Annotated in this window: 76 protein-coding genes and 1 pseudogene; 45 read left to right on the forward strand and 32 right to left on the reverse strand. The window is 42.0% G+C overall.

Features of this window, described 5'->3' with window-relative positions; translation table 11 throughout:
- The first annotated feature begins 283 nt into the window (after window positions 1–283).
- The 4 genes from PI95_RS11645 to PI95_RS11660 all read left to right on the forward strand — a co-directional run bounded on the left by PI95_RS11645 (window position 284) and on the right by PI95_RS11660 (window position 3,510).
- Window positions 284–931: a histidine phosphatase family protein gene (locus PI95_RS11645; protein WP_039743166.1), complete on the forward strand. Its 648-nt coding sequence runs from the start codon at window positions 284–286 to the stop codon at window positions 929–931.
- 167 nt (window positions 932–1,098) lie between these two features.
- Window positions 1,099–2,124 (forward strand): glucokinase, encoded by a 1,026-nt coding sequence (locus PI95_RS11650; protein WP_039743164.1) that lies wholly within the window; start codon window positions 1,099–1,101, stop codon window positions 2,122–2,124.
- Between the two features lie 45 nt (window positions 2,125–2,169).
- Window positions 2,170–2,769: a hypothetical protein gene (locus tag PI95_RS11655; protein ID WP_039743162.1), complete on the forward strand. Its 600-nt coding sequence runs from the start codon at window positions 2,170–2,172 to the stop codon at window positions 2,767–2,769.
- A gap of 99 nt (window positions 2,770–2,868) precedes the next feature.
- A complete protein-coding gene (locus PI95_RS11660) occupies window positions 2,869–3,510 on the forward strand; it encodes a Uma2 family endonuclease (RefSeq protein WP_039743161.1) in 642 nt (213 codons plus the stop codon).
- Window positions 3,511–3,585: 75 nt separating this feature from the next.
- Here PI95_RS11660 and PI95_RS11665 read toward each other — a convergent pair whose 3' ends face one another.
- Together PI95_RS11665 and PI95_RS11670 are read right to left on the reverse strand one after the other, a co-directional pair.
- Complete coding sequence (locus PI95_RS11665) at window positions 3,586–4,443, reverse strand: nucleotidyltransferase domain-containing protein (RefSeq protein WP_039743158.1); 858 nt, start codon at window positions 4,441–4,443, stop codon at window positions 3,586–3,588.
- A gap of 47 nt (window positions 4,444–4,490) precedes the next feature.
- The gene (locus tag PI95_RS11670) at window positions 4,491–5,765 is read right to left on the reverse strand and encodes an ABC transporter substrate-binding protein (RefSeq protein WP_373695701.1); all 1,275 of its coding nucleotides are present in this window, start codon (window positions 5,763–5,765) and stop codon (window positions 4,491–4,493) included.
- A gap of 164 nt (window positions 5,766–5,929) precedes the next feature.
- On the opposite strand from PI95_RS11670, the gene PI95_RS11675 reads away from it, so the two are divergent.
- A complete protein-coding gene (locus PI95_RS11675) occupies window positions 5,930–6,685 on the forward strand; it encodes a YebC/PmpR family DNA-binding transcriptional regulator (protein ID WP_039743157.1) in 756 nt (251 codons plus the stop codon).
- 106 nt (window positions 6,686–6,791) lie between these two features.
- The gene (locus PI95_RS11680; protein ID WP_039744048.1) at window positions 6,792–8,042 is read left to right on the forward strand and encodes an FAD-dependent hydroxylase; all 1,251 of its coding nucleotides are present in this window, start codon (window positions 6,792–6,794) and stop codon (window positions 8,040–8,042) included.
- A gap of 161 nt (window positions 8,043–8,203) precedes the next feature.
- Here the strand turns inward: PI95_RS11680 and PI95_RS11685 are convergent, their stop codons facing one another.
- A complete protein-coding gene (locus PI95_RS11685) occupies window positions 8,204–8,974 on the reverse strand; it encodes a slipin family protein (RefSeq protein ID WP_039743155.1) in 771 nt (256 codons plus the stop codon).
- Between the two features lie 321 nt (window positions 8,975–9,295).
- Here PI95_RS11685 and PI95_RS11690 point away from each other — a divergent pair, with 321 nt between their 5' ends.
- The 3 genes from PI95_RS11690 to PI95_RS11700 all read left to right on the forward strand — a co-directional run bounded on the left by PI95_RS11690 (window position 9,296) and on the right by PI95_RS11700 (window position 15,899).
- Window positions 9,296–11,512, forward strand: coding sequence for a lytic transglycosylase domain-containing protein (locus PI95_RS11690; protein ID WP_039743152.1), 2,217 nt, complete (start codon window positions 9,296–9,298; stop codon window positions 11,510–11,512).
- A gap of 244 nt (window positions 11,513–11,756) precedes the next feature.
- On the forward strand, window positions 11,757–13,865 hold the full coding sequence (locus tag PI95_RS11695) for a dynamin family protein (RefSeq protein ID WP_052324878.1): 2,109 nt from the start codon (window positions 11,757–11,759) through the stop codon (window positions 13,863–13,865).
- A 51-nt stretch (window positions 13,866–13,916) separates the two neighbouring features.
- Complete coding sequence (locus PI95_RS11700; RefSeq protein WP_039743142.1) at window positions 13,917–15,899, forward strand: dynamin family protein; 1,983 nt, start codon at window positions 13,917–13,919, stop codon at window positions 15,897–15,899.
- 150 nt (window positions 15,900–16,049) lie between these two features.
- Here PI95_RS11700 and PI95_RS11705 read toward each other — a convergent pair whose 3' ends face one another.
- The 3 genes from PI95_RS11705 to PI95_RS11715 form a co-directional block, all read right to left on the reverse strand.
- Entirely contained in the window at window positions 16,050–21,125 is a 5,076-nt protein-coding gene (locus PI95_RS11705; protein ID WP_039743139.1) for a WD40 domain-containing protein, read from the reverse strand.
- A complete protein-coding gene (locus PI95_RS11710; protein ID WP_039743135.1) occupies window positions 21,092–22,432 on the reverse strand; it encodes a P-loop NTPase fold protein in 1,341 nt (446 codons plus the stop codon). Before PI95_RS11710 ends, PI95_RS11705 begins: the two co-directional genes overlap by 34 nt.
- Before the next feature lie 515 nt (window positions 22,433–22,947).
- Window positions 22,948–23,181 carry a hypothetical protein gene (locus PI95_RS11715; RefSeq protein ID WP_163518816.1) on the reverse strand — a complete coding sequence of 78 codons (234 nt, stop codon included), beginning with the start codon at window positions 23,179–23,181 and terminating at the stop codon, window positions 22,948–22,950.
- A 312-nt stretch (window positions 23,182–23,493) separates the two neighbouring features.
- Between PI95_RS11715 and tatC the strand changes: the two genes are divergently transcribed.
- On the forward strand, window positions 23,494–24,288 hold the full coding sequence (gene tatC / locus PI95_RS11720) for a twin-arginine translocase subunit TatC (protein WP_039743129.1): 795 nt from the start codon (window positions 23,494–23,496) through the stop codon (window positions 24,286–24,288).
- A 19-nt stretch (window positions 24,289–24,307) separates the two neighbouring features.
- Window positions 24,308–24,454 (forward strand): hypothetical protein, encoded by a 147-nt coding sequence (locus PI95_RS11725; RefSeq protein WP_163518817.1) that lies wholly within the window; start codon window positions 24,308–24,310, stop codon window positions 24,452–24,454.
- Between the two features lie 8 nt (window positions 24,455–24,462).
- Here PI95_RS11725 and PI95_RS11730 read toward each other — a convergent pair whose 3' ends face one another.
- A complete protein-coding gene (locus PI95_RS11730; protein WP_039743125.1) occupies window positions 24,463–24,774 on the reverse strand; it encodes a DUF3067 family protein in 312 nt (103 codons plus the stop codon).
- 232 nt (window positions 24,775–25,006) lie between these two features.
- Between PI95_RS11730 and petC the strand changes: the two genes are divergently transcribed.
- Window positions 25,007–25,546, forward strand: coding sequence for a cytochrome b6-f complex iron-sulfur subunit (gene petC / locus PI95_RS11735; protein WP_039744043.1), 540 nt, complete (start codon window positions 25,007–25,009; stop codon window positions 25,544–25,546).
- Between the two features lie 110 nt (window positions 25,547–25,656).
- The gene (gene petA / locus PI95_RS11740) at window positions 25,657–26,658 is read left to right on the forward strand and encodes a cytochrome f (protein ID WP_039744041.1); all 1,002 of its coding nucleotides are present in this window, start codon (window positions 25,657–25,659) and stop codon (window positions 26,656–26,658) included.
- Between the two features lie 222 nt (window positions 26,659–26,880).
- Here the strand turns inward: petA and PI95_RS11745 are convergent, their stop codons facing one another.
- Together PI95_RS11745 and PI95_RS11750 are read right to left on the reverse strand one after the other, a co-directional pair.
- The gene (locus PI95_RS11745) at window positions 26,881–28,053 is read right to left on the reverse strand and encodes a DNA cytosine methyltransferase (protein ID WP_039744040.1); all 1,173 of its coding nucleotides are present in this window, start codon (window positions 28,051–28,053) and stop codon (window positions 26,881–26,883) included.
- 97 nt (window positions 28,054–28,150) lie between these two features.
- A complete protein-coding gene (locus PI95_RS11750) occupies window positions 28,151–30,643 on the reverse strand; it encodes a selenide, water dikinase SelD (protein WP_039743123.1) in 2,493 nt (830 codons plus the stop codon).
- Window positions 30,644–30,956: 313 nt separating this feature from the next.
- On the opposite strand from PI95_RS11750, the pseudogene PI95_RS37470 reads away from it, so the two are divergent.
- The 3 genes and pseudogenes from PI95_RS37470 to PI95_RS11760 form a co-directional block, all read left to right on the forward strand.
- Window positions 30,957–31,070 (forward strand): annotated as a pseudogene (locus PI95_RS37470) (pentapeptide repeat-containing protein); the annotation flags it as partial.
- Complete coding sequence (locus tag PI95_RS11755) at window positions 31,067–31,261, forward strand: pentapeptide repeat-containing protein (RefSeq protein ID WP_039743120.1); 195 nt, start codon at window positions 31,067–31,069, stop codon at window positions 31,259–31,261. The pseudogene PI95_RS37470 and the gene PI95_RS11755, both read left to right, overlap by 4 nt.
- Before the next feature lie 299 nt (window positions 31,262–31,560).
- Entirely contained in the window at window positions 31,561–33,030 is a 1,470-nt protein-coding gene (locus tag PI95_RS11760) for a pentapeptide repeat-containing protein (protein ID WP_163518818.1), read from the forward strand.
- 95 nt (window positions 33,031–33,125) lie between these two features.
- Here PI95_RS11760 and PI95_RS11765 read toward each other — a convergent pair whose 3' ends face one another.
- On the reverse strand, window positions 33,126–33,407 hold the full coding sequence (locus tag PI95_RS11765; protein WP_236117034.1) for a hypothetical protein: 282 nt from the start codon (window positions 33,405–33,407) through the stop codon (window positions 33,126–33,128).
- Between the two features lie 533 nt (window positions 33,408–33,940).
- On the opposite strand from PI95_RS11765, the gene PI95_RS11770 reads away from it, so the two are divergent.
- Window positions 33,941–34,543, forward strand: coding sequence for a glutathione binding-like protein (locus PI95_RS11770; RefSeq protein WP_039743114.1), 603 nt, complete (start codon window positions 33,941–33,943; stop codon window positions 34,541–34,543).
- A gap of 203 nt (window positions 34,544–34,746) precedes the next feature.
- Here PI95_RS11770 and PI95_RS11775 read toward each other — a convergent pair whose 3' ends face one another.
- Complete coding sequence (locus PI95_RS11775; RefSeq protein ID WP_039743111.1) at window positions 34,747–35,550, reverse strand: hypothetical protein; 804 nt, start codon at window positions 35,548–35,550, stop codon at window positions 34,747–34,749.
- Between the two features lie 208 nt (window positions 35,551–35,758).
- On the opposite strand from PI95_RS11775, the gene PI95_RS11780 reads away from it, so the two are divergent.
- Window positions 35,759–36,859, forward strand: a complete 1,101-nt coding sequence (locus PI95_RS11780) for a TRAP transporter substrate-binding protein (protein ID WP_039744033.1) — start codon at window positions 35,759–35,761, stop codon at window positions 36,857–36,859.
- Window positions 36,860–37,071: 212 nt separating this feature from the next.
- Window positions 37,072–37,254 carry a hypothetical protein gene (locus PI95_RS11785; protein ID WP_163518819.1) on the forward strand — a complete coding sequence of 61 codons (183 nt, stop codon included), beginning with the start codon at window positions 37,072–37,074 and terminating at the stop codon, window positions 37,252–37,254.
- On the opposite strand, the gene PI95_RS11790 is transcribed toward PI95_RS11785, so the two are convergent.
- Together PI95_RS11790 and PI95_RS11795 are read right to left on the reverse strand one after the other, a co-directional pair.
- Complete coding sequence (locus tag PI95_RS11790) at window positions 37,226–38,563, reverse strand: TRAP transporter large permease (RefSeq protein ID WP_039743108.1); 1,338 nt, start codon at window positions 38,561–38,563, stop codon at window positions 37,226–37,228. The genes PI95_RS11785 and PI95_RS11790 overlap by 29 nt on opposite strands.
- Complete coding sequence (locus tag PI95_RS11795) at window positions 38,547–39,101, reverse strand: TRAP transporter small permease subunit (protein ID WP_039743105.1); 555 nt, start codon at window positions 39,099–39,101, stop codon at window positions 38,547–38,549. The genes PI95_RS11790 and PI95_RS11795 overlap by 17 nt, the downstream gene beginning before the upstream one ends.
- A 214-nt stretch (window positions 39,102–39,315) precedes the next feature.
- Here PI95_RS11795 and PI95_RS37475 point away from each other — a divergent pair, with 214 nt between their 5' ends.
- Window positions 39,316–39,465 carry a hypothetical protein gene (locus tag PI95_RS37475; RefSeq protein WP_373695702.1) on the forward strand — a complete coding sequence of 50 codons (150 nt, stop codon included), beginning with the start codon at window positions 39,316–39,318 and terminating at the stop codon, window positions 39,463–39,465.
- Between the two features lie 171 nt (window positions 39,466–39,636).
- On the opposite strand, the gene PI95_RS11800 is transcribed toward PI95_RS37475, so the two are convergent.
- Entirely contained in the window at window positions 39,637–40,728 is a 1,092-nt protein-coding gene (locus tag PI95_RS11800) for a PLL family lectin (RefSeq protein WP_052324877.1), read from the reverse strand.
- A gap of 249 nt (window positions 40,729–40,977) precedes the next feature.
- Between PI95_RS11800 and PI95_RS11805 the strand changes: the two genes are divergently transcribed.
- Both PI95_RS11805 and PI95_RS11810 read left to right on the forward strand, forming a co-directional pair.
- Window positions 40,978–43,755, forward strand: coding sequence for a hybrid sensor histidine kinase/response regulator (locus tag PI95_RS11805; protein ID WP_201280410.1), 2,778 nt, complete (start codon window positions 40,978–40,980; stop codon window positions 43,753–43,755).
- A gap of 9 nt (window positions 43,756–43,764) precedes the next feature.
- A complete protein-coding gene (locus PI95_RS11810) occupies window positions 43,765–45,051 on the forward strand; it encodes a sensor histidine kinase (RefSeq protein WP_039743096.1) in 1,287 nt (428 codons plus the stop codon).
- A 17-nt stretch (window positions 45,052–45,068) separates the two neighbouring features.
- Here PI95_RS11810 and PI95_RS11815 read toward each other — a convergent pair whose 3' ends face one another.
- A complete protein-coding gene (locus tag PI95_RS11815; RefSeq protein ID WP_163518814.1) occupies window positions 45,069–45,233 on the reverse strand; it encodes a hypothetical protein in 165 nt (54 codons plus the stop codon).
- A gap of 69 nt (window positions 45,234–45,302) precedes the next feature.
- On the opposite strand from PI95_RS11815, the gene menB reads away from it, so the two are divergent.
- On the forward strand, window positions 45,303–46,136 hold the full coding sequence (menB, locus tag PI95_RS11820) for a 1,4-dihydroxy-2-naphthoyl-CoA synthase (protein WP_039743090.1): 834 nt from the start codon (window positions 45,303–45,305) through the stop codon (window positions 46,134–46,136).
- Between the two features lie 128 nt (window positions 46,137–46,264).
- Here menB and PI95_RS11825 read toward each other — a convergent pair whose 3' ends face one another.
- Both PI95_RS11825 and PI95_RS11830 read right to left on the reverse strand, forming a co-directional pair.
- Entirely contained in the window at window positions 46,265–46,576 is a 312-nt protein-coding gene (locus PI95_RS11825; RefSeq protein ID WP_039743088.1) for a hypothetical protein, read from the reverse strand.
- A gap of 481 nt (window positions 46,577–47,057) precedes the next feature.
- Entirely contained in the window at window positions 47,058–47,612 is a 555-nt protein-coding gene (locus PI95_RS11830) for a DciA family protein (RefSeq protein ID WP_039743085.1), read from the reverse strand.
- A gap of 130 nt (window positions 47,613–47,742) precedes the next feature.
- Here PI95_RS11830 and PI95_RS11835 point away from each other — a divergent pair, with 130 nt between their 5' ends.
- From PI95_RS11835 to PI95_RS11865, 7 genes are all read left to right on the forward strand, one after another.
- A complete protein-coding gene (locus PI95_RS11835; RefSeq protein WP_039743082.1) occupies window positions 47,743–48,978 on the forward strand; it encodes a hypothetical protein in 1,236 nt (411 codons plus the stop codon).
- A gap of 103 nt (window positions 48,979–49,081) precedes the next feature.
- On the forward strand, window positions 49,082–49,798 hold the full coding sequence (locus tag PI95_RS11840) for a PspA/IM30 family protein (protein ID WP_052324876.1): 717 nt from the start codon (window positions 49,082–49,084) through the stop codon (window positions 49,796–49,798).
- A 180-nt stretch (window positions 49,799–49,978) separates the two neighbouring features.
- Window positions 49,979–50,761: a PspA/IM30 family protein gene (locus tag PI95_RS11845; RefSeq protein ID WP_039743078.1), complete on the forward strand. Its 783-nt coding sequence runs from the start codon at window positions 49,979–49,981 to the stop codon at window positions 50,759–50,761.
- 239 nt (window positions 50,762–51,000) lie between these two features.
- On the forward strand, window positions 51,001–51,336 hold the full coding sequence (locus PI95_RS11850) for a thioredoxin family protein (protein ID WP_039744025.1): 336 nt from the start codon (window positions 51,001–51,003) through the stop codon (window positions 51,334–51,336).
- Between the two features lie 115 nt (window positions 51,337–51,451).
- Window positions 51,452–52,798 carry an LL-diaminopimelate aminotransferase gene (locus tag PI95_RS11855; RefSeq protein ID WP_039743075.1) on the forward strand — a complete coding sequence of 449 codons (1,347 nt, stop codon included), beginning with the start codon at window positions 51,452–51,454 and terminating at the stop codon, window positions 52,796–52,798.
- Window positions 52,799–53,071: 273 nt separating this feature from the next.
- Window positions 53,072–53,641 (forward strand): PEP-CTERM sorting domain-containing protein, encoded by a 570-nt coding sequence (locus tag PI95_RS11860; RefSeq protein WP_163518820.1) that lies wholly within the window; start codon window positions 53,072–53,074, stop codon window positions 53,639–53,641.
- Between the two features lie 248 nt (window positions 53,642–53,889).
- The gene (locus PI95_RS11865; RefSeq protein WP_039743068.1) at window positions 53,890–54,309 is read left to right on the forward strand and encodes a response regulator; all 420 of its coding nucleotides are present in this window, start codon (window positions 53,890–53,892) and stop codon (window positions 54,307–54,309) included.
- A gap of 21 nt (window positions 54,310–54,330) precedes the next feature.
- Here the strand turns inward: PI95_RS11865 and PI95_RS11870 are convergent, their stop codons facing one another.
- Window positions 54,331–54,510 (reverse strand): hypothetical protein, encoded by a 180-nt coding sequence (locus PI95_RS11870; RefSeq protein ID WP_039743065.1) that lies wholly within the window; start codon window positions 54,508–54,510, stop codon window positions 54,331–54,333.
- 454 nt (window positions 54,511–54,964) lie between these two features.
- On the opposite strand from PI95_RS11870, the gene uvrC reads away from it, so the two are divergent.
- The 4 genes from uvrC (at window position 54,965) to PI95_RS11890 (ending at window position 59,419) form a co-directional block, all read left to right on the forward strand.
- Entirely contained in the window at window positions 54,965–56,842 is a 1,878-nt protein-coding gene (gene uvrC / locus PI95_RS11875; protein ID WP_039743061.1) for an excinuclease ABC subunit UvrC, read from the forward strand.
- 576 nt (window positions 56,843–57,418) lie between these two features.
- Window positions 57,419–58,330, forward strand: coding sequence for an LVIVD repeat-containing protein (locus tag PI95_RS11880; protein WP_201280411.1), 912 nt, complete (start codon window positions 57,419–57,421; stop codon window positions 58,328–58,330).
- Entirely contained in the window at window positions 58,327–58,509 is a 183-nt protein-coding gene (locus tag PI95_RS11885) for a hypothetical protein (RefSeq protein WP_039743058.1), read from the forward strand. The genes PI95_RS11880 and PI95_RS11885 overlap by 4 nt, the downstream gene beginning before the upstream one ends.
- Window positions 58,510–59,239: 730 nt before the next feature.
- Window positions 59,240–59,419 carry a replication restart DNA helicase PriA gene (locus PI95_RS11890; RefSeq protein WP_163518822.1) on the forward strand — a complete coding sequence of 60 codons (180 nt, stop codon included), beginning with the start codon at window positions 59,240–59,242 and terminating at the stop codon, window positions 59,417–59,419.
- Between the two features lie 103 nt (window positions 59,420–59,522).
- On the opposite strand, the gene rlmN is transcribed toward PI95_RS11890, so the two are convergent.
- From rlmN to lgt, 6 genes are all read right to left on the reverse strand, one after another.
- Window positions 59,523–60,653 carry a dual-specificity RNA methyltransferase RlmN gene (gene rlmN, locus PI95_RS11895; protein WP_039743051.1) on the reverse strand — a complete coding sequence of 377 codons (1,131 nt, stop codon included), beginning with the start codon at window positions 60,651–60,653 and terminating at the stop codon, window positions 59,523–59,525.
- 5 nt (window positions 60,654–60,658) lie between these two features.
- Entirely contained in the window at window positions 60,659–60,847 is a 189-nt protein-coding gene (locus PI95_RS11900) for a hypothetical protein (RefSeq protein ID WP_163518823.1), read from the reverse strand.
- Complete coding sequence (locus PI95_RS11905) at window positions 60,844–63,636, reverse strand: ATP-binding protein (protein ID WP_236117035.1); 2,793 nt, start codon at window positions 63,634–63,636, stop codon at window positions 60,844–60,846. The genes PI95_RS11900 and PI95_RS11905 overlap by 4 nt, the downstream gene beginning before the upstream one ends.
- Before the next feature lie 445 nt (window positions 63,637–64,081).
- Window positions 64,082–64,435 (reverse strand): phenylpyruvate tautomerase MIF-related protein, encoded by a 354-nt coding sequence (locus PI95_RS11910; RefSeq protein ID WP_039743048.1) that lies wholly within the window; start codon window positions 64,433–64,435, stop codon window positions 64,082–64,084.
- A gap of 169 nt (window positions 64,436–64,604) precedes the next feature.
- Window positions 64,605–65,441: a precorrin-4 C(11)-methyltransferase gene (gene cobM, locus PI95_RS11915; protein WP_039743044.1), complete on the reverse strand. Its 837-nt coding sequence runs from the start codon at window positions 65,439–65,441 to the stop codon at window positions 64,605–64,607.
- A gap of 281 nt (window positions 65,442–65,722) precedes the next feature.
- Window positions 65,723–66,604, reverse strand: a complete 882-nt coding sequence (gene lgt / locus PI95_RS11920; RefSeq protein WP_039743041.1) for a prolipoprotein diacylglyceryl transferase — start codon at window positions 66,602–66,604, stop codon at window positions 65,723–65,725.
- Between the two features lie 426 nt (window positions 66,605–67,030).
- On the opposite strand from lgt, the gene coaD reads away from it, so the two are divergent.
- The 3 genes from coaD (at window position 67,031) to PI95_RS35880 (ending at window position 68,570) form a co-directional block, all read left to right on the forward strand.
- Window positions 67,031–67,606 (forward strand): pantetheine-phosphate adenylyltransferase, encoded by a 576-nt coding sequence (coaD, locus tag PI95_RS11925; protein WP_039743028.1) that lies wholly within the window; start codon window positions 67,031–67,033, stop codon window positions 67,604–67,606.
- Window positions 67,492–68,184, forward strand: a complete 693-nt coding sequence (locus tag PI95_RS11930; protein WP_236117036.1) for an ATP synthase subunit B family protein — start codon at window positions 67,492–67,494, stop codon at window positions 68,182–68,184. The genes coaD and PI95_RS11930 overlap by 115 nt, the downstream gene beginning before the upstream one ends.
- A gap of 245 nt (window positions 68,185–68,429) precedes the next feature.
- A complete protein-coding gene (locus tag PI95_RS35880) occupies window positions 68,430–68,570 on the forward strand; it encodes a Ycf66 family protein (RefSeq protein ID WP_236117040.1) in 141 nt (46 codons plus the stop codon).
- Between the two features lie 79 nt (window positions 68,571–68,649).
- Here the strand turns inward: PI95_RS35880 and PI95_RS11940 are convergent, their stop codons facing one another.
- From PI95_RS11940 to cysS, 3 genes are all read right to left on the reverse strand, one after another.
- Window positions 68,650–69,996, reverse strand: coding sequence for a TldD/PmbA family protein (locus tag PI95_RS11940; protein ID WP_039743019.1), 1,347 nt, complete (start codon window positions 69,994–69,996; stop codon window positions 68,650–68,652).
- 225 nt (window positions 69,997–70,221) lie between these two features.
- On the reverse strand, window positions 70,222–71,661 hold the full coding sequence (locus PI95_RS11945) for a TldD/PmbA family protein (protein ID WP_039744018.1): 1,440 nt from the start codon (window positions 71,659–71,661) through the stop codon (window positions 70,222–70,224).
- 142 nt (window positions 71,662–71,803) lie between these two features.
- On the reverse strand, window positions 71,804–73,264 hold the full coding sequence (gene cysS / locus PI95_RS11955; RefSeq protein ID WP_039743016.1) for a cysteine--tRNA ligase: 1,461 nt from the start codon (window positions 73,262–73,264) through the stop codon (window positions 71,804–71,806).
- A 306-nt stretch (window positions 73,265–73,570) separates the two neighbouring features.
- Here cysS and PI95_RS11960 point away from each other — a divergent pair, with 306 nt between their 5' ends.
- From PI95_RS11960 to psb28, 4 genes are all read left to right on the forward strand, one after another.
- On the forward strand, window positions 73,571–74,419 hold the full coding sequence (locus PI95_RS11960; protein ID WP_039744015.1) for a DUF4198 domain-containing protein: 849 nt from the start codon (window positions 73,571–73,573) through the stop codon (window positions 74,417–74,419).
- Between the two features lie 243 nt (window positions 74,420–74,662).
- Window positions 74,663–75,793 (forward strand): CobW family GTP-binding protein, encoded by a 1,131-nt coding sequence (locus PI95_RS11965; RefSeq protein ID WP_039743013.1) that lies wholly within the window; start codon window positions 74,663–74,665, stop codon window positions 75,791–75,793.
- Window positions 75,794–75,884: 91 nt separating this feature from the next.
- Entirely contained in the window at window positions 75,885–76,382 is a 498-nt protein-coding gene (gene dtd / locus PI95_RS11970) for a D-aminoacyl-tRNA deacylase (RefSeq protein WP_039743010.1), read from the forward strand.
- 103 nt (window positions 76,383–76,485) lie between these two features.
- Complete coding sequence (gene psb28 / locus PI95_RS11975; RefSeq protein ID WP_039743007.1) at window positions 76,486–76,821, forward strand: photosystem II reaction center protein Psb28; 336 nt, start codon at window positions 76,486–76,488, stop codon at window positions 76,819–76,821.
- Window positions 76,822–76,913: 92 nt separating this feature from the next.
- Here psb28 and PI95_RS11980 read toward each other — a convergent pair whose 3' ends face one another.
- Window positions 76,914–77,123 (reverse strand): hypothetical protein, encoded by a 210-nt coding sequence (locus tag PI95_RS11980; protein WP_163518824.1) that lies wholly within the window; start codon window positions 77,121–77,123, stop codon window positions 76,914–76,916.
- 99 nt (window positions 77,124–77,222) lie between these two features.
- On the opposite strand from PI95_RS11980, the gene PI95_RS11985 reads away from it, so the two are divergent.
- Window positions 77,223–77,723: a MogA/MoaB family molybdenum cofactor biosynthesis protein gene (locus PI95_RS11985; protein WP_039743004.1), complete on the forward strand. Its 501-nt coding sequence runs from the start codon at window positions 77,223–77,225 to the stop codon at window positions 77,721–77,723.
- A 147-nt stretch (window positions 77,724–77,870) separates the two neighbouring features.
- Here PI95_RS11985 and mraY read toward each other — a convergent pair whose 3' ends face one another.
- Complete coding sequence (gene mraY / locus PI95_RS11990) at window positions 77,871–78,968, reverse strand: phospho-N-acetylmuramoyl-pentapeptide-transferase (protein ID WP_039743001.1); 1,098 nt, start codon at window positions 78,966–78,968, stop codon at window positions 77,871–77,873.
- 76 nt (window positions 78,969–79,044) lie between these two features.
- Window positions 79,045–79,284 (reverse strand): DUF3134 domain-containing protein, encoded by a 240-nt coding sequence (locus tag PI95_RS11995; RefSeq protein WP_039742998.1) that lies wholly within the window; start codon window positions 79,282–79,284, stop codon window positions 79,045–79,047.
- Between the two features lie 230 nt (window positions 79,285–79,514).
- On the opposite strand from PI95_RS11995, the gene PI95_RS12000 reads away from it, so the two are divergent.
- From PI95_RS12000 to PI95_RS12010, 3 genes are all read left to right on the forward strand, one after another.
- On the forward strand, window positions 79,515–80,099 hold the full coding sequence (locus tag PI95_RS12000; RefSeq protein WP_039742995.1) for a PAP/fibrillin family protein: 585 nt from the start codon (window positions 79,515–79,517) through the stop codon (window positions 80,097–80,099).
- A 170-nt stretch (window positions 80,100–80,269) separates the two neighbouring features.
- Window positions 80,270–80,548: a hypothetical protein gene (locus PI95_RS12005; protein ID WP_163518825.1), complete on the forward strand. Its 279-nt coding sequence runs from the start codon at window positions 80,270–80,272 to the stop codon at window positions 80,546–80,548.
- Window positions 80,541–81,680 (forward strand): extracellular solute-binding protein, encoded by a 1,140-nt coding sequence (locus tag PI95_RS12010; protein ID WP_039742992.1) that lies wholly within the window; start codon window positions 80,541–80,543, stop codon window positions 81,678–81,680. Before PI95_RS12005 ends, PI95_RS12010 begins: the two co-directional genes overlap by 8 nt.
- Window positions 81,681–81,695: 15 nt before the next feature.
- On the opposite strand, the gene PI95_RS12015 is transcribed toward PI95_RS12010, so the two are convergent.
- Both PI95_RS12015 and PI95_RS35885 read right to left on the reverse strand, forming a co-directional pair.
- On the reverse strand, window positions 81,696–82,232 hold the full coding sequence (locus tag PI95_RS12015) for a hypothetical protein (protein WP_201280413.1): 537 nt from the start codon (window positions 82,230–82,232) through the stop codon (window positions 81,696–81,698).
- A gap of 312 nt (window positions 82,233–82,544) precedes the next feature.
- Window positions 82,545–82,732 (reverse strand): hypothetical protein (locus PI95_RS35885; protein ID WP_236117037.1); only part of this gene is annotated, 188 nt, incomplete at its 5' end.

Here is an 82,732-nt window from a genome sequence, read left to right on the forward strand (position 1 = left end):
AGCCTTGGTGCTGCCGGACATCAACAGATGATAAAACCTAGACACAAAAAGGCTTTTCACCCAGTCCCCAGTCCCCAGTCCCCAGTCCCCAGCTATACAGTGTATTTGTAGGGACAATTCATGAATTGTCCCTACAAAGCGGCATAATGTATTGTACAAAACTCTTGACCGCTATAATTCGCGTTACACATCCGCCTGACCACGAAAATATATTAAATTAAAAGTCCGTACATACGTACCTTATTTATATAGTCGCGAATTATTTTCAGCTCGATATTGCCGCATGACTCAAATTGTCTGGATTGCAAGACATGCCAACCGTCTTGACTTTGTAAACCCTGATTGGTTTCTCACCGCTGAACGACGTTACGATCCACCGTTGTCTGATGACGGTATGGTGCAGGCACAGCAGCTAGCTAAACGACTGAAGCACGAAAAAATTAAACATATTTTCGCTTCTCCCTTTTTGCGAACCGTCCAAACGGCAAACGCAGTTGCAGAAGTTCTCGATTTGCCGATTAAATTAGAAACGGGTTTGAGTGAGTGGCTGAATCCAGCTTGGATGACAGAAGAACCAGTAAAACTACCTACTCGACTGCTAGCAGAATTATTCCCCAGAATTGATATTAGCTACACTCCGCGCATTGCTGCCAACTATCCGGAAACTCGCGAACAAGTGCGATCGCGTTCAGGACAAACTGCCAGATGCTTGTCTTGTGAATTCCTTCCAGAGCATATCTTACTTGTGGCACATGGCGCATCTGTATTGGGTGCGGCAATGGGTTTAGTCGGTGAGATTGCCCAAACAGAGGTGAAAGCTTCGCTGTGTTCATTGGTAAAAGTGGTGCGTGAAGAACCAAAATGGTTATTAGAGCTAAAAGGAGATACCTCTCATTTAAGTGAGATAGAAGAAGTAATCAGGTTTAATTAAATTGGGGAATGGGGAATGGGGAATGGGGAATGGGGAATGGGGAATGGGGAATGGGGATTTGAAGAAAAGAATTATTACCAATTACCAATTACCAATTACCAATTCCTAATGCCCAATTAGCAATTAGCAATTAGCAATTAGCAATTACCAATCAATCTAAAATCGCTATGACATTATTATTAGCAGGGGACATCGGCGGGACAAAAACGATTTTGCGACTGGTGGAAGCATCGGATTCAAAGCAATTGCATACTATTTCTGAGGAACGTTATCGCAGTGCTGATTTTCCTGATTTGGTGCCGATGGTAAAGCAGTTTTTGGCAAAAGCTAACACATCGACACCAGAAAAGGCTTGTTTTGCGATCGCAGGTCCTGTGGTCAAGAATACTGCCAAGTTGACCAATTTAGCTTGGTTCTTGGATATCCAACGTTTAGAACAAGAACTAGATATCGCTCATATTTCTCTCATCAATGACTTTGCGGCGGTTGGCTATGGCATTCTGGGTTTAAATAAACAAGACTTGCACACTTTGCAAGTTGGCAAATTTCAACCGACGGCACCGATTGCGATTATTGGTGCCGGTACTGGTTTGGGACAAGGTTTTTTAATGAAGCAGCAAGACAAATATCAAGTCTTTCCTTCAGAAGGTGGACATGCTGATTTTGCCCCTCGTACTGAGTTAGAGTTTCAGCTTTTAAAACACTTGCTGATTAAACACGATATCCAGCGCGTTTCGGTGGAAAGAGTCGTTTCTGGTCAAGGTATTGTAGCAATTTATCAATTTTTGCGCGATCGCAAAATACACCGCGAATCACCAGAAATCGCCGAAGTTATCAGAACTTGGGAACAAGAAGCAGGACAGCAAGAGAAAAGTGTCGATCCTGGGGCAGCGATTGGTAATGCAGCACTTCAAGCAAGCGATCGCTTGTCGGAACAAACTATGCAAATATTTGTCGAAGCTTACGGCGCAGAAGCTGGTAATCTTGCCCTGAAACTCTTACCCTATGGCGGTTTATACGTTGCTGGCGGTATTGCTACCAAAATTCTCCCCTTACTCCAAGATGGTAGGTTTTTGTTGACTTTCACCCAAAAAGGCAGAATGCGAAGCCTCCTCGAAGATATACCGGTGCATATTGTTCTTAATCAACATGTGGGACTAATCGGTGCTGCTTTGCACGCAGTTGGGTTATAACAGCTAGCAGCATAAGTAGTATTAGCATCTGCAAAAGCAAAAACTATGACAATTAAAGTTTTCTTGCCATTAATCGCTGCCGCAACTTTTGTCAGCAGTACATATACGGTAGTTGAAGCGCGTCAACCTAAAGTTGCGGTTTCGCAAGCCCAAACAAGCGAATCTCAGGCATCGCAATGGAAATTATTCACCGCACCAGACGGACGATTTACCGTTTTAATGCCAGGAATGCCCAAAAGAGTTACCCAAACTCAAAAAACATTCATGGGAGAAATTAATTTAGAAGTCTTTCTCGGACAACCCCCAAAGCAGGAAGTAGCTTATGTAGTTGCTTTTAATGACTTTCCTCACAGTTATGGTCAAATGACCAATCCTCAAGAAATCCTCAATAATGCACAGGAAATGGCTTTAAAAACTACGCAAAGTAATTTAATTGCAGCGCGAGATATTCGTAGTTCTAACGGTCATCCAGGCAAAGAAATTGAGTATGTAAATTCTGGTGGCAAAATCACGAGAAATAGAATGTATTTCGCTGAGGGACGCTTGTATCAAGTAATGGTGATTACAACTAAAAGACAGCAAAAGTATTTAGCAAAAAGCATTACGGGGTATTTAAATTCCTTTAATGTTGTATTGCAAAAGTGAGAAAAATTGCAACCGTCGTAGAGACGTTCCGTCGGAACGTCTCTACAATATGCGATCGCTTGTAAATTAAAATTATAAATTAATCAGCAGAGGTAACTTATGAGCGAACTACAAACAAAATTACCGACTGATATTTGGGTTACAGCCACTTGGGATGAATATATTCAAGCAATTGAAAATCCGGCTTACGAAAAAGCCAAAGGCTACTACCACAATGGACAAATGAGGATTGAGATGGCACCACTCGGTAATGACCACGCTAGCGACCACACTGTTATCATATTTGCTGTTAATTTGTTTGCCAGCATTAAAGGCATTGCTTTAAATGGCAAAGATAACTGCACCTACCGAAAAACAGGCTTAAAGGAGGCTCAACCTGATGTATCTTACTACATTGGTGAAAACGCTGATGTCATTCCTTACGGAACTTCAATTATTAGCTTAGATATATATCCTGCGCCAACTTTAGTAATAGAAGTTGCTAATACTTCCCTTGCTGACGATAAAGGTGAAAAACGACTGTTGTATGAGGATTTAGGAGTAGCAGAATATTGGATTCTCGATGTGCAAAATGTCCAAATTATTGCTTTTGCTATCGAAAATAATGGTAGTAGACGAATTACGCAATCTCTGGTATTACCTGGATTAGAAATTTCCCTATTAAATGATGCTTTGCGGCGTACTCGTCAGATGAATCAATCTCAAGTTGGTACTTGGTTATTAACTGAATTTCAAAAATAATGCTGATTTTTGGTTTATCCATACAAGATATAAGTTATCATAATTCAGCGACAATACACTTGTTTTGTGAAAAAATTACATCGCTAATCGCCGATTTCCATACCATTGGCTCAAATCATCCTCAATTGTCTCAAGAATCGCGATCGCCTCAGTTATTGATTTTGCATCGGCAGCTAAAAGTGCAAACGCTCGCTCAACCCGTTGTTGATAGTTAGAAGGGCAAATAGCAAACGTATTCGCAACTGCCACAGCACCCTTTTCATTCAACAGGTAATCTTCATTGAGTGCGAATAATACCTGATTAATACACGCTACACTGCGGAAACAACAACCTGCTGCGTAAACAACATCATCGCGTGCGATCGCCTTTTTTGCAACAAACAGCGAGAAACTTATTTCCCAGGCAAAAGTATTAATAGTTGCTTGTTTCAGTTGAACTGGATAAAGCTCTGTTTTTGCCTTCAAAGCTTCTAAAACACCATCAGGATCGTAAAGTGGCTGACAAATAGCAACTTCCCCCATATAAATCGAAGATACAAAGCCGTGAGGATGTCCTGGTTGATAATCAATAGTAATTTGTCCGGCATGGCAATCATCAATCACACGATTGACCTTCGCCAAATCGCGATAGAGAAAATCTACAGCTACACCTTCTACCTTTAGCCAAGCGCCACCGTTAATCCACTTTCCCCATTCTCCAATCGCAGTAACCAAATTTAGGCGATGGTTATCATCAAGCTCAGAGGCGAGGCGATTTAAAGCAATTATATCAGGTGGGTTTTCCGGATTGTAATAAATCCCCAAATCCACATCTGACTTGTTAGTATGGTTGCCCCGTGCCCGTGAACCTCCTAATGTAATAGCTATAATTCCCTTAATTGATTGCAAACTACAAACAATACGATCGATGAAATGGGGCAATTCCTTATTCATAAAGTGATTTTATATTTGTTTACATACATTGAATTTTTCTCGCCGACTTACTTAAAAATCACATCCAAGCGTTGCTGTGATGCTTTCAACGCTTCTTGGGGTGAACTTTTACCCAACATCACAGATTCTAACGCTCGACCTAAATTTTCGGAAACTCGATTGTAACCAGAAAAAATCGGACGCGATCGCCCATATTTCGCTTGATCCAAAAATACCTTCACTGCTTTTTGTTCTTTGACAAATTCCTGATATTTTGCACTTTGACGCGACTTCAAATTCACCGGCAAATAACCAGTTCCGATCGCCCACTCTGTCTGAAACTCTTCACTCAAAACATACTCAATAAACTTAAACGCCGCTTTTTCATGCTCTGGCGTAGTCTTAAAAACAAACAGATTTTCACCGCCAATGCCCGTAGCAGGGCGTTCCCCAACCGGGATAGGAAAAACGCCAAAATCGACATTAGCCGCCTGAAATTGCCCTAAAGTCCAGCATCCAGTGAATTGCATCGCCACTTTACCAGCAAGTAAAGCGTCTGTTTCATAACCGCGTTCCGGACTACTTAATATCGCCGAACCGTCATTAATTAAATCACGCCAAAATTGCAAACCTGCGATCGCCCCAAAATTCTCCGTCAAATCAATCGCCGCCGCATTCTGTGAATCACCACCCACCAATTCCCCCCCACCACTCCACATAAACGGCAACCAAATAAACACCGTAAAATCACCTTTTCCTAAAGGTAAAAAGATACCATGTTGGTCTATCCTTCCATCACCGTTTTTATCAACAGTTAATTTCTTCGCAACTTGCCGTAACTCCTCCCAAGTCCGAGGTAACTCCGTAATACCCGCTTCCTTAAACAAACTCGGACGATAAAAAACGCCAATATTATTAGTAGCAAACGGCACAGACCAAATCTTGCTTTGGAGTTCCATTGTGGCAAACAAAGCCGGGTCAATTTCCTTCTTCACCGCTGAAGTTTCCAGCATCTCATCCAAAGGTAAAAGCGCATCCAGTTCAACTAATTGACCGGCAATTGTCGGACTATACCACAACAAATCGGGTGCGGCATTTCCCACCACAGCAGCCAAAATCTTCGGCATTTGTTGATCTGGTTGTCCCACATAAAGCGAATCGACTTGAATATCAGAATGACTTTGATTAAACTTATCTACCAGATGCAGCAACACATCTCGATTTGCGGGTGGATTCACTCCTTGCCATAGCGTCACATGAACGACTTTCTCCTGAGTCAGGTTTCCAGAAGTTGCTTGACATCCGGTTAAACTGAGAACCGCTACGAGTAAAATTAGCAAAATAGGGATTAGGGACTGGGGACTAGGGACTAGTGCTTCTCTTAATCTTCTTTGCGCCTCTGCGCCCACCGAAGCTTTGATCGGAGGAAACCTCCGCTCAAACTTCTCTCTGCGTGAGACAAAATAATATTTATGCATTCTTGTGAGCGTATTAACAAGTTTAAATTATGGCAGGACATAGTAAATGGGCAAATATTAAACGCCAGAAAGCGGTAGTGGACGCAAAAAGGGGTAAAACGTTCACTCAGGTGTCACGAGCGATTATAATTGCAGCCAGAAGCGGTGTACCAGATCCAGCTTTAAATTTTCAACTTCGCACAGCGATTGAAAAAGCGAAAGCAGCGGGTATACCTAATGAAAACATAGAACGAGCGATCGCCAAAGGTGCAGGTACTTTTGGCGGAGATAACACCAGTTTAGAAGAAATTCGTTACGAAGGTTACGGTCCTTCTGGTGTCGCAATCCTAATTGAAGCCCTCACAGATAATCGTAACCGCACCGCCGCAGACTTACGCGCAGCTTTTAGTAAAAATGGCGGGAATTTGGGTGAAACAGGTTGCGTTAGCTGGATGTTTCAACAAAAAGGCGTGTGTGTGGTGCAAAATGTAGTTGATGAAGAACAGCTTTTAGAAGCATCTCTCGAAGCTGATGCCGAGTCTTATGAGACCTCCGATGAGATAGCGGAGGTGTTTACCGAAATTGCAAATTTAGAAAACCTCAGCCAAACGTTGAAAGCAAAAGGCTTTTCAGTAACGGATTTAGAATTGCGCTGGATTCCTAGTAATAGTGTAGAAGTTACCGAGCCAGATCAAGCGCGATCGCTTCTCAAATTAATTGATACTCTAGAAGGCTTGGATGATGTCCAAAATGTCACCGCTAACTTTGACATGAATGAACAACTCATGGCTGCCAGTATGACTTAGTTTACATATAAGTAGTCAAGCAAACACGACTTGATTGCGCTAGCTGTTATTGTCAAAATGAAGAAAGATGAATAATCTTATCGTTTATTTAATTTTTCAATCATCTATGGCACTGACTCAAATTACCCCAACCCAAACACCGACGCAAAAGCGGGGATATGAATATGATTTAGCGATTGTTGGCGGCGGTATAATAGGCTTAACCCTAGCCGCTGCGTTGAAAGATTCCGGTTTGAGTGTACTGCTAATTGAAGCGAGAGTGGAATCAGCAGCAGTAGCAAAAGGACAAGCTTACGCGGTTCACATGCTTTCAGCGCTAATTTACCAAGGAATTGGTATTTGGGAGAAAATATTGCCGCAAATCGCTACTTATCGCCGTGTTCGCCTTTCTGATGCCGATTACCCCAATGTGGTAGAATTTTCCACAACCGATATCGGAACTTCAGATTTGGGTTATGTGGCAGACCATCAAGCACTATTGCAGCCATTGCAAGAGTTTGTCAAAGAATGCCCGAATGTGACTTACCTTTGTCCGGCGGAAGTGGTAAACAGTCAATACCAGCAAGATATAGTCGCGATAGATATCAAAATTGCTGGAGAATTGCGGACAATACGTAGTAAATTATTAGTTGCGGCTGATGGAGCGCGATCGCCTATTCGCGAAGCCGCAAAAATCAAAACTCATGGCTGGAAATATTGGCAGTCATGTATTGTCGCATTTGTCAAGCCCGAAAAATCTCATAATGACACCGCTTATGAAAGATTTTGGTCTAGCGGTCCGTTTGCGATTTTACCTTTACCGGGGAACCGCTGTAGAATTGTCTGGACAGCACCCCACGAAGAAGCCAAAGCTTTGTGTGCCTTAGATGACGAGCAATTTTTAAAAGAATTAAGTCGGCGTTATGGCAATCAGATGGGTAAATTAGAATTATTAGGCTCGCGCTTTGTTTTTCAAGTGCAACTCATGCAAAGTTCGCGCTATGTTCTCCCCAGATTAGCATTAATTGGTGATGCGGCGCATAATTGCCATCCCGTCGGTGGACAAGGTTTAAATCTCGGCATTCGCGATGCAGCAGCTTTAGCGCAGATATTACAAGAAGCGAAAGCAACAAATAAAGATATCGGCGACATTCGCATCCTCAAACGCTATCAAAACTGGCGTCAGCGAGAAAACCTGACAATTTTAGGTTTCACCGATTTGTTAGATCGAGTGTTTTCTAACAACTTCTTACCCATAGTTTTAGTTCGTCGCTTCGGTTTATTGACTTTGCAGAAAGTACCTCTACTAAAAATATTCGCTCTCAAGTTGATGATTGGAATGAAAGGACGTACTCCAGAATTAGCGCGACGCATTTAGGGATTAGGGAGTGGGGAGTAGGGAGTGGGGAGTAGGGAGTAGGGAGTAGAGAGTAGGCAGTAGGGAGTAGGGAATTTTCTTAGCAATCACCATTTCCCACTCACCACTCACCACTCACCACTCACCACTCCCCACTCCCTACTCCCCACTCCCCCTCTCCCCTAGTCCCTAGTCCCTCTTTCTATAGAATCTGACAAATTTCTCGCCAAATTCATAAAATCTGAAGGCATCATTACCAAAGTGGTTGTGTTATTTTCTGCACCTATTTCTGTTAGCATTTGCAATCTTCGTAATTCTAAAGCTGCGGGATTTTGCATAATCGCTTTGGAAGCTTCAGATAACTTAATTGAGGCTTCTTGTTCTGCGGCAGCTTTAATTATGCGAGCGCGTTTTTCGCGAATTGCTTCGGCTTCTTTTGCCATTGCGCGTTGCATTGCTGGGGGAATTTCCACATCTTTCATTTCTACCCGTTCAATGACGATTCCCCACGGTTCAGTTATTTCATCAACGATTTCTTGTACTTTGGTGTTAATTTTGTCGCGATTTTGTAAAACATCATCTAAGATATTTTGACCCACAACGTTACGTAAAGTAGTAAGAGCAGTTTGATAAACAGCAAACTCGTAATTTTCTACTTTATTAATCGCTTTGGATGGGTCAAGAATTCGGTAATAAAGAACCGCATTTACTTTAATTGTGACGCTATCTGCCGTCACCGTTTCTTGAGGTTCAATATTCACGGTTTTAGTGCGAATATCGATTTGGGCTTTTTGGTCAATGACTGGTAAAATCCAATATAATCCGGGTCCGCGAACTCCGTTTATTCTTCCCAGGCGAAAAATAACACCGCGTTGATATTCTCGGTCTAGCTTGAATCCGGCTGCGGCAAGAAATATTAAAAAAGCAAAAAATGTACCTGTAAGTGGTCCCATTTTGTCACCTAACTAATATCTAAATAGCTCTATTCTATACCTTTGATAGATGTACTGACAGCAGTTGTGTGAGTAGTGGGCGAAAATGCCGATCGCACTTCGTAACCAAAACCTTAAGGCTAAATTAAATCTCCCCTAAATAACTAGAGAAATTAACCAAAATATCCATCCTGTATCGCTGATAGCTGAATAAATCTGATTAAGATAACATACAAGTTACCTAGACAAATCAAAAGTCTAAAAAAATTAAGAATTGGTGATTCTGTCCGCTAGTAGTGCTAAAGTTTCAAGAAATTCATCTGAAATTTTCAGCGGGTATCAATGCTGAAGAAGTTACAGAAAAGACAACTTTCTTTAATTGCGGGTGCAGGACTGTGTGCCTTTTTAGCTGGCGCTATGGTTAGTGCTCCGGAGATCGGAAAATCTGTGGGACAATGGATAAAACTGTCCAAAAGTCCACCTGGGAAGATATCTGAAGCAAGCAAAGCCAAATCAGTGGTGCTACCGCTGGTGTCACAATTGCCACAACAACGAGCCACAAAACTAGAGGCGATCGCCAAAGACTCAAATTCGCCGGATAGAAATCGCGCTCGTTATCTTTTGGCAAGTGATTTAATTGAAAGCAAAGAGGCGAAAAAAGCGCTATCGTTACTCGAAGGACTGGAAAATGATTATCCACAACTAGCACCCTATGTTTTGCTCAAACAAGCACAGGCACAGGATTTATTAGGTAAAGACGGTAATGCCTCAGATATTAGGCGAAAAGTGCTGAAGCAGTATCCCAAACAAGCTGCTACAGTCAAAGCTTTGTATCTGATTGCCCAACCGGACACTCAAGAAGCAGCGATCGCTCAATTTCCTTCTCATCCGCTAACCTGGGACATTATTCGCAAGCGGTTAGATGAAAATCCCAATCAGCCCAAATTACAATTAATTCTGGCAAAATATACTTTTGACCAACCAGGAATAATTAGCGTGTTGGATCAGTTAGTTAGTAACTCTAAAGATCCCACACAAGTAGAAGCGGAAAGTTCCCTCAAACCAGAAGAGTGGGAAATAATCGGTACAGCTTACTGGGAAAACAACGAATTTGCCAAAGCAGCGGCAGCTTATGCTAAAGCAGCTAAAACACCGCGCAACCTCTACCGTACTGCACGGGGATTGCAAGTACGCGGACAAAAAGAGCAAGCGCAAGCTATTTACCAGCAACTGATACAGCAATTTCCCGAAGCGACAGAAACCGGTACTGCTTTGATGCGTCAAGCAGAAATGGTACAATCATCTAAAGATGCCTTACCATATCTTGACCAAGTAATTGCTAAATTTCCAGATAAAGCTGGTGCTGCACTCATAGAAAAAGCGAAAATTCTCGACAACAGCGATAAAAAAGCAGCAGAGGCAGCGCGGCAATTACTGATAACTAAGTATGCCAATTCCGAAGAAGCGGCAGAATATCGTTGGAAAATGGCTCTAGATAAAGCCAAAGCAAAAGATTATAAAGCCGCATGGCAATGGGCAGAACCAATTACTACCAGCAACCCAGATAGCATTTTGGCACCAAGAGCAGGCTTTTGGGTAGGTAAATGGGCTACTTTACTAGGCAAACAGCAAGAAGCCAAAGCTGCGTATGAGTATGCGATCGCTCAGTATCCTTACTCTTATTATGCATGGCGATCGGCAGCAATTTTGGGGCTAAATGTCGGCAACTTTAACAATGTCCGATCCTTAAACCCGGAAGTAGCTTCACCCCAGCGTCCAGTACCTCCCGCAGGTTCGGAAACCTTCAAAGAATTATATCTGTTAGGTCAAGACCGTGACGCCTGGTTGCAATGGCAAACAGAATTTGTGAATAAAATGCAACCAACGGTAGCAGAACAATTTACTGAAGGTTTGATGCGGCTGGCACAAGGAGAAAATAAAATAGGAATTGACAAAATTTCTAAATTAGAAGACCGAGAAACACCAGAAGAAAAAGCTCAGTATCATACTCTCAAACAACAGATTACCTACTGGCAAGCTCGTTATCCCTTTCCTTATCTCAACGAAGTTGAGAAGTGGTCGCAACAGCAAAAAATGAATCCTTTGCTGGTGACTGCTGTGATGCGTCAAGAGTCTCAGTTTCAGCCAAAAGTTAAATCTACTGCTGGTGCTACTGGGTTGATGCAAGTTTTACCGAGTACAGCCAAATGGATTGCACCACAAATCAAGATGGATAGTCAAAAAATTGATTTGGAAAATCCCAGTGACAACATTATGTATGGTACTTGGTATTTGGATCACACCCATGAGCAATATCAAGATAACTCACTGTTAGCGATCGCTTCTTACAATGCAGGTCCTGGTAACGTCAGCAAATGGCTGCAAACTTTACCAAAAGACGATCCAGATGAATTTGTCGAAGCAATTCCCTTTGACGAAACCAAAAATTACGTGCGTCAAGTCTTTGGCAACTACTGGAATTATTTGAGACTTTACAACCCCGAAGTTTCTGCCACAGTTAGAAAATACTCAACCGCACATCCGGAATTGCCGAAGTAGGGGATGGGGGGGAGTGGGGGGATAAAAAGGACAAGGAGGAAATTTTTCTTTCTTGTCCGAAATTATGTTTGATGCTTGTGAATGATTAAGTATTGCTTAATCAGACGATGGATGTACTGCATATATCCAATATATCCACAACTGAGTTACAAGAATTAACTCAAGTAATTTTGCCTTATTAAAAGCTATCGGGATGTAGTCAAAGGACTTTAGCAATAAGTACATATCTCAAACTAAAATTTGTATGATTGATAATCCTTTTTCAAATTATTTTGATGATTGGTTTTATTTGGAAGCTGAATTATCTCAAAATGAGACTGAAATAGATAGTAATTGGACAGAACTAAATAGCGATGAGCTAGAAACTAGTGCTGAATCAGTTCAAAATTATACTGAGCCATCAGGGTCTTATAAAGATTTTAAGTCTCCAGGTTCTTCATTGCAAGAAGCTGATAATGATGATGTTGACGACGCAATAAATACTGCGGTTGCAGAGACAATTCAGATTGTAGTAGAAGCTGTCAGCGATCGTTTATTGAAGGTAGAAAATATGGATGATAGTATCTCTAAATCTGTAGCAGATACAAATACTATCGAAACGCAAATACCATCGCCTCTGCCTTTAGAACATTCTCATGACTTGACTGAGTGGATTCGCCTCTGGCTTGATGAGTGTTTGGTATTATCAAATTCCTCTGGTTGTGAAGACATTACTACTGAGTTAAAAGTACTAAACTCACGGTGGGAATTGCCAGGTTTTCGTCTAGCGTTTGTGGGTGAGTTCAGTCGTGGCAAAAGTTCTTTACTCAACCGCTTATTAGATGCAGATATTTTACCTGTTGGCGATCTTCCAACTACAGCGACCTTGACCTCAATTGTTGCAGGGTCAGAAGACCGTATGGAAGTTCAATCTTCCAAAAATGGATGGGAGACTCGTCCAATGGAAGCACTATCTTGGAGAGACTTAACAGCTATTGATCGAGATGGTAGCGAACAAGAGGTGATTGGTCAAGTACGTTTAACATTAGCCCATCCCTGGTTACAAGCACTTGACGTTGAATTAATTGACACACCTGGAGTAGGAGACTTAAGCGGTCGTCGTGCTGCTCTTGCACTCGACCTGTTGAGCCAGTGTGATGCATCTGTCTTAGTTGTCAGTGCTACATTACCTTTCAGTATGACAGAAGCAACCTTTTTAGAACAGGAAGTGATGGGTCGCCATATTCCCAGGATTTTGGTTGCTGTTTCCAAACTTGACACTATTCCTGAAGAGGAAAGGTCAGAGGTATTTAATAGTATTCGTAAGCGCATAGCAAAAATTTCCTCAACAATTCCTGTTTTGCCGCTCTATCCTGTCAGTGATAGTAATTCAGAAACTGAAGTATTTGCAGCAGTAAAAGCTGAGATTGAGTCAATGGTAGCAAAAGGCGATCGCCGAATATGGCGTAGCCGTAAAATTGCAGGTCAAATAACAGATTATCTTTCACATCTAATCCAAGTTGGAGAATTAGCAATCTCTACTGCTGCGATGGATGCAACAGAGAAAGAGAGCGCTTTAATGAAGGTAAATGAGGAAATACAAAACGCCCAAATTGACTGGGAACGAATTCGCCTGAATTTGGATCAAAAACGCATACAGCGTACCAAGGTGCTACAGCAAAAAGTTCTCCAAGCCAAAGCAGAGTTATTAGAAAATCTTTCTCTAGAACTCAAAAGAACGCAAGACCCTAAAACTTGGTGGGAAGAAGATTTACCATTTCGGTTACGGCGTGAGCTTTTCAGATTGAGCCGACAATTAGAAAGCGATGTTTTAAAAGCTTTGGCTCTAGATTTTGAGTGGCTACAAAATGAAGTATTGAAACAGTTCTCGACTCGTATAAATTCAGAAGATATTGACACTTTAGAGACAGTGAAAATCGATTTAGATTTACAAGAGGTGTCGCTGACTGAAATCGAAAAATATCAATTTCTCACACGACTTGGAGGCAGTGCTGCCACAATATGTGGCTGCGTTTTTGGTGGAGCAATTGGAGTAGCTGTAAGTACAACAGTATGGGTCGTCGGTGAGCGAGTTATTAAGGAAAAATTGCAGGAGCAGCGAAAGTTACTTAATCAAGAGCTAGAACATAGTCTTGACCGTTCTATTGATGAGTATTTTAAACGTTTAGCAAATCGTTTCCAACAACTATATAACCAATTGAGTGAAGATATCCAAGAGGAAAAAATTGCTTGGCAAGCTGCCTATAAAATTGCCTTCAATGGTAATAAAGAGCAACCTGAAAACCAGTGGACGCCAATAATTTCTCAAGCTTATACCTTGAAAAAAGAAATTTCACGGGTGCTATTGCCCTAAATTACATTTCTTTCAAGTTCATCAACCAAATAAATCTGCAAGGAAATTGTCATGGTAGCTCAAACTGTCACATACCAAAAGTATGAAGCGTTTAAAGAGAAACAAAATGTGCTGGCGGATTTGATTAAGCGCCACTTAAAGCTAATTAGTTCGCTAAACATGACTCAATCAGAAAACTCACTCCAACAACTAGAAACTCTAGTTCAGTCAAATAGCTTTAAGGTATTGGTTTTGGGAGAGTTTAAGCGTGGTAAGAGTACTTTTATCAACGCTCTGTTGGGTGAAAAAGTTTTACCTGCGTATGCTAGACCTTGTACTGCGATCATTAATGAAGTGAAATGGGGAGATAGTCGTCGGGCTTTATTACATCCGGCAAAATCGGCAGATATTCCTGTGCCTCAGCCTCAAGAAGTTCCTGTTAACGAAATTGAAGAGTATGTCGTAATTAAAGATGATGTCAGTGAAATTAATAGCAACCCCTACGAAAAAGTTGAATTATTTTGGCCTCTCGAACTTTGCCGCAATAAAGTAGAAATTATTGATTCTCCTGGACTGAATGAGCATGATACTCGCCAGAAAGTAACAATGGACTATTTGTCTACTGTTGATGCAATACTGTTTATACTTTCCTGTGAGGCACTGGCTTCTAAGTCAGAAATGGATGTCATTGACAACACCTTAAGACCCGCTGGACATGAAGATATTTTCTTTATTTGCAATCGCTTCAATATGATTGAAGACGAAGAAAAAGATAGCATTAAGCAACATGGAATCAAGAAACTAGCTCCTAAAACAAAACGTGGTGCAGAACGAGTGTTTTTTATCGATGCCCGTGGTGCTTTAGGAGCAAGACTCAAAGGTGACATTGGGCAAGTTGAAAGTTCAGGTTTAGCTTTGGTTGAAAGAGAACTAGAAAAATTCTTAGCCAACGAAAAAGGTAACATCAAAATTCTTAGATCTGCGGCAGAACTCCAGAGAGCAATTTATGAAGCGCGAGAAGTTATTCCTCAGCGGGAAGCAATGCTAAGAACTGATTTTAAAACCCTGGAAGCTCGATATGAAGCTGTTCAGGAGCCACTACACCGCCTGCAAATTCAGCGAGAGCAGATAGTGCAACGTATTTCTAATTTTTTGGAAGATATAAAACAGACTATTAGTGCTGAAGGCTCTAGTTTTTATCGCCGTCTGGCTGACAAAATTGTGAGCGAGTGGGTGAAAACGTTGGAAATCAAAACACCAATGGTCTTAACTAAGTCTCAGATTGAAAAATTAATCAAGGAGGTGACTGACCAACTTTCCCACAAGATGGAGAATGAATTATTAGTCTGGCAAAATGAAATATTACAACCCTTAGTTAGTAGTCGTCTAGAACGCCTTACTCAGGAGATAGATGAACGTGCCAACGAATTTGTGAATCAATTAGATAGCCTGAAGATTCAAGTTGCGGGTAGCGTAGTTTCCATAGATGACCTCAACATCAAAAAAGTTAGTGTAATCGAAAGAGTACTTGCCGCTAGTGGAGGATTTTTGTTAGGAGCAAATATTGGATTAGCTGGGGTTGGTGCTGTTTTTGGTTATCAAGAGATGGCAAAGGCTATTATTCCTCAATTAATCCTTACTGTGGCAACAATTACTATAGCTGCTACAAATCCTTTGATGTGGTTTGCAGCTATGGCTAGTGGTGGAGTCATTCAGGGATTTTTGACTGCAAAGTTTACAAGTAACAAGATTAAAGAGGAAGCTGCTAAACGATTTGCAGCTTCAATTCGTGATTCAGCACCACAACGAGGTGATAAGATAGCCGAGGCTGTAGTAACAAAGCTAGCTGAAATTCAAAACTCAATAAACCAGGGTCTTGGTCAAGAGATTCAAAATTTTCGAGAACAGGTCGATTCAATCCTGGAAGAAAAGCAACAAGGACAAGCTAACGTTGATGCAACAATTAGTGAGTTACAAGTACTTAGCAGAGAATTAGATGCTATTGACCAGGAATTAGATGCTCTCGTAGCGCGGGTTGCTATTATAAATTCTTAACAGGAAACTTTTAAATAAAGTTAGTCAGGACTTAGGCAACTGTCACAAGCGATCGCGTCCCCCAAAGGTGAAGGGGGAATTTCTAAATTCCTTATTCCTTGGCAAAATTTCAATTGTATTAAGTTGTCGCTTACCCACTTTTGGACTTTCTCACTTACCACGACACAAAGCGCGATCGCTTTTTGTTACTTTCGGGTTAGTCTTGAGATAGTCATGTAGCAAATCGCAACTTCGTGACAGTAAATTCTCTAATTTGATATCTGCCAAATTCCGGAGAATCAACCTACCTTTGGTACTACCGATCGCTAGCTGTCGTCCATCTGGACTGAAAATTGCACTGCTGAACTTTTCATTATGTGCTTTCAAAGCGATCAGCAAAGTGCCATTTCGATTCCAAAGTTTGATATTATCATCGGTAGACCCTGCTAAAGTCTTACCGTCGCGGCTAAAACTGACGCTTTTAAACTGATCGCCACTCCCCTCAAACTTTTTAAATAAAGTACCATCTCGACGCCATAGCCTCACGGTGTTGTCGTCAGAAGCTGATGCGAGTAATTGACCATCAGGACTGAAGCTGACCCAATTCACGTTATCCTCATGTCCTGATAAAGTTTTGAGCAAGACACCATCACGGTTCCAGAGTTTCACCGTATTGTCATTAGAAGCGGATGCGAGCAACTTCCCATCGCGACTGAAGCTAACCCAATTTACTTCATCTTCATGGTCGCGTAAGGTTTTTAGCAGTTTACCATCACGATTCCAAAGCTTGACTGTTTTATCCTTACTAGCCGAAGCAAGAATCTGACCATCATCCGACCAAGCGACACCAAAAACCCCATCAGTATGTCCGGTCAAGGTGTTGAGTAGTTTACCGTCGAGACTCCAAATTTTCACCGTTTTATCAAAACTAGCTGATGCGATCGCGCTACCATCCGGACTAAAACTCACACCCCAAACTCCACCTTTATGCCCAATCATTGTGCGAATCGGTGTACCATCGCGATGCCAGAGTTTTACGGTCTTGTCTGGATTTGCGCCTGCGATCGTGTTACCATTAGGACTGAAAGTAATGTTAGCGATCGAATCATTCTCAGTTTTCGGGTTTCCTTGGCGCAAATCGTCCCAGTGCCAAAGTCTGATAGTTTTGTCTCGACTAGCAGAAGCAATAGTGCGATCGTCGCGGCTAAATGTAACGCTATTAACCCAATCATTATGTCCTCTCAAGGTTCCTAACTGCATACCCTGAGAAGTCCAGAGTCTGATCGTCTCGTCGCTACTAGCAGAGGCAATAAATTTACCATCATGGGTAAATGTAACGCTAATCACTCCACGAGTATGTCCCGACAAAGTTTTTCGCAGCATCCCCTCTCGACTCCAGAGATTGATAGTTCTGTCTAAACTACCAGAAGCGAGAATTTTACCATCAGGCGACCAAGCGAGGCTTTTAACTGCATCCTTATGTCCAGGCAAGCTTTTTATTAGCTTACCGTCTATAGTCCATAATCTGATAGTTTTGTCAGCACTCGCAGATGCTATTATTTGACCATCGGGCGACCAAGCTACATCTAAAACAGGTTTTTCATGTCCGGTAAAAGTTTTTAACAGCTTACCGTCTCGACTCCAAAGTTTGATAGTTTTGTCTTTACTTGCAGAAGCAATAAACTTACCATCAGGGCTGAATATAGCACTATTAACTACATCTTGATGTCCCGATAAAGTGATCGGCTGTTTTGCGTCTAGACTCCACAGTTTCACTGTTTTATCTTGACTAGCAGAAGCAATTATTTGACCGTCTGGACTAAAACTAACACTATTGACTACATCCTCATGTCCTGTTAAGTTTTTCCAGAAACTGCCATCAGGATGCCAAAGAATAATCTTACTATCGGCGCTAGCAGAAGCAATAATTTGACCATCACGGCTGAATGTAACGCTATTTACTCCTGATAAATGCTTTTCTAAGCGATTATACTCTCTCACCTCATAAACTGCTTGGTAGAGTGCTGTTTTCGCTTGTTCTCTGGTATCAGAATCTACCCAAACTGCCTTTTGGAGTTTTCTCCCTGCTTTTAAACCTTCTTTTATTGCATCGATACCTTTTTCGGACGCAAACAGCGCTTCACTGTATGCACTGATGGTTTTAATTTCGCTATTTGCTGCACTCAAAATCGAAACTGTTAAACCTACAATCGCTGTGATCGAAACAGCAAGAGCAAATTTGAGAGTAACATTTACTCGTACTTCACTTTGCTTTTGTTTTTCTTTACTTTCTGCTAATTGAGTTTTTAATTGTTTTTCCTTTAATTCAGCTTGGAGTTGCTCAATTTCTACCCGACTCATTTCTTCACGCTTGCGTAACTCTTTCAACTCGCTGAGTAAATCTAATCCTTGTTGTAAGTGACTACCAACCAATTTTGCTTGCTGCTTTTTTTGTCGTAGTTCGCTATTAAGTCGTTCAATTTCAACTTGACTTTGTTCTACTTTATTGCGTAATTGATTTAATTGAATTTGCAAGCTTGATTCTTGTTGTTGCAGGTGACGAATCAAATCTACTAAATAATCATGAATTAGTTGATAGCGTTCGGGAACATCAGGAAATAAAACTACTAACCCGGAACGCACTAATATTTCTAATATCAAATCTAATTTTTCTACATCTTCTAATTCTTCCAACTCTATCGCTAATTGTGCGCGACTTTTAAAAGGTCTTTGATTATTCTCATCTGTTAATAAGTATAAAACAAGCAGCGCTGCACGTTCATTTTCAACGCCGCAATCTTGGATAAGTTCCTTGATATATCGTTCAATTAAGCGATTTGGTCTATATGGCTGATATGTTTCTAAGCTGGTGATTCTTTCATCTTGAAGTTGCGCTCCTGCTACTTGTAACTCAATCGGACGAACTTCTCCTAATTCGGCTGATAAATCTTCTATCAATGCATCAATCAAAGCAGGTTCTAAATAAATGTGCGATCGCTCTGTTAAACGCTGCATCACAATTTTTGCATCTGCGGTCGAAAAATTATTTAATTGATAGCGAATATTTTTATCGAGAATGTTCTTACTAATTGCTTCTAATCCCGATAAATGCTTAAACTCTAATAAACGATGTAAATAATCTTCTCGCAAAGAAAGAATAACTTTCACAAAAGGTATATTTAAAGTTTGACTAATAAAAATATCAAACTCTTGCTTTTTCTTTCTATCTGTGTATCCAAAGAAAAATTCTTCAAACTGGTCAAAAATTAAAACTGTAATTAAATGGTTGTCAGCATTTTCTTTTAATTGTTGCTGAATTCCGGCAATTGTGATTGGTGTTTCTGCAAAAGGTAAAACTTCTGGATCGATGACGACTTCTTTTTTAATTCGCGATTGTGCTTCTGATAAAGATTTTCCTAATTCTCGCACCCAATCATCGTATAATTGTAAAACCACAGGTACGGCAATTTGATCGCCGATCGCTCGATTTTGCAATGCAGGTACTAAACCGGCAGTCACGGTAGAACTCTTACCCACACCAGACGGACCGTGAATCACTATCAGCTTTTGGTCAGCACGGCTAATTCTGCCAATCAAGTTATTTATATCACCTTCGCGACCAGAAGCGGCAATTTCTAACGCGACACTGCTACCTCCAGCAGGTGATAGCAAAGCTGGATTTGTCGCTTGTCTTTGCGGTTGTAAACGTCCTGCACCGATAAAAGCGCGAAAACCATACTGCTGTTCGACAGAACGACGTTTTTGACGAATAGTAAAAGCTTCTAAATAACGACCTTCTTCAAAATAAAGCGATCGCAAAGACCGTAACATGCGAATATAACGATGAGCATCATAACGATGGTCGCTAAATTCTAACGCTTCGTCAAGATTCTCACTCGCCATTTTTAACTGTTCTAAAGCGATTTTTTCTTCACCCAAATTTCGCTGTGCTTTCGCTAAAAGCAAGCGATAAGTTTGCGCTAAAAGTAAGGCAAATATGCCTTGATTAGAGTCGCTATTATCTTTCGATTCGTATAATTTCCACAAACTAACTCGTGCATATTGACTCGCTTGTGCCCAGCGTAATTCTTGCACGGCAACTTGTGCTAAAAAACCATAATCACAAGCTAATTGTATTTGCGTTCCATAAGTTTGATGCAATTCCAAAGACTTTTGAGCAACCATTTGCAATTCTTGCCATTCTTGCAAATGTTGCAAAACTTCCGCCAAATCTCCAATAAATTGCGCTGCTACATCCGGACGTCCACTTACTTGCAAAACATTCAAGCATTCTTGAAAGTACAATTTAGCTGAATGCCAATAACGGCGATTTTCTGAATAATTTCGTTCAGCTAAACGACAACAACACAACCCAATATAAAATAATAACACCCCTTGTCGCAGTAAAGGTGAAGCGTGGTTGTTAACTATATCTAACTGCGAACCGAATGAATCGGGAATTCTAAATTTATCGCTTTCTCTATTTTGTACCGATAATTCCCGCCAACATCTTAAGCTTTCTTGGAAATGGTCTAAAGCGGACTTTATGCGATCGCTTACATAATCATCTAAACCAAAAACAAATTTTAAACTAGCATTTAATTCTGGTTCTAAAGAGATACCATGATTTTGTAACTCTTTAATCGCATAGTGAAGTTCATAGCTATGTTCCCAAACTTGTTCTACGGTACAATGTCGATCTGCTTCAGATTCTTGACGTTGTGTAGCACGAGTATTTAAAACTGTAGCGAATAGAGAATCAGTTTCTTGTTGCAGAAATTGTAGCAACTCAGTTGAGGTCATTTCAAACCTAATTGGTGTCGCTGCCCAACTTGCAAAATCTGGTGCTAAACGTAATAATTTTTGCTGTACTTCATCATTCACCCAAAACACCATTGGAAATGAATGTCTTTTGCGAAACTCATCGCGGATATGATTGATCGCACGCAGCAAATCATCGAGTCCTTCTACTGACTCTAAACCCAAAATCATCAATGCTGAAGGCTGTTTTGTCAGTTGTGCATGAAGAGTTGTGTAGAGACTTCTCGCATTAGAAGGCAAAACTAGCTTTTGAATGTCATATGTTTCTTCAAGTCGTTGTAAAATTTGCTGTTGCAAAACTTTATAATTGCAGCAAACTACAACCACGGAAAATTGATTGTAAGAGAGAGCGATCGCTCTCCCCAAACTTCTAAATGAACGCTCGTTATCTGTTATGATGCTTGTTTGCGCGTTTCCTTCAACCATGATTGAAATTTTTGCGTTTCTGCTAAAACTGGGTTGACCGCAAACCAAACTCCCTGATGATCGCGGTATTCAAAGACAAACAAACTTCTTAACAAAGTGTGATATTCGATATCACCTCGAACTCGCTGCTGTTGCACCACTTGAAATATTAATTCCCACTCGTGCGGATCGATGGGGTTAGCACGGTAGTCACGCTGTCTTTGAATCACAAGTTCCACACAACCGCGATCGAAAGGTGGATCTTGTTCTCGCAAACAGTCGTACAACAATCCTAACAAGTCGCGTACATGACCACCGCTGATCAGACACAACCGATCTAAAGTTTCGGCACTGTCAAACACCTCTGTTATTAAGTTTAACCTTTCTTCTGGGTAAATATCAGGGAAAGCTCTCGCTAACACCATTTGACGCATCAAAGTTAGTCCGGGAGTGTAAACCTCCCCAGAACGCGATCGCACGGGTATTATAGGTAATACTTTAGGGGCAACACCACCACCTAAACGTTGCTGTAGTTCAGCGTTATCGTTAGAAAAAGTTAAAGCTAAAGGAATAGTGTAAACTACATGACAGCTGAGTTTACGTAACTGTTCACCCCGCTGGATAAATAAATATTCTGGCAGCGATCGCCCAGATGGTAAAGGTCTAATTGCCACTCTGTCCAAATTATCGACAATTACGACTAATCCTTTTTTACCTCTAGCTTTCAATTCGGTGTTCGCACGGTCTAACAGTTCTTTATTAATTGACTGTAAAATATTTCCCGTGCGAGGTTCGAGATAATCGCGTAAACGCCGGCGTAATTGCGGACTTTCTTTGGTTTTTGCGGTAATTTTCCCAATCCCAACAGACAATTCAGCTTCATAGTCTAAGTCAATCGGTGTTTGCATGAAGTCTATAACTTCCGTAAACAACTTAGTAAAATAGCTAGGTTTGATGCGGATTTTTTGCGTTTCTAGGCTTTGACTCACCTGACCGGCGATCGCTAGTAAAATATCAGTTACATCTACATCAGCCATTTCTAGGACATGAGTAGACTCAAAATAAACCACATGAAATTTTTGCTCTTCTAACTCAGCTTGGAGTCGCAATAACTCGGTTGACTTTCCACAGCCAAGATGACCTGTAAATAGCTGACAGGTAGGGACATCCGGTGATATCCGCGTAATGGTACGCTGTAAAGCTTCGATGATTTTACCACCCCGCACTGAGGCAAAATCAATATAGTATCGGCGATCGGCAGGATTTCCCATCATTAGAGGTCTGCTCGGATTGCACGCTTGATAAAATCTTTCTAAATCTAAGAGCATAACTACTAATCCATTTCACTTAGGGAAAGACGGGGATTGCGAAAACGTCTGGATAACTAACTATATTTATATCTGCTGAGTAGTAATTCTTGCCTAGTCTGCGAATATCCCTATCAAAATACAAACTATATTGACATTCTTCCGGATGATTTTCCCGATAAATTTGTCAAATTGCAACACTTTTTTGGGATACTTTTTAAGTAATAATACTGGAGATATTTTCCGCTAAAATAATTTTATCAGAGAAAAAGCTTCTCCTAGAAATTGTAAAAATATCCACTAGAGAAAAAGGTTATATTGATTACAATTTACAAGTATTCCTTTCATCTTGAGATACCCGACTTCTTTAAGAAGTCGGGTATCTTGTAGTTGTAGGGTGCGTTATGCTTTTAGAAGAGCGCACCAACGACTGTGCAAGGTGCGTTGCGCTGCTTTGACAACACACCCTACAGTAATTTGACTAACTAACAACTAACAATTAACCACCAACCACCAACCACTAACACCCATACTTATCAATATTTACAGTCTCCTGCCCGAAGACAATCTTCTGTTTGGTCATCTCTAGCTGATAGTTGAAACGGCACTAAATGTATTAACTCTTTTATGTTGCTAGTAATTAAATCAGTTTTCAGTAAAAACTTATTCGGTAATATCGGCACGTCACGATTAGCAGCCAAGCTAGAACTTACATTACCTAAAAAAACAGGTAATGATACCATCAAACCAATAAAAATTACCCTACTCATACAAACCTCAGTTAAGAATTTCCGATTGCATTACCGTAAATAGCACCTTGATAAACCGGAGTTTAAAAACTGAGCATTATTATGTTTATTTTTAATAAATTTAAACTAAATGCTTTTTTTGGAGACTTGATATATAATTATCAGTTCCACCCTTTTAGGGGTAGGCAACGCCTAAAATATAACTTCCTAGTCACATATTCATATTAAGCTTTAACCTAGCCGGACGAAAAGAGCGATCGCCCTAAAAAAAATATCGTAGTAACCGCCACCCCAGATAAAATAGTTAACAAATGATGCCTACTGTTCTAACTCATGACTCCTTCACAAGACGTAGACACTTCAACTGACCCAGATATCGACCTCGAAGGATACGGCAACCCAGAATCAGATCCTCTCGATGAATTGCCTGGTGAGGTCGAAATGTCGATTTTCGACCACCTAGAGGAGTTGCGACAGCGGATTTTTTATGCTTTGATTGCTGTAGCAGTAAGTGTTTTCGGCTGCTTTCTTGTTGTCAAGCCGATTGTCCAAGTGTTGGAAGTACCAGCAAAAGGAGTAAAATTTCTCCAACTCGCTCCCGGAGAATATTTCTTTGTCTCCCTGAAAGTTGCCGGTTACAGTGGTTTGGTGCTAGCTAGTCCTTTTGTACTTTACCAAATTATCCAGTTCGTACTTCCAGGATTGACCAGACGCGAACGACGCTTGCTTATACCCGTGATGTTGGGTTCGAGTGTCTTATTTGTCGGCGGGTTAGTGTTTGCTTATATACTGCTGATTCCTGCCGCTTTGAACTTCTTCATCAGCTACGGTGCAGATGTAGTCGAGCAATTATGGTCGATTGACAAATATTTTGAATTTGTGCTGTTGTTATTATTTAGCACCGGGTTAGCATTTCAAATTCCCGTCATTCAACTGTTGCTAGGTGCTTTAGGAATTCTTTCTTCTCAAAAAATGCTTTCTGGTTGGCGTTATGTAATTATCGGATCGGTGGTTTTGGGAGCTATTCTCACACCTTCTACAGATCCCTTTACCCAAAGTCTTTTAGCCGGTGCTGTCTTGGGACTTTATTTCGGTGGTATCGGTCTGGTTAAGCTTGTTGGGAAATGATTGTAATGGGTAATGGGGCATGGGGCATGGGGCATGGGGCATGGGGGGACAAGGGGGACAAGGAGGAATTACCAATTACCAATTACCAATTCCCAATTACCAATTACCAATGCCCATTGCCCAATGCCCATTGCCCAATTCCCAACAAATTATGTTTGTCATTTGAATGATAAACTAATCAATCAACCATTCGGAAGCACGTTCACCTAAATCTAAAGGAATGCTAACTGCTTTACCAAGTCGCGGACGTTCGCGAGTTTGAGTAATAAATGTTTGCACTTGAATTGTACCACCAAAGGCATCAAGGTAAGTAGCGATAGTATTGAGATGCTCTTGGTAGTCTGCTTCACTTAAAGGAAAAGATACTTGCTCAAGATATTTCCACATTATTTGTACAAATATCTTACCCTGAGTCCGTCGCAACTGGACATCGTATGAGCGTCCCCACTTATCAAGCAACAGTTGATGTAATTCCTGTCCGGTCATAGCTTTTTTCAATTAGATTTTACATTTAGTTATGATGTTAAGTTCCGTAACTCCAGTATGATAAGACTATAAAGAAATGTAATGTCCACCAAAAGATGCTAAAAATATCTTTGAAGAGAAAAGTATGGCATCGTCGGCGGTACAATTCATTTCGATGTAGACAAGAGCCATTAACATTATGGGAACTCTTGTCAATATTCTTAACAAAATAGAGAATCATAGCGCGGGGATTATGGCTCAATTTTCAGAATCAGCAGACGTGCCCGATATGGGGCGCCGTCAATTCATGAATCTGCTCACTTTCGGGACTGTTACCGGAGTAGCTCTGGGAGCATTGTATCCCGTAGTCAAGTTTTTTATTCCCACTTCTGCTAGCGGATCTGGTGGTGGGACAACAGCAAAAGACGAGTTAGGTAACAACGTCAGCGTAGCTAAATTTTTAGAAAGCCATAATGTCGGCGATCGCACTTTAGTTCAAGGACTCAAAGGAGATCCGACCTATATTGTGGTAGAAAGCAAAGAGGCGATCGCTGATTACGGCATTAACGCCATCTGCACTCACTTAGGTTGTGTTGTTCCCTGGAACGTTGCTGAGAACAAATTTAAGTGTCCTTGTCACGGTTCGCAGTACGATCCTACTGGTAAGGTTGTCCGAGGTCCAGCACCGAAGTCTTTGCCTTTAGCTCATACCAAAGTAGATGACGACAAAATCGTCTTGACTCCCTGGACTGAAACCGACTTCCGCACAGGTGAAGAAGCTTGGTGGGCTTAATTATTTCGTCAATTGTCCTTAGTCATTTGTCAAATGACAATTACTAATGACTATTGACTATTGACTATTGACTAATGACCTTCATTTCTAGAATTGTTGTCCTTATTGAGATGAGAAATGCCTTTACACCGGCGAGGTTGACTCGCAGCGCTAGAGCGATGGTAAAAACATTGCTGATAGCGATCGCTACTGTGACATTGTTCTTCACCAGCGATTTAGTCCTTCCCCAATCAGCTGCTGCTTACCCATTTTGGGCACAGGAAACCTATCCCGAAACCCCCCGCGAACCAACAGGACGCATTGTTTGCGCTAACTGTCACCTAGCGGCAAAACTGACGGAAGTAGAAATTCCCCAATCGATATTACCCGATACCGTATTTAAAGCGGTAGTAAAAATTCCTTACGACACCAGCGTAGAGCAAGTAGGGGCTGATGGTTCCAAAACTGGCTTAAATGTTGGTGCTGTACTGATGTTACCCGATGGCTTCAAGATTGCTCCTGAGGATCGCGTCCCTGAGGACATGAAAGAAGAAATTGAAGATTTATTCTACCAACCCTACTCAGAAGACAAAGAAAACATTGTCATCATCGGACCGCTACCCGGTGAACAGTATCAAGAAATCGTTTTCCCAGTTCTTTCTCCCAACCCCGCAACCGACAAAAATATCCACTTTGGTAAATATCAAGTTCACGCAGGTGGAAACCGTGGACGCGGACAAGTTTACCCCACTGGTGAAAAGAGCAACAACACCGTTTACAACGCTTCCGCTACCGGCACAATTACCAAAATTGCCAAAGAGGAAGATGAAGATGGTAACGTCAAATACGCGATAAACATCCAATCCGAGACAGGTAAAACAGTTACAGAGAAGGTTCCCTTAGGACCCGAACTGCTTGTTTCTGAAGGACAAGCGGTGACTTCTGGTGACGCTTTGACCAGTAACCCCAACGTCGGTGGATTTGGTCAAGATGATGCCGAAATTGTTCTGCAAGATGCTGGCAGAATTAAAGGCTTAATCGCATTCATCGCTTTGGTGATGTTAGCTCAAGTTTTGTTAGTGCTGAAGAAAAAGCAGGTTGAGAAAGTCCAAGCTGCTGAGATGAATTTCTAAATTCTCTACTAATTTATCACTTAATTAGGACAGGTCAAATGCCTGTCTTTTTTTTGTTATATTTTTTACAAGCAGATAAACATAAATAAAAGCTCTTAAATGTAGTAAGGGCTTCAGCCCTTAAAACCGAAGCTTTGAGCGGTAAACCGCTCACTACAAAAGTTAATAATGGGGAGTTTCCTGAAAATATAGATGAGTTGAAAGCAGAATGTGAGGGAGAAGTTAAGAATGAGTAAACAATGATAATTGTTCAACCATTTCTTTACCCTGTGGTTTCTTTCCCTGAATCAAATTGTAAATATAATCACTGATCGCTTTTGCAAGTAAAACTGGTACTGCATTACCAATTTGTTTATATTTAGAACTTACTGAACCAGAGAAAACCCAATCGTCAGGAAAAGTTTGAATAACAGCAGATTCGCGTATAGTCAGGGGACGCAATTCTTGTGGATGACACATATCTGTAGCTTTTTGATGTGGACTTGTCGTTATAGTAGGAGAGGGTTTATCCCAAGACAAACGTCTGTAAAAACCAACTTTACCTCCTCCTGAATTATATGCTCCTCCCATAGCTTCACGCTTTAATTCTTCAGGTAAGTATCTCCAATTTTGCCCTGATTTTAAAAGTCTAAGATATTTCAGACGATTTTCAGAATAAGGAATAAACTGTGGTTGCAAATCAACTAACTCGAATATGGCATCTCTAAGAGTACGCCATTTAGGTAAATTGATACCATCTTCGCTATGAGTAGCTACAGGAAATGTGAAAGCTTCATTATCTCTAGAACCAATAAATATGACGCGCTGTCTATTTTGTGGAACACCATAATCTGCGGCTTCTAAAAGGTTGTAAACTACGTTGTATCCAAGCGCTTTCATTTGGTCCAACACAACCGAAAGAGCAGCACCACGCATTTCATCTAATTCGTCGTAGAGTCCTTGACGCTGGTTTATCGGTCTATGTCGGATAGGAGCAGATAGCAACCCTCTCACGTTTTCCATCACAAAAAAACGTGGCTGAATTTCTCTAACTATGCGGATAAAGTCCATAAACAAACTGCCGCGAGGGTCCATCACTGAACCACGTAATCCTGCTGTACTAAAAGGTTGACACGGTGGACCACCAATTACTAAATCTACTTCCCCTTTGTTTAAAGTCCTGCCAATATCTAAAATATGCCCTCCCTCGCACAGTAACTCTTGAGCGTCTATTTTTGTGATATCCCTTGGGACAGCAATTTCTTTAAGATGTGGTCGATTAAGAGCTATTGTTTTTGTGGCATCAGAATCATTTTCTACCACACTTACAGTATGAAATCCGGCACGTTCCATACCAAGGTCTAAACCAAAAGCTCCTGTAAAAAGTGAAATACAAATTAGTTTTACTTCGATCAATTTTGTCACTCCATATTAGTATGAAATCCATAATTTTTCGTAGAGACGTTCCGTTGGAACGTCTCTAACAACGATAATTTTCGCTTTTATCGTAATATCACTTTATTAAGGTAATTGGTTTTTTACCTTCAACTTTGCAGTTGACGCGACCAATTATGCAGCTATTTTTATATCCCAAATCTTTCAATGCAATTAAACATTCTTCAGCTTGCGTTTCTGGAATCGAAGCTAAAAGACCGCCGGCAGTTTGCGGGTCAAATAATATGGGATAATTAGAATGGCTTTCTGTCTGTGCCAAATTGGAAATGTAATCTGATGCTTGCAAATTTTCTGGATGCAGTGAGCTAAAAATTCCTTGTTTTAATGTCTCTTTTGCACCTTCTAAAATCGGGATAGCTTCAAGTTGTAATTCAACTGCAACACCAGAAGCTTGCACCATTTCCAGCAAGTGTCCCAGCAAGCCAAAGCCTGTCACATCAGTGCAAGCTGTCGTGTGATGTGACAATAAATATGCAGCAGCAACTTGTGACAACAGCATCGACTCGACAGCAGCATCAATCCAACGATTTTTAACTTGATAGCGCATCTGAGCGGCAAATAATGTCCCGGTTCCTAGGGCTTTTGTCAAAATTAGCACTTCATTTGGTTGCATTCCGCTTTTGCGTAAGAGTTTATCTGGATAAACTAATCCGTTGTAAGTTAAGCCAAATGCTAATTCTGCACCTTGGGTTGTGTGTCCACCGATGAGGGGTGCTTGTGCTTGATTTAGCACTTTCACAGCACCAGATAATAATTGGTAAAGGATTTCGGCGATTTTAGATGGTGCAGCATGAGGAATAGTAGCGATCGCTAATGCACTTTGAGGAACAGCACCCATTGCCAAAATATCATTTAAGCAATGATTAGCGCTAATTTGCCCAAATATATACGGATCGTTAATCAAACTTGGAAAATAATCAATCGTCTGCACCATCAACTGATTATTTTCTATCTTTATCACCGCTGCGTCATCTGGTGCATCCAATCCAATAATGATATCTTTTCTATCTTTGCCAATGAGTTGTTCTTGCTTGATGCGATCTAAAACTGCTTTTAAAACTGTACTACCAACTTTAGATCCACAGCCGGCGCAGTGGAGTGGGGAGTGGGGAGTGGGGAGTGGGGAGGTGGGGGGAGATGGGGGAGATGAGGGAGATGAGGGAGATGAGGGAGATGGGGGAGTTGGGGGAGAAAATAAATTTTGCAAATTCCTCTTAATTCCTACTCCCCATTCCCTACTCCCCACTCCCCACTCCCTACTCCCCACTCCCCAGTCCCTACTCCCCACTCCCCATTCCCTACTCCCCACTCCCCAGTCCCTACTCCCCACTCCCCACTCCCTACTCCCCACTCCCTCACTGAAGCGTTGCATAAATCGGCGATCAATCAAGTCTTTGAGATGCCACAATAATTTATGCGGTGGCAAAGTGAAAAATCCTCGTGTGGCGATCGCACGTTTATCCCCAGTACCAATTAAACTTAAATATTGTTTCTGTGGTTTGTAAGGTAGTGGTGATTTTCCTAATAAAATTCGCTGCAAGTTCTCAAATAAAGGTTTACCTTGCCTAACTGCAAATACACCAGCTTTCGGACGCGGATGATTTATCATTGTGGCAATATCACCAGCAGCAAATACGTGTGGATGTGTTAGCGATCGCAATGTATCATCAACTAAAATAAAGCCTTGGTCATCAGTTGCTAATTGTGTTGTTTTTAACCATTGCGGTGCTGATGCTTGAGTTACCCAAAACAAGCGATCGCACTCAACTTTCAACCCAGATTCACATATAATATTTAATTCACCTGTTTCTGCTGGCTCATCAGATATCAAACTAAAGTTATTCGCTGCGACTTTACACACATTTTCCCTCAAATGCAGTCGCATCCCGCGCTTAATCAAAAGTTGCCTAACTAGACGCCGCACCGATGGATGATAATGAGGCATCAGTTCCGCGTCACGCTGAAATAAATGAATTTCCAGCTGAGGAAAATTCTTTTCCCGCTTTTTAATACCCAGTAAATTCGCTTGCATTGACAAAGCTAATTCGACACCGCCGGCACCACCACCTACTACTCCAATCCTGATTAATTCTTTTGGATTTTCAGCGACATCCTCAATTAACTGATACCAATGTTTCAGTAGTTGCGCTACAGGTTTAGCCGGAATTGCATATTCTGCACCTGATACTGATAGCGTAGCGGGAGTACTGCCAATATCAATTGACAGCACATCGAAAGCTACAGATGGACGGTTAGCACAAAAAACTTTATTATTTTTTAAGTCAAGACCAACTACTTTGTCGATGTATAATTGTGCTTGAGCAAATTGAGCTAAACGTCGCAAATCGATGTGACATTCATCACGGTTGTAAAATCCGGCAATGTGTCCGGGTAGCATTCCAGAGTAGGGTGTATCTGAAGCTTCGGTAATCAAGGTTAACCGTACTCCTGGTAACGGTTTCATGCCAAACATCAAAAGTGCGATCGCATGGCTATGACCGCCACCAATCAACACTAAGTCTTTTACAATTGGTTGTGTATTTTGTTGCATCTGGTAAATTCTTTTAGGTAATTAAAAATTACATATAAATTTTCTCAAAATCTCTTTTCCTAGCTTTTAGCTTCTATTTTGGAGACTATAATTATTATTTATTTATATAAATTAAAAAAATATTAACTTTTGCGGAAAAAATAGTATATATAAATAAATTATTAAAAACTGCCTCCCATGAGTCCCCTCCTCGGTAAGAACAGCTTCTAAAGGAATTCCTCCTTTAGAAGCTTGTCAATCAAAACAGAATCGCACAAAATCAACATAAGTTGCTCAAATTATATGGGGGGGTAAAGTTTAATAGCGCGGTTCCTTAGCAAGGGCGAATATCAAAAATGCTAACTTAAGTGGTATAATTCGGAGTGCAGCTAACCTGAGTCAAACAAATCTCAGTGGTGCTAACGAGTGCAGGGGCAATTCTCAATGAGTGCCAACCTCAGCAGGGCAAATTTGCATCAAGCCAATTTACATTACACAAATCTCAGTGGTGCGAAACTGGATCGGGCAAACTTCACGCGGATGCTAACCTGTATTAAACAGACATCCTGTGAAGTTAAATATCTAGATTTTCAGCACATGAAATCGGGTGATATGAATTGGGAAAAAGGTAATTGGTAATTGATTTTCCCCATTAGCCATTCCCCCAACTCTAGAGCCAGAGCCGGCGCGAGGGAAACCCTCCCTTTCTCGCTGGACTCACCATTCCCCATTACCTATTCCCAAATCATCACAGTGAGTTCTCTACGTAGGTAAGGCATCTACCCTCATAGTATTGAAGCACATATTGCATTTAATGCAATCTACCAATCGTAAGAATAAGAATAATTGAGCCTTGGGGCACATATTGCAATTTGGAGATAAATGCTATATTCTTTTTGCCAATAATCAAATTATAAGATGTGAGGAATACTTTTGCTATGTCTGCTAATAAGACAGACACGCTTTTGAATAGGTTGATAGCCATATCGGTTATATTTACTGTCTCATTGACTCTAATTTTATTGGCATTTTCTCATCATGAGAAAGTGTCAACGCAGCAAAAAATAGAGAACAGAAATCAAACATTAACAACTTCTGCAATAGTTTTTTTAGGGCTAGCAGGAATGATTAATGTTTATTATGCAGCAAAGCGTACAGAAGCTTTAGAAAAAAGTGCGATCGCAGCCCAAAGAAACATCGAGCTCGGCATTCAAAATACCAAACTCAATGAAGATAGGTTGATTGCTGAACGCTTTATGGCAGCGATCGAACAGCTTGGACATGACAAAGTAGAAACGCGGACAGGTGCAATTTACGCTTTAGAACGAGTTGCTCAAGATTTTCCCAAAGAACACTGGACAATCATGGAAATTCTCTCAGCTTTTGTGCGCGAGAATGCTCCGATTCTGGTCGAACAACGACAACAAACCGAAGAAGATTCTGAACCTCGTTTTGGCAGACACATCCGCGTCACGCATCGCGAACATCCCGACGACCTCAACTGGCTGGAAGAATCACCGCGCATTCGTACAGATATTCAAGTGGCTTTAACAGTCATCGGTAGACGCGATTCACAAAAAGACCCGGTAAATCAGAAAATTGATTTACGCAATACTCACATCAGACGTGCAGACCTGCGTGGAGTATATTTTGCTGGGGCAGATTTGAGCGGATCTGACCTTTGTGGTGCAGATTTGCGATCGGCTGATTTGTGTGGTGCAGACCTGGATAAAGCTCAACTGTGTGGTTCAATTTTGTATGAAGCCAACTTGCAATCATGCAGCTTGATGGGAGCCAACCTTTCCGGAGCGAATCTGAATAAAGTTAAGCTGTGTGGAGCAAATTTACGTGCTGCTAACCTCTCTGGTGCAAGTTTGCGTGCGGCAGATCTCACCGACGCCAACCTTTATAAAGCCAACTTGCAACAAGCAACTTTAAAACTTGCCAACCTCTGTGGTGCAAAGCTGTTTTTAGCCAACTTGCAACAAGCAAAGTTCGGTAAAGCTAACTTACAAAATACCGGTTTGATTGGAGCCAACTTGCAACAAGCAAACTTGAATGGAGCCAATCTTAGTAACGCAAATTTGAATGCAGCCAAACTGCAACAAACAGACGTATTGTTTGCTAATTTGTCTAAAGCAAGTTTGATAGAAGTTGATTTGTACAGAGCAAATTTGATGGGAGCCAACTTGCAAAGAGCAATCCTTCATGAAGCTAACCTTTGTGAGGCAAACTTGATGGGAGCCAACCTTTATGGGGCGAATCTTTGCGATGTCAAATTAGAAGGAGCAATTTTGACAGGTGCGAAAAATTTAGACCCACAGCAGATTAGAGTAGCATTAGGCGATCGCACAACTCGTCTGCCTGATAATGTTGAAGCACCAATGCATTGGCGGCAAACTGTCTAAATAACAATCCGAGCAATTGATTATTTCGGTGCATCTTATTTTTAGACAAAATCTATTCCTCTCTCCACAAGCAAATTAAATCTTTAAGAATATTATCAAAACATCGGATTGTGTTCATAATCCCAACATTTGTTATCACGCCAAATTCTATGGGTGCGCTGACATTGAGATTTATCAGTCAGCCAAGGAATCGATGTTGGGTGGCTGATGTCGGCTGTAGTGGCTACGTAGTTAAGTGAGAGTATTAAAGAAGCTGTACAAAAGCCAGAAGTCGGTAATACAGCGACTAAGGCAGCGAATAACGTAATTTTTGCTCTTGTCGAAAGTTGAAATTTGCCTTGTTTAATACTCAGGCGATCGCGCATATATTTTTCCAATTTTTCGGTGAATATAAGTAGAAATTAAGCGTAAAATGCCAACTTTATAGAAAGCATATATAAGCAAAGTTTTGCTTTCTGCCTTCTATTTAGCAGTTGATATAAATAACGAAATGCTAAAGCAATGCAAATATTTGCATCAAAAAGTGTGTTAACAAAACTTTATTTTTTGGCTAATTTTATCGGCGTATATATCCTGTGGCTGTGTGTAATCTATCTATGAGGTGATTTTTGCACGGTCTTATTTAAAAGTACAGATGTTGACCGTGATTTTTACTAATAAAAAATACTTAAGTGTTGTTTTTAAAGATTACATATATTTTTTCTAGTAGCAAAAAAAAATATTTTTGGGTATAGATAAGATAATTTTTTTGTAGAGATAATTTAAATTTAAAAGACACAATTTGTTTCTTATACCTGCTTTGCGTATTTCTGAAAAGTATAAAAAGTTTAAAATTTGAAACTTAAATTTTGAGCTACACTAGCCTCGAAGATGGCAATAGGACTTACGCAACAGGCACTCTTATAACCTTATGATTGACCTTTACACCTTCACCACACCCAACGGACGCAAGGCTTCGGTTATGTTGGAGGAAGTTGAACTTCCCTACAACGTCCACAAAATCGACATTACTAAAAACGAGCAGTTTACACCAGAGTATATAGCAATCAATCCCAATAGCAAGATTCCCGCGATTATCGACCAAGATACTGAGATGAAAGTGTTTGAATCGGGCGCAATTTTGATTTATTTGGCAGAAAAAACCGGTAAATTCCTACCTGTCGATCAAAAAGGTCGCTTTCAAGTACTTGAGTGGCTGATGTGGCAAATGGGAGGTGTAGGACCAATGTCTGGGCAACTCAACCATTTTAAACGGTATGCACCAGAAAAGATTCCTTACGCGATCGCACGCTATGAAAAAGAAACTCTACGACTTTACAGCGTGTTAGATAAACAATTAGTAGACAAAGAATTTATCTGCGGTGACTATTCTATTGCAGACATAGCCACCTATCCTTGGATATCCATTTATGAAAGTCAAGGTTTAACGCTAGATAATCACCCAAATCTCAAACGTTGGGTAGAAACAGTACAGCAACGTCCAGCAGTACAGCAGGGGATGAAAGTGCCGTAATTGGTAATTGGTAATTGGTAATTGGTAATTGGTAAGAAAGGAGGGGGAAGGGGGAAAGGGAAAAACTCTTCTTGCTTTACCCTTTACCCTTTACCCTTTTCCCCTCTTAAAAAAGCCCATTCCCCATTCCCCCTTCGGGTTCGCCAGTCGCCTGCGGAGGGAAACCCTCCCGCAGCGCTGGACTCACCATTCCCCATTACCTATTACCCATTCCCCCCCATCACAACTCCCCAGAAATAATCTTCAAAAGGTCTTTCATCAAGATCGATGTGAAATTTTTTCGCCCAAGAGTAAATATCTAAGCTGACACGTCCGCTTTCTTGGTCAAACCAAGAACCACCTTTAAAAGAGATATTTCCTAATATCGTAATCCAGTGATTTGGGTAAGGTAAAAAAGGCTTTTTGCCGCCAAGCAAACCTGAGGCAGTAATCAAACCAAACGCTACACCACCAGAATCGATGACAGCTGATGCTTCATTCAAAGCTTCGTATTCTCCAAATAAATATGTATGGATATACTTGACTTTACGATAACCTAATACTTCTCGCGTCCAGCCTTTCATCTCCCAAGATTTTGTCATCCCAGACAAATTTCGGATGATATCTGGTGATTCTACTTCAATGTTGAAAATCGAGTTTTCTGCTTCTCGTAGTGTTGCTAAAACCATCCAATCGGCTTGACTTAACCGCAGTCTCCCTCGACTTTTAACAAGTGTTTGAGATGCTTTAATGCGTGTAGTTTGTCCTTGAAAACCGCCAGTTTCAAATATACTACGGCAAATTTGCACATAACGCAATGGTTGTTTGCGAATAAGTTCAAACAAAATGGATGCCGGTCCACAAAATGGTTGTCCACCTTGGTTGACGAGAAAAGGATCTAAAACACGCGATCGCATGTCCGCAAGTACTTGGTTTTTATCTAAAGTTGCCCAAACACCAGGTACATTGGATTTTTCAAAGTCTGCGATCGCGCTAGTAACTGCTGGATCTAACTGCTGTCCATTCATATATTTACGCTGATTACTGAAAGTACCCGATTGTTAATTACCTTGACTACAGTACCGATGACCACTAATTCGCAAAGAATCTTAACAATTTGAAGTATTTATACTGATTGTGTTTTCTTGCATAGTGAAAAATTCCATATTTTCCGGGTAAATGCACTTTAAAATACTAAAACTGAAAGAAAATCCTCTATTTAAATTAGACAAAATTATGAAACGCCGAGAAATTATTACTACAGCTGCGATCGCTACAGCAACTACTACACTAGTTTCCTGTACCCGGACTGGCACAGCCCCAGGTGTAAAAACCGGACAGCCAAATGTCCGGTGGCGAATGGCTACTAGCTGGCCCAAGTCTCTAGGTATTTTCGCTGGTGCAGAAACTGTCGCCAAGCGAGTCAAGGAAATGACCTCAGGACGTTTCAACATCACAGCCTTTGCCGCCGGTGAATTAGTGCCAGGATTGCAAGTACTCGATGCCGTGCAAGCCGGAACTGTAGAATGCGGTCACACAGCCGGCTATTATTATATAGGCAAAAGTCCGGCATTAGCTTTCGCTACCTCCGTTCCCTTCGGCTTGAATGCCCAACAGCAGAATGCTTGGTATTATCACGGTGGTGGATTAGAAGCCACACAGAAAATTTATGCCAACTTCAACGTAATTAACTTTCCTGCTGGCAATACTGGGGTGCAGATGGGTGGCTGGTTTAAAAGGGAAATTAAGTCAATTTCTGACCTCAATGGCTTAAAAATGCGAATTCCCGGATTAGGGGGGCAAGTAATGTCTCGTTTGGGGGTAAACGTGCAAGTTTTACCAGGAGGCGAGATTTATTTAGCATTAGATCGAGGTGCGATCGATGCTGCGGAGTGGGTTGGTCCCTACGATGACGAAAAACTCGGTTTACCAAAAGCAGCAAAATTTTACTATTATCCCGGCTGGTGGGAACCAGGACCTACCTTAGATATATTAGTTAACCGTAACGCCTGGAACCGCTTACCCAAAGAGTATCAAGAAATCTTCAAAGTAGCGACTTTTGAAGCTAACTTGAATATGCTTACTCAATATGATGCCTTAAATGGCGCAGCACTTTCAAGATTAGTTGCTGGTGGTACAAAGTTAACTCCTTACAGCCAAGATATTCTCCAAGCAGCACAGAAAGCTAGCTTTGCACTATACGACGAAAACGCCAGCAAAGACGCGACTTTTAAACAAGTTTACGAACAATGGAAAGACTTTCGCCAGAAGATTTACAACTGGAACCGAGTTAATGAATTGAGTTATGCCAATTTTGTCACATCTAGTAACAGTTGATAAAGTAGGTGGTAGAGACGCGATGTTCCTCGCGTCTGTACAATGTTGGTGATGGTTAGCCAGTAGTTACGCCAAAGGCTAACGCACCCCTCGAAAGTTTTGGTGCGTTACGCCCGCGATAACACACCCTACTGGCGTCATTGGGCATTGGGGCAGTGGTTAGCCAGTAGGGTGCGTTACGCCAAAGGCTAACGCACCCCTCGAAAGTTTTGGTGCGTTACGCCCGCGATAACACACCCTACTGGCGTGACTATCAACCAACAACTATCAACCAACAACCAACAACCAACAACCAACAACCAACAACCAACAACCATCAACCAACAACTATCAACCAACAACTATCAACCATCAACCAACAATCCCTCATCCCCCCAAAGACGGTAAAAAACTGACTATTCCGGGGAAGACAATAATTAAAACTACGACCAACAACTGAAGCAAGATAAACGGTATGACACCGCGATAAATATCAGTTGTGGTGACTTCTTTTGGTGCGACGCCGCGTAAATAGAATAAGGCAAAGCCAAAGGGAGGGGTGAGAAAAGAGGTTTGCAAATTTGCTCCCAAAACGACACCATACCAAACTAAATCTATGCCTAATTGCTGGGCAACTGGGACAAATAAAGGAATAACAATAAAGGCAATCTCGAAAAAGTCGATGAAGAAGCCCAGTAAGAATACCACTGTCATGCTGACGATTAAAAAGCCGACTTTGCCACCGGGGAGGTTGGAGAGGACATCAAACATAAATTGATCGCCATTCAGTCCCCGGAAAACTAAACTAAAAGCGGTGGAACCGAAGAGGATAAAAATCACCATGCTGGTGATTCGCAAAGTGGCATCACAAACCTGACGTAATGATTCTAAAGTGAGTTGACGGTTAGCGGCAGCAAGAGCGATCGCACCCGCACAACCCACGGCACCCGCTTCTGTTGGTGTTGCAATGCCAAAAAATATACTACCCAACACCAACAAAATCAACACCAAAGGCGGCAGCATCACCTGAAAGACTCGCTTTCCCAAAGCTTTCCCACCGATTTCTCTTACTTCGGCTGGTAAAGCAGGTGCTACATCTGGTTTCAAAAATGACACAATCAGCACATGCGCGGCAAACGCACCTGCCATCATCAAACCAGGAATCACCGAACCGATGAACAAATCACCCACCGATACACCTAACTGATCCCCCAGTACCACCAACACCACACTCGGCGGAATGATTTGTCCCAAAGTTCCCGACGCAGCAATTACACCAGTCGCTAATTGTTTGTTGTAGCCATAGCGCAGCATAATCGGCAAGGAAATTAAACCCATCGCCACCACCGTTGCCGCTACTACCCCAGTAGTTGCTGCTAACAGCGCTCCCACCAGCACCACAGCTAACGCAAGTCCACCGCGCAAACGTCCCAACAAAATCCCCATCGTTTCTAACAGTCTCTCAGCTATCCCGGATTTCTCCAGCATTGCCCCCATAAAGATGAAGTAAGGGATAGCTAGCAAGGTATAATTTGCCATGATGCCAAAAATTCGCTGTGGCATCGCAGTCATAAATATTGGGTCAAATATGCCTAGTCCAATTCCTAGCAGCCCAAATAAAATCGCCACACCACCTAGCGAAAAAGCTACCGGATACCCCAGCGACAGCAGCAGCAAAGCACCTGCAAACATGAGCGGACCAAGCCATTCATAAGCCAGCGTCATGATGTTCCTCCTGAGGATTTAGTCTGCCTTTAATAATCGCAAAATTTTTGATAGCCTCAGAAATTCCCTGAAAAATCAACAATACACAGGCGACAATAATCATCGCTTTAATCGGGTAACGCGGCAATCCACCCGGATCGGGCGACGTTTCCAGAATTTGCCACGAAGCAGCGATCGTATCCCAAGAAAAAATAATTACCATGATGCAGAAGGGAATCAGAAAAAATATTGTTCCCAGCAAATCTGCAACTGCTTTACGCTTAGGCTGCCAATTATTGTAAAAAATATCAACGCGGACGTGTTCGTTATGTTTGAGCGTGTAAGCCGCTCCTAACAAGAAAACTAAATCAAATATATACCATTGCGCCTCGATGTAAGCATTAGAGGTAAGATTGCTGCCGATAATTCGCCCCAAATATCGCCCAACAACATTCCACACGCCAAGTATGACCATAACTAGCACCAGCCAACTAGTAAGTCTACCAATGCGATCGTTACAAGCATCAATAATTCTAGAAATCCTTAACAGTTTTTCCAATGTTCTCTACCCTCTTGAACTGTCGTAAATGTAGTTTACAACCGAAGTGGGCAAGCTTATAAAAAGTAGGACTTACGCAAAAACTCTCCCAAACTCTCCTAAACTCTGCGTTCTCTGCGCCTCTGCGGTTCGTTTCTTCATCATTCTGCGTAAGTCCTAAGTACAGCATGAGCGTAAAAGCGTAGCGTTTTTAAATGCAGGGGGACGCATTAACATTGTATCGGGAAACAATCGCATTGTATCGGGAAACAATCGCATTGTATCGGAAAACAATCGCATTGTATCGGGAAGCAATCGCATTGTATCGGGAAACAATCGCATTGTATCGGGAAACAATCGCATTGCAGGGTATTGCGAAATTTAATTTGCTACGAATTAATGAAATGCTGTACTAAAAAAGATAAAATATGAAGTCTGTAGGGTGCCCTGCGGCGCAAAAATTTGTGAATTGACTAAAAACCTGACTGAAGAGTGCGCCTAACGCACCCTACTTGACTAACAGTGCTAACGCCAAATTGTATTTATTGACGTTGACTTACGTCTCTTCTTCTCTCACAAAAATATTCCTCAAAACCCATTTACTCCAGTCTTTACCATTAAGTTTGGTTTGCCAAGCTTGATATAATTTTTGACCGGAACCGACTCCAAATATCGTCAATCTACCATCTTGATTTTGACTTACTTTCAGATTCTTACTAATTTCATCGGTAAAATCTTGCCATTTGCCCCATTTACCATTAGGTTCTGTTTGGGCAACTCGATATGCTTTTTTATCAGTACTAATTGCAAAAGCTTCTAATCTTCCATCTGGATTTTGAGTTACTGCTAAAGTTTTCGCAACTCCACGAGAAAGATTGTCCCATTTACTCCAATTGTTACTATTGATTGTGGTTTGCCAAATATGATATGCTTTGTCATCAGTACCAACTACAAAAACTTCTAATCTGCCATCTTTGTTTGGAGCTACTGTTACACTTTTAGCAGTTCCATCAGCAAGACTATCCCATTTACTCCAATTGTTACTATTAAGTGTAGTTTGCCAAGCATGATAGACTTTGTTATCAGTACCAATTGCAAAAACTTCTAGTCTGCCATCTTGATTGGGAACTAATGTTAGGTTATCTGCAATGCCACGAGAAAGATCGTCCCATTTACTCCATTCTTCACTGTTGGGTTTAGTTTGGTGAGTGTAATATACTTTATCATCAGTACCGATCGCCACAACTTCTAATCTACCATCTTTATTTGCAGCTACTGCCAAACTTTTCGCAATCCCACCAGAAAGGCTTTTTAATAAACTCCAATCTTTGCCATTAACTGTGGTTTGCCGAGCATGGTAAACTTTTTTATCGTTACCAATTGTAAAAACTTCTAGTCTGCCATCTTGATTGAAAGCTACTGTCAAACTTTTAGCAGTTTGATTTGAAAGACTTTGCCAATCACTTGAATCTTCCCCATTCGGTGTAATTTGCCAAGCATGATGAATATTGTCATCAGTGTCAATTACAAAAGCTTCTAATCTACCATCTTGATTTCGTGCAACTGCCAAACTACTTGTAACACGATTTAAGTTTAGCAAATTTGTACTAGCTACATTGGCTGCGCTAGATTCTTGTAGATTTGTCATTTAAACCTCCAAAATTTCTCTTAAATGGAAGATGAATATATCAACGTTTGCAAGCTTTATTTTCTGCCTTTAATTTAATAGGCTTAATCGCAATCAAGTTATGCAGTTTATGGTTGCGTCCACCTTTGCATCTATCTAAAGTAGTATGATTGCATCAAACGCGCTGCAAACAAGATTCCCGACAATGAGTATCGCTCTGAAATATATGGGCATACTAAGCAGAACAATCTGCATTCCAAATCAGAGCTTATGACTGCCTCTGGACCACTCCACCAAGCAACAGCACATCAACCAACTCAGCCATCGTCGTCCCGTGAAAAAGAGAAAGCCAATCGCAAACTTTCGCTGCGATCGCTCCTCATCGTTCCCTTTGTGCTGCAAATTTTTGCCGCCGTGGGATTAACCGGCTATCTGTCGTTTCGGAATGGGCAGCAGGCAATTAATGATTTGGCAACTCGCTTACGCAGCGAAGTGAGCTTACGCATCGATCAGCATCTCGAAACTCAACTCGATACTGCTCGTAACCTTGCCCAAACAAACGGAGATGCCATTGATCTAAAGTTACTTGACCCGCAATACCCAGCAGCATTAGGTCAATTTTTCTGGAAACAATTAAAACTACATAACATCGGCTACATTGGCTTTGCCTACACCACAGGAGATTTTGCGGGTGCTGGGCGTTTCTTTGAAGATGGTCGGGTCACGGTGGATGAAGTTTCTCAGCAGCGCAACGGCAACTTAAACTGGTATATTTATAACACCAACAGTCAGGGAGAACGCACCACACTTGCGATCGACAACGGACGCTACATCGCCAAAGAAGAAAGTTGGTACACAGAACCCGCCCGCGCAGGACAGCCGTTATGGACGGTGTATCAATGGCAATCTCCCCCCTATACTCTGTCCATTTCTGCCAACCGTCCGGTTTATGACCAAAACAAAAAATTAATCGGAGTGGTTGGCGTTGACCAACGGTTGAGTCAGATCAGCGACTTTCTGAGAGAGTTGAAGGTGAGTCCCTCCGGGAAAACCTTCATTTTGGAACGCACCGGACTCATCATTGCTAGTTCTGCTGCCCAAGAGCCTTACAAGCTTGTTGATGGCAAGGCAACGCGGCTCCATGCATCTAATAGCCAGGATGCTCTGATTCGCGCAACGACCCAACACCTGACTAAGCAGTTTAGTAATCTCAACCAAATTCAACAAAGTCAAACCCTTGAGTTTATGCTTGACGGTCAACGTCAGTTCGTTCAAGTTGCACCCTGGAAAGATAAGTGGGGACTAGATTGGCTCGTAGTTGTTGCCGTGCCTGAATCTGACTTTATGGCACAAATCAATGCCAACACCCGCACTACTATTGTGCTGTGTCTGGGTGCGCTGGGTGTGGCAACGATCCTCGGCGTTTTCACCTCTGGCTGGATTACCAAACCGATTTTGCAACTCCAAAAAGCCAGTCAGTTAATTAGTTCGGGACACCTCGATCAAACAGTTGAGGTGCAAGGCATTAATGAATTAGAATCGCTGGCAGATTCCTTTAATCAGATGGCGGGTCAACTCAAAACCTCCTTTATCGAACTGGAAACCCGTGTTGAGGAACGCACCGCAGAATTGAAAGAAGCAAAACTAATAGCCGATAGCGCCAACCAAGCAAAAAGCGAATTTCTCGCCAACATGAGCCATGAACTTCGCACACCGCTTAACGGTATTCTTGGTTATGCTCAAATCCTCAACCGCAGCAGCGCCTTACCAGCCAAAGAACGGCATGGAGTAGAAATCATTCATCAGTGCGGTTCTCATTTGCTGACGCTGATCAACGATGTCTTGGACTTGTCCAAAATTGAAGCCCGCAAACTAGAACTTACACTCAAAGCAATTCACTTTCCCTCATTCCTCCAAGGTGTCGCGGAAATCTGCCGCATTCGTGCTGACCAAAAAAACATTGACTTTGTTTACGATCCCGATCCGCAGTTGCCTGAAGGGATTTTTGCCGATGAGAAACGGCTGCGTCAGGTTTTGCTCAACTTGCTGGGAAACGCGATTAAATTCACCGAATTTGGTTCTGTCACGCTCAAGGTTGCCGTAGTTGAAAATCATGCCAATCCGTCCACTCGCACTTTCAAATTTCAAGTTGAAGATACCGGCGTTGGAATTGCGCCTGAGGCGTTGGATAAGATTTTCCAGGCTTTTGAACAAGTAGGCGATCGCCAGCTAAAAGCCGAGGGTACCGGTTTAGGACTGGCAATCAGCCAAAGAATTGTCCAACTCATGAACGGACAAATCCAAGTTAAAAGCCAACCCCAAGTTGGCAGTGACTTCTTTTTTGAGGTGGAACTGGCGATCGCCACCGATTGGGCACAGCAAAACTTGATCGCGACTGGAGAACAAATTATTGGTTATGAAGGACAACGACGCAGCATTCTTGTGGTAGACGATCGCTGGGAAAATCGAGATGTAATTGTCAATTTACTCGAACCCCTCGGTTTTATCTTAACAGAAGCTGAAAACGGGCAAGATGGTTTAGCAAAAATCCGCCAGCATTCGCCAGATTTGGTGATTGTAGATTTATCGATGCCTGTAATGGATGGATTTGAAATGCTCAAACAAATACGCAATACAGACGATTTGAAACACTTGAAGGTGATTGTTTCTTCGGCATCGGTAGCGCAACTTGACCGTCGGATGAGTTTATCAGCTGGAGGTGATGATTTTCTCCCCAAACCCGTGCAAACTTCGGAGTTGTTTAACTTGCTAGCTAATTATTTAAAACTCACCTGGAAATACGAAGCAACAGCGACGATTACATCCACTACAGAACTGATTCCCCCTCCTAGAGAAGATTTACAAAAGTTGCTAGAACTGGCACAAGATGGTTTAGTCAAAAAATTAACCGAAGCCGCAGAGCAAATAGGACAAAAAAGCGATCGCTATCAGCCTTTCATCCAAAAAATTCTGCAACTAGCTAAACAATTTCAAACTGAAAATATTGAGCAGTTGCTTCAGGAATATTTAGCAGGCGATCGCGTTTAGGAAAAAATAATGAAAACATCTTTAACAGGTTTAATTTTAATTGTCGATGATACCCCCACAAATTTAGATGTCATCTCCGAAACCTTGAGCGATGCTGGTTTTGACGTGGCGATCGCAACCAGTGGTGAACGCGCTCTGCAACAACTTGAGCGCCGATCTGCCGATTTAATTTTACTTGATGTCATGATGCCGGGAATGAATGGTTTTGAAACTTGTCAACACCTGAAAACAAATCCCAAAACTTGTGATATTCCCGTCATTTTTATGACTGCTTTATCTGATGCTGATAGCAAAGTTCAAGCATTAGAAATCGGTGCAGTTGATTACATTACTAAACCTTTTCAAGAAAAAGAAGTTTTAGCGAGGGTAAAAACTCATTTACAATTGCGTCGCTTAACCCAAAGTCTCGAAAATCAAGTTGCGGAAAAAACAGCACAGTTACAAGCATCTCAAATTCAAATTATTCAAACCGAAAAAATGTCAGCTTTGGGACAACTTGTTGCTGGGGTGGCACATGAAATTAATAATCCTGTTGGCTTTATTAATGGCAATCTCTCTCATGCTGAGGAATATATTAAAGACATACTACACTTGCTCGGTCTTTATCAACAACATTATTCTCAACCCGTTGCTGAGATTCAAGAACAACTAGATGAAATCGATCTCGATTATTTACGCGAAGATTTGCCGAAACTGATCGAATCAATGCAAACGGGTATTGATCGCATACGAGATATTAGCATTAGTTTGCGAACCTTCTCGCGAAGTGATAGCGATCGCCCTGTTTTATTCAACATTCACGAAGGCATTAATAGCACTATTCTCATTCTCAAACATCGCCTGCGAAGTAATGATACTCGTCCGGCGATCGCCATCATCAAAGAATACGGCGATTTACCTCAAATTGAATGTTATGCCGGACAATTAAATCAGGTATTTATGAATTTGTTAGCAAACGCAATCGATGCTTTAGATGAGTTAAATCAAAGCCAGAATACTCAAAATATCAACACAAATTTAAATCAAATTATCATCAAAACAGAGTTGACAAATGAGAATGAATCTGCTGTAGTCCGAATTCAAGATACGGGAATTGGGATGACACATGAAGTCAAGAACAGGATTTTTAAGCATTCATTTACCACCAAAGAAGTAGGAAAAGGAACCGGACTAGGATTGGCGATCGCTTATTCCATCGTCGTTGACAAACACCTGGGAACCCTGGAAGTAAACTCAAATATCGGTCAGGGTACAGAGTTTGTAATTACAATTCCTATTCAAGCAGCTACGATCTAGCTTAATACCGTTTCACTTTAAAGTTGATACAAATACACCGCAGAGGGGCATTCTTGCAGGGGGGACAAGGAGACAAGGAGACAAGGGGGAATTTCTTCCCCTGCTCCCCCTGCTCCCCCTGCTCCCCCTGCTCCCCCTGCTCCCCCTGCTCCCCCTGCTCCCCCATCCCCCCATCCCCCCATCTGGCGATAAAAGCGATCGCTTGTGCTTTCAACGCGATAAAATTCTCAAGCACAACGCACTCCACAGCTATGCAAATCAACTGGGAAACTGCCAAAACCTACGAAGATATTCTTTACCACAAAGCTGACGGTATCGCCAAAATCACCATCAATCGTCCCCACAAACGCAATGCTTTTCGTCCAAAAACCGTCTTTGAACTCTACAACGCTTTTTCTGATGTACGTGAAGATACTACTATTGGAGTCGTACTATTTACTGGAGCAGGACCCCACACAGATGGGAAATACGCCTTTTGTGCTGGCGGCGATCAAAGTGTGCGCGGACACGCCGGTTATGTAGATGATGATGGCGTACCCCGCTTGAATGTGCTGGATTTACAACGGCTGATTCGTTCGATGCCGAAAGTAGTAATTGCTTTGGTAGCTGGATATGCGATCGGTGGTGGACACGTTTTACACTTGATTTGCGATCTCACCATCGCTGCCGATAACGCCATTTTTGGACAGACTGGTCCCAAAGTCGGCAGTTTTGATGGTGGTTTTGGCGCAAGTTATCTCGCTCGCATCGTCGGACAAAAAAAAGCGCGAGAAATTTGGTTTCTCTGCCGCCAATATACTGCACAACAAGCCCTTGAAATGGGTTTAGTTAATTGTGTTGTACCAATAGAACAACTAGAAAAAGAAGGAATTCAGTGGGCACAAGAAATATTAGAAAAAAGTCCGATCGCTATTCGCTGTCTAAAAGCCGCATTTAACGCCGATTGTGATGGACAAGCTGGTTTGCAAGAACTCGCAGGTAATGCCACTTTACTTTATTACATGACCCAAGAAGGTTCTGAAGGCAAACAAGCTTTTCTCGAAAAGCGTCCGCCAAATTTTCGCGACTTTCCCTGGCTTCCTTAAAACTCAAAAATCGCACCTTTGCTTAAAGATGCGATTTTTGATGTGAAGATTCTTTACAGATTAATAACTATTAAAACCAAATTTACTTTGGGCAGATTAATGAAAGCGAGTTCGGTAACAATCAGCCCCTAAATTAAAATTGCCTGAGCTTGTGCCTGTTCAGAAGTGCAGACGGCTGTTTGAGTCACAGAAGCAACTGCAATTTTATCTAAACTAGAACCTAAAGAACTAGAAGCCAAAACTGGTGTTGCATTAGGCAAACTCCAAACCTCTTCCAAACTTTCCCAGCTAGGTGCAAACGGTGGGAGCGCGAAAGAGCAAGCCTTCCAACTTCCGAGAACTGGCGCTCCCAACTGTTGGCAAAGTCCGCCACGGCGTCCTTCCGGCTTGTAATGACGACAATATCGACAGGCAGAAGTCAAGAATTTAATGGGTTTCATTTGGGTTCATTTTAAATCCCGTTAGGGCTGATTTCTACTTTCAATTCTGCTCTACATATAAATACCTATTTAAGCCAGAAACCCATTATTCTGTATATGTTCTAGCGATCCCGATGAAAATATTAACTTTATAAATTTTTTATATTTGTGTCATATTTGGCAATAATCCAACTACCGTAAATACAGCGATATAAAGCTCAAAAGCATTAGGGATCAAGGTTAAGCCTTATGTTTTGGATTTAGTCAGCGTGTTAAATTAACCTCAAAGATTGTCACATAACATAGCTGGCATAAATTTAGGGGGAAATTAGGAGAAATTTAAATAAGTATATCTACAGGAATACTACCTGAGAAATATAATTTTTCTACCATTGAGAGTAAAATATTAAATCATAAATAAGGTTTTTTGTAGTTAGCACTCGTGTGTGCTGTAAATAGGCGCTATCCACGCCTACTACGTTCATCTATTTTTTTGTTGTCTTCAAAAACTACTAGAAAACTGCTTGGTAGCACAGATAGAACAGACACCCCAACGCTGGATTTCGCCTGGTGGGGTGGGAGATTGACATTGAGGACAAACAGGTAAATTATGCGATCGCCTTTGCATTTTTTTAGCCCAATTTTCAAAAGCAGCATTCGCATTCTTAGTGGGTGCGCGATCGCGCTCTTTCCTTATCTCATCACCAAGGTAACTGGGATGTTCGCACGGCGAAAGCGTTTTTTGCTGGTTTGCTTTATCTTGGGGACGCTTCCAACCAGCAGTAGAGAAGTGAATATCTACCAAAGGATCGGGCAGTTTTTCATTTAACTTTACAAGCAGTCGCTGGCGCTCGAAAGTCAAATTTTGCGCCCAAGCAGCGCTAGAAGTTGCCACCCGCAATACATCGCGCTGAATCGACAATGGTTGAGTATGAGCGGCGATCGCACTTCCTAACACTGACTCCCAACACTTGAGCAAGCGCTGTAATGGCTGCTGGTGCAGTAATATCTGAATTTCCGGAAGACTTAAAATATCATTAACTGATTTCAAAGACATCTCGCGTAAACCTTGAGCAAAAATTTTAACTTGCTACAAAAACCATAAATCTATTCAAAGAATTTTCGTTAGGATTGGCACACATGTATTTTAAGTTAATCCAGTAATCTACTTTTGAGGCAGACAGGCTATGAGTCAAGAAATGCGACTTTTGGGTACTCAATCGTCGAAAACACCTGGGTTGAAGCCACAACTAGCGTCAGCACTATCTTGTTTAGAAGTGCAACTAGATCAAGAGTTAGCCCGCTATCGACGTACACGAACCGGATACAACACACCTAACCAAAGCCGCGTCAGTAGTAACGCACCTCAATTGCAGCAGACTGCGATCGCGGCGTTGGACCAAGTGCTTGCCGCAGGCATCGCGCTCAAAAAACCCGTACCAACTCCAACTTTGGTACAAGATGCGACCGTTCTTCAACCGAATACCCCGTCCGCATCTGTTGAAGTTGAAACTCCTCAGTCAATGCCAGCGGCGACAACGGTAAATACTGAGATACAAAATCCTCCAAAGGTTGAGGTTATAGATAAAACAGATACACCTAATAAGGAAAATGGCAGTATTGTGCCTGCGGTTGTCAAATCTGATAAAACAGAAAATACCCCATCAGAAGTTCCCCCCAAGCAGCCAGACGATTATTTAGAATCATCTGAAGCACTGCTGCGAAGTTTGACAGAAGAACAACCACAAAAAAGAAAGCCAAGTAACAGCGACAATCTGCTATCACCTTTGGGGATTGGCTCAATGTTATTGCTATTAGTAGCTAGTTTAACCTTGGGATACGTACTATTTAATCCGAAAAGCTTGTCTGTGTTTGGCTTTGGTGGCAAGTCTCAGCCAAATTCGCCACCAACGGCATCGACAACTAATGTAAAAAATACTGAGGTAGCTAAACCGCAAACACCCACAACCCCCATACCTAAGTATCCGAATCTCGCCACCGATGAATTTCCAGAGGTGAACGATCCTAATGACGTAGTTGGCTTAAAACCCAAACCGAAACCGACTCCTACAGCAATACCAAAGCCTGTGGCGGCACAAATACCGGCAAATCTACCTGTAGCGCCAATACAACAAGCACAACCCTTGCCAGGACAAATGCCGACACCAAAGGCAACAACTTCGCCCAAGCCAGAATTGCCGCTAACAGAAGTGAAACCGTCAGCGGATGGATTTTATCATATCATCACAGAAAATCAGGGCGCGAGCGCTTTCGCTTCAGCGAGGGTAGTAGTTCCCGATGCTTATTTATCACCTGATGGAAAATTCATTTATCTGGGTGCGCTGAAAACCAAAGAGCAAGTAAAACAACAGATGCAACTACTACAGTCAAAAGGAATTAAAGCGCGAGTGGAGCAACCTTAAGAAGGGAAAATCTACGATACCATGAAAACATCTGCTTAACCCCTAGCTGTTGACACTGCATTTCTATCGGTATGTGCGAGCAAAAAGTGAATGGAGAGCCGAAATGGAACTGATGAAGCGTATCCAACGGGTGATTCGCGCTAATCTCAATAGTATGACGGGCAGTGCGGAAGATCCAGAAAAGATTCTCACTCAAGCCGTTATGGAGATGCAAAGTAATTTGGTGCAATTGCGACAAGCAGTAGCACAAGCGATCGCGACTCAAAAACGCACTGAACGACAAACCGCTCAGGCTAAGTCAACAGCTATTGAATGGTATCGTCGCGCTCAACTAGCGCTACAAGCCAATAATGAACCTCTCGCAAAAGAAGCGCTCACTAAACGTCGTGCTTATCAAGAAACAGAAAAAGCTCTTGCAGCTCAAATGGAGCAGCAAAACAGTCTGATAGTTAAAATGAAACAAGATATGCGATCGCTAGAATTTAAAATTAGCGAGGCGAAAACCAAAAAAGATATGTACATTGCTCGCGCTCGTTCTGCTGAAGCGTCTTACCGACTTCAGGAAATGTTGAGCAATTCATCTACCACTAGCAGCCTAAACGCTTTTGAACGGATGGAAGAAAAAGTTTTGCAACTCGAAGCCAAATCAGAAGCAATAGCTCAACTCGACAGCGATGACTTGCAGCAGGAATTTACGTCTTTAGAATCAAATAATAGTATTGATGGGGAACTAGCAGCAATGAAGGTGCAGCTTTTAAGTGGGACAGATAATGTACCACACCCAAGCAATAATTTCAATTCTGAAAGCGGAAATACCTAAACTCACGAATCGTAAAGATTGGGCAATTAAGGAAAACTAAAGCATATCTTAGAAATTAAGGGTTGTGTGAAGCTACCAATCCTCATCGAAAAGATTAAATTGAAATAGGTAGCTATTAAACAGTAAAAAAGCTAGTGTATCCGTTCAAAGCGCGTAAATCGCAAAAGGAAAAACAAAGTTATGGGATTATTTGATCGCATTAGACGAGTAGTTGGTGCTAACCTTAATGACCTGGTAAGTAAAGCCGAAGATCCAGAAAAAATGCTGGAACAAGCCATCCTGGAAATGCAGGAAGACTTAGTACAGCTGCGTCAGGGAGTCGCTCAAGCGATCGCTGCTCAAAAACGTACAGAAAAACAGTATAATGATGCCCAAAATGAAATAAATAAGTGGCAGCGTAATGCCCAGCTAGCGCTGCAAAAAGGTGATGAAAACCTTGCACGCCAAGCACTAGAGCGGAAAAAGACTTACACTGACACCGGCACTGCACTCAAAACCAGCCTGGATCAGCAAAGTACTCAGGTAGATACTCTCAAGCGCAACTTAATCCAGCTAGAGAGCAAAATTTCTGAGGCAAAAACCAAGAAAGAAATGCTCAAAGCGCGAATTACCACCGCCAAAGCTCAAGAGCAACTTCAAGGCATGGTGCGCGGTATGAATACCAGCAGCGCAATGGCAGCTTTTGAGCGGATGGAAGAAAAAGTCTTGATGCAAGAAGCTCGCGCTCAGTCAGCAGGAGAGTTAGCAGGTGCCGATTTAGAAAGCCAATTTGCCAAATTGGAAGCCGGTAGCGATGTTGACGATGAATTGGCAGCTTTGAAAGCGCAGATGACACTAGGACCTGCTGCCACACCAACTCAATCGTTACCCCCAGGACAAACCACCACTCCCAAAACTAATCAGCAACCGGAAGTGGTTGATGCCGAAATCGAATCGCTACGCAAGCAATTGGATCAAATGTAACATTATCAGAAAAATCCTCTTTCCCCAGTCCCACGCCTTTTGGTCGTGGGATTTCGCGTCAAAATGATTTAGTCAACAGTCAACAGTCAACAGTCAACAGTCAACAGTCAACAGTCAATGGTCAATTAAGTTTAAACTCTGGATTATTGACTTTGGACTGTTGACTTTGGACTATTGACGACTTTGAGATAGAGTATTTTGTGTGCCAATCTAAATCGTGCCACCAGATGGAGACTGCAATGAGTAAGGGTGTAAGCACTATAACTGATGCTGAGTTTGAAACCGAAGTTTTGAAAGCCGAACAGCCAGTATTGGTTTACTTTTGGGCTTCTTGGTGCGGACCTTGTAAATTGATGTCACCACTAATCAACTCAGCTGCCAATACGTACAGCGATCGCCTGAAAATCGTCAAAATGGAAGTAGATCCTAACCCACAGACTGTTAAGGAATATCAAGTTGAAGGTGTACCCGCTCTCCGGCTATTTCAAGGAAACACAGTCTTAGCTTCGAGTGAGGGAGTCATCGGTAAAGATAAATTACTCGACTTCCTGGAAACTCATTTAAACAATAATTAGTCCTAAGTTCTCTGACTCCCCGTACAGACGTTCGGTCCAGAACGTCTCTACCGTGCTTTTCGTACAGACGTTCGGTCCAGAACGTCTCTACCGCTCCTCCTAACTCCTAACTAAAATGCAGTTTGCGAAACGTTTACAACCCCTGCAATTCAATGTATTTGCTGAAATGGACAGAGCTAAAGCAATAGCTAAGGCTGCTGGGCAACAGTTGATAGATTTGTCGCTGGGGTCTTCTGATTTACCAGCCGAACCGCACGTAATTGAAGCGATCGCTTCTTCTCTTGGCGATCCAAGTACTCACGGCTACTTGCTGTTTAACGGTACGAGGGCGTTTCGCTCTGCCGCAGCTAATTGGTACGAGCAAAAATTCGGCATAAAAGTTGACCCAGAAACGGAAGTGTTACCCTTGATTGGTTCTCAAGAAGGGACGGCACATTTACCTCTAGCAGTGCTTAATCCTGGAGATTTTGCCTTATTGCTCGATCCGGGCTATCCTTCTCATGCCGGCGGAGTGTACTTAGCCAGCGGTCAAATCTACCCGATGTCACTCCGGGAAGAAAACAATTTTTTACCAGTATTTAGCGAAATTCCCGCCCCTGTTTTGGCACAGTCGCGGATGATGGTATTGAGCTATCCTCACAATCCTACCAGCGCGATCGCGCCATTATCTTTCTTCCAAGAAGCTGTAGCATTTTGTCAACAACATAATCTCGTCCTCGTTCACGATTTCCCCTACGTAGATTTAGTGTTTGACGAGACTGGGGGACAAGGGGACAAGGGGACAAGGGGACAAGGGGGACAAGGGGGACAGGGGGGACAGGGAGGACAAGGAGGACAAGGAGGAAAAATTTCTCCCTTGTCTTCCCCCTCTCCCTTGTCTTCCCCATCCCCCCATCCCCCCATCCCCCCATCCCCCCCTCTCCCCCTCTCCCCCTCCTCCCCTCTCGCTCCTTCAATTTTCCAAGCTGACCCAGATAAAAGTGTCTCGATTGAGTTTTTCACTTTGTCCAAGTCATATAATATGGGTGGCTTCCGTATTGGCTATGCCATTGGTAATGCTGAGTTGATTCACGCTTTACGTCAGGTAAAGGCAGCTGTTGATTTTAATCAGTATCGGGGAATTTTAAATGGGGCGATCGCTGCTCTTACCGGTCCTCAAGCTGGGGTGAATGCTGCTGTTGCTACCTTCAAACAACGTCGAGATGCTTTTATTAGCGCTTTACACCGCATTGGCTGGCAAGTTCCTACTCCCCAAGCAACAATGTATATTTGGGCAAAGTTGCCGACACATTGGAGTCAAAATTCTATAGAATTTTGTACTGAGTTAGTCGAACAAACTGGTGTTGCGGCTTCCCCTGGTGCAGGCTTTGGTAAATTTGGGGAAGGGTATGTTCGCTTTGCTTTAGTCCATGAGCCAACTATATTAACCACCGCTGTGGAGAGAATAGCTAAGTTTTTGTAAGCAATTTATAAACTCTTCATCTCTAATTAACCATAAATTTATCGTTTCCGCCTTGACTACCTGCATTTTCTCTGGAAGGTACAGGTAAAATTACATAGTACATAATACTAAAAATTACCCTAAAAAAGTATATTTAGTCAGTGTTGAGCTAAAATCGTAGCTTCAAAAGTCAAGGACGCGGCTTACATGACAGTAACTAAGCAATTCAAAATTACCAAGGTTATAAGCGCCAAAAGCAGGCGCTCAAACTTATCTCAAAATTCGACATTGAAAATGGTTCCGTGCCAATTTCAGCTAGCACTGTGGCTAGTACAGACACAATTCATGGCGATTTTTGTTGCCGTTGTTGGATTGACGATCGCTGCTACCCCAGCGTCAGCTTTCTCATCTAAAGCTGACAGCTTCATCAGAAATCGTTCAGTAAATTTATTGAATGATAATCACACCAGCTTGAATTTGGAACTGGATTTGACTCAAACAAAATTTACTAGTAACGAAACTATAGATCAATTGAACTTAAATCAAGTTCAACCATACGATTTTGATACACAGAGAATTTTGACAACTGGTAATCAAGTTTCGCAATTGCTGCAAAAAGCAGAAAGCAATATAGAAGAAATTATTCAAGCTAGTGAAGTGTCAAGTGAGACAATAGACGGCAAAACTTTCTATAAATATCATGGGGATACAAATAAAGCCAAAAATACGGATACATATACTAATACTTGGAAAGCACCTGCGTCTCCTCCTAAAAGAAGGATACCAGAACCCTCGACAATATTAGGACTGATAGCGATCGCTAGTTTGTTTGTCACCCAGCGTCAAAAGATGAAAATACGCTAAGGGTAAGAATCATTTTCATCATCGCCTAATCCAATTTTTCACTTAATTAGACAAGATTGCACTCATTCCCCAAAACCCCACCCCCAACCCCTCCCCGCCTGCGGGGAGGGGAGACTTTGACGTAAGTTAAAGGCGGGGTGGGGTTCTTCTTTTTGATTTATGCAAGAAGTCTATTCATCATATTTATGTATTATTGCCTTGTTTCATGGCAATATTTTTTTGTGTTTTATATTAGACGATAGATAGAAATGACAGCAAGATTCTTTAAGAGACAGCAGTTTCAATCACATCAGTCTAAACGGATTTTGCTAATTGAAGATAATGATGTTAATAGAATATTGCTTGATGATTATCTAAATTATTATGGTTATGATGTCCGAAGTTTATCAGAGGCTTCTAGTTTTTTCTCAACTATAGAACAATTCCAACCCAAGTTAATTTTATTAGACTTAAAATTGCCAGATATTGATGGTTATACCCTGCTAGAAAAAATGCAAAATAAACCAGATTATGTTAACATACCTGTTATTGTAGTTTCAGCTTTAGCTTTTAAAGCAGATCAACAACGAGCTTTAGATTTAGGTGCTTGTCGCTATTTTGTTAAACCCGTAAATTTAATTGATTTAATTCAAGCAATTGAAGAAGAATTGGCTTTGAACAGTAAATAAACTTTCGTGCTTGGTGTGAGTTTATTCAGATTTTTGGCTGGCAATGAACTCTTCAACAATCTGACTCAGGTTTTGCACATTATTACCAATTTCGGAAATTTTACGTTGAGCTTGTGCTAAAAGCAACATTGCTGTTTGCAGTTCGTTGAGTGTTTCATCCATAGAGTTACGATATTGAGATTCAAAATCTTGCAGGTTCATTGTTTTTCTCACGTCTGAAATCCTATCGTTTACAGTTTCAATCGTAATCAATATGCTGAAATTGCTAAATCCGTTAATTCGCTTAATGTTTGACGCTTTAGTTAAACTCCGGAATCTTGCTTATTAATCAATGAATAATATAACAACTTTATATAAAAATACCCAATACAAGTATTGATCTAGTGAACTAAGTAATAAAAAGGCTGGCAAAAATGGTCAAGCAAAATAATAGCCGAGTAATGAAAAAGTAATTTGGCTTGAAAATAAAGAAGAGAATGATAATTTATAAAATATGTAGTAGATATATGAATTTATAAAATATTTTAAAAAGGCAAAGACTAAAAGTTGTCTGCGTGCTTAATATTTTCTTGATAAATAACCTATAAAATCAACACATTTATATGAATTTTTATTAAAATAGAGATAGGTATATTTGTGAAACTACTTAATAGTTGTGACAACATCTGCTCAAATAGTACCACTGCTTAAAGATCCAGAACGTCTGGAAAACCGTCTGGTAGAAATTCCCCCGGAACCTGGGGTTTATTTCATGCGCGACGGAAGCGATCGCATAATCTACATAGGTAAATCGCGAAAATTGCGATCGCGTGTCCGTTCATATTTCCGCGAGTCGCAAAAACTAAGCGAACGCATCGCGACAATGGTAAAGCAGGTGACGGAAATTGAATTTATCGTCACCGATACCGAAGCTGAAGCTTTAGCGCTAGAAGCAAACTTAATCAAGCAGCACCAGCCATACTTTAATGTGCTGCTAAAGGATGATAAAAAATATCCTTACGTATGCATTACTTGGTCTGAAGAATATCCGCGTATTTTCATCACCCGCAAACGCAAAAGCGGTAACGAAAAAGATAAGTTTTACGGACCTTATACTGATTCTCACCTATTACGGGAAATATTACGCATATCTAAGCGCATCTTCGCACTCAAACAACGACCGCAACCACTTTTCAAAGACCGTCCTTGCCTAAATTACGATTTAGGTCGCTGTCCGGGTGTGTGTCAAAAGCTGATTTCACCAGAAGAATACCGCAAAACTGTGCAAAAAGTAGCGATGGTGTTTCAAGGTCGAACTCAGGAACTAATTGATATCTTGACACAACAAATGCAGAAATCGGCGGAAGCGCTGAATTTTGAGTCTGCTGCGCGAATTCGCGATCAAATCGCTGGGTTGAAGTCGCTGAATGCAAATCAAAAAGTTGCCTTACCGGATGATACCGTTTCGCGGGATGCGATCGCTCTGGCTGGCGATGATAAACACGCTTGTATTCAATTATTCCAAATTCGCGCTGGGCAACTTGTCGGACGTTTGGGTTTCGTTGCCGAAACTCACGCTGAACCTGGAGCTATTTTACAACGAGTGTTGGAGGAACATTATCAAACCGCCGACGCGGTGGAAATTCCCGCAGAAATTTTGGTACAGCACGAGTTACCAGATGCAGAAATATTAGCCGATGTTTTAAGTCAACGCAAACAACGAAAAGTCACGATTTTGGCTCCGCAGCGGCAAACTAAGGCAGAATTAATTGAGATGGTAGAGCGAAATGCTCAGTTTGAATTGCAAAGAATGCAAAAATTCGGCGATCGCAATCACCAAGCGATGCAAGATTTAGCTGCGATTCTCGATTTACCCGATTTACCTCACCGCATCGAAGGTTACGACATCTCACACATCCAAGGTTCAAATGCAGTAGCTTCTCAAGTCGTGTTTATCGACGGAATCAGCGCTAACCAGCATTACCGTCACTACAAAATCAAAAATCCCACAGTTACTGCCGGACATTCAGATGATTTTGCGAGTTTGGCTGAAGTTATTCAGCGTCGCTTTCGTAAGTATGCTGAAGATCCGGAGTTATTAAGACAGGGTAATCCAGATTTTCCCGATCTAATTATGATTGATGGCGGTAAAGGTCAATTATCTTCGGTTGTGGCTGTCTTGCAAGAGATGAATTTATTAGAAGATTTGCGAGTCGTCAGTTTAGCAAAGCAGCGAGAAGAGATTTTTCTTCCGGGAGAATCCGCACCATTGCAAACTGAAGCTGAACAACCAGGAGTGCAGTTATTGCGACGCTTGCGGGATGAAGCGCATAGATTTGCAGTTAGTTTTCATCGTCAGCAACGCAGTGATAAATTAAGGCGATCGCGTTTAGATGAAATTCCCGGTTTGGGACACCATCGACAAAAGCTGCTTTTAGGACATTTTCGCTCTGTTGATTATATCCGGCAAGCGACACCCGCACAACTAGCTGAGGTTTCGGGAATTGGTCCGCGTTTAGCGCAAGAGATTTACGATTATTTTCATCCGATCTAAGAGGCATTATCTAATACCAATTCTTTATGAAGCTGCGCTAAATAAAGAATTGGTATTAGTACATCTGCACGGGGGAACTTCAGGTTAAGGTAGAAAAAGTGTTCAAACGCGCAGGGTGAGTCAGTAGTCATGTGTGGCATTTGTAATAGACGAGCTTTTTTAGCGACTACAACGGCGGCATTTGCTAGTGCTGTTCTTGGAGCAGAAGTCGCTGGTCAGCAGCCAACACACAGAGAACTAGACAATTCAAATAGCTCTTTTAAGCCACAATCCAACATTATAGCAGACAACGTCCGTGCTGTTGGGTACAGCGATCTTGATGGTAGACCGGCATTCAAAATATCGATTCGTGAGCATAAAGGACGCTGGTATCTCTACACTGGTCACTTCTGGCATTCAGGTTGGTCAATCATTGATGTCACTGATCCAACCAAACCGAAAGTAGCTAAGTTTGTCGAAGGTCCAAAGAATTCGTGGACGCTCCAGATGGAACTTTCCGGCAATATCATGATTACGGCGCTGGAGCAAATCTTCCCTAACTTTGGTGGCAATCCTGCTAAACCCTTCGATGAAGGCGTGCTCATTTGGGACATCAGCGATCCAGTTAACCCGCAAAAACTGGGACAGTTTCGCACAGGCGGAACGGGAACACACCGAAATTTCTACGCAGGCGGACGCTACATGCATTTGGCAGCCGGAATGCCTGGTTATGAAGGAAATATCTACGTCATTGTGGATATTAGCGATCCTGCTAGCCCACACGAAGTCGGACGCTGGTGGGTGCCGGGACAGCACACGGCAGGTGGTGAGAAGCCTTCTGCGGAGTACATCTCGCACCACGGACCGCCCTATATCGTCGGCAACTTAGCATATCTGTCTTACGGTTCAGCCGGGATGATTGTTCTGGACATCAGTGACGTATCAAAGCCTCGACAGATTGGAAAACTGCCATTCAGCCCACCATTTCACTCGCGCTTTGGTGTACATAGCGTGCTGCCGTTGCCCGAAAAAGGAATTGCTTATGTTGCTTCCGAAGATGTGTCCTATGGTAAAGGACCAATGGCACACGCCTCAATTGTGGACATTCGCGATCCAGAGAACCCTTTTCTGCTGTCCATCATGCCGCGCCCTGTACCACCAACCGGTTACGGCTACCGTGATTTTTCTGAGAAGGGCGGTTGGCAGGGACCCCATAACATCAATCATTTGCAACACAACCCAGATGTAGAAAAGCAGGGCGATCTATTGTACCTCGCCTACTTCAATGCAGGTCTACGGATTTTTGATGTATCCCATCCACGCTTGCCGCAAGAGGTAGGTTACTTCATTCCACCCGATCCGAAAAAGCGCTTTGGTCCAATGCCTGAAGGTCGCTTAGTCGTGCAGACAGAGGATGTATTAGTTGATCGCCGTGGCTACATCTACATCACCCATAAGAATCAAGGTTTATGGATTCTCAAATATCAAGGGAGGAAACCGTCACAGTGAAGGCAATTTGGATTGCAGGCTTGACCACGTTGACACTCATTTATACCGTAAACCTGACCATTGCAGAGGGTGACGACGTTGTTTTTATGAAGTCTGAGCGTTACGGAGTGGAAAACAATCCAGCCAAAGACTTGATGAACCAATTGTTAGAAAATCCATTACCCATTACCAATAAATAGATTTAGCTAACATTGCTCATGCTGTTAATTCACAGTATGAGCATTTTTTATTCAGTTTATCTTCAAAATTAATCAATATATGGCGATTTTCAATTGATTTATATCAATTTCGTTTAAGTTATCACAAAAAATCCTACCTCTTTCTTTGCGCCTAAAGCGGGAATTTTAAGCATGATTTTTCAAGCGAACTTGATATTATTTATAAAAGCACAAGATATTTCAATTACGCATATTACACGCTTTTCCAGAAGCGCTATCAACACCACCTAAACCTTAAGCAAATCTTAAGATAATTCTTTTTGTAACTAAAAATACAGTTATTTGGGAATTTTAACTTTTTACTGCAAATACTACTTCTCCTGAAAGTTGATGCTTGATATCCCAGGAAAAAAAAGTTTAAATAACTGCAAATTACTTAATCTCAAGGCTTTATTGATGGGGATCAGCGGATATAGAAGTGTTATGCATTTGACAAAAATAATTTATATGTCTAAAGTTGGATGTGTTGAGTACGTAATGATTAAGATAATAAAACCACAAGAACATTTTATGAATTAAAACTTTTGTTGAAGATGATGACACAATATAGTCGTTTTTGTTAGATTGTGTCAAACCAGAAGCTTTACTGGTTGAATGGACACTTTTTTCTCATTTGCCTTAAGCCAGAAGATTTACTGGTTTAATTGACGGTTTTTATCCATAAAAAATTACTACATCAAGGGATTTTAAAATGCAAATAGTACAAAAAATTCGTTGCCCAAACTGCGGTAGCGAAGGTGAAAGGCATTATCTTTCTCATAGTCAATTGACTCGGACACAATGCCCGACTTGTGACTACTTAATGGTATCTTGCACCCGCACTGGTAGAGTGATTGAGGCTTATGCTCCAGGTATTCTTGCTAGAAGGTAGAGGAGTAGAGACGTTCCGGTGGAACGTCTGTACGGGCAAGCGCGGTAGAGACGTTCCACCGGAACGTCTGTACAAAAGTTGAAAAAAATTCCGCTCCTATTAATTACTTTTTACTTGTTCTTAGTTGTCCACAAGCTGCATCAGCTTCTAAGCCACGAGAATAGCGGACGCTAACAGCAATATTTTGCTGTTTGAGAACTGTAAGGAAAGCTTGTATGCGATCGCTATTTGGGCGTTTGTAATCGACTTCGCTGATAGGATTGTAGGGAATCAAATTAACGTGACTTTGAAAGCCTCGCAGACGTTTTGCTAATTCTAATGCGTGTTCTGGTAAGTCGTTCACCCCAGCCAAAAGAACGTATTCAAAACTAACGCGACGTCCGGTGATTTCCACATATTCGCGACATTCAGCGAGTAAATCTTCAATTTTATAAGAATGTGCGCTGGGGATGAGTTGTTCTCGCAGTGCTTGGTTAGGTGCGTGGAGACTAACAGCGAGAGTAACTTGCAGATGGTGTTGGGCTAATTGACGAATGCGATCGCGTATTCCCACAGTAGATAAAGTAAGCGATCGCTGTCCAATTCCCACATCTTTATTTAAAGATTTGATCGCACCTAAAACATTATCTACATTTAACAACGGTTCGCCCATACCCATAAACACTACATGGCTAACACGTTGTTGAAAATCTTCTTGCACAGTTAAAACTTGATCGACAATTTCATGGCGTGCTAAATTGCGCTTGTATCCACCCTTCCCAGTAGCGCAGAAATCACAAGCCATCGGACAACCGACTTGCGTAGAAACGCAAACAGTCAACCTTTCGAGTGACTGACTACTTTCTCCTCCCCCTTGTCCCCCTTGTCCCCCTTGTCCCCCTATCCCCTTATCTCCCCACCGAAAAGTGGGAATACCAACAGCTTCAATTATTTCACCATCTGCCAATCGCAAAAGATACTTGACAGTGCCATCAGGGGCGACAGAGCGGTAATGTAGAGTTGAGCGTCCAATGGGGATTTCTGCAACTTCGGCACGCCATTGTTTAGAAAAGACAGAGATATCATAAAGATGTCGCACGCCTTTGTTATATATCCAATCATGTAGCTGCTTTCCTCTGTAAGCGGGTTGTTTTTGTTGCTGAACCCAAACCGTCAATTCCTCCAAAGAAGCGCCTAATAGTGGCGGAATCGAGATTTGTGCTTGGGGTGTGGTGATTGTGGCATTAGCAGACATAGCATTTAGAAATTGGCATCGGATCTATATGGTAGGCGATCGCCGCTGCTAGTGTCTGGATTTATTACTTTAAGTAAGGTAGTGAGCGGTGAGCCAGCGCGGTCTTGGGGAGCCACTGCGTTCGACGGGTTTCCCGGCTTGAAGCATGTGGCGTGGTTTCCCCCATGAGCGACTGGCGAACCCGAAGGGTTCACCGCTCAATTGCAAGGCTTTTCTGCCGGATGGGAATTTCAATGCAAAACTCTGCACCAAATCCGGGTTGGGAAATACACTCTATTTTGCCCTTATGTTTATCCACCACAATTTGATAGCTAATTGATAATCCTAAACCGGTACCTTGTCCCACTGGTTTAGTTGTGAAGAAAGGGTCAAATAGTTTTTGTCTAACACTTTCGCTCATCCCCCCTCCATTATCTTTAATCGAAATAGCCACAAAATCGGGATTTAATAATTTAGTAGAGATAATAATTTTACTAAAGTTATTTTTATCTTCCGCTTTTTTTATTTGATTGTAATCATCGAGTGCATCAATACTATTACTTAATATATTCATAAATACCTGATTAAGTTGTCCGGCATAACATTGAACTTTAGGTAAATCACCATACTCTTTGATAATTTCAATCGGTGGATGCTCAGATTTTGCCTTCAGACGACTTTGCAAAATTAATAGTGTGCTATCAATACCTTCATGAATATTGACAGGTTTCATATCAGATTCATCTAGTCGCGAGAAATTGCGTAAAGTAAGGACAATCTCACGAATGCGATCTGTGCCAAATTTCATAGAAGAAAAAGTTTTGGGCATATCTTGCATCAAAAAATCAAAGTCAATTTCGGCGATGAAATCATTAATTTCTTCTGTAGTTTGGGGATAATTGTTTTGATAAAGCTTAATTAAAGCGATTAGGTCTTGAATGTAGCTATCAATATGAGTCAAGTTGCCGTGGATGAAGTTAACCGGGTTATTAATTTCGTGTGCGACACCAGCAACAAGTTGACCGAGGCTGGACATTTTCTCAGTTTGAATTAACTGCGCTTGGGTGCGCTGCAAATCTTGTAGAGCAAGTTTTAATTTAGCCGCTTGTGCAGTAGCAGTAGCAGCCAATTCTTCCTTGATTTGCAAAGTTTGGCGAAGTTCTGCTTCAGCTTGCTTGCGCTGTGTGATGTCGCGTAGAATAACAATATATTCTTGAATATTTTGATTGACTCTAGTGGAAATTGCCACATCAAGAATGCGGGAACGGCGTTTTAAAGTTTGTTCGCTACGGGTAGACCAATTTTCTGGTTGATCGGGCAAATCAATAAGTAAATTACTCAGATGCAATTCTTGCAAATGATTGGTATCCATCTCCAAAAGCTGCAAAGCTGCTTTATTTGCCTTGCGAACAATGCCATTTTCATCTAGTAATAAAACGGCATCAAGAACCGTGTCCAGGGCAATTCTAAATAAGTGTTCTGCCTCATCCCGCGCTTCGACAATCGAAGTAACTTGCAATAAACTTGTCCAGGATGCGATCGCAATTCCCACAAAAGCGATTGACATCACCAAAATAGCCAACAAATTCGTACTAGCTTGAATGGGAGCATCATCTAACCTAGCTCGGATCAGCCAACCGATCGCGGTCGCACCAGAAATCAATACGAGCAGAATAGATACTTGCAGCACGACAACATCTTTTTTGAGATCGTTGTCAAACAGCGATCGCCGACGTTTGATCCACCATGCAGGATGCATGAAAGCAAAGCTGACGCGACGGATAACCGCATCTGCTGCCAAAATAGTTAGGGGAAACAGAATGCTAATCAGCCAATCTCTCTTGCCTAGAGACAAACCCCCAACTATCAAGACAAGCAATTCTACCAGAAAAAAGCCCCCAGACCACCAACCCCATCGGACTTCTGGTCGTCCTCGCTGTAGCCAAAAAGCTAAATGGGTGATGGCGATCGCCGCAAAGTACCCCGTCCCACCCACCATCACCACTTGAGTTACATTACCCCAACATAAGAATACCAGACTAATTAAAAATGTAAATATTAAAGCAGGTGTAAGCACGCCACGGCGAGACACAACCCCAAACACAGGTGCCATGTGTCCATCTAGCGCTAGTTGATACAACACGCGGGGACACAGAGCAACCGCAGTCGCCAAACCCAGAAGGTTGCCACAGGCAATCAACAGTGTCGCCAGAAACGAGGCTGAATGACCCCAGAATGGCTTGGCAGTTGCTAACAGATTCAAAAAAGTATCTTCGCCTAGTGCTGGTGTTGCCAACCGCATCAGTACCCAGGAACTACCCAGAAAGAAAATCGGCATCAGCCAAGCAGTCCATGAGAGAAACTTCAAAGTTTTCTGCGGTTTTCGGCTATCAGCAACAAAAGCAGCAGCGCTTTCACAGCTATACACAATGTAGGTAGCGATGAAGTAGAACTTTGCCCAATCGCCAAAATTTAGAGACGTTGGATCAAAAGCAAGGTTAGGGGGGATAAGTCCAGGGCTATTTGGCGATAAAGCTAACCAACCGATACCTTGAACGCTGTAAGTTAGCGCGATCGCTGCTGCGGGAATCACTAAAAACATGTGCAGCAGCGCTAAAGCACGAGTGCCACTAAAAGCCACAATAAAAGGAAGCGTTGTAAACCCAACTTTCAGCAGCATCTCCGGACAAGCAATCCCCAAAGGCTTTAGGTTTGCTTGAATCAGATCCGTTAGCAAAATAGCATTCATCGCCGGTCCTGAAGCCCAGCCAATAAAGTATCCAATGGCTGCATAACGACCCAAACCAGGATACTTTTTTAACAACTTAGTGGTATAATTAGGCGTTCCCCCGGACATCTCTGGGAAATGCATCGCCATGCGTTTGACTTGCAAATTCAGCAGCATTCCCACGATGACGCACGGCAGCAAGACAAACATTGCTTTCGTTCCCAGCGCTGCATTGATCGGAACTGCAACACCTATCCAAGTAAGCGGGCTAGTCATGCTAAAGCCCCAGGTTTCCAAAGAACTGAGGCTGCGCGGAAGACGCATTTTCCGGTCCGGAAACATTATTGATGTTTCTAATTTGCTGTTATCTGTCTGTTTGAACACAATTTTTATTTTTAGAGATGATTAAACGAGGTCGCCAACTCAAGAAAATCGCTCTTAAATTGCTGCGTGTTCCCCTATCCAATGTTTTGGAGAGTGGTTAAAAATGAAGTTTTGACGTGCAACTTCGTATTAGTATTCCCTTAGTTGTTTAATAGCTAACAACTTAGATAAATTCACTTACGGTTTTCAGTATTTACCGACAAACACGAAAAAACCGGGTTTATGACCAATTTTCATCAATCAACCCGGTTTATGCAAAATTCGTAGTTTTTATCAATGACAGCAACTTGTGGCATTAAAACTTGCTACAGTCTAAAGCTACTTCTTGACAGAAAAATTAACCAAAGGTTGAGCCATTCCAGCCCCACATATAACCTTTAGCATCCGCAAACTCAATATAAGTGCGATTTTTCGGTACACCTAACGCAGAGTTAATTTCTTGGCAAAAGTCCTGACTCATAGCTTGAGTTTGCTCTGATTTCATTGTACCGACGCTCTTAATTTCAATGTAGCAAACTGGGTCTGTACTGCCAGCAAAGGTCATGGGAATTTCACCTTCAAAAGCTGTCATGATATAAGACTCCGGTTTGCCTGTATGCTTGGCTAACTTAGCTGATAAGCTTTTGAGCATTGCTTCAACTTCAGCTTTTGCCGGCGCAGATACAGAAGTTTGTACTTTAATTAAAGGCATGGATTTGTTGGTGGTTGGTGGTTAGTGGTTAGTTGTTAGTTGTTAGTGGTTGGTGGTTGGTGGTTGGTGGTTGGTGGTTGTTAAAAATACTACTCACCCTATCCCCCTTGTCCCCCTTGTCCCCTTGTCCCCTTGTCCCCTTGTCTCCCCCCTCCCCCTCCCCCCGTCCTCACTGCAAAGACGAGCGAAACAGATGATTGTGTTCGGGATGATATAAATGCGATCGCTTTGCGACTCCTTCGGAGTATCGCGTTCCCACACTTTCCGAAAGTGCAGGACTAATTACGTATAATGTAGTACGAATCAGATTTTCCTCAATGGTACAATCTGCCATTTTGTCAAGGGGAACAACCATAATTTTTTCATCTTGCCAGCCGATTCGATAGCAAATTGCTACTAGCGTATCATCTGGGTAGTGTTCTAGTAGTTTGGCTTGGGAAGACGCGACGTGACGCGCACTTAGATACAGACAAAGGCTGGCTTGATGTTGTGCGAGACTGGCTAATTCTTCTGTTGGGGGGACTTGTGTACGTCCGCTGATGCGGGTGAGGATGATGGTTTGGACTAAACCAGGAACTGTTAATTCAACTTTAAGTTTAGCGGCAGCGGCTTGAAAAGCGCTGATACCTGGTATAACTTCAAAGGGAATATCTGACGAAGCCAAAAGCTGCATTTGCTCGTGGATGGCGCTATAGAGACTAGGATCGCCAGAATGAAGACGAACGACTTTTTTATGCGATCGCACTCGTTCTATCATGATTGGCAAAATCTCTTCTAAAGTCTTATTCGCCGTTTGAATAATCTCCGCATCTTCGCGGCAAAGTTCTAAAATCTCTTCAGGAATTAAAGAATCTGCAAATAAAATCACATCAGCACGCTTCAGCAGTTTCTGCGCCTTTACCGTTAGTAAATCAGGATCGCCAGGACCTGCTCCCACAATATACACTGCTGATTCTAACAAATGACCATACTCTTTTTTACTTGCATTGTCAGTATAATTATTCATAAATAAGCACACGATAATTTAGCAAAAAATTTTTTTTGGGCATTTTTTCAGTATCCTTCCGGATAAATACTCTTTGCCTAGTAGAGATGAATGGTAGATGCACCCTGGTTAAGCCCTAGAGAAAACTCTGGGGCATTTTTTATTTTTGTTAGTGGTTTGTGGATAGTGGTTAGTGGTTTGGTAGAGACGTTCCGACGGAACGTCTGTACGGGAATTAGGAGTTAGGAGTTAGTTGGTGGTTGTCCCCCTTGTCCCCCTTGTCCCCCCATCCCCCCATCTCCCTAGTCCCTAGTCCCTAGTCCCTCATCTCCATTGGGCGGGGAAACTACATCAGGTAAAGGACGTTTAGCTAAGTAAAGCCAAGCTAGCCCAGCTAATCCTAAGAGAATTCCGGTTAAACTTACCAATTGTGCGATTCTTAGTGGTCCTAGCATCAAGCTATCAGTCCTTAGACCCTCGATCCAAAAGCGTCCTAAGCTGTAAGCTACCCAGTAAACCATAAACAAAGTACCTACTTTTAGGCGTGGTTGCGATCGCAAACTCCGAAAAAACAAAGTCATCAGCAAAGCGAAAACCATTAAATCCCACAGAGATTCGTAGAGAAAGGTGGGATGGAAATACTCAAAACTAGCCAACTCTGGAGGACGGCGTTCTGGTGGAATGTAAAGCTTCCAGGGTAAATTGGTAGGATCGCCGAAAGCTTCAGAGTTAAAGAAATTGCCCCAGCGCCCGATCGCTTGTCCTAAAATCAGCGAAGGTGCTACTAAATCTGCTAATTGCCAAAAAGAAACCTGTTTAAGTTTCGCAAAAATTAACGCCGCTACAACCCCACCAATAATTGCACCATGAATCGCAATACCTCCTTGCCAAATGGCAATAATGCGTTCTGGGTGCTGGACATATTCTGCCCACTGAAACAAAACGTAATATATCCGGGCAGCGGGAATTGCGCCAATTACCAGCCAAATTGACAAATCACTCAGCAACTCTGGATTAACATTACGGCGCTTTGCCAAGTACTGAGAGAGGCTAACGCCAATTAACACGGCTGAGGCAATCAATAAGCCATACCAGCGAATAGTTAAAAATCCGATTTTAACCAGAATCGGTCCTGGAGAAGTAAATTGAAACGCCAAAGGCAGTGCGGAAAAATCGCATAACATGCAAAAGTACCTAAAAAATGATAATAATCAGTGCGTGCAGATTCAGGCTAGGCAAGAGTTTCATCTGCCTCTCGTTAACTAAAGAATATATTTTTCCTGAGTCTATCCCTCAGTTGATGAGCATTTATATACCGGAGGTTGACTTGACATACAAGCATTCTGGTCTCATCCATAAGATTGATTTTAAGTCGCCTTGGGTTGAGAACAGAGGATAGACAATTCATGAAAGCAAAACTAAGGAAAGAGTTTGCCCTGGCGCTTGAAGTTTAATGTCGGGTTTGGGATATTTATTGTTTCATCAGATTTCTAGTCTAAAGGTCTAAGGCGCAAAATTATCACCTTTATTTTTAAAGTAAAATAGCAGTTCGCGATCTATCAATCGAGTTTCGATATAATCACCTAAACAACTGTGAGGCATCTAAAATTGTGATTGCCATTTATCCAGGTAGTTTCGACCCCATTACCTTAGGACACCTTGACTTGATCCAACGTGGTAGCAGGTTGTTTGAGAAGGTGATTGTCGCTGTGCTGCGTAACCCAAACAAAATGCCACTGTTTAGCGTGCAACAACGCCAAGAACAGATTCGTCTTTCAACAGCACATCTACCTAATGTAGAAGTAGACAGCTTTGATGGTCTAACCGTCAATTATGCCCAAATGCAACAAGCACAAGTTTTGCTACGGGGTTTACGGGCGGTTTCGGACTTTGAAGTAGAGCTACAAATGGCGCATACTAATAAAACCCTTTCTACTCAAATAGAAACTGTTTTTCTGGCTACGTCAAACGAGTATAGTTTTTTAAGTAGTAGTGTAGTAAAAGAGATTGCAAGGTTTGGTGGCTCTATCGATCATCTTGTTCCCCCGCACGTCGCTGTAGATATATACCAATGCTACGCTCACCAACAGACAGTATCGAACCCAATCAAAACGGAAGCAACCCAGAACCTCAGGAGTTTGCCGACCCAAACTCCTATGGAGACGTTTCCGGAATGGGAAGTGTAGAAATTCAGCAGGAACTCAACCGCTTAGAGGAAATGATTCTTTCTAGTTTCCACATTCCCCTGACGCGACGCACGTTAGTGGATGAAGAAAAGCTGCTGGATCAGCTTGATTTTATTCGAGTTTCTTTGCCATCTGTTTTTCAAGAAGCTGCCGCGATTATCGAACAGAAGCAGGAAATTCTGCTGTCAGCGGAAGAATATGGACAGCAAATTGTAGAGGCAGCGCAAGCGAAAAGAGCGCAGATTCTAGCTGAAAGCGACATTATCCGACAAGCACAAACAGAAGCGCTTCTTCTTCGGCAAGAAGTGCAGCTTGAATGTGATGCGATGATGGAAGACACCCTGGCAGAAATTGAGCGCAAGCGACGTGCTTGTCAGCAAGAGTTGGAAGAAATTCGCCAAATCGCGATCGCCCAAGCTCAAGAAATTGAAAATGGCGCCGATACTTATGCTGATAGCGTCTTAGAAAATATCGAGCAAAACCTCACCGATATGTTGCGAGTTATTCGCAACGGACGCGAACAACTGTATCCAGACACCCCACCACATAACAATTCATCTCCTGGCAAGAAGAAATAAACCTGTAAATTAATAAAAGTATTTACATACCACAAATTAATTTCATTAAGCAGGATTTTTAATAAATGTTTACTTTCGCCCAAGTTAATATTGGCTTAAATGTAGCCAGCTTACTAGGAATTATTTACGTTCTTTTGGGGGCAGCTTACTTAATTTTAATGGTATTTTTTTTAGTTCAAACAACTAGATTGACTAATCAAGCTCTATCACTTTATATTATCCAGGCGATATTTATACCAGTTCTAATGTTTTTATCTGGGGTAATTTTGATATTTCAAGGTTGGCGATTAGATCCAATTCTTCAATTTGGGCAATTTTTGTCATTTTTAATAATTATTTATTTCTGTATTAAAGATATTGTAATTAACGTTTATAGAAATAGATAATATCACCCGTAGAGACGTTCCAATGGAACGTCTATAGAGACGTTCCGCCGGAACGTCTCTACAATTTTGCGTGAAACAATTAAAGAGTATAAGTGAAATCTTCAACCAACATACCAGGAACCATACTACCTCCGAGTTGACGACTTTCGTATGTTCCGACTTCGGGAATGAATTCTTGAAAATTCGTGAAGTCTATGAGATTTTCTCCCCAAAAGCGATACAGACTGTCATCAAAACGGAGATTTTCAATTGGGGCGATGATTTCTCCTTTTTCCACCCAAAAACAAGCATAACGAGTCATGCCTGTGATTCTACCAGTTGGGCGATCGCTCCAATTCAAGTAATGTAAATTCGATACATATAAGCCTGTATCTAAACTTGGCAAAATCTGCTCAAATGCTAAGTTTCCCACACTTACTTCTGGCGCACGTAATGACTCATTTCCATTAGCGCCATTCGCATTTTTTTCATATTCCTTTGCCGTGCGAGAATTCACCAAGGTATTTACTAACATACCTTTTTCAATTATAGGAATTTCCGGTGCTGCCATTTCTCCCCATTCATTAAATCGCGGCACTAACCCCCGTTGAAAGTTTTCTTTCAAATTAAATAACCGAGAAAGTTGCTTTTCTTGACGCGATATTGCAGCCAAAGCGCTATTTCCTTGTTGAATATCAGCTTCGCTGACACCACCCCAAGAAAGCATCATTAATAAATCAGAAACAGCCGTCGGCGCAAAATAAGTTTTGTAATTTCCTCGTGGCAATTCTTTCGGCGAATGTGAAAGCAATTCTATTTGCCTTTTCGCATCGCTGATTTTCGCCGTATACGCAGTTGAATCCCAATCACTTCCAGCAAAAGTGCCTTTTACAGCTTGTCCCGAAGTCGTGAAAATAGAATAATCTAAAGTAAAAGTATCGGTCGCAAATAAATGTTTTTGACCGCTAGAATCACCATAACCTTGAATTACCGAACCCCCAGCATATATCCCAGCAAAATCTAATTCGGCAACTTGTTCTAGTACGGTTGGTACTACCGCTTCTGCTGTTAACAATTTCCCAGAATGTATTTCTCGACTGGTATTTGTTCCTGATGGCAGTACTAGATACGGATCGGCAGGTAAATAAGGCAATTCTTCCCTTAATTCTTTAAAAGCGTTGTATGCTGCTTGCCAATCTATTTCCCAATTTCCAGTAAAGGGAAACTGTCGAAAACTATTACGCCGATCTTGCATCAAATTCAGTTCGATCCAACCATCAGCAACACAACCAGTTTGTCGCACTTTGGCGTGATTGAACCGCGTAAATTGACTGCGTTCGCTGTGTAGTTTTATCGTGAAGTGTTCGCTATCTGCTTTTTTATTTAGCAGAGTTTCAATCAATCGATTAAAGCTGATTTCTAAATTTGATAATTCGTCAATTTTCATCGGCATTTTCTGGTGAGTGGTGAGTGGGGAGTGGGGAGTGGGGGAGGGGGATGGGGGAGTGGGGGGATGGGGGGATGGGGAGAGGGGGAGATGGGGGGATGGGGGGATGGGGGGATGGGGAGAAAGAATTGTCTCCTTGTCCCCTTGTCTCCCTTGTCCCCCTTGTCCCCCTTGTCTCCTTGTCCCCCTACTCCCTACTCCCTACTCCCTACTCCCTACTCCCTCTTAGGCGCCTCCGCCGAAGACTTCGACGTTAGCAAATAGACAAATGGGTGAACCATGTCCTACGGAAATCGCTTGATTTGGTTCTCCTTTGCCGCAGTAAGCTGTGCCGTACATTTGCCAGTTAGAAGAGTTTCCGAGTTTGATTAAGCTGTGCCAAAATTCGGGTGTGGTGGCTCGATAATTGGGATTGCGGAGGGTTTTGGTGAGTTTGCCGTTTTCAATTAATTTGGCGTACTCGCAACCAAACTGAAATTTATAACGTTGGTCATCAATTGACCAAGAACGGTTAGATTCCATGTAAACGCCGTGTTCTATGTCGGCGATGATTTCGTCAAAGCTGGCGTTTCCTGGCTCTAAATTCAAGTTTGCCATGCGATCGATTGCTGGTCGATTCCAAGAACATGCACGCGCACAGGCAACTCCTGGTACATTGGCTCTAGCTTGGCTTTCTAAACTACCTACACCGCGCTGAAGTACGCCTTCTTTAATTAAGTACTCTCGTGTTGCCACTGCCCCAGTATCATCAAAGTTATAGCTGGCAAACTCTCCGGGTACGGTGGGGTCAAAGGTGATGTTCATTAACTCAGAACCGTATACTAAGTTCCCAAAGTCACTTTTGCTGACAAAGCTGCCGCCGGCGTAGTTGCGCTCATCTCCTAAAATGCGATCGATTTCTAGGGGATGTCCGACACTTTCATGGATTTGCAGCATCATTTGGTCGGGTGCTAAAACTAAGTTGGTGCGTGTAGACGGGCATTCGTCTGCTGTCAATAGTTCTACTGCCTGTTCGCCAATTTTCTGCACCCGTTGCCATAATTCTTCTTCTCTTAACAGTTCCATGCCACCTTGGTAACAGTGTGCTTGCCAGCCGTTGTTACTGCGCTGCTGCACGATCGCTCCATCTTGTGCCGTAGCTCCGTAATGAGTGCCTAATGACAATATTTTTTGATACACTTCCGAACCGTTACTGCTGACAAACCACGTTTCTTTTTCGGTGGTGGTGGTGGTTGCCGTGGTTTGGACGATTTTATCGTCAACTTTTAAAGTTTTGCAAATGCGGATGAGTATATCATTTATTTCTCTGGCACTCAGTGCATCTAACGGTTTAAGAAATGGGGAGATATATTCACCAACGACTTTCGGGCGTTCTTTCGCACTGAAGGGATATATCCACCATTCGCTAGCAGCTAGTGCCTGTTTATACGCTTTTTCCGCAGCAGCTTGCAAGCTGGCAAGATCTAGGGAATTGGTAGCAGCGTAACCGAGACAACCATTAACCAAAACTTCCAGCATCACTCCGATAGTAGAGGATTTGCCGTTTGTTTGCGGTAAGGCATCTCGAACATAACAATTATAGTTGTTTTCCTTTACGGCTCTGATACCAATCCAATCAGCGGGGATATTTAGAGAAGCGATGATGTTTGTTAATTTAGACCACATAATTAAAGTTGGTAATTGGTAATTGGTAATTGGTAATTGGTAATTGGTAATTGGTAATAGGTAATTGGTAATTGGTAATTGGTAATTGGTAATGATTTTCCATTCCCCATTACCCATTCCCCATTACCCATTACCAGTTTTCCTAATTTCTGTGCCAGCGGGTTCCGTCACGACTATCAATTAGGGTAATTCCGGATTGAAGTAGTTCATTGCGAATGCGATCGCTCATTTCAAAATTCTTCGCTAAACGTGCTTGTTGTCTTTGGTCAATTTTCGCTTCAATTTGTGCATCGCTTAAACCCTCACTCACAGATTTTTCTGCTTCCATCTCGGCTTCTAAACCCAAAACTTCAGCTAAAGTGACAAGTGTTTGCCATTGTTTGAATAACTCGTCCGGTGGTATTTCGGTTTTACCTTGATGCACCAGGATATTCCCCTCACGTTCTAGTTCTTTGGCTAATTTAAACAAAATCACCAACCCACCAGGGAAATTAAAGTCATTATTTACAACTTCTTGAAAACGTTCAACATAGGAATTTTGGATTGGGTTATTTTCAGTTGCCTTGTCTTTTTGTACCCAACCAAGCTTTTCACCGTATTGATAGCCGAATAATAAACCTTCTTTCAGGGTGTTCCAACCGTTTGTTGCTGCTTGAATTGCTTCATCGGTAAAATCGATTGGTGTGCGATATTGTGCCATCAACACAAATAAACGCACTGCCATCGGGTCAACGCCTCGATTCAGTAAGTCGCGAATCGTGGTAAAATTACCTAAAGATTTGGACATTTTTTCGCCATCCACCTTCACCATGCCGTTATGCATCCAGTATCGAGATAACGGTTTGCCTGTCACTGCTTCAGATTGGGCAATTTCATTTTCATGATGGGGGAAAATTAAATCTTCACCGCCGGCGTGAATGTCGATGGTTTCCCCAAGGCGATCGCGTACCATTGCACTACATTCAATATGCCACCCTGGACGACCTTTACCCCAAGGTGATTCCCAACTCGGTTCATCTGGTTTTGCAGCTTTCCACAAAGCAAAATCAGCCGAATCTTTTTTGCGCTGATACTCTGGATCTTCTAAATCAACTCGTCCACTCGCACCAGCTTGCGAATTTTCTAATTTACGTCCAGAAAGCTTGCCATACTCAGGAAACTTACGCACCGCGTAGTATACATCGCCGTTACTTGGGTAAGCGTAGCCTTTGTTTTCTAACTCGTGAATTAGTCGAGTTATGCCATTCATTGTATGGGTAGCGCGGGGATATTCTGAAGCTTCTTTGACATTCAGCCGCGCCATATCCTCAAAATATGCTTTGATAAAGCGATCGGCGATCGTCTCCATCGTTGAGTGTTCTTGCCGCGCTCGATTCAAAATCTTATCATCAACGTCAGTAAAATTCTGGACGTAGCGCACTTCATAGCCGAGAAATTGTAAGTATCGACGCACTACATCCCAAACTATACAAGCTCTGGCATGACCCAAATGGCAATAATCATAAACCGTCACGCCGCAGTAATACATCTTAACCTTTTTGGGTTCGACAGTTTCAAAGAGTTCTTGGCGACGGGTGAGGGTATTGTAAACAGTTAGGGTCATTCTGAGAACTTAAGAAATAAAGTGCATCTATTAAGCCATTGTAGATTTTCTAGTCTTTAGCATATCAACTGCTGTTAAATAAATCACACCAGGGGATGATTTTTAGGATTTCTTCTCATACTAAAGTTTTACCGAGTCGAATAAATAAGACTCATTCTCAATAATTGCGGATTGTAACAACTGCAAACATTTTAGTTTGACCCAGTGCCAAAAAGAAAGTAAGCGCACTGTTCGATTGCTATGTCTGTTTGTTTTCGTTTCATCTTTGGAAATCAAACCACGCATCTACCAACAAGGAAAATCAAGATGATTGTCAAACGGTTAAAAGAATTGCTTTTGGCTGTTGCTCTTTTACCTATAATTGTGCAACCTGCATTGGCTCACGTAGTTTGGTTTGAGCCGGAAAACGATGGATATAAGCTGGTGTTCGGTCATCCAGAGTCAGGTCCAGATCCTACTATTGATGTGTCAAGATTTCGGTTAGCTACAGGCTACGATATCAACAAACTAACGGTGCCTCTGACAATAAGCATCCAAGATAAAATTAAAGTTGTTCCCCAGAGTGATATTGCAGCGCTAACCGCATACTTTGACAATAATGGTTTCAGGTTGAGAAACCCAGATAATACTACTTCTCGCATCACACAAGCCGAGGCAGAGGCTATTAATTACCTTAATGTCACTAATAGTGTGAAGTACACTAAGGCTCTTTATGACTGGTCGTCAGCGATTTCCCAACCGTTTGGTCTTCCACTTGAGATTCAGCCTTTGAAGAATCCGTTTGAGGTAGCGGTAGGAGAAATCTTGCCAATTCAGGTTTTGTATCAGGGCAATTTGATAACTGACGCTTTAGTCGAATATCAGGGAACAGAGCTTGCATTAAATGCCAGCGGCATCGGCTATGATGTCTTGATTGGTGACTCTGGACTGCAACCAATCGAAGCCAGCTTCAATAGCACCGCAGAAACTAATCTTATTGTTAATTATGCTACCACATTGACCGCACAACGAAGAACAGAACGTGTGCCAGAACCGTCAGCGGTGCTTGGTTTAAGTTTGCTTGTTACACTGGGGCTTGCTTCTGGACAGTCTAAAAAGTTTAAAGATCGCAGGCTTGAAGCGATCGCCATCTCTAAAAAATCTCTAAATTTATGATGGCGGAATTTCTGCGCTCGATAACGCCATAATCGCTTATAGTTGAGAACGATAACGGTCAGTCGATGCCTTGGGTGGCTTGCTTCACAGTAAGCTTTTACTGTAGGGCTGAGACTGACCATCTTAATTTTGAAAGCCTTATTTAAACTTAGGAAAGCTGGATCGGGCGATTGCCTGCGCTAAATTAGTAAGTTGAGCCTAATATTTTTATAACCCTTTTCTGAACCTGGTGACGGTCAAACTATGCAATCAGCAGTGACTCCTGACCAATCTCAAGCAATGGATGCACCGAAACAAGGCTTGCCAGTAACAATTATTACTGGCTTCCTCGGTAGTGGTAAGACGACTTTACTTAATCATATTCTCACCAATCAACAGGGTTTGAAAACCGCTGTTTTAGTGAATGAATTTGGTGAAATTGGCATCGACAACGAGTTAATTGTTTCCACTGGTGAAAATATGGTGGAACTGAATAATGGTTGTATTTGCTGCACCATTAATAATGATTTGGTTGATGCCGTTTACAAAGTTTTAGAACGCGAAGAAAAGCTAGATTATCTAGTTGTAGAAACAACTGGATTAGCAGACCCGCTACCAGTCGCGCTGACTTTTTTGGGTACAGAATTACGCGATTTGACTCGTCTGGATTCGATTATTACGGTGGTAGACGCGGCAAATTACAGCTTGGATTTATTCAACTCTCAAGCAGCTTACAGTCAAATTGCTTATGGTGATGTGATTGTGATCAACAAAAGTGATTTAGTTGATGAAGCCACTTTGAATGAGTTGGAGAAAAAAATAGGAGAAGTTAAAGAAGGAGCTCGAATTCTTCGCACGACGCGATCGCAAGTCCCACTTCCTTTAATTCTCAGCGTTGGTCTGTTTGAGTCTGATAAGTATTTTGACACCGTTGATGAGCATAATCACGACCATCACGACCACGATCATGACCATCACGACCACGATCATGACCATTCTACATGCGGTCACGACCATCACGACCACCACGATCACCACGACCACGAACATCACCACCATCATTCCGACCATTTAGAAAATGATGGTTTTACCTCAGTATCTTTCCAAATTGACAAACCTTTTTCTATTAGGAAGTTTCAATATTTCTTAGATAATCAGCTATCTGAGAATATCTTCCGCGCGAAGGGAATTATGTGGTTTGATGAAAGTCCAAAACGTCATATTTTCCACCTTTGCGGTAAGCGCTTTACTATGGATGATGATGAGTGGAAAGGTGAAAAGAAAAATCAGATTGTTTTAATTGGTCAAAATTTAGATCAAAATCAGTTGTTAGAACAGTTAGAAAAGTGCATCTGTCTTCCTTCCACAAGTCGCGGTAAAGGATTTGGGAAATAGTGACTAGAGGCTAGGGGCTAGAGATTAAGAAATTAATATTTTATAATTTTCTTTATTGTCTCCTTATTTCCCTAGTCCCTAATCCCTGGTTATGCGCGTTATTCTTCAGCGAGTTAAATCATCTCAAGTTACTGTAAACGATGAAATTGTCGGCAAAATTGGGCGAGGGTTAAACTTACTCGTCGGTATTGCCAATACTGATACTGATGTCGAAGTTGACTGGATGGTACGTAAATGTTTGGACTTGCGGCTGTTTCCTGATGAAGAGGGGGAGCCAGCGCGTTGCGGAGGTCACGAACGTTGTAGCGACTGGCGTGGAGACAGATGGCAAAAATCCGTACAGGAAATTGACGGTGAGTTGCTGGTGATTAGTCAATTCACGCTTTACGGAGACTGTCGCAAAGGGCGCCGTCCCTCCTTTGACCGTTCAGCCGCGCCAACATTAGCCAAAGATTTATATAATAACTTTGTCGCCAAGTTACGAGAAACTAATTTGCGGGTAGAAACTGGTGAATTTGGCGCGATGATGCAAGTGTCGATTGAAAATGACGGTCCTGTGACTTTATTGCTAGAGCGAGAAGCGATGTAAGGGTTTATACGTAGTTAATAAAAATAAGCAACGCTATACTAAGCAGTTCTAAATGATGAGAGAATATTAAACTAACCATCACAAAAGTTTAAACTCTCTCATCATGGCTAAGATCCAGTTTTCTAGAGGTATGAATGAAGAAGTCATTCCAGAGGTGCGGTTAACGCGATCGCGTACTGGCGACAGTGGTACAGCAACGTTTATTTTCAACAATCCTAAAGCTTTGGATCAAGGTGTCACTGAAGATATCACCGGTATGTATATGATTGACGAGGAAGGAGAAATCATCACTCGTGAAGTCAAAGCTCGATTTATCAACGGCAAACCAGAAGCATTAGAAGCTATTCATATAATGAAATCTAGCGAACAATGGGATCGTTTTATACGCTTTATGGAGCGGTACGGCGAGGAAAATGGATTAGAATTGAGTAAATCTTAATCGGGCATTGGGCATTGGGAATTGGGGAGCGAGTGCGTTGGTCCGGCAGTGCGTAGGCATCGGCAGCGCGGTCTTCTCCCACTCGTGTGAGGCTAGCGCCAAGGTCCGGCAGTGCGTTGCGGTGAGTCCACTCGGCGGTGTTGGTTTCCGTCCCGTCGAAGTGGCGAACCCGAAGGGGGGTGGAGTCCTGTTGTAGCACCTGCCGTGGTTCCCCCCACTCGCTGTTGCCGCAAGGGTTTCCCGGCAGACGCGCACCTGCCGTCGGCTTTGCCGACAGTCACGCACCTGGCGTCATTGGGCATTGGTAATTGGGAATTGGGAATTGGTAATTGGAGAAAAGCACGTTACCCATTCCCCATTACCGATTACCCATTACCGATTACCCATTAGCAAAATATTATATGCAACAACCTCATCCTGACTCACCAGAAATGTCAGTAACTTGTGCTGTGGTTACAGTTAGCGATACACGCACAAGTGAAACAGACAAAAGTGGACAGCTAATTCAGCAATTACTTGTGAATGCAAATCATGCTGTAGGAGCTTACACAATTATCAAGGATGAACCAGCACAGATTCAAGAGCAAATTCAATTGTTGGGTAAAAACGCTAATTTAGATGTTGTAATTTTCAACGGTGGCACGGGAATTGCACCGAGGGATACCACCTACGATGCAATTGAGAAATTGCTCTCAAAAACCTTACCGGGATTTGGGGAGTTATTTCGCTTTTTAAGTTATCAAGAAATTGGTTCGCGAGCGATCGCCTCTCGCGCTGTTGCTGGTATTTATCAAGATAAATTAATCTTTTCTCTTCCTGGTTCTAGCAATGCTGTCCGGTTGGCGATGTCCAAGTTGATTTTACCCGAACTCGTGCATTTAGTCAGCCAGATGCGGAAATAATCAATGTAGTAAGGGCTTCAGCCCTTGCTTTGAGCGGTGAAGCGCTCACTACGAAAAAACAACCCCCTTTAGATAGAGGGGGTTGCAAGATTTTCCTATCGTTATTTTTTCAACTTATTAAAATTGAGCGATTCTCCGTAGGAGAGGCTACGCCAACGCCAAACTGATTACAGACAAAATTGCTGCGATAATATAAAAAACGGCAACTACTTGTTGTTCAGACCAACCGGTAAGTTCTAAATGATGGTGTAGGGGTGCCATTTTGAATAACCGCTTACCTTTACCATCAGGACCTTTTGTGGCTTTGTAGTAACCAACTTGCGCCATTACTGAAAGGGTTTCGACGAAGAAGATACCGCTAATAATAAATAGCGCTACTAGGCTATTAGTCATCAATCCTACGGCTGCCAGAGCGCCTCCCAGCGCTAGGGAACCAGTATCTCCCATAAAAACGCGAGCCGGGTTGCGATTATGAGCTAAAAAGCCCAAGCAGCTGCCACTAACAGCAGCACAGAAAACCATCAATGGAAGCGAGGTGGGGGCGATGAGAACACCTAATGCGAAGATAGCGATCGCTACTGTTCCCGCTGCCAACCCATCAATACCATCAGTTAAATTAGTCGCGTTACTTTCTGCTACTAAAACAAAACCAGCTAAAGGCCAGAATAGAAATCCTAGAGGTAGTGAAAGACCAACAAAAGGCAAAGCGATATTCGTAATATTAGAAGGCTGGTTAAACATTAGCCACAGACAAAACAGTGCTGCAAAACCGACTTGCAAAGCCAGTTTCATCTGAGGCGATATACCTTTATTGGACTTACGGCGGAGAATTTGCCAATCGTCAATCCAGCCAATCAAACCGTAACTTAGTGTTAATGCGGAAACCGCAAGTACTTCCCATGAAAAGTTAGACCATATACAAGCAATAATCACCGCCACAGGCACAAAGAAAATGCCGCCCATTGTTGGAGTGCCTGCCTTTTTCAAATGCGCTTGCGGACCATCCTCACGGATGATTTGCCCTGCTTTGAGTGCTTGCAGCCACGGTATTACCCAAAAGCCGACGGCGCCCGACAATAGCGCAGACAACAATAGTGGCAGGGTTAGCGACATACCCTGCCAAGGCAACCGATTGCCCATCCAATCTAAACTTAGTGCTGCAACACTTAGTCCTACACCCAATAAAGAGACTAGACCAATACCAGAAATATTTAACCCTTGGTCAGGAGATAATTTAGCGTCCACGGATATTTCCCTTCACTCCACACTTATAAAATTAAATTACGGGGACTATGCCACTTTTGCCCCCTACCGACAGAAATTAATCGTCTTCTACGGGGATATCGTCGTCATCATCGATATCATAATCAATTCCGCCATCTTCTACACCCATCAAAGCTTCGACATCATCTTCACTAGATGAAAAATCTGCATCTTGAACTTCACGCGCTATCAGACGATTACTTGACTGCAACCAGTCCAAGAGCGAGGACTCTTGCTTTAATGGAATTACGGCGGCTCGTTGGTTGCGGGGTTCTTCACGTAATGGAGAATTCAACATATCGAGGAAAGCACGAAAAGGCTACAGTGAATAGACATTAAGAGTTTATCACTTGATCTAGGCGAATTTAGTTCATCATTCAACTCTCTCATAGAAAAATCCGTCAAAAAATATTTATTTAATAGTGGTAAACGATCGCACGGGACTTGTGGATTCTCAATTAATGTTATGCCTTTATACATAGAACATTAATATCGTCTTAATACTGATATTTTTTGAGGTAATGACACATCATGACAAAGGCGTATTTAATTAATGCTATTGCTTCTACAAATCGGGGAATACTTGCAACTGAAACAGAAAAACAGGTTATTTTAGCGGCGATCGCTAACTTAGAAGACTTAAACCCTACACCTCGTCCGGTTGAAGCTGTTCATTTACTCAATGGCAATTGGCGACTGCTATACACCACAAGCATTGGGCTATTAAACCTCGATCGGATACCCTTGTCTAAAGTTGGTCAAATTTATCAGTGTATTCGCGTAGAAACTAACAGTGTTTACAACATAGCCGAAATTTATGGCTTACCATTACTCCAAGGTTTAGTCAGCGTGGCTGCTAAATTTGAAGTAGTTTCCGAGCGGCGCGTCAAAGTCAAATTTGAGCGATCTATTATCGGCTTGAAAAACTTAATAGGTTACAGCAATCCGGAAACTTTTATCCAACAAATTGAAGCTGGTAAAAAATTCACTGCAATTGATTTTCCTATTAAAAGCGGTGAACAACAAGGCTGGCTAGATATCACCTATCTAGATAACGATCTGCGTATTGGTAGAGGTAATGAGGGTAGTGTGTTTGTCTTAACCAAAGCATAAAATGTTCCTCAAAGAGTATTTGCGAATGACCTTAAGCGATTGTAGGTACTTTGTCAAGAGGGGAGATGGGGAGATGGGGAGATGGGGAGATGGGGAGATGGGGGTTTCACAAACAATAGACACTCATTGACAGCCTTCTCCTTCGGAGACGCTAGCGCGAACATCCGAAAATGTCGTGGGGTGTTGAGGATCTAGTAAACGAACGCTTGTGCCATTTTTGTCCAGGTTCAGCCCAAGGGGATGGGGGGACAAGGAGGACAAGGAGGACAAGGAAGAATTTATCCTATTACCCATTACCCATTACCCATTACCCATCCCCCATGCCCATTGCCCCATGCCCCATTCCCAAGAATCGTAAGTCTAATATAGATATAATTCCAAATCACGCTACTTCGATGCCAGTCGCACCTAAGTGGCTTCAAAATCTAAAATTCAAAATTGATGGATAGACGGTCTTTTATACTGGGTACAAGCGCATTGGCATCGCAACTGCTTGTTGGGTGTGCTGACAACAATCAGGCGAAATTAAACGTGCAGCTATTGAAAGGCTCTATCCCCGGACAGGTGGTGAATCAATTTAGCAAGAGTTTACAGCAAAAAGCACAATTAAAGTTTGCCCCAGTAGGACAATTGCAGGATTTATTTGATCAATTGCAAACTTGGCAGGGGAAAACCAAAAATACTGATGGTAAGGGATGGCTTCCCTCGTTACGCTTGCCGCAATTCCAAAAAACCGTTGTAGCCGATTTGGTAACGTTGGCAGATTATACACTTAAAGAGGCAATTGAGCAGAAACTGATTCAACCATTGGAAGAATCGCAGTTAAAGCAGTGGTCTGCTTTGCCAGAACCCTGGCAAAAATTGGTGAGACGTAATGACCAAGGTAACTTGGATGCTCAAGGAAAAATTTGGGCTGCACCTTACCGCTGGGGTAGTACGGTGATTGTTTATCGCCGTGATAAATTTAAAAAGCCGCCGAAAGATTGGACTGATTTGTGGCAAAGTGAATGCAAAGGTCGCATTTCTCTGCTCGATCAACCACGAGAAGTTATTGGTATAGTTTTGAAGAAGTTAGGAAAATCCTACAACACTGAAAATCTTGATAAAGTGCCTTCTTTGGAAAAGGAATTACGAACCTTAAACCAACAGGTGAAGTTTTACGCTTCTGATAAGTATCTCGAACCCTTAATCATTGGCGATACTTGGTTAGCAGTTGCTTGGTCAAGCGACGTTGTGCGGATGCTAACACGTTATCCAGAACTTGCGGCAATTATCCCTGAGTCCGGAACGGCAATGTGGTCAGATTTGTGGGTACGTCCAGTTGGGGGAAAAAGTGCTTTATCATCTGAGTGGATTGATTTTTGTTGGACTCCCAACATTGCCAAGCAAATTTCTTTGCTGACTAAAACTAATTCGCCAATTTCTACCGACATTGCGACATTTGACATCCAGGAACCATTACGCAATCTTTTAGTGAGTAATTCTCAATTTTTCGATAAAAATGAATATTTACTGCCTTTATCCCAATCAACGCAAAAGCAGTACCAAGATTTGTTTACCAGAATCAAAAATGAAGGATGAAAAATATTTCTTTTTCTATAAAGAGCGTCCCAATCCTAGTTTATTCTGAGTATTAATATCTATCCTACATAAAGTTGGACTTGTATTAAAGTTACAAGTATAAGTTGCTAAACGTTCTTGTTGATAGTTGAAAACCCGGATATTGTAACCGTAATTTCTGGCAAGGCTGCCTACACGATTCACGAAGTTGTATCGTTCTAAGTAGTCTAAAATACTCCAAAACTGCTGGTTGACAACAACATCAACTCGTGCTGGTTGTGTACCTGATGCTGGATATGCTATCCAGTTATCTAGCAACTTGTTTTCAGAGTTTTCTTTTGCCCACCATAAACTCGGAACAGTCAATTTGCTTTGGTTAATGGTGTTAGCTGTAATTACACCTTTTGGATTGTTCAATAAATTTAATTCTAAAGGAGCATCAGAAGCGGGTGGTATAGATGCTTCAGTTTGTGCTGTTGATGGTTGAATTGATAAAAGGGAAATCGTGGTGAGGCTAATGCCTAAGAATAGTGTAAGTAATGACTTTTGAGCAGCCATTTTATGTTTACGCATAACTTATACCCTGTTTGATTTGGGATTAATCCTCAAAGCGGTAACGGGTAATAGGTTTTTATCAATTCCTCAAAACCGATTACCCATTACATTTTTTAGATTATCCTCAATTCTTTAATCTAAAATATTAAATTTAGAATTGTCTACTTACTAAAGACAGAGTTTTTAATACCAATGTTTCCAATTTTTGCGGTAATCAAAACAATTTTTCTGTCTTCTACCAGATTCTTAAAGCAGAAAGAAGTGCGATCGCGCGGCATCTTTTAGTGGCATTTCAATTTTAACAATCACAGCGCAGTGTATTATTCTCACTCATATTGCAAACAAAGCTGCGTGGATGCTGGCAATTTCTTTGGGTGAAGTTGCAAGTGCTTCAAAAAGACAATACGTATGCGATCGCTTAAGGGGTTCCAAAAAATCAGACAAAACCGGACAGCCATATAGCTGAAATAGTCGTGGAGTTTTGAGGATCTTTAATACAAGGCTGTCCGGTAATGTCG

It is taken from the genome of Hassallia byssoidea VB512170, from assembly GCF_000817785.2.
Classification (GTDB): domain Bacteria; phylum Cyanobacteriota; class Cyanobacteriia; order Cyanobacteriales; family Nostocaceae; genus Hassallia; species Hassallia carrinoi.

Bases quoted from the DNA above. Each gene is read 5' to 3' on its own strand.
- PI95_RS11825 (WP_039743088.1), bottom strand. From the start codon at position 46,576: ATGAAACCCATTAAATTCTTGACTTCTGCCTGTCGATATTGTCGTCAT.
- PI95_RS11845 (WP_039743078.1), top strand. From the start codon at position 49,979: ATGGGATTATTTGATCGCATTAGACGAGTAGTTGGTGCTAACCTTAAT.
- PI95_RS11855 (WP_039743075.1), top strand. From the start codon at position 51,452: ATGCAGTTTGCGAAACGTTTACAACCCCTGCAATTCAATGTATTTGCT.
- cobM (WP_039743044.1), bottom strand. From the start codon at position 65,441: ATGAATAATTATACTGACAATGCAAGTAAAAAAGAGTATGGTCATTTG.
- PI95_RS11905 (WP_236117035.1), bottom strand. From the start codon at position 63,636: ATGACTAGCCCGCTTACTTGGATAGGTGTTGCAGTTCCGATCAATGCA.
- PI95_RS11865 (WP_039743068.1), top strand. From the start codon at position 53,890: ATGACAGCAAGATTCTTTAAGAGACAGCAGTTTCAATCACATCAGTCT.
- PI95_RS11660 (WP_039743161.1), top strand. From the start codon at position 2,869: ATGAGCGAACTACAAACAAAATTACCGACTGATATTTGGGTTACAGCC.
- PI95_RS11985 (WP_039743004.1), top strand. From the start codon at position 77,223: ATGCAACAACCTCATCCTGACTCACCAGAAATGTCAGTAACTTGTGCT.
- PI95_RS11750 (WP_039743123.1), bottom strand. From the start codon at position 30,643: ATGCAACAAAATACACAACCAATTGTAAAAGACTTAGTGTTGATTGGT.
- PI95_RS11780 (WP_039744033.1), top strand. From the start codon at position 35,759: ATGAAACGCCGAGAAATTATTACTACAGCTGCGATCGCTACAGCAACT.
- PI95_RS35880 (WP_236117040.1), top strand. From the start codon at position 68,430: ATGTTTTTATCTGGGGTAATTTTGATATTTCAAGGTTGGCGATTAGAT.
- PI95_RS11930 (WP_236117036.1), top strand. From the start codon at position 67,492: ATGCTACGCTCACCAACAGACAGTATCGAACCCAATCAAAACGGAAGC.
- PI95_RS11815 (WP_163518814.1), bottom strand. From the start codon at position 45,233: ATGGGGGGATGGGGGGATGGGGGAGCAGGGGGAGCAGGGGGAGCAGGG.
- PI95_RS11960 (WP_039744015.1), top strand. From the start codon at position 73,571: ATGATTGTCAAACGGTTAAAAGAATTGCTTTTGGCTGTTGCTCTTTTA.
- tatC (WP_039743129.1), top strand. From the start codon at position 23,494: ATGACTCCTTCACAAGACGTAGACACTTCAACTGACCCAGATATCGAC.
- PI95_RS11860 (WP_163518820.1), top strand. From the start codon at position 53,072: ATGGTTCCGTGCCAATTTCAGCTAGCACTGTGGCTAGTACAGACACAA.
- PI95_RS11665 (WP_039743158.1), bottom strand. From the start codon at position 4,443: ATGAATAAGGAATTGCCCCATTTCATCGATCGTATTGTTTGTAGTTTG.
- PI95_RS11680 (WP_039744048.1), top strand. From the start codon at position 6,792: ATGGCACTGACTCAAATTACCCCAACCCAAACACCGACGCAAAAGCGG.
- PI95_RS11715 (WP_163518816.1), bottom strand. From the start codon at position 23,181: ATGAGTAGGGTAATTTTTATTGGTTTGATGGTATCATTACCTGTTTTT.
- PI95_RS12005 (WP_163518825.1), top strand. From the start codon at position 80,270: ATGTCGTGGGGTGTTGAGGATCTAGTAAACGAACGCTTGTGCCATTTT.
- PI95_RS11995 (WP_039742998.1), bottom strand. From the start codon at position 79,284: ATGTTGAATTCTCCATTACGTGAAGAACCCCGCAACCAACGAGCCGCC.
- PI95_RS11890 (WP_163518822.1), top strand. From the start codon at position 59,240: ATGCAAATAGTACAAAAAATTCGTTGCCCAAACTGCGGTAGCGAAGGT.
- PI95_RS11645 (WP_039743166.1), top strand. From the start codon at position 284: ATGACTCAAATTGTCTGGATTGCAAGACATGCCAACCGTCTTGACTTT.
- PI95_RS11940 (WP_039743019.1), bottom strand. From the start codon at position 69,996: ATGAAAATTGACGAATTATCAAATTTAGAAATCAGCTTTAATCGATTG.
- PI95_RS11730 (WP_039743125.1), bottom strand. From the start codon at position 24,774: ATGACCGGACAGGAATTACATCAACTGTTGCTTGATAAGTGGGGACGC.
- PI95_RS11700 (WP_039743142.1), top strand. From the start codon at position 13,917: ATGGTAGCTCAAACTGTCACATACCAAAAGTATGAAGCGTTTAAAGAG.
- PI95_RS11690 (WP_039743152.1), top strand. From the start codon at position 9,296: ATGCTGAAGAAGTTACAGAAAAGACAACTTTCTTTAATTGCGGGTGCA.
- PI95_RS11685 (WP_039743155.1), bottom strand. From the start codon at position 8,974: ATGGGACCACTTACAGGTACATTTTTTGCTTTTTTAATATTTCTTGCC.
- PI95_RS11790 (WP_039743108.1), bottom strand. From the start codon at position 38,563: ATGACGCTGGCTTATGAATGGCTTGGTCCGCTCATGTTTGCAGGTGCT.
- menB (WP_039743090.1), top strand. From the start codon at position 45,303: ATGCAAATCAACTGGGAAACTGCCAAAACCTACGAAGATATTCTTTAC.
- petA (WP_039744041.1), top strand. From the start codon at position 25,657: ATGAGAAATGCCTTTACACCGGCGAGGTTGACTCGCAGCGCTAGAGCG.
- PI95_RS11710 (WP_039743135.1), bottom strand. From the start codon at position 22,432: ATGCTCTTAGATTTAGAAAGATTTTATCAAGCGTGCAATCCGAGCAGA.
- PI95_RS11980 (WP_163518824.1), bottom strand. From the start codon at position 77,123: ATGCCCAATGACGCCAGGTGCGTGACTGTCGGCAAAGCCGACGGCAGG.
- PI95_RS11655 (WP_039743162.1), top strand. From the start codon at position 2,170: ATGACAATTAAAGTTTTCTTGCCATTAATCGCTGCCGCAACTTTTGTC.
- PI95_RS11675 (WP_039743157.1), top strand. From the start codon at position 5,930: ATGGCAGGACATAGTAAATGGGCAAATATTAAACGCCAGAAAGCGGTA.
- rlmN (WP_039743051.1), bottom strand. From the start codon at position 60,653: ATGTCTGCTAATGCCACAATCACCACACCCCAAGCACAAATCTCGATT.
- PI95_RS11760 (WP_163518818.1), top strand. From the start codon at position 31,561: ATGTCTGCTAATAAGACAGACACGCTTTTGAATAGGTTGATAGCCATA.
- PI95_RS11805 (WP_201280410.1), top strand. From the start codon at position 40,978: ATGACTGCCTCTGGACCACTCCACCAAGCAACAGCACATCAACCAACT.
- PI95_RS12015 (WP_201280413.1), bottom strand. From the start codon at position 82,232: ATGCGTAAACATAAAATGGCTGCTCAAAAGTCATTACTTACACTATTC.
- PI95_RS11705 (WP_039743139.1), bottom strand. From the start codon at position 21,125: ATGGTTGAAGGAAACGCGCAAACAAGCATCATAACAGATAACGAGCGT.
- PI95_RS11695 (WP_052324878.1), top strand. From the start codon at position 11,757: ATGATTGATAATCCTTTTTCAAATTATTTTGATGATTGGTTTTATTTG.
- PI95_RS11650 (WP_039743164.1), top strand. From the start codon at position 1,099: ATGACATTATTATTAGCAGGGGACATCGGCGGGACAAAAACGATTTTG.
- PI95_RS11810 (WP_039743096.1), top strand. From the start codon at position 43,765: ATGAAAACATCTTTAACAGGTTTAATTTTAATTGTCGATGATACCCCC.
- petC (WP_039744043.1), top strand. From the start codon at position 25,007: ATGGCTCAATTTTCAGAATCAGCAGACGTGCCCGATATGGGGCGCCGT.
- PI95_RS11870 (WP_039743065.1), bottom strand. From the start codon at position 54,510: ATGAACCTGCAAGATTTTGAATCTCAATATCGTAACTCTATGGATGAA.
- PI95_RS11775 (WP_039743111.1), bottom strand. From the start codon at position 35,550: ATGAATGGACAGCAGTTAGATCCAGCAGTTACTAGCGCGATCGCAGAC.
- PI95_RS11965 (WP_039743013.1), top strand. From the start codon at position 74,663: ATGCAATCAGCAGTGACTCCTGACCAATCTCAAGCAATGGATGCACCG.
- PI95_RS11830 (WP_039743085.1), bottom strand. From the start codon at position 47,612: ATGTCTTTGAAATCAGTTAATGATATTTTAAGTCTTCCGGAAATTCAG.
- PI95_RS11850 (WP_039744025.1), top strand. From the start codon at position 51,001: ATGAGTAAGGGTGTAAGCACTATAACTGATGCTGAGTTTGAAACCGAA.
- PI95_RS11945 (WP_039744018.1), bottom strand. From the start codon at position 71,661: ATGTGGTCTAAATTAACAAACATCATCGCTTCTCTAAATATCCCCGCT.
- PI95_RS11800 (WP_052324877.1), bottom strand. From the start codon at position 40,728: ATGACAAATCTACAAGAATCTAGCGCAGCCAATGTAGCTAGTACAAAT.
- PI95_RS11770 (WP_039743114.1), top strand. From the start codon at position 33,941: ATGATTGACCTTTACACCTTCACCACACCCAACGGACGCAAGGCTTCG.
- psb28 (WP_039743007.1), top strand. From the start codon at position 76,486: ATGGCTAAGATCCAGTTTTCTAGAGGTATGAATGAAGAAGTCATTCCA.
- PI95_RS11725 (WP_163518817.1), top strand. From the start codon at position 24,308: ATGGGGCATGGGGCATGGGGCATGGGGGGACAAGGGGGACAAGGAGGA.
- PI95_RS11755 (WP_039743120.1), top strand. From the start codon at position 31,067: ATGAGTGCCAACCTCAGCAGGGCAAATTTGCATCAAGCCAATTTACAT.
- PI95_RS11840 (WP_052324876.1), top strand. From the start codon at position 49,082: ATGGAACTGATGAAGCGTATCCAACGGGTGATTCGCGCTAATCTCAAT.
- PI95_RS11835 (WP_039743082.1), top strand. From the start codon at position 47,743: ATGAGTCAAGAAATGCGACTTTTGGGTACTCAATCGTCGAAAACACCT.
- PI95_RS11910 (WP_039743048.1), bottom strand. From the start codon at position 64,435: ATGCCTTTAATTAAAGTACAAACTTCTGTATCTGCGCCGGCAAAAGCT.
- lgt (WP_039743041.1), bottom strand. From the start codon at position 66,604: ATGTTATGCGATTTTTCCGCACTGCCTTTGGCGTTTCAATTTACTTCT.
- dtd (WP_039743010.1), top strand. From the start codon at position 75,885: ATGCGCGTTATTCTTCAGCGAGTTAAATCATCTCAAGTTACTGTAAAC.
- cysS (WP_039743016.1), bottom strand. From the start codon at position 73,264: ATGACCCTAACTGTTTACAATACCCTCACCCGTCGCCAAGAACTCTTT.
- PI95_RS12010 (WP_039742992.1), top strand. From the start codon at position 80,541: ATGGATAGACGGTCTTTTATACTGGGTACAAGCGCATTGGCATCGCAA.